Annotated in this window: 97 protein-coding genes (2 of these 97 only partly in view); 58 read left to right on the top strand and 39 right to left on the bottom strand. The window is 60.8% G+C overall.

Annotated elements, in window-relative coordinates; all coding sequences use genetic code 11:
• Positions 1-483, top strand: the end of a protein-coding gene (locus ACEN93_RS02015; protein ID WP_039768209.1) for an ABC-F family ATPase. Its footprint begins 1,104 nt before the window's first position; the window shows 483 of its 1,587 coding nt (coding positions 1,105-1,587); its start codon lies off the left edge, out of view; the stop codon is at positions 481-483.
• A 36-nt stretch (positions 484-519) separates the two neighbouring features.
• Here the strand turns inward: ACEN93_RS02015 and ACEN93_RS02010 are convergent.
• Positions 520-1,745, bottom strand: a protein-coding gene (locus ACEN93_RS02010) for an IS3 family transposase (RefSeq protein WP_495610962.1) whose coding sequence is annotated in 2 segments (ribosomal slippage) — positions 520-1,394 and positions 1,394-1,745 — 1,227 coding nt in all. Because the reading frame shifts where the segments join, the coding sequence is not laid out codon by codon here.
• 217 nt (positions 1,746-1,962) lie between these two features.
• A complete protein-coding gene (locus ACEN93_RS02005) occupies positions 1,963-2,934 on the bottom strand; it encodes a zeta toxin family protein (RefSeq protein ID WP_495610961.1) in 972 nt (323 codons plus the stop codon).
• 534 nt (positions 2,935-3,468) lie between these two features.
• Between ACEN93_RS02005 and ACEN93_RS02000 the strand changes: the two genes are divergently transcribed.
• Positions 3,469-4,656 (top strand): MFS transporter, encoded by a 1,188-nt coding sequence (locus ACEN93_RS02000; RefSeq protein ID WP_495610960.1) that lies wholly within the window; start codon positions 3,469-3,471, stop codon positions 4,654-4,656.
• 4 nt (positions 4,657-4,660) lie between these two features.
• Here the strand turns inward: ACEN93_RS02000 and ACEN93_RS01995 are convergent, their stop codons facing one another.
• Positions 4,661-5,698, bottom strand: coding sequence for an alpha/beta hydrolase family protein (locus ACEN93_RS01995; RefSeq protein ID WP_011334022.1), 1,038 nt, complete (start codon positions 5,696-5,698; stop codon positions 4,661-4,663).
• A gap of 227 nt (positions 5,699-5,925) precedes the next feature.
• On the bottom strand, positions 5,926-6,537 hold the full coding sequence (locus ACEN93_RS01990) for an FMN-dependent NADH-azoreductase (protein ID WP_074690953.1): 612 nt from the start codon (positions 6,535-6,537) through the stop codon (positions 5,926-5,928).
• A 127-nt stretch (positions 6,538-6,664) separates the two neighbouring features.
• Here ACEN93_RS01990 and ACEN93_RS01985 point away from each other — a divergent pair, with 127 nt between their 5' ends.
• Entirely contained in the window at positions 6,665-7,573 is a 909-nt protein-coding gene (locus tag ACEN93_RS01985) for a LysR substrate-binding domain-containing protein (RefSeq protein ID WP_064596388.1), read from the top strand.
• The gene (locus ACEN93_RS01980) at positions 7,570-7,929 is read left to right on the top strand and encodes an MmcQ/YjbR family DNA-binding protein (protein ID WP_085745773.1); all 360 of its coding nucleotides are present in this window, start codon (positions 7,570-7,572) and stop codon (positions 7,927-7,929) included. Before ACEN93_RS01985 ends, ACEN93_RS01980 begins: the two co-directional genes overlap by 4 nt.
• On the opposite strand, the gene ACEN93_RS01975 is transcribed toward ACEN93_RS01980, so the two are convergent.
• Together ACEN93_RS01975 and ACEN93_RS01970 are read right to left on the bottom strand one after the other, a co-directional pair.
• Positions 7,926-8,354 (bottom strand): DUF1294 domain-containing protein, encoded by a 429-nt coding sequence (locus ACEN93_RS01975; RefSeq protein ID WP_039768201.1) that lies wholly within the window; start codon positions 8,352-8,354, stop codon positions 7,926-7,928. The genes ACEN93_RS01980 and ACEN93_RS01975 overlap by 4 nt on opposite strands.
• Positions 8,351-9,181: an undecaprenyl-diphosphate phosphatase gene (locus tag ACEN93_RS01970; protein WP_085667083.1), complete on the bottom strand. Its 831-nt coding sequence runs from the start codon at positions 9,179-9,181 to the stop codon at positions 8,351-8,353. The genes ACEN93_RS01975 and ACEN93_RS01970 overlap by 4 nt, the downstream gene beginning before the upstream one ends.
• Positions 9,182-9,484: 303 nt before the next feature.
• On the opposite strand from ACEN93_RS01970, the gene ACEN93_RS01965 reads away from it, so the two are divergent.
• From ACEN93_RS01965 to fapF, 9 genes are all read left to right on the top strand, one after another.
• Positions 9,485-11,119: a methyl-accepting chemotaxis protein gene (locus tag ACEN93_RS01965; protein WP_490843241.1), complete on the top strand. Its 1,635-nt coding sequence runs from the start codon at positions 9,485-9,487 to the stop codon at positions 11,117-11,119.
• An 82-nt stretch (positions 11,120-11,201) separates the two neighbouring features.
• Entirely contained in the window at positions 11,202-11,765 is a 564-nt protein-coding gene (pnuC, locus tag ACEN93_RS01960; protein ID WP_495610959.1) for a nicotinamide riboside transporter PnuC, read from the top strand.
• On the top strand, positions 11,762-12,286 hold the full coding sequence (locus ACEN93_RS01955; protein ID WP_039768196.1) for an AAA family ATPase: 525 nt from the start codon (positions 11,762-11,764) through the stop codon (positions 12,284-12,286). Before pnuC ends, ACEN93_RS01955 begins: the two co-directional genes overlap by 4 nt.
• A gap of 357 nt (positions 12,287-12,643) precedes the next feature.
• Positions 12,644-13,093: a functional amyloid chaperone FapA gene (fapA, locus tag ACEN93_RS01950; protein WP_103386132.1), complete on the top strand. Its 450-nt coding sequence runs from the start codon at positions 12,644-12,646 to the stop codon at positions 13,091-13,093.
• On the top strand, positions 13,094-13,666 hold the full coding sequence (gene fapB / locus ACEN93_RS01945) for a fibril amyloid subunit FapB (protein WP_490841599.1): 573 nt from the start codon (positions 13,094-13,096) through the stop codon (positions 13,664-13,666).
• 73 nt (positions 13,667-13,739) lie between these two features.
• The gene (fapC, locus tag ACEN93_RS01940; RefSeq protein WP_103386134.1) at positions 13,740-14,729 is read left to right on the top strand and encodes an amyloid-like fimbrin subunit FapC; all 990 of its coding nucleotides are present in this window, start codon (positions 13,740-13,742) and stop codon (positions 14,727-14,729) included.
• 63 nt (positions 14,730-14,792) lie between these two features.
• Entirely contained in the window at positions 14,793-15,473 is a 681-nt protein-coding gene (gene fapD / locus ACEN93_RS01935; RefSeq protein ID WP_495610958.1) for a fibril amyloid maturation endopeptidase FapD, read from the top strand.
• Positions 15,474-15,516: 43 nt separating this feature from the next.
• Positions 15,517-16,263, top strand: a complete 747-nt coding sequence (gene fapE / locus ACEN93_RS01930) for a fibril amyloid subunit FapE (RefSeq protein ID WP_103386136.1) — start codon at positions 15,517-15,519, stop codon at positions 16,261-16,263.
• A gap of 45 nt (positions 16,264-16,308) precedes the next feature.
• Entirely contained in the window at positions 16,309-17,613 is a 1,305-nt protein-coding gene (gene fapF, locus ACEN93_RS01925) for a fibril amyloid transporter FapF (RefSeq protein ID WP_039768189.1), read from the top strand.
• Positions 17,614-17,693: 80 nt separating this feature from the next.
• Here the strand turns inward: fapF and ACEN93_RS01920 are convergent, their stop codons facing one another.
• Positions 17,694-19,019, bottom strand: coding sequence for a sigma-54 dependent transcriptional regulator (locus tag ACEN93_RS01920; RefSeq protein WP_039768186.1), 1,326 nt, complete (start codon positions 19,017-19,019; stop codon positions 17,694-17,696).
• Positions 19,020-19,365: 346 nt separating this feature from the next.
• Here ACEN93_RS01920 and ACEN93_RS01915 point away from each other — a divergent pair, with 346 nt between their 5' ends.
• The 3 genes from ACEN93_RS01915 to nhaB all read left to right on the top strand — a co-directional run bounded on the left by ACEN93_RS01915 (position 19,366) and on the right by nhaB (position 22,784).
• On the top strand, positions 19,366-19,632 hold the full coding sequence (locus ACEN93_RS01915; protein WP_039768183.1) for a hypothetical protein: 267 nt from the start codon (positions 19,366-19,368) through the stop codon (positions 19,630-19,632).
• A gap of 285 nt (positions 19,633-19,917) precedes the next feature.
• Positions 19,918-21,207 (top strand): NHL repeat-containing protein, encoded by a 1,290-nt coding sequence (locus tag ACEN93_RS01910; RefSeq protein ID WP_495610957.1) that lies wholly within the window; start codon positions 19,918-19,920, stop codon positions 21,205-21,207.
• A 74-nt stretch (positions 21,208-21,281) separates the two neighbouring features.
• Positions 21,282-22,784, top strand: a complete 1,503-nt coding sequence (gene nhaB, locus ACEN93_RS01905) for a sodium/proton antiporter NhaB (protein WP_495610956.1) — start codon at positions 21,282-21,284, stop codon at positions 22,782-22,784.
• A gap of 45 nt (positions 22,785-22,829) precedes the next feature.
• On the opposite strand, the gene ACEN93_RS01900 is transcribed toward nhaB, so the two are convergent.
• The 3 genes from ACEN93_RS01900 to gnd are packed head-to-tail and all read right to left on the bottom strand — an operon-like array spanning position 22,830 to position 26,136.
• Complete coding sequence (locus tag ACEN93_RS01900; protein WP_074690947.1) at positions 22,830-23,639, bottom strand: Cof-type HAD-IIB family hydrolase; 810 nt, start codon at positions 23,637-23,639, stop codon at positions 22,830-22,832.
• Positions 23,636-25,159, bottom strand: coding sequence for a glucose-6-phosphate dehydrogenase (zwf, locus tag ACEN93_RS01895; protein WP_085667088.1), 1,524 nt, complete (start codon positions 25,157-25,159; stop codon positions 23,636-23,638). The genes ACEN93_RS01900 and zwf overlap by 4 nt, the downstream gene beginning before the upstream one ends.
• A complete protein-coding gene (gene gnd, locus ACEN93_RS01890; protein WP_039768174.1) occupies positions 25,156-26,136 on the bottom strand; it encodes a phosphogluconate dehydrogenase (NAD(+)-dependent, decarboxylating) in 981 nt (326 codons plus the stop codon). The genes zwf and gnd overlap by 4 nt, the downstream gene beginning before the upstream one ends.
• A gap of 273 nt (positions 26,137-26,409) precedes the next feature.
• On the opposite strand from gnd, the gene ACEN93_RS01885 reads away from it, so the two are divergent.
• From ACEN93_RS01885 to ACEN93_RS01875, 3 genes are all read left to right on the top strand, one after another.
• Positions 26,410-26,592: a DUF6026 family protein gene (locus tag ACEN93_RS01885; RefSeq protein WP_007957508.1), complete on the top strand. Its 183-nt coding sequence runs from the start codon at positions 26,410-26,412 to the stop codon at positions 26,590-26,592.
• A 210-nt stretch (positions 26,593-26,802) separates the two neighbouring features.
• Positions 26,803-28,554 (top strand): phosphoethanolamine transferase CptA, encoded by a 1,752-nt coding sequence (locus ACEN93_RS01880; protein ID WP_495610955.1) that lies wholly within the window; start codon positions 26,803-26,805, stop codon positions 28,552-28,554.
• Between the two features lie 230 nt (positions 28,555-28,784).
• The gene (locus tag ACEN93_RS01875; protein WP_085603949.1) at positions 28,785-28,991 is read left to right on the top strand and encodes a hypothetical protein; all 207 of its coding nucleotides are present in this window, start codon (positions 28,785-28,787) and stop codon (positions 28,989-28,991) included.
• 83 nt (positions 28,992-29,074) lie between these two features.
• Here the strand turns inward: ACEN93_RS01875 and ACEN93_RS01870 are convergent, their stop codons facing one another.
• The 7 genes from ACEN93_RS01870 to ACEN93_RS01840 all read right to left on the bottom strand — a co-directional run bounded on the left by ACEN93_RS01870 (position 29,075) and on the right by ACEN93_RS01840 (position 34,686).
• Positions 29,075-29,572 (bottom strand): GNAT family N-acetyltransferase, encoded by a 498-nt coding sequence (locus ACEN93_RS01870; protein ID WP_039768172.1) that lies wholly within the window; start codon positions 29,570-29,572, stop codon positions 29,075-29,077.
• Positions 29,573-29,670: 98 nt separating this feature from the next.
• A complete protein-coding gene (locus tag ACEN93_RS01865; RefSeq protein ID WP_039768171.1) occupies positions 29,671-30,252 on the bottom strand; it encodes a DinB family protein in 582 nt (193 codons plus the stop codon).
• A gap of 16 nt (positions 30,253-30,268) precedes the next feature.
• Positions 30,269-31,387, bottom strand: coding sequence for a cell division protein ZapE (zapE, locus tag ACEN93_RS01860; RefSeq protein ID WP_074690941.1), 1,119 nt, complete (start codon positions 31,385-31,387; stop codon positions 30,269-30,271).
• A 22-nt stretch (positions 31,388-31,409) separates the two neighbouring features.
• Positions 31,410-31,751 (bottom strand): nuclear transport factor 2 family protein, encoded by a 342-nt coding sequence (locus tag ACEN93_RS01855; protein WP_007957516.1) that lies wholly within the window; start codon positions 31,749-31,751, stop codon positions 31,410-31,412.
• Between the two features lie 51 nt (positions 31,752-31,802).
• Positions 31,803-32,519: a helix-turn-helix transcriptional regulator gene (locus tag ACEN93_RS01850; RefSeq protein ID WP_039768169.1), complete on the bottom strand. Its 717-nt coding sequence runs from the start codon at positions 32,517-32,519 to the stop codon at positions 31,803-31,805.
• Between the two features lie 89 nt (positions 32,520-32,608).
• Entirely contained in the window at positions 32,609-33,568 is a 960-nt protein-coding gene (speB, locus tag ACEN93_RS01845) for an agmatinase (RefSeq protein ID WP_495610954.1), read from the bottom strand.
• Positions 33,569-33,594: 26 nt separating this feature from the next.
• Positions 33,595-34,686, bottom strand: a complete 1,092-nt coding sequence (locus tag ACEN93_RS01840; RefSeq protein WP_085667257.1) for a polyamine ABC transporter substrate-binding protein — start codon at positions 34,684-34,686, stop codon at positions 33,595-33,597.
• Between the two features lie 99 nt (positions 34,687-34,785).
• On the opposite strand from ACEN93_RS01840, the gene ACEN93_RS01835 reads away from it, so the two are divergent.
• From ACEN93_RS01835 to ACEN93_RS01825, 3 genes are all read left to right on the top strand, one after another.
• On the top strand, positions 34,786-35,685 hold the full coding sequence (locus ACEN93_RS01835; protein WP_085667095.1) for a LysR family transcriptional regulator: 900 nt from the start codon (positions 34,786-34,788) through the stop codon (positions 35,683-35,685).
• Positions 35,686-35,827: 142 nt separating this feature from the next.
• Positions 35,828-37,294, top strand: a complete 1,467-nt coding sequence (locus ACEN93_RS01830) for a nucleobase:cation symporter-2 family protein (RefSeq protein ID WP_085667096.1) — start codon at positions 35,828-35,830, stop codon at positions 37,292-37,294.
• A 70-nt stretch (positions 37,295-37,364) separates the two neighbouring features.
• Positions 37,365-37,838: an LEA/WHy family protein gene (locus ACEN93_RS01825; protein ID WP_039768163.1), complete on the top strand. Its 474-nt coding sequence runs from the start codon at positions 37,365-37,367 to the stop codon at positions 37,836-37,838.
• 142 nt (positions 37,839-37,980) lie between these two features.
• Here ACEN93_RS01825 and ACEN93_RS01820 read toward each other — a convergent pair whose 3' ends face one another.
• Complete coding sequence (locus ACEN93_RS01820) at positions 37,981-38,904, bottom strand: carbon-nitrogen hydrolase family protein (protein WP_085667097.1); 924 nt, start codon at positions 38,902-38,904, stop codon at positions 37,981-37,983.
• Positions 38,905-38,988: 84 nt separating this feature from the next.
• On the opposite strand from ACEN93_RS01820, the gene ACEN93_RS01815 reads away from it, so the two are divergent.
• The gene (locus ACEN93_RS01815; RefSeq protein WP_039768161.1) at positions 38,989-39,903 is read left to right on the top strand and encodes a LysR family transcriptional regulator; all 915 of its coding nucleotides are present in this window, start codon (positions 38,989-38,991) and stop codon (positions 39,901-39,903) included.
• Here the strand turns inward: ACEN93_RS01815 and ACEN93_RS01810 are convergent, their stop codons facing one another.
• A complete protein-coding gene (locus ACEN93_RS01810; RefSeq protein ID WP_007957535.1) occupies positions 39,904-40,158 on the bottom strand; it encodes a hypothetical protein in 255 nt (84 codons plus the stop codon).
• Positions 40,159-40,311: 153 nt separating this feature from the next.
• Here ACEN93_RS01810 and ACEN93_RS01805 point away from each other — a divergent pair, with 153 nt between their 5' ends.
• A complete protein-coding gene (locus ACEN93_RS01805; RefSeq protein WP_007957537.1) occupies positions 40,312-40,629 on the top strand; it encodes an ElaB/YgaM/YqjD family protein in 318 nt (105 codons plus the stop codon).
• Positions 40,630-40,685: 56 nt separating this feature from the next.
• Here ACEN93_RS01805 and ACEN93_RS01800 read toward each other — a convergent pair whose 3' ends face one another.
• Positions 40,686-41,717, bottom strand: coding sequence for an Ldh family oxidoreductase (locus ACEN93_RS01800; protein ID WP_039768160.1), 1,032 nt, complete (start codon positions 41,715-41,717; stop codon positions 40,686-40,688).
• Between the two features lie 207 nt (positions 41,718-41,924).
• Between ACEN93_RS01800 and ACEN93_RS01795 the strand changes: the two genes are divergently transcribed.
• Complete coding sequence (locus tag ACEN93_RS01795; RefSeq protein ID WP_085667098.1) at positions 41,925-46,712, top strand: dermonecrotic toxin domain-containing protein; 4,788 nt, start codon at positions 41,925-41,927, stop codon at positions 46,710-46,712.
• Between the two features lie 48 nt (positions 46,713-46,760).
• On the opposite strand, the gene ACEN93_RS01790 is transcribed toward ACEN93_RS01795, so the two are convergent.
• Positions 46,761-47,030 (bottom strand): PepSY domain-containing protein, encoded by a 270-nt coding sequence (locus ACEN93_RS01790; RefSeq protein ID WP_039768157.1) that lies wholly within the window; start codon positions 47,028-47,030, stop codon positions 46,761-46,763.
• Between the two features lie 154 nt (positions 47,031-47,184).
• Between ACEN93_RS01790 and ACEN93_RS01785 the strand changes: the two genes are divergently transcribed.
• Complete coding sequence (locus tag ACEN93_RS01785) at positions 47,185-48,186, top strand: FecR family protein (protein WP_039768155.1); 1,002 nt, start codon at positions 47,185-47,187, stop codon at positions 48,184-48,186.
• A gap of 62 nt (positions 48,187-48,248) precedes the next feature.
• On the opposite strand, the gene pvdQ is transcribed toward ACEN93_RS01785, so the two are convergent.
• On the bottom strand, positions 48,249-50,585 hold the full coding sequence (pvdQ, locus tag ACEN93_RS01780) for a bifunctional acylase PvdQ (RefSeq protein ID WP_495610953.1): 2,337 nt from the start codon (positions 50,583-50,585) through the stop codon (positions 48,249-48,251).
• A 294-nt stretch (positions 50,586-50,879) separates the two neighbouring features.
• Here pvdQ and ACEN93_RS01775 point away from each other — a divergent pair, with 294 nt between their 5' ends.
• Entirely contained in the window at positions 50,880-51,257 is a 378-nt protein-coding gene (locus ACEN93_RS01775) for a fe2+ zn2+ uptake regulation protein (protein ID WP_074690934.1), read from the top strand.
• An 18-nt stretch (positions 51,258-51,275) separates the two neighbouring features.
• Here the strand turns inward: ACEN93_RS01775 and ACEN93_RS01770 are convergent, their stop codons facing one another.
• Entirely contained in the window at positions 51,276-51,464 is a 189-nt protein-coding gene (locus ACEN93_RS01770; RefSeq protein ID WP_074690933.1) for a hypothetical protein, read from the bottom strand.
• Between the two features lie 157 nt (positions 51,465-51,621).
• On the opposite strand from ACEN93_RS01770, the gene ACEN93_RS01765 reads away from it, so the two are divergent.
• The 6 genes from ACEN93_RS01765 to ACEN93_RS01740 all read left to right on the top strand — a co-directional run bounded on the left by ACEN93_RS01765 (position 51,622) and on the right by ACEN93_RS01740 (position 59,056).
• Entirely contained in the window at positions 51,622-51,762 is a 141-nt protein-coding gene (locus ACEN93_RS01765; RefSeq protein WP_166742317.1) for a hypothetical protein, read from the top strand.
• Positions 51,763-52,024: 262 nt separating this feature from the next.
• On the top strand, positions 52,025-53,284 hold the full coding sequence (locus ACEN93_RS01760; protein ID WP_074690932.1) for an MFS transporter: 1,260 nt from the start codon (positions 52,025-52,027) through the stop codon (positions 53,282-53,284).
• Entirely contained in the window at positions 53,284-54,414 is a 1,131-nt protein-coding gene (locus tag ACEN93_RS01755) for a LuxE/PaaK family acyltransferase (RefSeq protein ID WP_103386146.1), read from the top strand. Before ACEN93_RS01760 ends, ACEN93_RS01755 begins: the two co-directional genes overlap by 1 nt.
• 1 nt (position 54,415) lies before the next feature.
• Positions 54,416-56,866, top strand: coding sequence for an aldehyde dehydrogenase family protein (locus ACEN93_RS01750; RefSeq protein ID WP_495610952.1), 2,451 nt, complete (start codon positions 54,416-54,418; stop codon positions 56,864-56,866).
• Positions 56,850-58,139, top strand: coding sequence for a phenylacetate--CoA ligase family protein (locus tag ACEN93_RS01745; RefSeq protein WP_039768144.1), 1,290 nt, complete (start codon positions 56,850-56,852; stop codon positions 58,137-58,139). The genes ACEN93_RS01750 and ACEN93_RS01745 overlap by 17 nt, the downstream gene beginning before the upstream one ends.
• Positions 58,139-59,056 carry a GNAT family N-acetyltransferase gene (locus ACEN93_RS01740; RefSeq protein WP_074690929.1) on the top strand — a complete coding sequence of 306 codons (918 nt, stop codon included), beginning with the start codon at positions 58,139-58,141 and terminating at the stop codon, positions 59,054-59,056. The genes ACEN93_RS01745 and ACEN93_RS01740 overlap by 1 nt, the downstream gene beginning before the upstream one ends.
• Before the next feature lie 40 nt (positions 59,057-59,096).
• Here the strand turns inward: ACEN93_RS01740 and ACEN93_RS01735 are convergent, their stop codons facing one another.
• Positions 59,097-59,630, bottom strand: a complete 534-nt coding sequence (locus tag ACEN93_RS01735; protein WP_039768142.1) for a hypothetical protein — start codon at positions 59,628-59,630, stop codon at positions 59,097-59,099.
• A 382-nt stretch (positions 59,631-60,012) separates the two neighbouring features.
• Here ACEN93_RS01735 and ACEN93_RS01730 point away from each other — a divergent pair, with 382 nt between their 5' ends.
• The 18 genes from ACEN93_RS01730 to ACEN93_RS01645 all read left to right on the top strand — a co-directional run bounded on the left by ACEN93_RS01730 (position 60,013) and on the right by ACEN93_RS01645 (position 82,844).
• Entirely contained in the window at positions 60,013-62,004 is a 1,992-nt protein-coding gene (locus ACEN93_RS01730) for a methyl-accepting chemotaxis protein (RefSeq protein WP_085667104.1), read from the top strand.
• 164 nt (positions 62,005-62,168) lie between these two features.
• The gene (locus ACEN93_RS01725) at positions 62,169-62,615 is read left to right on the top strand and encodes a DUF411 domain-containing protein (RefSeq protein ID WP_007957572.1); all 447 of its coding nucleotides are present in this window, start codon (positions 62,169-62,171) and stop codon (positions 62,613-62,615) included.
• Positions 62,615-63,049, top strand: coding sequence for a YqaA family protein (locus ACEN93_RS01720; protein ID WP_495610951.1), 435 nt, complete (start codon positions 62,615-62,617; stop codon positions 63,047-63,049). Before ACEN93_RS01725 ends, ACEN93_RS01720 begins: the two co-directional genes overlap by 1 nt.
• Before the next feature lie 85 nt (positions 63,050-63,134).
• Positions 63,135-64,160 carry an alpha/beta fold hydrolase gene (locus ACEN93_RS01715; protein ID WP_085611706.1) on the top strand — a complete coding sequence of 342 codons (1,026 nt, stop codon included), beginning with the start codon at positions 63,135-63,137 and terminating at the stop codon, positions 64,158-64,160.
• A gap of 13 nt (positions 64,161-64,173) precedes the next feature.
• Complete coding sequence (locus ACEN93_RS01710) at positions 64,174-65,127, top strand: D-2-hydroxyacid dehydrogenase family protein (RefSeq protein ID WP_103386150.1); 954 nt, start codon at positions 64,174-64,176, stop codon at positions 65,125-65,127.
• Positions 65,128-65,656: 529 nt separating this feature from the next.
• A complete protein-coding gene (gene glgA / locus ACEN93_RS01705; RefSeq protein WP_039768136.1) occupies positions 65,657-67,243 on the top strand; it encodes a glycogen synthase GlgA in 1,587 nt (528 codons plus the stop codon).
• A gap of 18 nt (positions 67,244-67,261) precedes the next feature.
• Entirely contained in the window at positions 67,262-69,064 is a 1,803-nt protein-coding gene (gene treZ / locus ACEN93_RS01700) for a malto-oligosyltrehalose trehalohydrolase (protein WP_039768135.1), read from the top strand.
• Positions 69,061-71,139 (top strand): 4-alpha-glucanotransferase, encoded by a 2,079-nt coding sequence (malQ, locus tag ACEN93_RS01695; RefSeq protein ID WP_495610950.1) that lies wholly within the window; start codon positions 69,061-69,063, stop codon positions 71,137-71,139. Before treZ ends, malQ begins: the two co-directional genes overlap by 4 nt.
• Positions 71,136-73,913 (top strand): malto-oligosyltrehalose synthase, encoded by a 2,778-nt coding sequence (locus ACEN93_RS01690; protein WP_495610949.1) that lies wholly within the window; start codon positions 71,136-71,138, stop codon positions 73,911-73,913. The genes malQ and ACEN93_RS01690 overlap by 4 nt, the downstream gene beginning before the upstream one ends.
• A 29-nt stretch (positions 73,914-73,942) precedes the next feature.
• Positions 73,943-74,275, top strand: coding sequence for a DUF2934 domain-containing protein (locus tag ACEN93_RS01685; RefSeq protein ID WP_074690921.1), 333 nt, complete (start codon positions 73,943-73,945; stop codon positions 74,273-74,275).
• Positions 74,276-74,382: 107 nt separating this feature from the next.
• Complete coding sequence (gene glgX, locus ACEN93_RS01680; protein WP_039768131.1) at positions 74,383-76,542, top strand: glycogen debranching protein GlgX; 2,160 nt, start codon at positions 74,383-74,385, stop codon at positions 76,540-76,542.
• Position 76,543: 1 nt separating this feature from the next.
• Positions 76,544-77,542: an acyl-CoA dehydrogenase family protein gene (locus ACEN93_RS01675; RefSeq protein WP_163975077.1), complete on the top strand. Its 999-nt coding sequence runs from the start codon at positions 76,544-76,546 to the stop codon at positions 77,540-77,542.
• Complete coding sequence (locus tag ACEN93_RS01670; protein WP_064596297.1) at positions 77,539-78,297, top strand: PIG-L deacetylase family protein; 759 nt, start codon at positions 77,539-77,541, stop codon at positions 78,295-78,297. The genes ACEN93_RS01675 and ACEN93_RS01670 overlap by 4 nt, the downstream gene beginning before the upstream one ends.
• Positions 78,294-78,893, top strand: coding sequence for an SAM-dependent methyltransferase (locus tag ACEN93_RS01665; protein ID WP_495610948.1), 600 nt, complete (start codon positions 78,294-78,296; stop codon positions 78,891-78,893). The genes ACEN93_RS01670 and ACEN93_RS01665 overlap by 4 nt, the downstream gene beginning before the upstream one ends.
• A complete protein-coding gene (locus ACEN93_RS01660) occupies positions 78,890-79,549 on the top strand; it encodes a glycosyltransferase family 2 protein (protein ID WP_495610947.1) in 660 nt (219 codons plus the stop codon). Before ACEN93_RS01665 ends, ACEN93_RS01660 begins: the two co-directional genes overlap by 4 nt.
• Before the next feature lie 183 nt (positions 79,550-79,732).
• Positions 79,733-80,494, top strand: a complete 762-nt coding sequence (locus ACEN93_RS01655; protein ID WP_039768126.1) for a PIG-L deacetylase family protein — start codon at positions 79,733-79,735, stop codon at positions 80,492-80,494.
• A 91-nt stretch (positions 80,495-80,585) separates the two neighbouring features.
• The gene (locus tag ACEN93_RS01650) at positions 80,586-81,383 is read left to right on the top strand and encodes an endonuclease/exonuclease/phosphatase family protein (RefSeq protein ID WP_495610946.1); all 798 of its coding nucleotides are present in this window, start codon (positions 80,586-80,588) and stop codon (positions 81,381-81,383) included.
• A 390-nt stretch (positions 81,384-81,773) separates the two neighbouring features.
• A complete protein-coding gene (locus ACEN93_RS01645; protein WP_163975075.1) occupies positions 81,774-82,844 on the top strand; it encodes an autotransporter outer membrane beta-barrel domain-containing protein in 1,071 nt (356 codons plus the stop codon).
• A gap of 134 nt (positions 82,845-82,978) precedes the next feature.
• Here the strand turns inward: ACEN93_RS01645 and glgB are convergent, their stop codons facing one another.
• The 3 genes from glgB to ACEN93_RS01630 form a co-directional block, all read right to left on the bottom strand.
• A complete protein-coding gene (glgB, locus tag ACEN93_RS01640) occupies positions 82,979-85,210 on the bottom strand; it encodes a 1,4-alpha-glucan branching protein GlgB (protein WP_495610945.1) in 2,232 nt (743 codons plus the stop codon).
• Positions 85,211-85,212: 2 nt separating this feature from the next.
• Entirely contained in the window at positions 85,213-88,554 is a 3,342-nt protein-coding gene (gene treS / locus ACEN93_RS01635; protein WP_495610944.1) for a maltose alpha-D-glucosyltransferase, read from the bottom strand.
• A gap of 165 nt (positions 88,555-88,719) precedes the next feature.
• Positions 88,720-90,717 carry an alpha-1,4-glucan--maltose-1-phosphate maltosyltransferase gene (locus tag ACEN93_RS01630; protein ID WP_495610943.1) on the bottom strand — a complete coding sequence of 666 codons (1,998 nt, stop codon included), beginning with the start codon at positions 90,715-90,717 and terminating at the stop codon, positions 88,720-88,722.
• A 216-nt stretch (positions 90,718-90,933) separates the two neighbouring features.
• Between ACEN93_RS01630 and ACEN93_RS01625 the strand changes: the two genes are divergently transcribed.
• The gene (locus ACEN93_RS01625) at positions 90,934-91,092 is read left to right on the top strand and encodes a hypothetical protein (RefSeq protein ID WP_165369575.1); all 159 of its coding nucleotides are present in this window, start codon (positions 90,934-90,936) and stop codon (positions 91,090-91,092) included.
• Here the strand turns inward: ACEN93_RS01625 and ACEN93_RS01620 are convergent, their stop codons facing one another.
• Complete coding sequence (locus ACEN93_RS01620) at positions 91,093-91,629, bottom strand: MgtC/SapB family protein (RefSeq protein WP_039768121.1); 537 nt, start codon at positions 91,627-91,629, stop codon at positions 91,093-91,095. It abuts the gene before it with no gap.
• Between the two features lie 123 nt (positions 91,630-91,752).
• On the opposite strand from ACEN93_RS01620, the gene ACEN93_RS01615 reads away from it, so the two are divergent.
• From ACEN93_RS01615 to mapR, 3 genes are all read left to right on the top strand, one after another.
• Positions 91,753-92,001, top strand: coding sequence for a DUF3203 family protein (locus ACEN93_RS01615; protein ID WP_007952135.1), 249 nt, complete (start codon positions 91,753-91,755; stop codon positions 91,999-92,001).
• A 195-nt stretch (positions 92,002-92,196) separates the two neighbouring features.
• The gene (gene ccoG / locus ACEN93_RS01610) at positions 92,197-93,627 is read left to right on the top strand and encodes a cytochrome c oxidase accessory protein CcoG (protein WP_495610942.1); all 1,431 of its coding nucleotides are present in this window, start codon (positions 92,197-92,199) and stop codon (positions 93,625-93,627) included.
• 222 nt (positions 93,628-93,849) lie between these two features.
• Positions 93,850-95,259: a GntR family transcriptional regulator MpaR gene (gene mapR / locus ACEN93_RS01605; protein ID WP_103387326.1), complete on the top strand. Its 1,410-nt coding sequence runs from the start codon at positions 93,850-93,852 to the stop codon at positions 95,257-95,259.
• 167 nt (positions 95,260-95,426) lie between these two features.
• Here the strand turns inward: mapR and ACEN93_RS01600 are convergent, their stop codons facing one another.
• The 7 genes from ACEN93_RS01600 to tpx form a co-directional block, all read right to left on the bottom strand.
• The gene (locus ACEN93_RS01600; RefSeq protein WP_039772394.1) at positions 95,427-96,173 is read right to left on the bottom strand and encodes an SDR family oxidoreductase; all 747 of its coding nucleotides are present in this window, start codon (positions 96,171-96,173) and stop codon (positions 95,427-95,429) included.
• An 85-nt stretch (positions 96,174-96,258) separates the two neighbouring features.
• Complete coding sequence (locus ACEN93_RS01595) at positions 96,259-98,340, bottom strand: putative bifunctional diguanylate cyclase/phosphodiesterase (RefSeq protein ID WP_103387328.1); 2,082 nt, start codon at positions 98,338-98,340, stop codon at positions 96,259-96,261.
• A 347-nt stretch (positions 98,341-98,687) separates the two neighbouring features.
• Entirely contained in the window at positions 98,688-100,157 is a 1,470-nt protein-coding gene (locus ACEN93_RS01590; protein WP_039772389.1) for an efflux transporter outer membrane subunit, read from the bottom strand.
• Entirely contained in the window at positions 100,154-103,261 is a 3,108-nt protein-coding gene (locus tag ACEN93_RS01585) for an efflux RND transporter permease subunit (RefSeq protein ID WP_495610941.1), read from the bottom strand. Before ACEN93_RS01585 ends, ACEN93_RS01590 begins: the two co-directional genes overlap by 4 nt.
• A 112-nt stretch (positions 103,262-103,373) precedes the next feature.
• Positions 103,374-106,466: an MdtB/MuxB family multidrug efflux RND transporter permease subunit gene (locus tag ACEN93_RS01580; protein ID WP_039772386.1), complete on the bottom strand. Its 3,093-nt coding sequence runs from the start codon at positions 106,464-106,466 to the stop codon at positions 103,374-103,376.
• On the bottom strand, positions 106,463-107,770 hold the full coding sequence (locus ACEN93_RS01575; RefSeq protein ID WP_103387330.1) for an MdtA/MuxA family multidrug efflux RND transporter periplasmic adaptor subunit: 1,308 nt from the start codon (positions 107,768-107,770) through the stop codon (positions 106,463-106,465). The genes ACEN93_RS01580 and ACEN93_RS01575 overlap by 4 nt, the downstream gene beginning before the upstream one ends.
• A gap of 175 nt (positions 107,771-107,945) precedes the next feature.
• A complete protein-coding gene (tpx, locus tag ACEN93_RS01570; RefSeq protein ID WP_074690905.1) occupies positions 107,946-108,446 on the bottom strand; it encodes a thiol peroxidase in 501 nt (166 codons plus the stop codon).
• A 270-nt stretch (positions 108,447-108,716) separates the two neighbouring features.
• Between tpx and ACEN93_RS01565 the strand changes: the two genes are divergently transcribed.
• The 3 genes from ACEN93_RS01565 to ACEN93_RS01555 all read left to right on the top strand — a co-directional run bounded on the left by ACEN93_RS01565 (position 108,717) and on the right by ACEN93_RS01555 (position 111,930).
• Entirely contained in the window at positions 108,717-109,142 is a 426-nt protein-coding gene (locus ACEN93_RS01565; RefSeq protein ID WP_074690904.1) for a YciI family protein, read from the top strand.
• A gap of 149 nt (positions 109,143-109,291) precedes the next feature.
• On the top strand, positions 109,292-110,938 hold the full coding sequence (locus ACEN93_RS01560) for a J domain-containing protein (protein ID WP_495610940.1): 1,647 nt from the start codon (positions 109,292-109,294) through the stop codon (positions 110,936-110,938).
• Positions 110,935-111,930, top strand: a complete 996-nt coding sequence (locus ACEN93_RS01555) for a DUF3829 domain-containing protein (protein ID WP_495610939.1) — start codon at positions 110,935-110,937, stop codon at positions 111,928-111,930. The genes ACEN93_RS01560 and ACEN93_RS01555 overlap by 4 nt, the downstream gene beginning before the upstream one ends.
• A 49-nt stretch (positions 111,931-111,979) precedes the next feature.
• Here the strand turns inward: ACEN93_RS01555 and ACEN93_RS01550 are convergent, their stop codons facing one another.
• The 4 genes from ACEN93_RS01550 to ACEN93_RS01535 form a co-directional block, all read right to left on the bottom strand.
• Positions 111,980-112,651 (bottom strand): DUF3313 domain-containing protein, encoded by a 672-nt coding sequence (locus tag ACEN93_RS01550; protein WP_011333935.1) that lies wholly within the window; start codon positions 112,649-112,651, stop codon positions 111,980-111,982.
• A gap of 156 nt (positions 112,652-112,807) precedes the next feature.
• Complete coding sequence (locus ACEN93_RS01545; RefSeq protein WP_103387333.1) at positions 112,808-113,782, bottom strand: hypothetical protein; 975 nt, start codon at positions 113,780-113,782, stop codon at positions 112,808-112,810.
• Between the two features lie 129 nt (positions 113,783-113,911).
• Positions 113,912-114,391 (bottom strand): DUF934 domain-containing protein, encoded by a 480-nt coding sequence (locus ACEN93_RS01540; protein WP_495610938.1) that lies wholly within the window; start codon positions 114,389-114,391, stop codon positions 113,912-113,914.
• Positions 114,388-115,343 carry the 3' portion of a nitrite/sulfite reductase gene (locus ACEN93_RS01535; RefSeq protein WP_495610937.1) on the bottom strand. It continues 718 nt past the right edge of the window, so 956 of the gene's 1,674 nt are visible here — the last part of the coding sequence; its start codon lies off the right edge, out of view — the gene reads right to left on this strand; it ends in the stop codon at positions 114,388-114,390. The genes ACEN93_RS01540 and ACEN93_RS01535 overlap by 4 nt, the downstream gene beginning before the upstream one ends.

Genomic DNA, 115,343 nt, shown 5'->3' with positions numbered 1-115,343 from the left:
CTGACCCCGGACGCAGGTTCGGTGAAGTGGACCGAAAGCGCGGAGCTGGGCTATTACGCTCAGGACCACGCCCACGATTTCGAAGACGACGTCAGCCTGTTCGACTGGATGGGTCAGTGGACTCAGGGCGAGCAAGTGATCCGTGGCACCCTGGGTCGCATGCTGTTCTCCAACGACGAAATCCTCAAGTCGGTGAAAGTGATTTCCGGTGGTGAGCAAGGCCGCATGCTGTTCGGCAAGCTGATCCTGCAAAAGCCGAACGTGCTGGTGATGGACGAACCGACCAACCACCTGGACATGGAATCGATCGAGGCGCTGAACCTGGCGCTGGAAAACTACCCGGGCACGTTGATTTTCGTCAGCCACGACCGTGAGTTCGTATCGTCCCTGGCCACCCGCATCATCGAGCTGAGCCCGAACGGCGTGACCGACTTCAGCGGCACCTACGACGACTACCTGCGCAGCCAAGGCGTGGTGTTCTGAAAACTTGTCTAGTCCTGAAATAGGTTTACACCTGTTTCACCCTAACGCCCGATGCACCGCATCGGGCGTTTTGTATTTTAAGGACAGGTGCGGGCGCTCCTGGTTGTAGATCAAGATCGCCTCCCGCACCATTTGTTCTGCTTGCGCCAAGTCTGTCGGCCGGTGGAGCAAGAGCTCTGTCTTCAAGATGCCGTTGACCCGCTCTGCCAGGGCGTTTTGGTAGCAGTCGTAGCCATCAGTCATTGAGCACGTGATGCCATGCTTGGCATGGAGCTTTTGATAAAACGCCGAGCAGTACTGCACACCTCGATCTGAGTGATGAACCAGTTTCTGGCATGTTCGACGCGTCTTCAAAGCCATGCGCAAGGCTTGAGCCACCGAGTCGGCATGTAAGCTGCTATGCACGTGATAGTCGACTATTTTTCTCGAGAAGGCATCCGTCACCAGACTCAAATAAACCGGATCGTCACGCTTGGTGGACAGATAAGTGATATCGGCCACCCAGACCTGTTCCGGACCGGTAGCGACAACTTGCGACGGGCCTGGTTTGAGCAGATTGGGATGGCAGCGGAAGTGATGATGACTGTCGGTCGTTTTGTGATAAGCCCGCTTCCTGCGGACCAGTTGGCGGTAATCACGCAAGACCGCCAATAACCGATCGCGGCCGACATGCAGCTCCTGTTTCTCACGCTCCGCGTGCATCAACGAGTGCAATTTGCGGGCGCCAATGCAGGGTTGGCGTACTCGGATTGTCTGCACAAACTGGATGAGTTTCTGATCTTGCTCGATACGAGCCCGATAGACGCGATTACGTTTGTAAAAGGCTTGGCGACTGATCCCCATAAACTGGCAAGCCCTGCTGACACTCAGGGTTTGGGTCTGCGCAACGACTTGCCGGGCCGCTTTTTTACGACAGAAACGCCGTAGTCGTTCTTCAGTACGTCCACCACGTCTTCAAAAAACTTGGCTTTCTGATTCGCCAGCGCCAACTGCTCCTCAAGCTCTTTGATTCTCTGCTCGGGAGTTAAGGGCAAAGTGGGCTCGTCCATCGGTCGGTTCCTTTGGGAACGAATGGAGGCGCCTTGGCTCCAGTCTTGCCGACCATGCTTGCGTAACCAAACCAACACCGTCGACCGACCCTGAATTCCGTAGCGCCGTTGAGCCTCTTTATAACTCAACTCGCCTTTTTCGACTTGGTCGACAACCGACAATTTAAAAGTCAGCGTGTAATCGCGTTGACTGCGTTTTGCGCCCGAATCCATTGCACCCTCCTGATAAGAAGCCAGAAGGTGTAAACCTTATTCAGGACGAGACAACTACTACAAAAAAGCCCTGTCTTTGTGACAGGGCTTTTTTGTTTCACTGTTCACCGGGAAGTCATCACTTTCTTCCCGGCAAAGCTTGGACATTCCAGTAGTTTTGTACGATGCATTTGGAGAATGATTGCATCATCCAAACCACAATCAACATCCACTCACATTAACGAATAGCATACTTAAGGATATAAGAATAAAGACCATTCACCGCAGGCTCTGCAAACTTATGATCAACTTCCAGAGCACCCGACAGGATTGAGTGACATTCAAACACCATCTTCTCCCGACCAAATCGATAAAATATCGCACCGTCTGCAATGTCGGCAAACGCTTTGTAAACACTGGCTACCGCAGCACCGCCCTTATATTCGATACTCACTTTGTTCGACGCAGCGGGTAATGAAACACCACCAATGACGACTGCTTGAGGCACCAGTTCCCCGGTATCTACACAAAGACTACGGCATATCATCTTGCTATTTTTGTCAGTACCGAAACTACGTTCGTACAAGGCTATCTCCGACCCCTTCACCTTGGAGCAGGCTTCCTCGAACGCCGTCAAAACAGCTTTGGCATTCGCCATTCCCGCGTCCAGGTCTCGTAGAGAAACGAAACGCTCCAGTTTGTTGTTCTTTGCGCTGTCCAGCGCTCGTGAAATGGTCGACACATGCGCAAAATCCTTTTTACAAGCGATGACATGAACCTCATATTGATAGCGGCTGGCGTGTTCCCCCTTTTGAAATTCTGCAAACTCGTAAGTTTCAAGGCCAACCTCCATTATGATGCTGTACTTCTCTCGCAGCGCTTTCTCAAAAATCATGCCCCCCAAATCCCTGACAAACTGATCGGTCTTATTGTAGGCAAAGCCCACGCCATGTTTCACGATCTCTTGGTATTGCGGATGAAGGGTCCGGAAATGTGGCTCGTACAGCGGGACATAATTTGAATAGCGACAAGTGTCGAGCAACTCATTGAGCAGATGTGTTTTGCCGGCACCCTCTATGCCGGCAACCACAAGCATTTTTGGCGAAGATCCCTCATCTGAAACTGCCATTCTTTCGTCGAATAACTTCTTTTGCAGTCCAAGAAAAGCGTTTTTTACGTCCTGTTGCGTATAAGAAAATTTGCCAGTCATATTATTAAGTTCCTTCTCAATTGAAATAAGTCCTTTTAAAAATCCGCACTGAAAATCGACAACTACTATTGACAATCGCCAAGCCAATTCAAAAGACAACCAAAGCTAAAACCATTAAATAAAATGAATCAATCCAGAAAGCACAACAATATATTTCAGAAAAAAATCGATAAACGTTCAGGGCGACATCCTACAAAACAAGCAGTGATGGACTACTGGGCAGACACTAATACGCTACTTATATAACAAGAAATATCCGCGCTTATTCAACGAACCGCCCTATGCTTGATTTAAGGTTTTCATTTCTATAAACACCCTGTTTCCTATAAACCAGTCATGCTGCCCCTACTGAAAGAACTACCCGGCTCAAGTATGCAGGGTGTCAGTAGTCGGCCCGATCCTTCGGATTCCCACGACACCAACCTGTTCAGCGTGATGTACGATCATTGAAGATGAATAGTTAGCCTGCTTTCTTTTATCTCGGCGCCACGCCATGATGCGGACTCTCCCACCGCCGCCCGCGAACGAGTCCTCATGTCTGCGCAGCAACAGCCACCGCAAAGCTCCCTGGCGATCACCCTGCAGATCGTCTCCATCGTTTTCTATACCTTTATTGCCTTCCTCTGCATCGGCCTGCCGATAGCGGTACTGCCCGGCTACGTGCATGAACAGCTGGGTTTCAGCGCCGTGATCGCAGGGCTTGTGATCGGCTCGCAATACTTGGCCACCCTGCTCAGCCGGCCCATGGCCGGACGGATGTCGGACACGGTCGGCACCAAGCGGGCGATTGTGTATGGCTTGTCGGGGATCGTGCTCAGCGGTGTGCTGACGCTGGTTTCGACGCTGTTGCAGAGCTTGCCGCTGTTGAGCCTGTCGACCCTGATTGTCGGTCGCCTGTTGCTGGGGATTGCCCAGGGCTTGATCGGCGTCGGCACCATCAGTTGGTGCATGGGCCAGGTCGGTGCCGAACACACGGCACGCTCGATTTCGTGGAACGGCATCGCGTCCTACGGTGCGATTGCCATCGGCGCGCCATTGGGCGTAGTAATGGTCGCCGATTATGGTTTCGAGAGCCTTGGCATTGCGTTGTCGCTACTCGCGGCCGGCGCCTTGCTGCTGATCCGCAATAAGCCTTCAGTGCCTGTGGTGCGCGGTGAACGCCTGCCGTTCTGGGCGGTGTTCGGACGGATTGCGCCGTTCGGCGCCAGTCTGAGCCTGGCGTCGATTGGCTATGGCACGCTGACCACCTTCATCACCCTGTATTACCTCAATCGCGGCTGGAGCGGCGCTGCGTATTGCCTGACGGTGTTCGGTGTGTGTTTCATCCTTTCGCGGCTGCTCTTCATTTCCGCCATCGGCCGTTTTGGCGGATTCACCTCGGCGATTGCCTGCATGACCATCGAAACTGTCGGCCTGGTCATGCTGTGGCTGGCGCCCTCGACCGCGTATGCCTTGGTCGGCGCCGGTCTGGCCGGGTTCGGCCTGTCGCTGGTATACCCCGCGCTGGGCGTCGAGGCGATCAAGCAGGTGCCCAACTCCAGTCGCGGCGCCGGGTTGAGTGCTTACGCGGTGTTTTTCGATCTGGCGCTGGCGATTGCCGGCCCGTTGATGGGCGCGGTGGCGTTGAATCTGGGCTATTCGTGGATTTTCTTCAGTGCGGCCGTGCTGTCCGTGACCGGACTGGCGTTGACCTTGCTGCTCAAGCGCCGGGCCATGGCGTAAACGCTCACTGATCCGCCGTCTGCATCCCCGCGCGGGTCGGCCGGCCCAAGGCATGGGAGAAGAACCGCCCGGCCTCGGAAATCAGGTTGCGGTGGATGTCTTCGCGATCCACGCCATCGGCATCGGTGCACAAGGCGGGCATCGCACGAATCTGCTCTTCATTGCATGGCGCCATGAACACGAAGTGCCCTGCCCCGGCCAGCAATTTGAAGTCGGGTGCGGTCGGCAGCTTGCGCGCCAGGGCGGCGGCGTTTTTGTCGAAGGCCACCAGTTTGTCGCCGTCACCGCTGTAGAGCAGCACCGGCACATGCACATCGGCCAGCGTATGGCGACCGAACTTCAGACTCAGCGGCGCCATCAGCAGCAACGCATGCACCCGCGGATCGGCCACCGGTTGCAGATCGTCGCGGTCGACAATCAGCTCGCCCTGGGTGTTGCAGGCGTCGCGGTCGTCCGGGCGCTCCTGGCAGTAACGGCGCAGGCGATCCAGATCCGGCTGCGCGCCGGACAGAATCAACGCCGTTTCGCCGCCCGCCGAATAGCCGATCACGCCAACCTGCTCGGCGTTCACGTACGGCGCGAGCATGCGGTCGCCCAGCGTGGCGGTAATGGCTTCGGAAATCTGGATCGGCCGGCCGTAGAGATTGCTCAACGTGCCGAGGCGGCTGTGATCCTTGGAGTTGTCGCCAGGGTGAATCACCGCCACCACCACGAACCCCTTGCGTGCCAGTGACGTAGCCAGGTCGTGCAGCGCCAGCGGCGTGCCGGTGTTGCCGTGAGAGAGCATCAGCATGGGGAAACGGCCAATGGCAACTTTGGTGTCTTCGCCGGCCTCGACCGAATAGCCTTCGAGCAGGCTCAGGTGTTCGCGGTCGCTGGAGGGATAGAACGCGATGGCGCGCATCGGTTGCAGGTCAAGCGGGTCGAGGAACGTCATCTCGTGATAACCGACGCTCCAGCGCGGGTGCTGCCCGGGCGCAGCGTGCACTGAATTCAGGCTGCCAAGCAGGCAAATCAGTAACGCTGCACAAAGACGCATCATGGGATGCCCCACCCTGTTGTTACTCAATCGAAAGATCCGTTGTGTTCGACGCCCGAAATTCGGTACTCCGGCGCGGCGTTGCACTCAGACGTTGATCATCAGACTGCATAACCCGGGCCAGATTATGTAACAGTCAGAAACAAAAAACTCCGTATCTGGCCCTTGCGGAACCAGAATACAGAGTTTTTGGGGATTTGCCTGAACAGGAGCTGTTCTTTACGCAAGCCTTACGCGGCGGCGAACAGCTGCTCGCTGATCTTCGCTTGAGCGGCGCTCATGGCGTTGTTGCGCACTTCTTCACCGTAGGCCAGGCCTTCAGCACGCACAACTTCGATGTCGGTGATGCCGAGGAAGCCAAAGACCAGTTTCAGGTAGTCTTCGTGCGCCACGCCCGAAGCTTGACCGGCGTGGATGCCGCCAGCGGTGGAGACGATCACGACTTTCTTGCCACCGCACAGGCCTTCTGGGCCGGCTTCGGTGTAACGGAAGGTCTGGCCGGCGACGGCGATGCGGTCGATCCAGGCTTTGAGCTGGGTCGGCACGGTGAAGTTGTACATCGGGGCAGCGACGACGATAGCGTCAGCGGCGATGAATTCGGCCAGGGTGGTGGCGCTCAGTTCGGCTTCGTGCTGTTGTGCGGCGTTGCGCAGTTCAGCGGTGGTGCCAGCAGCCACCAGGGTGGTCGACGAGAAGTGGCTGATGGCGTCAGCGGCCAGATCGCGGTAGGTCACGACAGCGCTTGGCTCGGCGACTTGCCAGGCTTTAGTGACTTGACTGCTCAGCTGACGGGAAGCGGAGTTGTCGCCCAGAATGCTCGAATCGATGTGCAGCAGTTTCATGTGGAATCTCCTGGAATGAATCGCCGGTGGCGACGGAATGGAGACAATCCTACCGACGAAACCAATAGCTGATTAGACGGCAACAATGCGATAGTTTGTCCCACTGATAGAACAGTCGGATTTCCCCATGCAAGACCTCAACGATCTCTACTATTTCGCCAAGGTGGTCGAGGCTGGCGGTTTCGCCGCCGCCGGCCGCTTGCTCGGCATTCCCAAGTCACGCCTGTCGCGGCGCATCGCCGAGCTGGAAGAACGCCTCGGCGCACGTTTGCTGCAACGCACCACCCGCCAATTGAAGCTGACGGCGGTCGGCGAACGCTATCTGCGTCACTGTCAGGCCATGCTGCTGGAAGCGGAAATGGCCGATGAAACAGTGGCCAGCATGTCCAGCGAGCCTCGCGGACGCTTGCGGGTTTCCAGTCCCACGGGGCTGGCCCATGAAATGCTGCCGGTGGTGATCAGCAATTTCCTTGGCAAATACCCTCAGGTGCAGCTGGAAGTCACCCTGATCAATCGACGGGTCGACCTGATCACCGAAGGCATCGACGTGGCCCTGCGCGTGCGCGAACACGGCGATGAAGAACCGATGCTGGTGACCCGCCGCCTGCGTCAGGCGCAGATGGTGGTGGTCGCAAGCCCTTCCTTTATGCAGGGCGTGGAAATCAATCATCCGCAGGACCTGAAGAACCTGCCGGTGCTGGGCGCCCTGGAGGCCGATCGCATGGTGCATGTGCGCCTGCTCGATCAGCACGGCAAGAGTTGCGATCTGGCGCTGGAAGCCCGGCTTGGCATCGACGATTTCATCGTGCGCAAGGCCTGTGTGTTGGCCGGCCAGGGTTTCACCCTGCTGCCGATGATGTATTGCGAAACGGAACTGAACAACGGCACGCTGGTGCAGTTGTTGCCTGATTGGTCACTGCCCGGCGGCTGGCTGCAAGCGGTGTATCCGCATCGGCGCGGGGTGATGCCGGCGGTGCGCGCGTGGATCGATCATCTGGTCGAATCGTTCAATGCCTGTGGAGAACGGCTGTTATGAAACAAGGAAAGATGAGCGAACAGGATGTCGCGGACTTCTGCCTGGCCCTGCCCGGTGCCAGGGAAGACTACAAATGGGGTGGCGTGCGAGTGTTTTCGATTGCCGGCAACAAGATGTTCGCCTTGCAGGGGCTGCGCGGTGATTCGCTGGCGTTCAAGGTCGACAAGGACCTGTTTCTCGGTCATTGCGACCGGCCGGGCATTCACCCGGCGCCGTACCTTGCCCGGGCGCAATGGATCATCATGCACCCGCCCTACCCGCTGGGCGCCGAGGAACTGCAAGGCTTGCTGCAGCGTTCCCACCAACTGGTGGTCAGCAAGCTGCCCAAGCGCGTGCAGGTCGGACTGCTGCTTTAGAACAACGCCAGGAGGTTCGAACCGAGAAACAACTGATCGATCCAGAACACCTGATGCAAAGCCACAATCATCCAGAACAACACCTGAAACGACACCTTGCGCGTCTTGTGCCGGAAGACCTGCTGGGCGATCAACGCGCCCGGCCAGCCACCGGCCAGTTCCACCGCGTGCAGGATGTTTTCCGGTGTGCGCCAGGCGTCGGCGCGGGCCTTGCGCTTGTCCGCCCAGTACAGGAAAAACGCCAGCACGCTGACCAGCCCGTAGGCCGTCAGCGGCACCAGGGAAATCCCGCGCAGCCACATCGACAATGAGCCGAACAGTGGCAACGCGCAGACGATCAGCAGCACCACCAGCTTCAATTTCAGATGCTGAATATTGCCACCGGAAGGACCGCGATCCGGGCGGCGTGCGCGGGAATCACTCATGGCTGGGCGGCCGTCCAGTCGACCCAGCCGAACTGCCAGGTCGCCAGAATCACCAGACCGAAGACGATCCGGTACCAGGCAAACGCCGCGTAGCTGTGGCTGCCGATGAACTTGAGCAGGCCGCGCACCGCGATCATGGCGAAGATGAACGCGGTGACGAAACCGATGGCGAATACCGGGAAGTCCGCCGGTACGAACAGGTCGCGATACTTGTAGCCCGAATACACCGCCGCACCGACCATGGTCGGCATCGCCAGGAAGAACGAGAACTCGGTGGCGGTCTTGCGCGACAGGCCAAACAACAGGCCGCCGATGATGGTCGAGCCGGAGCGCGAAGTGCCGGGGATCATCGCCAGGCACTGGGCGAAGCCGATCTTCAGCGCATCCGTCCAGCGAATCTCGTCGACCGTTTCGGCGTGCACTTCATGCTGACGCTGCTCGGCCCACAACATCACGATGCCGCCCACCACCAGCGCGGCGGCCACGGTGATCGGATTGAACAGGTAGTGGTGAATCAAGTCGGCGAAGACCACTCCCAGCACCACGGCGGGCAGGAAGGCGATCAGCAGGTTGGCGGTGAAACGCCGCGCACTTGGCTGGGTCGGCAGGCCAATGACCACGTCGAGAATCTTGCGTCGGAATTCCCAAACCACCGCGAGAATCGCACCAAGCTGGATGATGATGTTGAACGCCATGGCCCGCTCGCCTCCGAAATCGAGCAAGTCGGCAACAATGATCTGGTGTCCGGTACTGGAAATGGGCAAAAACTCCGTCAGCCCTTCTACAACTCCTAGAATCAGTGCCTGCAAGGCCGTCCAAAGATCCATCAATCCCCCAGAGAGCGATGCACAGAGGCATGCCCCGATAGTATTTTTTACGTTCACTGCGTTCAGCGTAGCTGGTTAAAGCTGTACCGATTCCGCGCGCACAGGATCCACACGAAACAGTCAAAATTCCGTGAAAAATCAATTTCGATTCAGGTTTTCACGCGCGGGGCCGAAATCCTAACAGACAAGCCGTAATAGCGCTGCCGCGTTATACGACTTGGGTCGCGTATGCCCGGTCACCGAAACGTGGTTGGATGCTGGCGGTGGTTTATTACAAGAAAAAGAATCCGGAGTGACAGCGTTATGAACAGCTTGCGCAGTGTGTCGATCAGCCGACGCTTGTGGCTCATCTTGATTGTGGCCGTGGTCATGCTGTTGACGTTGGGCGTGTTGATGCTCAAGCAGATCCATGATGACCTCTACCACGCCAAGGCCCAGAAAACCCAGCATGTGGTGCAGACCGCCAGCGGTTTGCTGACTTACTACCAAGGTCTTGAAGCGGCAGGCACCCTGACCCGCGATGTGGCACAGAAACAGGCGCTGACCGCGATCCGTGGCCTGCGCTATGACCAGAATGACTATTTCTGGATCAACGACCTCACGCCCGTGATGGTCATGCACCCGACCAATCCCAAGCTCGAAGGCCAGAACCTCTCGGCGATCCGCGACCCGGACGGCTTTGCGGTGTTCAATGAAATGGTCGCCATCGCCAAGGCCAAGGGCGCCGGCATGGTCAACTATCGCTGGCCCAAGCCCGGTGCCAGTGAACCGGTGGCCAAGACCTCTTACGTGAAACTGTTCGAGCCATGGGGCTGGGTCATCGGTTCGGGCGTGTACGTCGACGACGTGCAGGCGGAGTTCCAGGACCAGGTGATCAAGGCATCCGTGGTCGGACTGGTCATCGCGGTGATCATGGCGCTGCTGGTGATTCTGATTGCCCGCAGCATCGTTCGTCCGTTGCAGGAAACCGTGAACGCCATGGCCAACATCGCCAGCGGCGAAAGCGATCTTACCCGCAGCCTCGATACTCACGGCCAGGACGAAGTCACTCAACTGGCCCATCATTTCAACGCCTTCACCGCCAAGCTGCGTCGGGTGATCGGTGAATTGCAGCTGTCCGCCAGTGCATTGGGCCAATCGTCCAGCGAGCTGGGCAACGATGCTGCGCAGGCCCAGCAACGCAGCCAGCAGCAGTCGCAGCAGATGGAGCTGGTTGCCACTGCCGTCAACGAAGTGACCTACGGCGTACAGGACGTAGCGAAGAACGCCGAACACGCCGCCAGCGAAATGCGTGACGCCGAAGCCCAGGCCCAGCAGGGCCAGATCAACATTGACGGCAGTCTGCAACAGATCGACAAGCTCTCCGGCACCATCGATCAAGCGGTAGAAGTCATCCGCACGCTGGCGACTGAAAGCACACAGATCGGCAGCGTGCTGGAGGTGATCCGCTCGATCGCCGAGCAGACCAACCTGCTGGCCCTCAACGCCGCGATTGAAGCGGCTCGGGCCGGCGAACAGGGTCGCGGGTTTGCAGTGGTGGCCGACGAAGTGCGTTTGTTGGCGCAGCGCACGCAAAAGTCCACGGCGGAAATCCAGACGATGATCGAACGCCTGCAAAACCACTCCGAAGCCGCCGTAAAGGTGATCGGCGACAGCAGCAAGGCTTCGCAACTGACCATCGAACAGGCGGGTCTGGCCAGCGCCAGTCTGAATGCGATCGGCCAGGCCCTGCGTAACCTCAATGGCCTGAACGCCTCGATTGCCAGCGCAACGCTGCAACAGGCACACGTGGTCGAAGACATCAACCAGAACGTTACCCAGGCGGCGGGTTTGTCTCACAGCACGGCACTGGCGGCCGAGCAGTCGAGCGTGGCGAGTGTGAAACTCGGCCAGCTCAGCGAACAACTGAACGGGCTGCTGCGCCAGTTCCGCGTCTGATCCCTGCAACAGGTGGGAACTCGTTTCCCACCTGTTTTTCGGTACAATCCGCCCCCTCTTTTATTCCCCCCAAGGAACCTGCATGTCCGGGCTTGAACTGTTTGCGGCCGCCCTCGGCGTGATCGCCGTGTGGCACACGGTCAAACAGAATCCGTGGTGCTGGCCGATCGGGCTGGTCATGGTGTCGCTCTACACCTGGGTGTTCTTCGAGGTGAAGCTGTATTCGGACATGCTGCTGCAGGTGGTTTATGCCGGGCTGCAAATCTATGGCTGGTGGCAATGGACACGGGCCGGGACGATGCATGACGGGCGCGAAGTCAGCCGGCTCGACAATCGCTCGATTGCGCAGGGCCTGGCCATCGGTGCGGTGGGCAGTCTGCTGCTGGGCGCGGCCATGGCCCATTGGACCGACGCGGCGCAACCGTGGCTCGACGCCGCGCTGACCGGCTTCAGCCTGGTCGCGCAGTTCTGGATGGCCCACAAACGCCTGCAATGCTGGGCGTTGTGGTTCGTGCTGGATGTGATCTTCGTCGGGCTGTTCCTCTATAAAGGGCTGTACCTCACGGCGGCGCTGTATGCCCTGTTCACCCTGATCGCGGTGCAAGGCTGGCGCGAATGGCGTGCCGATCCGGCGTTACAACGATGAAAGTGATTGTTCTGACCGGTCCCGAGTCCACGGGCAAGAGCTGGCTGGCCGCCGGAATTCAACAGCAGTTCGGCGGTTTGCGGGTGGACGAATATGTGCGCTGGTTCATCGAGCAGAACGCACGCGATACCTGCCTCGCCGACATCCCGGAAATCGCGCGCGGCCAGTTGCAGTGGGAAGACGCAGCACGCGCGCAGCAGCCGCGCCTGTTGATTCTCGACACGCATTTGCTGAGCAACATGCTGTGGAGCCGGACGTTATTCGGCGAGTGCCCGCCCTGGCTGGAAACCGAGTTGCTGGCCCGTCATTACGACCTGCACCTGCTCCTGTCCCCGGAGCAGATCGAATGGACGGACGACGGTCAGCGCTGCCAGCCCGACTTGAGCGAACGACTCGCGTTCTATCAGGCGACCCGGACGTGGCTGGAAAACCATCGCCAACCCTTGCAGATCATCAAGGGCGACTGGGCCGAACGCCAGCAGCAGGCCTTCGACGCGGTGCGCACCCTGCTCGCGGACTGACCCGATTTGCGGGGCGTTTGACCCGTTGTATCCCCCTGGTTTGGGGGAAAAGTGTCCGTTCCTGAAACACTCCTTCAGGTGCAAAGTGCCCGTCTCAAGGCCCTTCATCCCTTTGTCATCCGACTTGTTACGCCACTGAAACACCTGCGCGCAAACCCTTGGTCCAGAGCTTTGCGCTGTCTTTAAAGGGTTGCGCAGGCAGTGTTTTGTTTCATCGATGAAACAGCTGTTGTATCAGCCCCACGCTCAATCCACTCAACACATTGAAACGCAAAGACATTTCAAAAGCGGCACAGCTTTCGCTCTCTCCTTCACAACGCTGAACAGGCTCAGCCCACTGAAGAAGGAATTGCCGTCGTGGGGAATATCAAAAAAGCCTTTACTTGCCTTCTGCTGATCGGATCAGCCGCCAGCCCCTTTCTCAGTTTCAACGTTCAGGCCGAAGGCAATGGCGTGATCGTGCTCAATCGTGATGTCCAGCCGATCCCGATCGGTCGCAGCGGTGGCAAAGATCCGTACCCCACCACCGTCAATGCCAATCCTTCGGGCCGCATCGATCAGGCGATGACCAGCACCGAACTCAACGACGGTGAATTTGCCAGTGTAGCCAGCGGATCCTCGATTCGCGGAAGTATCACCACCCCGACTTCGAACATCCCCGGCATGAACACTGTGACCAATCCGAATGGCTTGCCTGGTATGGGAGGCGGTCACGGCGGCGGTGCCGGCGGCTCGATCTCCAATACCGTCAACCGTGCCATGAGCTCCGGTCTTGCCCCTCTGACTCGCATGGCTGGAGGCCAATAAATGAATCGCTCTCTGCTCCTGATCGCCCTCCTCGGCTGCACCAGCGCAATGGCTGACCCGAGTTCCGTGAACAACGCGAACATTCAGGAAACCGGCATCCAGTATCGCGGCAACTACAACGTCAACCAGGCGGCCGGCGACCAGATGCAACAGACCAACACCAAAGCAATCGCCATTGGCACCAATGCCAGCGCGACCACCAGTGTCATCCAGCACATCAACACGCCCGCCGACCGTACGGGCAATGCCAGCGCCAACATCGGCGGCAACTCTTTCACTAACGGCAACGGGATCCTGGGCGTGAACCAGGGTGCCGGGGCCAACAACCAGATGGCCAACGTGACGCGCGTCAGCATCAGTGCTGCCCCGCAGAGCGTTGACGATAGCGCCCTTTCTCAACAGAACGTGGCGTTGTTACCGAGCTCAGGAGCAACTGGTACCTCACCCGGCAGTCGCCAGGTCACGACAAGTGATCAGGCCTTCACCGGCAGCCGAGGGGTAATCCAGGTGAACCAGAGTGCCGGGGTGGGGAACCGAATGGCTAACACCCTGAGCATCCGGGTCGCTGACTGACCCAAACAACAAAAGCAGTGCAATTAGAAAGTACCAACACTTAACCAACTAATAAGCACGACGGAGAAACACCATGAAACCTACAATGGCCCTCAAACCACTGGTTTTCGCACTCGCAGCAGTGATGGCAATCGCAGCACAGGCAGGCGGTCGTGATGATAATCACGGTCATGGTAACGGGCATGGCAACCATGAACCAAAAGGCCCAACCCTGGAACAACTGCTGCAAATCGGCGCTGGCGCCGGGGCGGCAGTGCTCGACACGCAAAGCAGCTCTGGCAACCTGGTCGGCAACCAAGGCACCAAAAATGATGCCAACGTCAACAACTCGGCCAATGGCACCAACGGCAACGTTGGCATGAACAACACCGCCGGCGATGGCAACCAGCAAGACAATGCCGCCGCTCTGGCAACTGCCGATGAAAGTTTCATCTTCGGCTCTGCGGTGTCGGTCTCCAGCGCAACTCAAGTCAACACCAACAACGCCGTTGCGAACTACTCCACCACCAACAACGCCAACCTCAACAACGTAGGTAACGGCGGTTCCGGCAACATTGGCGTGAACAACAGTGCCGGCAACTTCAACCAACAGAAAAACAACCTGGCAATTGCTGTATCGGGTGGTCGTGTAGCTAACGCCGCTGCTGCTGCGAACCAAAGCTCCACTGGCCTGACCGTAGCCAACAACGGCACTCAAACCTACAAAAAAGATACCCTCACCGGTACTTTCGCCGGGGCTGGCGCGTTCTACGCGAAGGGCACTGCAAAAATCGAAGACGACGATCACGGTCATGGCGGATATGGCAATAACGACAGAGGCCATGGTGGCGACAAAGATCAAAAAGCCAAATTCGAAGCAGTGGGCGTATTCGGCCTGGCAGGTGTGACCACTCAACAAGTGATGACCCCTGATGGCTGGAAAAACCCTGTGACCAACAACGCTTCCATCTCCAATGTTGGTAACAACTTCTCGGGTAACGCTGGTTACAACAACGCCGCTGGTGTTGGCAACCAACAAAGCAACTCGCTGTCCATCGCCGCAGGTTGCAAAGCCTGCATGTAATCGCGATCGAAACGAAAGCCCCGGAAACGGGGCTTTTCCTCAGTCCGCAAAGGCGTATCGATCATGCGTAAAACTGCTCTCTTCGCTCTGCTTTGTGTCTGTGGCCTGACTCAGGCCGGTCAGATGCCCGTCGCTGCCCTGCCTGGCGGCACGCTCGTCTACAAGAACGTGCAAAGCATTCGTGAGCGCAAGTTTGCCGACATCGTCGAACAGAAAACCGACTTCAGCTGCGGCGCCGCCGCACTGGCAACGGTATTGCGCCAGGCTTATTGGCTCGACGTCGATGAGGAGCACATCATCAAAGGCATGCTGGTCAACGCTGACCAGGACCTTGTTCGTACTCAAGGTTTCTCCATGCTCGACATGAAGCGCTACATAGAAAGCATCGGCATGCGCGCCAGGGGCTACAAGATTCCACCGGAAAAGCTCGACGCAGTCACGATCCCGGTGGTGGTACTGATGGAAATTCGCGGCTACAAGCATTTCGTGGTGATGCAGCGGGCGGACAAGGATTGGGTTTACATCGGAGACCCGGTTTTAGGACACAAACGCTACTCCCATGATGACTTTGTCAAAGGTTGGAACGGTATTGTCTTTGCCATCGTCGGCCCCGGATATGACAAGGCCAATGCCTTGCGCAGCCCTCCGATACCGGTGACGGCCAAAAACAAGCTGGATGCCTTCAACCCGGTCAAAGATGCTGAATTGATGGACTTCGGGTTCATACAGAGCGACTTCTTTTAATCGCCGATTACAAGAGTGGGGCTGGATGTCCCGGGAGCAGCAGATGAAAACCTCATACTGGCTGGCCGCCGCCTGCCTGGCAGCGAGCGCGTCAGGCTATGCCAATGCAGGATTCAAACCCATCGAAATCAAGGACCAGGAGCTCGCAGAGCTGCGCGGTCGTTATGTCATGCCGGGCCGGATCATCAGCTTCGGTGTCGTCATGAGCAGTACCTGGCGCAACGCCAGTGGAGATCTGATCGGGGCATCGGCCTCGATGCAATTGCAGGCCGCTTCGGTCAAACCTGAATTCTACGTCTCGACCATCAAGGAACACGGCAATGGCAGTACCCCGGAACTGGGGACTGGCTCGGTCGTGGGTGGCGCGGGACTCAACTCAAGCCAAGGCGTGACGCAGAGTGTGCGCGCCGCTGGCGACGGCAACTCCGCCTACAACAACGTTGCGATCAACGTCAAAGAAGCCAGCCAGGCACCTGCACTGATGCCTGCACAAGGCCAGGCCTTGATGGCCGGCCAGACCATTTCCGGCAGCAATGGCGCCGGCAGTGTCGCGGTTTCAGCCACAAATGGCGGCGTTCAAATGGCCATTCAGGCCTCCGGCAATCAGGGGACAGCCTTGCAACAGGTCGCCCAGGGCGGACTGCTGCAAAACACCCGTTTGCTCGGTAACGCAAACGTAGTCAACAACCTGACACAACTCAACGTTGTCCTTAACAATAACGGCATGAGTGCCGGCGCACTGGACTGCAACCTGACTCAACTCAGGGCACTACGCAATATCGGATATTGAACTACGCTGAGTCTCGATCATTGGGCTTAAAGGGACGGCTTATTCATGTATCGATCAGTATCACTGCGTGCTGCTGTATGTTTGAGTACTCTTCTACCCGCGGCAATGTTGCAAGCTGCACCCGACGCCGATGTAGAAGCCCTGAAACAGGAACTTCTGGAGCTTAAGCAACGATACGAAGTACAACAGAAAGCCCTGGCGGTGCTCGAACAGCGAGTCCGCCAGGTCGAAGAGCAACCCGCTTCTCCACCCCCCAAACGCTTGGCCAAATCGCCTTCGGACATGAAAGGCAACCGGGTCGCCACCGGCACCGGGGCTGCAGCGGCTTCGGGGGGCGCCGCTGGGGGTAGCGGCGCATCCTATGGCCAGTCGCTGGCCGACGATTCACAACCGGCACAGAGTGTGTCCAACCTGTACGACGAAGCCAGCGGCTTCTTTGGCGGCGGCAAGTTCAGCTTTGAAACCGGCGTGACCTATTCACGCTATGACACCCGCCAGCTGATCCTCAACGGCTTCCTCGCCCTGGACTCGATTTTTCTCGGCAACATCAACCTCGACCGGATCAAGGCCGATACCTGGACCCTCGACCTGACGGGACGCTACAACTTCGACAACCGCTGGCAGTTCGACCTGAACGTGCCGGTGGTCTACCGCGAATCGACCTATCAGTCCGGCGGCGGCAACGGCGGCGCCTCCAACGTCACCACCGAACAGGACGTCAGCCGCGACCCGACTCTCGGCGACGTCAACTTCGGCATTGCGTACAAGTTCCTGGACGAGTCGGTCAACACCCCGGACGCCGTGGTTTCCTTGCGGGTCAAGGCGCCAACCGGCAAGGACCCGTTCGGGATCAAGCTGCGCCAGACCGATGCCAACTCGAACCTGTTCGTGCCTGACACCCTGCCCACCGGCAACGGCGTCTGGTCGATCACCCCGGGCATCTCGCTGGTCAAGACGTTTGACCCGGCCGTGTTGTTCGGCAGCCTGTCCTACACCCATAACTTCGAGGAATCGTTCGACGACATCAGCTCCACGGTCAACCAGAAAAACCCGGGCAAGGTTCGCATCGGCGACAGCTTCCAGATTGGTGCAGGTGTTGCCTTCGCACTGAACGAGAAGATGAGTATGTCGTTCTCCGTATCCGACCTGGTGCAACGCAAGAGCAAGCTGAAACAGGATGGCGGGGATTGGGAATCGGTGGTGTCCAGCGACGCCAACGCCGGTTACTTCAACGTCGGCATGACCATCGCGGCCACCGACAACCTGACCATTGTGCCCAACCTGTCCATCGGCATGACGGACGATGCCCCGGACTTCTCCTTCAGCCTGAAATTCCCGTACTACTTCTAACCGCAATACCATAAAAAGACCCGCTGCGATGAAAGTCGCAGCGGGTCTTTTCAGCTTCCCTCGACAGGAAGCACCGCGCCCTAGCGGATCTGGTGCTTGTGCAGCAAACGGTAGAAAGTAGGTCGGGAAACCCCCAGCACTTTGGCGGCAACACTTAGATTGTCGCTGTGCCGGTTCAACACATCGCACAACGCCTGGCGTTCGGCGCGGGTCTTGTAGTCTTCCAGGGTGCCCATCGGTGCCGCGATCGACTGCTGGCTGATCAGCCCCAGGTCACGGGCCTCGATCTGCCGTCCTTCGGCCAGCACCAGCCCCCGACGCACGCGGTTGGCCAGTTCGCGGACATTGCCCGGCCAGTCGTGCTTGCCCATGGCAATCAGCGCATCTTCACTGAAGCTGCGCGGACGACGGCCGGTTTCGTGACTGTAGAAGTGGGAAAAATGGTTGGCCAGCATCGACAGGTCGCCGTGGCGCTCGCGTAACGGCGCGGTCACTACTTGCAGCACATTGAGCCGGTAGTACAAATCCTCACGAAAGCGCTTCTTCTCGATGGCGGCCTCAAGGTCGACGTGAGTCGCTGCCAACACCCGCACATCAACCGGGATCGGTTGACTGCCGCCGACCCGTTCAATGTGTTTTTCCTGAAGAAAGCGCAACAGATTGGCTTGCAGTTCCAGTGGCAGATCGCCGATTTCATCGAGAAACAAGGTGCCGCCGTTGGCTGCTTCGATACGTCCGACCTTGCGCTGATGGGCGCCGGTAAACGCGCCTTTCTCGTGGCCGAACAGCTCGGACTGGATCAAATGTTCGGGAATTGCCCCGCAGTTGATCGCCACAAACGGTTTGCTGTGACGTTGCGACTGCCGGTGCAGGGTCCGGGCGACGAGTTCTTTACCGGTCCCGCTTTCTCCGCGAATAAGCACTGGCGACTCGGTGGGGGCCAGTTTACTCAGCAGTTTGCGCAGCTCGCGGATCGGTTTGCTGTCGCCCAACAGCTCGTGCTCCGGCTGATCGACGTGAATCGTGCCCTGGCCACGCAGGCGCGCCATGCCGAACGCACGACCGAGGGTGACCTGCACCCGGGAGACGTCGAACGGCAAGGTATGGAAATCGAAAAACCATTCGCAGACGAAGTCGCCAACGTTCTGCAAACGCAGCACCTCCTGATTCAGCACGGCGATCCATTCGGTGCCACTGCGACTGATCAGCTCTTTGACGGCTTCGGGACGTTCCAGGTGGAAAGGCTGTAAACGCAACAGACCGACATCGCAGCTTCGGTCGGCGGCATTCTCCAGGCTGCAACTGTCGACGTCCCAACCCACGGCACGCAAACCCGGCAACAATCGGTGACAGTCGTCGCACGGGTCGACGACCAGTAAACGTCGTAAAGCAGGCGCTTCGTTCATGACTGTTCCTTGGCGCCAAATTTTAGGAAATGATCGTAAAAACAGTCATTTGGCAAACCTGACTGTTACATTAGCAAGAATTTGACGGGGCCTTGTATCGATTGCTTATAGGTGTACAAGTGAAGCAGTTATAAGAAACCGCTTTATTAGTTAGCTATCGACTTGATTCTTTCGCCAGGCTTTCAAAAACAGGTCGGAATATTGAGGGTATGAAAGAAATTCGAAATTTCTTCAAATCCGGTGTGACCTGCCAACGGGTTGCGTGCATCAGTACAAGTAACTCGCCGAACGGTAAGCCCAACCGACGGCACATCACTTGATTGGGCACTTAAAGAGAGAAGACCCCATGACCGCCCCGCTCCGTATCAACGAAGCTCTTTTGATTGCCAACCGCGCATTTGAACCGTTTCAATGCGTCGCCTGGGCCCCACAAGATGGCAATGGCGAACTTTGCCTCACCGTGATCGACCGCACCAACTCCCACATCGGTCGTACCCAGATCCCAAGCAGTGCCTACTCTGATCCGGCGCAACTTGAACACCTGCTGCAGCAGGCCCGCGCCGAACTGAGCGAAGAAGGCTATGCATTGCAGTCCTGGTCGATGCCACACTGATAGTTGCGGGTAATGCGGATGACGCTCAAGTCATCCGCCCTCTTCTGTTAGTTGCGAATCTTTTTCCAACTTCAGTCTTTTTGTACAACTTTCCTCAATACTTTCGCGCCTGAATACTTGGCAGGCTTGCGACTGGTTCAAAAAGACACTGTTCTGGCACAGTGCGACTCTCCACCTGTTAGTTCTGTCAGTTGTACTTGCGCGTATTCAAGGATTGAATGTCTCGCTCATGCAGTTACCCGTTCCGCCTCCCGGAAATCGGTCGACTCGCAAGGAGAAGCATGCATGTCAACCCAGACCGCCATCGCGTTGCCGACGCCAGCGAAAAACGCCGGACAACTCGACAAGACCTTTTCCAGTAACGGTGTGGCGCAGGTTTACTTCGCCGGCAGTACGTCCAGCCTGACCCAGAGCGTGGCACTTGATGCGCAAGGCCGGATTCTGGTCGCCGCCAAAGTCGGCACGGCTCAGGGCAACTGCTTCGGTCTGGCCCGCTTGCTCGGGGACGGATCGGCGGACCTTGGCTTCGGCAATCAAGGCAGCGTGATCGGACGGTTCGCCAGCGGATTCGAAGCGACGGGCAGCAAAGTTCAGGTCTTGCCCGACGGGCGGATTCTGCTGGCAGGCCTGCACTATGAATCGGAACACTGCACCCTTCCCGCCCTGGCTCTGTTCGACGCCCAAGGCCGGCCTGACCCGGACTTCGGCGACAACGGCCGACAAATCGTTCGCTTGCCCGGCGACCTGTCCATGGGCACCCGCGACGCTTGGTTGCCGCCGGGCGTTCCGGGCGCCGAAGCCTGTGATTTTGCGGTGCAACCGGACGGGCATATTCTGCTGATCGCCAACCATCACTTCGAGCTGGCCGATCACGTCGGCATGCTGATCCGCCTCACACCCGATGGCAGCCTCGACCCCTCCTTCAACGGTCGCGGTTTCGTCATGGTTCGCCACTTGCTGCTCAATACCTGGCTCGGCAGCGTGCTGCTGCAAGGAGACGGAAGAATCGTGGTGGCCGGCTCCATCGACTTTCCTCAAGAAGGTCTGCTCGCCCGCTACCTGCCGGACGGCAGGCTCGATGAACGTTTTGCGGTAGACGGCTTCATGGCCTTCAAAGTCCAGGGGCACAGTGCACTGGTCAATCAGGTCATCGAATCGGCGGAGCATTTGCATTGTTTTGGCAGCAGCCGCGATCCGATCCGATGCATGGCGCAATCTGTCCATGGCAACGGCAGACCCGATCTGCACTGCAACAGAGGTCAACCGCATCTGCTGGAGATCGGGCCCAGCGGCTGCCAGTGGAGCGCAGCGCAGGCGATGCCGGACGGTCGCATCATCGCGGTCGGCGCAACCATCGGCGGCGTTGAAGCCGACTTTATTGTCGCCCGCTATCTGGCCAACGGCTGCCTTGACCGAAGCTTCGGTTCCGGTAATGGCTGGTTGCGCACGCGACTGGGGCGCAGCCTCGATACCGCCACTTCAGTGGCGTTACAGCCTGACGGAGGAATTCTGGTGGGCGGCTATTCGCTGGATGGCAACTACCGTGCAATGGTGGCGCGGTATCTGAATCACTGATGCGAATCCAACTGCACTTGATCTTGCCCATCGCTTACGGCAACTTGCGCGCTTCTTAATACAAGGAGCAACCAATGTCCGGTTCGATGGCCCAGGCGTTCGCGCACAACTTTCTCGGGCATTCACCCCGCTGGTACAAGGCGTGCATCGTCGGGTTTCTGCTGCTCAATGCGCTGGTGCTGTGGTCCGCAGGTCCCGTCGCCGCCGGCTGGTTGCTGGTGATCGAGTTCATTTTCACCCTGGCCATGGCGCTCAAGTGCTACCCGCTGATGCCCGGCGGCTTGCTGTTGATCGAAGCGCTGCTGCTGAAGATGACCACGCCCCAGGCGCTGTACGAAGAGCTGCAGCACAATTTCCCGGTGATTCTGCTGCTGATGTTCATGGTCGCCGGCATCTACTTCATGAAAGACCTGCTGCTGTTCCTGTTCTCACGTCTGTTGCTGGGCGTGCGTTCGAAGGCGCTGCTGGCCTTGATGTTCTGCTTTCTGTCGGCGTTTCTCTCGGCGTTTCTCGACGCACTGACCGTGACCGCAGTGATCATCAGCGCCGCCGTGGGCTTCTATTCGGTTTATCACCGGGTGGCCTCTGGCAACGACCCGCGCCAGGACAGCGAATTCAGCGATGACCAGCATCTGCCCCAGTTGCATCATGAGGATCTGGAACAGTTTCGCGCTTTCCTGCGCAGCCTGTTGATGCACGGTGCTGTCGGCACCGCACTGGGCGGCGTCTGCACGTTGGTCGGTGAACCGCAGAATCTGTTGATCGGCCACGAAATGGGTTGGCACTTCGCCGAGTTTTTCCAGAAGGTCGCGCCGGTGTCGCTGCCGGTGCTGGTCGCAGGACTGGTGACCTGCCTGTTGCTGGAGAAACTGCGCTGGTTCGGCTACGGCACGTTGCTGCCGGACAACGTACGCGCCGTGCTCGCCAACTACGCCGCCGAAGACAACGCCGAACGCACCCCACGCCAACGCGCCGCCCTGCTGGTGCAAGGCTGCGCTGCGCTGATCCTGATTGCCGGGCTGGCGTTCCATATTGCGGAAGTCGGCTTGATCGGCCTGATGGTGATCGTGCTGATTACCGCCTTCACCGGCATCACCGACGAGCACCGTCTGGGCAGCGCATTCAAGGACGCCATGCCGTTCACCGCGCTGCTGGTAGTGTTTTTCGCCGTGGTGGCGGTGATTCACGACCAGCAACTGTTCGCGCCGCTGATCCAGTGGGTGCTGGCACTGCCGGCCGAGCAGCAACCGGGGATGCTGTTCATCGCCAACGGCTTGCTGTCGGCGATCAGTGACAACGTGTTCGTCGCCACGATCTACATCACCGAAGTGAAGCAGGCGTTCCTGTCCGGGCACATGAGCCGCGAACATTTCGAGACGCTGGCGATTGCGATCAACACCGGCACCAACCTGCCGAGCGTGGCGACACCCAATGGTCAGGCGGCATTTCTGTTCCTGCTGACGTCGGCGATTGCGCCGCTGGTGCGGTTGTCGTACGGGCGGATGGTGTGGATGGCGTTGCCTTACACCGTGGTGATGGGATTGCTGGGCTGGTACGCCGTGAGTTACTGGCTGTAGAAACAACAACGGGAGCCCTGGGGCTCCCGTTTTTTTTTACGTAAATCAGCGCGGCAAGATGTACTTCTCGATGGCTTGCGCCACGCCATCCTCGGTGTTCGGCCCGGTCACCACATCGGCCTGACGCTTCACCGCGTCTTCTGCCTGGCCCATGGCGATCGACAGACCGGCAACATGGAACATCGCCGGATCATTGCCGCCATCGCCAATCGCCGCCGTCTGCGCCAGCGGCACACCGAGGTGTTCAGCCAGCGTGACCAGCGCCGAGCCCTTGTTCGCCTCGACTGCCGTCACGTCCAGGTACACCGGTTGCGAGCGCGACACCTGCGCGAGGCCCTCGACCTTCGGCAGCAAACGCGCCTCCAGCTCGATCAGCAGTTCGGTGTTGTTGCTGGTGGCCACGATCTTGTCGATGCGCTCCAGATACGGCTCGAAACTCTCCACCACCACCGGCGGATAACCCAGCCCGTGCTGCTCGCGCGGCACCATCGGCCCGTGCGGATCCTTGAGCAGCCAGTCGCCACCGCTGAACACCCAGATTTCGACATCCGGCTGATCGGCAAACAGCGCCAGCGCCGTCAGCGCGGCCGTGGCCGGCAGGTAATGCGCGACCAGAATGCTGCCATCCGGGTTGACGATCGTGCCGCCGTTGAACGCAGCGGTCGGCAGATCGACGCCCAGGGCTTCGATTTGATGCAGCATGGCTTTGGGCGGCCGCCCCGTGGCGAGACTGAACAGCACGCCCGCTTCGCGCAGCGAACGAACCGCGTCAATCGTGCGCTGACTCAGGCTGTGATCGGGCAGCAACAGCGTGCCGTCCATGTCACTCAACAGAAAACGGATCGGCTCGCTCATCCGAGACCATGCCAGACGCGACCATCGCGAGTCAGCAGATCATCGGCGGCTTTCGGCCCGTCTTCGCCGGCGGCATAGGTTTGTACACTGGCGTCCTGTTGCCAGGCATCAAGGAACGGCTGCACCGCGCGCCAGCCGTTCTCGATGTTGTCAGCGCGCTGGAACAGCGTCTGGTCACCGGTCAGGCAGTCGTAGATCAGGGTTTCGTAGCCGGTGGACGGCTGCATTTCGAAGAAGTCCTTGTAGGCGAAGCCCAGCTCGATGTTGGCCATGTTCAGCGCCGGCCCCGGACGTTTGGCCAGCAGGTCGAACCACATGCCTTCGTTGGGCTGGATCTGGATACGCAAGTAGGTCGGTTGCAATTCGTCGACCTCGGTATCGCGGAACTGCGCATACGGCGCCGGTTTGAAGCAGATGACGATCTCGGTGTCGCGCACGCTCATGCGCTTGCCGGTGCGCAGGTAGAACGGCACGCCGACCCAGCGCCAGTTGTCGATCATCACTTTCAGCGCCACGTAGGTTTCCGTGGTGCTTTCGGGGGAGACATTGTTTTCATCGCGGTAACCGGCCACCGGTTTGCCAGCGACTTCACCGGCGCTGTATTGGCCGCGTACCGAGTTTTCCCGAGCTTCTTCGAGGGTCCAGGGGCGGATCGCGCCGACCACCTTGGCCTTCTCGCCCCGCACCGCATCGGCGCCGAACGCGGCCGGCGGCTCCATCGCGACCATGGCCAGCAACTGGAACAGGTGGTTGGGCACCATGTCCCGAAGGGCGCCGGTGTGTTCATAAAAACTGCCACGGGTTTCGACGCCGACGGTTTCGGCGGCGGTGATTTGCACGTGGTCGATGTAGTGGTTGTTCCAGAACGCTTCGAACAGGCTGTTGGAGAACCGGCTGACCAGAATGTTCTGCACGGTTTCCTTGCCCAGATAGTGATCGATTCGGTAGATCTGCTTTTCCGACATGACCTTGAGCAGGCAGGCGTTCAACGCCTCGGCGGTTTGCAGGTCGGAGCCGAACGGTTTTTCGATCACCACCCTTCTGAAGGCTTCCGGGGTTTCTTCGAGCAATCCGGCGCTGCCGAGACGGCGCACCACTTCGCTGAAGAAACGTGGCGCGGTGGCCAGGTAGAACACCGCATTGCCAGTGCCGCTGTCGGCGATTTTCGCCGCCAGGGCTGAATAAGTGCTGTCGTCCAGGAAATCGCCCTGGACGTAGCTGATGCCTTTGGCGAGTTTGGCCCACAAGGCCGGATCAAGCATCTGATCGCCCTTGCCGACCTTGGCTGCCACCTCGGTGCGGATGAAGTCTTCAAGCTTTTGCGCGAAGGCTTCATCGGTAATGGCGTTGTGGTCAACGCCGACGATCCGCAGGCCATCATCCAGCAGGCCGTCGCGACTCAGGTTGTACAGCGCCGGCATGAGCAGGCGCTTGACCAGATCACCGTGGGCGCCGAACAGAAACAGCGTGGTCGGTGGCGCGGGTTCTGCCTTGGATTTCCTGCGGATCGTATGGGTCATTTCTTCGCAGTCTCCACATGGCCGCCGAAGCCGAAGCGCTGGGCCGAAAGAATCTTGTCGCCGAAAGTGCCCTGGCCGCGCGAGCGGTAGCGCGAGAACAGCGAGTTGGACAGCACCGGTACCGGCACCTTTTGTTCCATGGCCGCTTCGATGGTCCACTGACCTTCGCCGCTGTCAGCCACGGAGCCGGAGAAACCGTCGAGTTTCGGGTCGACCGCCAGGGCATCGGCGGTCAGGTCGAGCAGCCACGACGACACCACGCTGCCACGACGCCAGACTTCGGCAATGTCAGCCACGTTCAGGTCGAAACGCTGATCTTCCGGCAGTAGCTCGCTGGACTTGGTCTTGAGGATGTCGAAGCCTTCGGCGAAGGCCGCCATCATCCCGTACTCGATCCCGTTGTGGATCATCTTCACGAAGTGACCGGCACCGGCGGGACCGGCGTGGATGTAGCCGTGCTCGGCGCGGTGGTCATCGGACTTGCGGTCCCTGGTGCGCGGGATGTCGCCCATGCCCGGCGCCAGCGCGGCGAACAGCGGATCCAGACGCTTAACGGTCTCGGCATCGCCGCCGATCATCATGCAGTAGCCGCGCTCCAGGCCCCAGACGCCGCCGGAGGTGCCGACGTCGATGTAGTGCAGGCCCTTCTCGGCCAGGGTTTTGGCCCGGCGGATGTCATCCTTATAGTTGGTGTTGCCGCCATCGATAATGGTGTCGCCCGCCTCGAGCAGCGTGCTCAGGGTTTCGATGGTGTCTTCAGTCGGTGCGCCGGCCGGCAGCATGACCCACACCGCACGCGGCTTGGCCAGGCCTGCGACCAGTGCAGGCAGATCGGCGACGCCGGTAGAGCCCTCGGCGGCCAGGGTGTCGACAAAGGCGGTATTGCGGTCGTAAACAACGGTGGTGTGACCGTTGAGCATCAGACGTCGCGCAATATTGCCGCCCATGCGGCCCAGTCCAATAATCCCGAGTTGCATGTGCTGATGCTCCTTACTACAAATAAAAGTGTGTCAAAGGTTATAGCCCAACGTGAATCATGGAGCTTAGTCCAGAGCGTCGGTGTGAAGTTTCCGGGCATTGTGCCCGATCCAGACTGATAACGTCGGGAAACGTGCCGAAGACACAACGACCATGAAAAATAAAAAAGTTCCATTCACGAGCGAAAGAAATCAAAATCGGCGCCGATAGTATGTCAGCAACCGAATTCGGGGCTGAACTACAGTTGAGACACGCCATTTGCGAGGTGAGCAATGGGCACAGTACACACAGCAATGCCGCCACAAACCCTGTACGTCACCATCCGTCGTGATGAATTGCGTCAGTTGAAAGATGAACGCGACCAGCTCAAGCAGGAACTCGCGCAATTGCGCCTGCTGACCCAAGGCGCCGAGCCGCAGCCCTTGCCACGCGTACAGCGCTCGCCCCACGCCTGATCCCCGCCCGCTTCGGGAGCAGCCATTGCTGTTCCCGACATGCTGCACCTCCTGCCCTTTTCGGCAACTAACAAAGTTTTCACATTCGCTTGTTGATACTCCCGCGCATTCTGGCCGTGCGTCTGTGCGCATGGCCTCCGTTCGTCGGGCTCATGCGCCCTTTGCATGAAACGCCCGGTGGTGGATGTAACGACTGAGCTGGAGTGCTGAATGGCGGTGTTCAAACGCAGCAATACGACTGCGACAGGTTTCGACTGGGCCGGTTTCATCTGGTTGTTCGTGTTCTTCTGGTACTTCTCCGGTATCACCCAACTGCTGATCCAGCTGACGGGCACCTCAGGGTTCACCGGGTTCCGCCAGGCCTTCGTGATGAGCGCCGTGTGGCTCGCGCCGATGCTGCTGTTCCCCAAACGCACCCGCCTGCTCGCCGCGCTGATCGGCGTGGTGTTGTGGGCCTGCTCGATGGCCAGCCTGGGTTATTTCTTCATCTACCAGCAGGAATTCTCCCAGAGCGTGATCTTCATCATGTTCGAGTCGAACGTGTCCGAAGCTGGCGAGTACATGACCCAGTACTTTGCCTGGTGGATGGTCCCGGCGTTCCTCGCGCACACCGCGTTCGCGTATTTCCTGTGGACCCGCCTGCGTCCGGTGTACCTGCCCCGTGGCCGGGCATTCGTCGCCGCCATGGCGATTCTGGTGGCCGTGATCGGTTATCCGCTGGTCAAGCAGACAATGCGCACCGGCAGCTTCGAGCAAGGCTTCGAGAAATTCGAAACCCGTATCGAGCCGGCCGTGCCGTGGCAGATGGCCGTGGCTTATCACCGCTATCAGGAAACCCTGGCCGACATGCAGGGCATGCTGCACAGCGCGAGCAAGATCCCGCCGCTGAAAAACCTCAAGGACTCGGGCGCCAATCAGCCGGCGACCCTGGTGCTGGTGATCGGCGAATCCACCAACCGCCAGCGCATGAGCCTCTACGGTTACCCGCGCAAAACCACGCCGGAACTGGACAAGCTCAAGGACCAGCTGTCGATCTTCGACAACGTCATCACCCCGCGCCCGTACACCATCGAGGCGCTTCAACAGGTACTGACCTTCGCCGACGAAGAAAATCCGGATCTGTACCTGTCCACCCCTTCATTGGTCAGCATGATGAAACAGGCTGGCTACAAGACCTTCTGGATCACCAACCAGCAAACCATGACCAAGCGCAACACCATGCTCACGACGTTCTCCGAACAGGCCGACGAGCAGGTGTACCTGAACAACAACCGCAACCAGAACGCCGCGCAGTACGACGGCGACGTGATCGAGCCGTTCAACAAGGCCCTGGCCGATGCGGCACCGCGCAAGCTGATCGTCGTGCATCTGCTCGGTACGCACATGAGCTACCAGTACCGTTATCCGCCGAGCTTCGACAAGTTCCAGGATCGCAACGGCGTTCCGCCCGGTGTGCGTGACGATCAGGTGCCGACCTACAACAGCTACGACAATGCCGTGCTGTACAACGATTTCGTGGTTTCGAGCCTGATCAAGGATTACGCCAAATCCGATCCGAACGGCTTCCTGCTCTACCTCTCCGACCACGGTGAAGACGTGTTCGACTCGGTGGGCCACAGCACGCTGGGTCGCAACGAAAACAAGCCGACGGCGCCGATGTACACCATTCCGTTCATGGCCTGGGCGTCGCCAAAATGGCGTGAAACCCACGACTGGAGCTTCGCCGGAGACCTGAGCCGGCCGTACAGCAGCTCGCACTTGATCCACACCTGGGCGGATCTGGCCGGTTTGAGTTTCGATGAGCTGGATCGCACCAAAAGTCTGGTCAGCGACAGCTTCAAGCCGCGTCCGCTGTTGATCGGCAACCCTTACGAACGCGAACAGCGGGCCCTGATCGACTTCAGCCTGATGAAGCCGAAAAAGCCCGCGGCCACCACCACGGAAGTGGTGCTGCAGGAGTAATAGAAAGGGCCGCAACCGGCCCTTTTCAACATTTACAATCGTACTGCCCCTTCCCTTGCAACCTGCACGCGTCATTCACGCGTGCAGCGTTCGTCCGATACGCCGTGGAAATACTCTGTAAAACCTAGACTGAACGAGCGTTAACCTCTTGTTAATGCCCTCGACGGACACTGCCCCTCGAGGCCCTGATTCATGGATGAACGGCTCCGACATTTTTCGTAGGAGGCACCATGAAAACCACGACTGCAATCCTTGCCGGTCTACTCACTCTCGCATCCGCCAGCGCATTCGCCGAAGGCGGCGCCGAGCGCATGAGACATTACTGGGCAAACTTCCCGGTTCATTCCGCACAGAGCCAGCAGGCTGAGGCGAAGACCAATGAACTCAAGGTTCCGGACGACCAGACTGCCCAGGTCACCGAGTCCTATCGCCCTTGAGCGGACGCTTTACCGATGGACCTGCGATGGCTCGCTCTGGCTTCGCAGATGACAGTTGGGCGCCCTTTCCGGGCGCCTTTTTTTTACGCCTGCAAATCCTTGATCCAGAACAGCATGCGCCCGTGATTCGGGTCGAACATGCCTGGCGCGAAGCCGAATTTGGCATAGGAATTTTGCGCTATGGCGTTACCTTCGAGTACCTCCAGAGTGATCTTGCAGCAACCACGCTGACGGGCGATGTCCTCGACCTTGCGCAGCATTTTCTGACTCAGCCCCAGACCGCGAAACTTGGTCACCACGGACACGTCGTGCACATTGACCAGCGGCTTGCAGGCAAACGTGGAAAACCCTTCAAAACAGTTCACCAGCCCTGCCGGCTCGCCACCGACAAACGCCAGGACGCTGAACGCGTGGGGCCGCTTGGCCAGTTCGGCGGGCAGTTGCTGCAACAGTTCAGGGGCAATCGGATGGCCGCCGCCCATCGGGTCCTCGGCGTAATGATTGAGTACGACACCGATGGCTTCGGCATGCACCGGATTGGTGTAACTGGCTTGAAGCACAAGAATTTCTGCGGAATCCATTTCCTTCCTCGATCGCACGGGGCCCCGGCGCGTTTGATACGCGCTGATAGGCTCGGCGACCTTAGCGCGAGGCAGGTCCCGGCGACAACCCGGCGTTTTCAGTGGCCCCAGATGAGTTCTTCGGTCCAGCCCAGCTCGGCAAAATCCTCGGCTCGCAAACCGGACTCGCCGGCACAGAAAAACTCGTCCAGTTGCGGCGGTTTCACCGAGGTGCCGCTAAGCATGGCGTGAACCTGGCCGCGATGGTGGATCTGATGTTCGAACAGGTGCGAGATCATCCGCAGACGGCTGTCGTGCTGTGGCGTGTCGCGAGCGATGGTGACAATGCGCCCCAGATCGGCATCGCGCAGTTGCTCGCAGTAGGCGATCAGTCGGCGGTCGACATGGGCCTGTTCCCGGCGCAAGGCCTGCGCCTCGGTGAAGGGTTCGTCAGCGTTGAAGAACACGTAGCAATCGGGATGCGGTTCGTCACCGCGCAACTCACGCTCCAGCGCGTCGACGTAAAACCAGTCGCAGGTGAGGATGTGGTTGAGGGTCAGGCGGATGCTCGGGAAGAAACTGACCCGTGGCGCCGCCAGCTCCGTGTCGTCGAGCTGGCTCCAGGCCTTGGCCAGTCGATGGTTGGCCCAGGCATTCTGATAGGCCATGGTCAGCAAATGGTGGGACAGGGGCTGAGTCATTTGGCGCCTCCGTGTTTCAGGTCTCGGCGAAGCGTTGCAGCTGCATCTCCTGCAAGCGGCTGAGGGTCCGGCGGAACGGGAATTCCAGATAGCCCTCGGTGTACAGCGCGTCCATCGGCACTTCGGCCTCGATGTACAGCGGCACCTTGCGGTCGTAGCACTCGTCGACCAGCGCGATGAAGCGGCGCACGCCGTCGTCGTGCACCGACAACTGCGGCAATTCACGATCGCCGGCCACCACCCGCTCCGCGCCATCCTCGGTGCCACGGGCGATCCGCCCCTCGCGTTTTTTCGCGCTGAGGTTCGGCACCTCGCTCAACAGGATAGCCCGGTAGGTGTCACACAGCGCGATGAAATCCATGGCGGCGAACGGTTGGTCGCACAGATCGGCGTAACGGCACCACAGCACCGAATCGCTGGCCTGCACCACGTTCAAGGCACGGTAACCGACCGGCACCGGTTCGCCACTGACGGTTTGCCCGGCCGCCAAGGCGTCGAACACCTGGCTTAGCGCGCTAGCCTGCTCCGGCTGAGTGACCCAGTAACGCTGCTCGATGGCACCGGGATGCAATCGATGATCTTCGGCGCCATTCACCGCGACCACTTGCATGTGCTGCTTGATCGCGGTGATCGCCGGCAAAAAGCGGTCGCGGTTGAAGCCGTCGGCATACAGCTGATCCGGCGGCAGGTTGGAGGTGCAGACCACCACCACGCCTTCGTCGAACATAACCTGAAACAGGCGCCCGAGAATGATTGCGTCGCCGATGTCATTGACGAACAGCTCGTCGAAACACAGCACTCGCACTTCAGCCGCCAGCTCACGGGCCAGGGCTCGCAACGGATCGGCGATCCCGGTCAACTGAAAGGAGCGCTGGTGCACCCAGCCCATGAAGTGGTGAAAGTGCTGCCGCCGCGCCGGCACCCGCAGGCTCTGATGAAACTGGTCCATCAGCCAGGTCTTGCCGCGCCCGACCGGGCCCCACAGGTAAACGCCGGTGACCGAACGGGCACCGGCGTGCAGGGCTTCATGGCATTTTTGCAAGGCCCAGACCGCGTGTTCCTGGGCTTCATCCTGGATGAAGCCCTTGTGGTCGACGGCGTATTGCCAGGCGCTCAGAGGGGAGTCGAAAGTCATGCGCGGCAGTATGCCACGACGGCTACAGGGAAATATCCAGCCGAGCGATTTTGCCCTGTTCGTTAAGGCGGAACGTGTAGCGCAGCTCCAGCGGGCTGCCGGGAAACGTTCCGGAGATCAGCCCTTGCACCAGCACTTTGCCGGTGCGCTGCTGGACGCCGAGCACTTCGACCCGCGGCTGATAGCGCTGGGCGGTGTCCTGCATCCAATTGGCGATGGCCTGCGGGCCGACCTGATGATGGCCTTCATCGAACACGTGGGCATCCTCGGCAAAAAAACTGCCGACCCGGGAGGTATCGCGAGCATTGGCAGCATTGATGTACTCAACGATGGCCGGGGCGAGTATCGAGGTGGGATGGAACATGAGTGCAGCTCCTTTTTTCGGGTTCTGTCGCCATCCTAGAACAGCCCTGCGTCAATTCCTGTCAGGAGTGAAGCGGCCGTTTTCGTCCAGTTGCATCAGCCGCTGCCAAGTGCGCAACAGCTCGCTGCGCCGCCCCGGATAGCGCTCGCCCTGCAGGCTGGCGGCGGCAATCCGGTCGGTGCGAAACGTACGATAGGCGCCGCGCAATTCGCACCACGCGACGATGATCCGCACCTCGTTGAGAAAACCCAGCGCCAGCGGCCAGATCAACCGCTGGCTCTGCACCTGCTGCGCATCGGCGTAATCGATGTGCAGCTTGGCCTGATCGCGGATGGCGTGGCGGAACACGTTCAACGGCACGGCGTTTTGCGGAAAACCGTAACCCGGCGGCCCGGGCATGACCGTCGGATTGCGCAGCGCCTCCTGGGCCTGCGGGTCCAGCACCGCAGCGATTTTCGCCAGTGCATCCGCAGCCGCTTTGCTCAGCACCTCGTCGCCGCGCTGATCGACATACCGCAGGCCCAGCACGATGGCTTCGGTCTCGTCGGCGTTGAGCATCAGCGGCGGCAGAAACAGACCGCTGCGCAGCACATAACCGATGCCCGCCTCGCCATGGATCGGCGCGCCGAGGGCGGTCAGTTCGGCGATATCGCGATAGAGGGTGCGTTCGGAGATTTCCAGCTCGGAGGCCAGCGTCGCGGCGGTCACCGGGCGCTTCTTGCCACGCAGCACTTGCAGCAGGGTCAACAGACGTGTGGTTCGCGACACGGTTTGAGGCTCTGGGCAGAAAATTTGCCGGAGCTTAGCAGAGCCTGGTGTCAGAAATTGTCAGGAGCTTTCACCAGGCTCGGAGGGGATCACGCGTCGACTTTGTGCCGGGCCGCGTACAGGCAAAGCATCTCCATGGCCAGGGTCGCCGCCGCCAGCGACGTCACGTCCGCGTGGTCATAAGCCGGGGCGACTTCCACAACATCCATCCCGACCAGATTGATCCCGCGCAGACCGCCAAGGATCTCCAGCGCCTGCACCGTGCTCAAGCCGCCGCAGACCGGCGTACCGGTGCCCGGTGCGAAGGCCGGATCCAGGCAATCGATGTCGAACGTCAGGTACACCGGGTGATCGCCGACCCGCGCGCGAATCGCTTCGACAATGGCTTCGCAACCACGGCGATGCACTTGCCGCGCGTCCAGCACCTGAAAGCCCTGATGATCGTCATTGGTGGTGCGCAAGCCGATCTGCACCGAATGCGCCGGATCCACCAGCCCTTCTCGCGCCGCGTGCCAGAACATGGTGCCGTGATCGACCCGCTTGCCCGCCTCATCCGGCCAGGTGTCGCTGTGCGCATCGAAGTGGATCAGCGACAACGTGCCGTGCTTGCGCGCATGGGCCTTGAGCAGCGGATAGCTGATGAAGTGATCGCCGCCGAAGGTGAGCATCGCGCTGCCGGAGCTGAGAATGTGCTCGGCGTGGGCCTCGATGCTTTCCGGGATGGTGTGCGGCGAGCCGTAATCGAAGTCGCAATCGCCGTAATCGATCACCGCCAGATGATCGAACGGGTCGAACGCCCACGGCCAGTGCCGTTCCCAGGCAATCCCGGTGGACGCCGCGCGAATCCCGCGCGGCCCGAAACGTGCGCCGGGACGGTTGCTGGTGGCGGTGTCGAACGGCACACCGCTGACCGCCACGTCCACGCCGCGCAGGTCGCGGCTGTAGCGCCGGCGCATGAAACTGGTAATCCCGGCGTAGGTATTTTCGGCAGCGGTGCCGTAGAGGCTGTCACGGGTCAGGGCCTGATCGTTTTGCACTGGCACGTCCATCGGTGTGCTCCTGTTGTTATGAAAGGCTATTGGCGGCTACGGAAAGTGGTCCACAGGCGTGTGCGCTGGCGCATGTCCTTGAGGCTCATGCTGTGGTCGGCGTACAGCCGCTCGCGCACTTCGGATTTCGGGTAAATGTCCGGATCGTTGCGCACCGCTTCATCCACCAGCGGCGTGGCGGCCTGGTTGGCGGTGGCAAAGAACAGCGTATTGGTCAGCGCCGCCACGGATTCCGGGCGCAACATGAACTCAATGAAGGTGCGAGCAGCTTCCGGGTGCGGCGCGTCTTTGGGGATGGCGAGGTTGTCCTGCCACACCAGCGTGCCTTCCTTGGGGATCCGGTAAGCCACTTCAAACGGCTTGTTGGCCTTGCGCGCCTGATCGGCGGCCATGCTCGCGTCACCGTTGTAGGTCAGCGCCAGGCAGACGCTGCCGTTGGCCAGATCATTGATCTGCCGCCCGGTGGCGACGTACAGCACCGAGGGCTGCAACTGCTGCAACAAGGCTTCGGCGGCGACCAGATCTTTCTTGTCGGTGCTGTAGGGATCTTTCCCGAGATAGTGCAGCGCCAGACCGATCACTTCCTGCGGCGAATCGAGAATCGCGATCCCGCAATCCTTGAGTTTGCTGGCGTATTCAGGCTTGAACAGCAGATCGAGGCTGTTGAGTGGCACATCCGGCAGCCGCTGTTTGACGGCTTCGACGTTCATGCCCAGCCCCAGCGTGCCCCAGGTGTAAGGCACGCCGTAGCGATTGCCGGGATCGACCGCTGACAGTTTTTCCAGCAGATCCGGATCGAGATTGGCGTAGCCCTTGAGCCTGTCGCGGGGGATTTCCTTCAGCGCGCCGGCGGCCAAACCACGGGCCAGCACGCTGGACGAAGGCACCACCACGTCGTAGCCGCTGCCGCCGGTGAGCAGTTTGGTTTCCAGCACCTCGGAGGTATCAAAGGTGTCGTAGCGCACGTGAATGCCGGTTTCCTTTTCGAAGCGCTGCAAGGTGTCAGGCGCCACGTAATCGGCCCAGCTGTAGAGATTGAGGGTTTTCTCTTCGGCCTGGGCGGCGATGGAGACGGTAAGCAACAACGCGGGCAAACACAGCTTGAAGACGGGAGCCATGACGAACACCTGACCGAAGGAAGTGGTGGCAGGATGCGCCGCCGGATACATTCGAAAAATATCAAGCTTGTTAACCTGACTTTATCCAGGAGTAATGTGATGCTCGGTCAGCTCCACGATGTCGATCTTCAGCTTCTGCGGCTGTTTCTCGGCGTAGTCGAATCCAATGGTTTCAGCGCAGCCCAGGGTGAACTGGGGCTGAGCCAGTCGAGCATCAGCCAGCAAATGGCCAAGCTTGAGACGCGTCTCGGCTATCGGGTGTGCAACCGGGGCAAGGGCGGTTTCAGCCTGACGCCCAAGGGCGAGCAACTGTTGATTGCCGCGCGGGCGCTGTTCGATTCGATCGAAACCTTCCGCCATCAATCCAACGGCGTCGCCGGGCGCTTGATCGGTGAAGTGCGCTTGGGTCTGTCGGAAGCGGTCGATCAGTCGGTGCTGCAACGGGTGGCGGATGCGATCCGGCGCTTTCGCGAGCGGGACGAATCGGTGCGAATCGAGCTGATCAGCGCCATGCCCGGCGAAATGGAGCGTCTGCTGCTGCAACAGCGGCTGGACCTGGCCATCGGTTACTTCTCCCAGGTGCAGAGCGCGTTCGACTACCGCGAGCTGTTCAGCGAAACCGAGCATCTGTATTGCGCGCCCGGCCACCCGCTGTTTACCGACGATGCGCCCGATGATGCGGCGTTGCAGACCTGCGACCGGGTCGATCACCCCTACCGGTTTCTGCGCAGTGACGAGCCGTTTCAGGGCAAGGTCTGCTCGGCGCGCTCGGAGCAGGTCGAAGGTACCCTCGCCTTCATTCTGTCCGGCAAGCACGTCGGTTATCTGCCCGACCATTACGCCCGCCAATGGCAGGACAAGGGCCTGTTGCGGCCAGTGCGCGAAGGCGAGTTGAGCTTTGACGTGGCGTTCCATCTGGCCCGCCATCGGGCGCAAGTACCGGGAGATGCACAGAAAGCCTTTGAGCAGGATCTGCTCTGCGCCTTTGGTCGAACCTGAGCATTTTTTGGAACGCGGAGCGTCCCCGGCTGCATTCCCACGCAGAGCGTGGGAACGATCATGCGTTGCCCTCGCCCCTCGCTTACGGCATCCTGCGCACCCATTTTCCGACCCGGCCCCGCATTGCGGCACGCAAACCACCATGACCGTCTCTGAAAAAGCCCCGCGCAACAACGATCTGATCTACGGCCTCAACGACCGTCCGCACTTCACCGCAACGGTGTTTGCCGCCCTGCAACACGTACTGGCCAGCTTCGTCGGCATCATCACCCCGACCCTGATCATGGGCGGCGCCCTCGGCCTGCAAAGCGAAATCCCGTACCTGATCAGCATGGCGCTGTTCGTCTCGGGCCTCGGCACCTTCGTTCAGGCCAAGCGCTTCGGCCCGGTCGGTTCGGGGCTGCTGTGCCTGCAAGGCACCAGTTTTTCCTTTATCAGCGTGATTCTCAGCGCCGGCTTCATGGTCAAGGCCCGGGGCGGTGGCACCGATGAAATCCTGTCGACGATCTTCGGCGTGTGCTTCTTCGCGGCGTTCATCGAAGTGGTGCTGAGCCAGTTCATCGGCAAATTGCGCATGCTGATCACCCCGGTGGTGACCGGCACCATCATCACCCTGATGGGCCTGTCGCTGATCAAAGTGGCGATGACCGACATTGCCGGCGGCTTCGGCGCGGCGGATCTGGGCGCGGCGAGCCATGTGTTCCTGGCGGCGCTGGTGCTGGGCACCATCGTGGTGTTGAACCGGGTCGACGTGCCGTTCCTGCGGTTGGGCGCAATCGTCATCGGCCTGACCCTCGGCTACGTGGTGGCGTGGTTGATGGGCACCGTGGACTTCGCCAACCTGCCCGAAGTGCCAGTGGTGAGCGTACCGGTGCCGTTCAAGTACGGTTTCAACTTTGATTGGGTGGCGTTCGTGCCGGTGGCGGTGATTTTCCTGGTGTCGCCGCTGGAAGCGGCCGGCGACCTGACCGCCAACTCGATGATTTCCCGGCAGCCGGTCAAAGGCCCGCTGTACATCCGCCGGATCAAGTCCGGCCTGCTCGCCGACGGCCTCAACTCGGCCATGGCGGCGGTGTTCAACAGCATGCCGATGGTGACCTTCGCCCAGAACAACGGCGTGATTCAGCTGACTGGTGTGGCCAGCCGCTACGTGGCGTTCTTCATTGCCGGGCTGTTGGTGCTGCTGGGACTGTTCCCGATGATCGGCGCGGTGCTGCAACTGATGCCGAAACCGGTGCTCGGCGGCGCAGAGCTGGTGATGTTCGGCACTGTGGCGGTGGCCGGGATCAAGATCCTCGCCGAGGCCGGCCTGCATCGGCGCAACATGCTGATCGTGGCGATTTCCGTCGGCATGGGCCTGGGAATCGCCGCCGTGCCGGAAGTGCTGCGTGAACTGCCGCAGGCGCTGCGCAATATTTTCGAGTCGCCGATCACCGTTGGCGCGCTGTGTGCGATCGTGCTGAATATCTTCCTGCCGGAAGAATTCATCGAACTGGAAGAAGATGACTTCGACCCGGAAGCCTCTATCCTTCAGGTCATGGAAAATCCCGACCTGCCGGCCAAAGCTGAACCCGCCGCGCCGGCCGCTGTCGCACAATTGAACCGCTGATCCTGTCCGCTCGATGAAAAAAGGGCTGATACCGGCAACGGTTCAGCCCTTTTTCAATGAGAGAGCATCAATGCGCCGCCTCCAAGCCGTCATCCTGTCCCTGCTTCTGCTCTCCCTCAGCGCCTGTGCGCTGTTCCCCAACCGCGACCCGGTGAACATCAACGTGGTCGGCCTCGAACCGCTGCCGAGCCAGGATCTGGAAGTACGCTTCGCGATCAAGCTGCGGGTGCAGAACCCCAACGAAACGCCCATCGACTACAACGGCATCGCGCTGGATCTGGAGGTCAACGGCCATTCGCTGGCGTCGGGTGTGAGCGATCAGACCGGCTCGATCCCACGGTTCTCCGAAACCATCGTCAGCGTCCCGGTGAGCATTTCCGCGTTCTCGGTGCTGCGCCAGACCCTCGGCCTGAGCCAGACCCAAACCCTCGACAACCTGCCCTATGTGCTGCGCGGCAAACTGGCGGGCGGGCTGTTTGGCACGATGCGCTTTGTCGATACCGGCAAGCTCAGTCTGCCCAGGGCCAGTGCTGCCACCTGGTAGGTTTCATAACTTTCAAACTGTTCACAAATCCTTATGGGAGCTGGCTTGCCAGCGATAGCGGAGTGTCAGCCACGGTGACGGTGACTGATACGGCCCCATCGCTGGCAAGCCAGCTCCCACAGTTTTTGTATTGACAGTCAGATCATGCGGTGAAACGCACACCCGGTTTCGCCCGCTCATCGACGCTCAACTCGAACACATCCGGCCGCGCATAGTGGCCGACCACGTCGTAGTCGTAGCGGGCGCGCACCAGGTCTACGGTGTCGATCTCGGCGGTGAGCAAGCCGGCCTCGCCGCGCAACGGCCCGGCCAGCACGTCGCCCATCGGCCCGACGATCACGCTGCCGCCGGCGATCAGCGGTCTATCCCCCGGCCAGTTGGCAACTTCCACGCCCAACTCATTCGGCGAGGCCTGTACCTGACAGGCGCTGACCACAAAACAGCGCCCTTCGTGGGCGATGTGGCGCATGCTGACCTGCCACATCTCGCGTTCGTCCACGGTCGGCGCACACCAGACCTCGATGCCCTTGGCGTACATCGCCGTGCGCATCAGCGGCATCATGTTTTCCCAGCAGATCACGGCGCCGAGCTTGCCGACCTGAGTGTCGAGCACCGGCAGCGTCGAACCGTCGCCCTTGCCCCAGATCAGCCGTTCGGTGCCGGTGGGCATCAGTTTGCGGTGTTTGGCCACAAGACCCGCCTGCGGGTCGAAATACAGCGCGGTGCAATGCAAGGTGCTGCCGGCCCGTTCGATCACGCCGATCACCAGGTTGGCCCCGGTACGTGCCGACAGCCCGGCCAGCGCTTCGGTTTCCGCCCCCGGCACATCGATAGCGTTGGCAAAATAACGGGCGTAGGCCTCACGGCCTTCCGGCAAGCGATAACCCAACTGCGTGCCGAAGCCCTCGCCTTTCGGGTAGCCGCCGAGCAAGGCTTCGGGCATCACCACCAGCGCGGCGCCGGATTCGATGATCGCGGTTTCCCAGCTCAGGATCTGTTCCAGGGTTTCAGCCTTGCCACCGGGCAAGGCGCCGATCTGCAGGGCGGCAACGATTGATTTGGGCATGACGGTCACTCCGTGAAGTTCAAGTGTTGCTCATTCTCCGGCGCCACGGGATCATGAATAAAGACCGATCCACTGCTGAATGATATGAACCAGATGAATATCGCAACCGTCGACCTCAACCTGCTGAAAGTCTTTGAAGCCCTGCATGAAGAATCCAGTGCCAGCCGCGCGGCGTTGCGTCTGGGCGTAACCCAATCGGCGGTCAGCGCGGCCTTGCGCCGGCTGCGCGAGGTGTATGGCGATCAATTGTTCGTGCGCACCGGCCGCGGCCTGGCGCCCACGCTCAAGGCCAACCAGTTGAAACCGGTGGTCAGCGATGCCCTGAATAAATGCCGGCAAAGCCTGGCCATGGTCGACCCGACCGCCAATCATTACGAAGGACGCTCGGTCACTGTGGGCCTTTCGGACGATTTCGAAATCGCTTACGGCCGGCGCCTGATCGAGGAAATCGCCCGCCGCGCACCGAAACTGCGCCTGATTTTCCGCCAGACCCACAGCCAGATCGTCGCCCGGGCGCTGATGGAGCGCAGCATCGATCTGGCGATCACCGCCGGCGGATTTGCCGAGCGGCTGCTCAGCCGTCAGGTGTTGGGTGAAGGGGGTTACGCGTGTCTGGTGGATCCGGCGAGTCTGGCGCCGGGCCAGCAGCAGATCGATCTGGAAGAATTCGTCACCCGCGAGCACCTTCTGGTGTCGTCGGGCGGTTTTATCGGGATCACCGATGAAGGGCTGGCGGCGCTGGGCCGGACTCGCCGGGTCTGCGCCTCGACCACGCATTTCGCGGCGTTGCCGCATCTGCTCAAGGGCAGCGAGGCGGTGGCGACCATTCCGACCCACGCCGCGCAGGCCATTGCCTCACTGAGCGGGCTGGTGCTGCTGCCCTGCCCGCTGGCGCTGCCGCGCTACCCGATCGAACTGGGCTGGCGCACCAGCACCCAGATCGATCCGGTGGTGCTGACGGTGCGCGAAGCGATAGGCGCCAGTTTCAGGGCCGAGTGATTACTTGTTGGCCGCCATCAGGCGATTGACTTCACTGCGCACCATGTTGGCGAATTCCGGCGGCGACATGCCGTCCAGTTCGGCGCGCACGAACTCGGCCCATTTGCCCTTGCGCTTGGAGCGCTCGCCGAACAACCGCGCGGCTTCGCCCTTGGCTTTGCCCAGATTGTTCTGCCAGAGTTCGAACAGTCGGGATTTCTCATCTTCCAGCGCGGCGCGCTCTGCGAGGGATTTGTCGGCCAGATTGAAACTCATCGGGAATTACCTGCTGCATGAAATGGCGACATCTTACACGCTGGACGGAAACCTCTGACGCTGGTTTTTGTTCCGGATGGAAAATCCCTGCAACTTTTCAAGGCGCGCCACACTCCATTGTTCACTGTCCATTCACCTGCAAGGAGTCACCCAATGGCCCGGAAAACCGCCGTTCAAGCCGCCGAAGACCAAATCAAGGACCAGGCCTTCAGCGAACTTCAGGCGCTGATCGAAGAGTCGGAAAAACTGCTCAAGAGCAGTGCATCCCTGGTCGGCGAGGAAGCGGAGACCCTGCGCGGGCAAATCGCCCAGAAATTGCAGCAGGCGCTGGATTCGGTCACCAGCGTGCGTGACCGCACCAAACCGGCGGTGGACGCCACCGAGAGCTACATCGGCGGGCACCCGTGGCAGACCGTGGCGATTTCCGCCGGGTTCGGCCTGGTAGTCGGATTGTTGCTCGGTCGCCGCTGAGCGCGAACAAAAAAGGCGAGCCCCTCGGGCTCGCCTTTTTCATGCCAGGCACAAACTCATTCGCCGGCCAGTTCACGCAGCTGCGACAGGGTCTGTTGATCCAGTTCGATCCCTTTGGCCAGTGACTTAGCCCGCTGCAAATGCCGCCGATCCCCCGGCAAACGCTTGAGCCCTACCCCGTGCATCTGCCGCACCAGTTCCTGACTGCGTTCGGCAAAGCTTTGCCCAGCGGTCTTGCTTGGATCTATCACGATCAGCAACTGACCGGTCCACGGGGTCTTGGCGCCGGGATGGTTCTTCCAGTCGAACTCGAACGAGAAATTGCCACCGGTCAGCGCGGCGGCCAGCAGCTCGACCATCATCGACAGCGCCGAGCCTTTGTGTCCGCCAAACGGCAGCAATGCACCGCCTTCCAGAATCGCCTTTGGGTCGCAGGTCGGCTGGCCTAGGCTGTCGACCCCCATGCCCGCCGGCAGTTTCTCGCCTTTGCGCGCTGCGATCTGCACGTCGCCATGGGCGATGGCGCTGGTGGCCAGGTCGAACACGATCGGTGCACCGTCAGCCCGGGGTGCGGCGAAGGCGATCGGGTTGGTGCCGAACAATGGCCGGTCGGCACCGTGGGGTACCACGCAGGTCATGCTGTTGACCACGCTCAACGCCACCAGACCTTCATCGGCGAAAGGCTCGACGTCCGGCCACAGCGCGGCGAAGTGATGGGAATTACGGATCGCCAACACCGCGATCCCGGCACTGCGGGCCTTTTCCACCAGCAGCGCACGTGCCGCCGACAGCGCAGGCTGGGCAAAACCGTTGCCGGCATCGACGCTGACGAACCCTGAAGCCACGTCCTCGACTTTCGGTACAGCCTGGCCGTTGACCCAGCCGCTGTTGAGCGTCGAGACATAACCGGGGATCCGGAATACGCCGTGACTGTGCGCACCGTCCCGCTCGGCGTTGGCGCAATTGGCGGCCAGCGTTCTGGCGACTTCGGCCGAGGTGCCGTGACGGGTGAAAATCTTTTCCAGCAGTTGAGTCAGCTCGTCCAGGGACACCGTGGACGAGAGCGAATGATCGTGTGGCGCAGACATCTGAAGCTCCAGAGTAATTATTGGAGGGAACAACAGCGAACGGACAACCCGCAACGGCGATTAACCACATGCAGCCGACAACCTGTCAACCCTGGCATGCGCATCGACCCGGGCGCGATATGTATTTACCACCGGCACCAGACACGATTTTTTTAGCCTCGGGTTTCGATCAATCCACGCGTGCAAACGCCCTTATCGAGACTCGAGATGTCAGCCCCCACTCCACCGTTGTTATTCCCCGAAACCTTTGACTCACCGGGTCTGTGGCCCAAACTGGGCAAGGCCCATGGCTTGAGTGAAAAGGATTTCCGATGGCTCGCCCATGCCAGGCTGACGTCCGACGCCCTGCGCCGCCAGCAAGACCCGCCGATGGTGATAGAGCGTCTTCTGCTTCACGCTGCCGAAGTGCAGCCGTTGCCGTTGGCTGGCGCGTTTGTCATCGGTGAAACGCCGGACGACAAGGGGCTGATCCTCTATACCCCACAGGCGGGCATCCAGAAGTTCCCCAACCGTACCGATTTGAAAGAGCGGCTCGAACAACGGCTCAACGACGTCGATGAGCAAGACAGACTGCTGCCATTTCTGGCCCTGCCACTGCGCCAGCGGTTGCAGGATGCGAAGCGTATTTCAATAACGTTCACCAACCTCAAAGGCGATGCCTTCGCCGAGCAATCGGCGGACTTTCAACAGTGCCTGCTGCTGAACGCCGAAATGATGTGCGAAGAGCTGAAAAAACTTCCGACACTCAGACAGCTTCTGGATGCGGTGCTGGATGAGCTGCTCAAGCCTCATTTCAGGTCACTGTCGCAAAGCCGCACCCAGGTCAGCTTCGATCGAACCGCTGGAGACCGTGACGAAAGACAACGCATGAGCGACGGTCATTGGTTCGACTTCATGAGTCTGAGTGATGCGGTACTGACCTATTACCGCCACCAGAACTGGCCAACCGCGCAACCACCGCGCTTTTCCAATCCGGGCAGGACCCCGGCGACCGGTGATCAGGCACAGTGGGAAAACGCTGTGAAACAGGCCGCAAACAAACTGCCTGCGCTGTTGTTCCGGCACCTGGAGCGTTATTGGGATGCGCCATCCGCTCTCGGAATGTCGCGACGTACCCTCTTTGGCCAGGCGCTGGGAGATCAGGCACATAACGAATGGATGTCCAGGCGCGAAAGCGGTGTCATCGATGCCGGTCAATTCAACACGCTGCAGCAATTGATTCGACCGGTCACTCAGGCCGTTCACTTTCCAGTCGTGGAAAACGTACGTTTCTGGGAGCGCGAAGCCAATTTTGTAGAACTGGCGGGCTCACTGATGATCAGTGAGCCTCATGCCTTCCTCTACACGCCCGCTCAAGGGTTGCAATTGCTCAAGGATTACAGGGACCTCAAGGATACGCTGAAGGCAAAATTCCTCGCCAAGGGCCACGAAGACGAACTCTATGGGCTGCTGAGCCTGGAAGAACGCAATCGTTTTCTCGGCTTCGGACAACCGCAGGTGTCCGGCGAGCGGCTTGTCGGTGACATTTTCAGAATTCTGTTCGAGTCAATCATCACCAAACAACGGCAGAACATCGAATATGCGCTGCAAGTCTTTCGCCACAGCGACGGGGCCGTGAACCTGCATGCGCTGTTCGACAAGAGCCTGGACATCCGCTCGATGATCCACGCTCAGTTGCAGAAAATCGATACAGGGGGACGGTGGAGCACGCACCCGGTGATCTCCGGCAACCAGCAACCTTCCATGGTGCTGGCGGACAAGGCGCTTGCAGCGATCAAGACATTCGATTCGGTGGCTGCGCCCATCCTCAAGCAACTGAGGGCTCAACCGATGGCGAATCTGGCGATCCAGCGCTACTGGCTCGAGCGCCTGAAACCGGATCTGGCACAGGCATGGTTTCTGGGGGTCAACGGCGAGGCCCGACTCAGATTGCTCAATGGGTCCCTGAATGCCTCGATGCAGGCCATAGTCAGCAATGTCATCAATGCCGATCAGCCGAGTCGTGCACAGCGCTCCGCCCTCAATGGCTTCCGCCCGGATGCCTACACGTTGACGCTCGAGTGTTCCGCCCATCCGACGCCGGTGCCCTTGGCCCATTGCGTCTTCATCACCGAGCGGGGCGGGCTCGATGAACAGCACTCGGGCCGCGCCGTGTTGTGGACGCCCGCCCTCGGGCTGGAAGTTTTCGATACCGTAGCCATTGCCCGGCAGGTATTGAAACGGCGCCTGAACGACGGCGACCAACGCCTCTTACTGCTGGAAAACATCGTGCCTTCGCAATACCTGCCTCATCAACGGTACAGCCTTGGCCCATTTCAATATATCCATGGCAATGTGTTGCAGGAGTGCATGCAGTCCACCATCGGCCACTATCTGGATCGCTGCCAACAAGTGCGTGAACGGGTCAAGGACACCAAACGCCGTGACAAGGCGCTGGAAAAACTGCGTGATGTTTGCCTGGCCGACAATCTGTCCTTGGCCAGCGCGCACGCCCGGGCGATTGCCACTCAGCAGACACTTCCCGCCTGGCTGGGGATGGCCCCGGTCCAGGAGCAAAAACGGCATGTGGAGATACTGGAACAGTGGTATCGAAGCGTCACTGACGACGAGGATTACCTGTCCGGCATACCCTCACTGGTCAGTCATGTCGAGCAGACACTGAAATCGATGCTCGACAGCCGGTTTCCAGACAGTCGTCTGGACCCGCATGAGATTGAAATCACCCCCAGCCTGGCATTGGCCGGCCCCGCGCGATCACTGGTCGAATTTGCCCTGAATCACATCAACGTCGCCCAAGGCACCCGTTTCAGTATCACCTCGAAAAACGCCACCACCTTGCCCACCACACTGGACCACAGCGCCGTGACGCAAATGCTGCTGTCACTGGAGATACCCACCACCTATGCCCGCAAAGTGGTCAGCGCGTTGTCGGCGAGCGACCCCGGAAGCCATAAACGCAAGCAACGTTTTTTCCGTCAGTTGCCTTGGCAGCTGCTGCAACACGCCCACGCAGCAAAACTGCAGCAACATCTGTCAGGCAGTGCCTTTGGTCTGATTCAGCAGGTACTGGACATGCCCGATGCCCTTGCCCGAGCAGCGGTGCAAGACGCACATGCCATCGCTTGCCCGCTGGCGCTGATCAAGACTGCCGGAGCCACCGCCGTATCCGTGCAGGGGATATACGTTTTTACTCCAGGCGGCGGGCACAAGGGTCCCCTGGTGCTCTATGCGCCGTATGCCGAGCAGATCTTCCAGGAGTTCGAAGACGAAAAAAAACTGATTGCAGCCCTCAACATGCCGGGGCTGCTACAAAACCTGCTGCTGCGGCGACTGCCTGACAGCGAGCGCGCGATATTTCGCAACCTGCTGGCGTCTTCCATGGGTCAAACCAGCGAGATGAAGCTCGCCATCAAGGCAATTGAAGGGAATCTGCTGGAACACTTCTACAACGACAACCTCATGCTTCTGGAACAGCATTTGAACGCCCAGAAAAAAACGGACTCGGCGTTCGATTGGGAGACGGCGAAGACCCTGTTCAGCCAGCAGATCAGACGGCTCAGCGGTGTATTGCCGGGCAAACTTGGCTTCATTCCCATTCTCTGGAAAGCCTATGACGCGTTCAAGGATTCCGCCGAGGCCCTGCAGAATCACCGTTGGAAACGGGCACTCAAATCATTTGTCCAGGGCGCAGCACAAATGGTGCAAGTGGGTCTGCTTCCGCAAATATCGGGCGAAACCACAACGGTAGCAGGACAGGTAAAAGAAACCGTCGTATCAGGCCTGGCCGACATCGATCTGACTTCGCCCGGACGCACATCGTTGCAATCGTTCGAGGTGACAGACATCGCACTCAAGGATCTGAAGCTCAGCCCGAACCAGGGCACTTACCTGCAGGTATCGCGCAACCGCGATTTTGCTGCGGTTGATGGCAAGGTTTATCAGGTCGTCAAAAACGGTAACGCCTGGCGTTTGGCAAACGCTGGGGCCAAGGGGCCGCTGTTCCAGAAGACCGGCCCTCGCATGGTGCGAATCGCTGATGACCAGATCGTCCACTACGGCCAGGCGTTCGGCAGAATGATCGAACGCAATAGCCTCGCGAACCTGCGCCGCATCATGCTGAATATCGAGGCGCAGGGAATGGATGAAATCCGAGTCAGGTTTCCTCTGAAAGCCCGGGCGCTGGTGAATGCAATCGACCTGGCCCGACGCTACGCCTTCTATTGTCTGCATAACCTGGTCCCGCTCGCCAACGGCGCCATCCATTCGCGGGTGAACAGCTTCCTGAAGGACTTCTTCAATGTGCCAAAGATCACACCCGCAATTCTCACAAGGATCAGCGAGGCGATTGTGCCCATCTGCAATGCGCTGGTGGACCCAGCCGATGAGTTACTCAATACCGACCGGTTCGTTGTCGGCTCGAACAAATTGCTGCATGACGTCATCGCATTTGTACTGGAAGGCGATACAGAAAAACGCGTGCATTTCACCGAGCACTTTTTCCAACAGCAGCTGGATCATTACAAACTCTTCATGCTTGAGCAGTTCGATGTAGATGGCCATGCGCAGGCGTCGACGTTGATACACGAGTTTTCCCATCAATTCAGCAAGGCGCTGGATATCGCTACCCTCAGGGCGCGGGAACCGTTCATAGAGTTGATATCAACGATTACGACCGAGGGTAAGAAGCTGTACAACGAACTTGACTCCGAGCAGCGTTCAGCCTTGTCGCTCAGCACGCCCCGCTCACAATTGTTCGCGCAATGGAACACCGTTCTAAAGACTTGGGTCGATGTCGACAAAGTGCCCGGCATGGAACTGATCCACACGGAAATCCTGCGGTTGACCGGTACGCAGAATCTTCGGCAGGCGCGTGATGCATTTCTCGACCAGCAGTCTCCGGACGCCCGTATCGCTGTCATCCTGCGTAACGCCGATTCGATAGCCCGCCTGATTTGTGAAGTCGGGCGTCAGCTGGATCCCGTGCCGGCCCCGTAGAATCTGGAAAAATGCGCAGGTTCAACACCTGCGCAACTGCGTTCGGGATCAGTCCTTCTGATCGCGCAGGACGTTGCCCGATGCGCCATCGATACGGAATTCGTACACCGCGCCATCAGCCTTGCGCCCTTCCCCTTTCCAATAGCCGTCGTTGTCGGCCTCGATTTCGTAGACCTCGACATATCCGGCCTTGGTTTTTACGGTTTCGATGGCCTTTTCGATGGTGATCCATCCTGCGCCCGGGCGGTCGGCCAGCGCCGCGCCGGCACTCAGGAGACTGGCGGTAGCGACGAAAGCAGCCAAGGTTCTTTTGATCATTTTTTCACTCCATTTGTGGATAGTGTTAATGGGATGTCCTGGTTTTTGGGGGATCCTGGCGTTAAAAAGTTCCACGTTTGATGGGTAAATGACATGACGCTTGTTCTCGGCACCTTCCCCTCAAGGTTAGAATGCGGGAAATCAGGACGAGTCAATGACCCAGAACACTCTCTCGGAAGCCGATTACGATGCGATCACCGATGCCGCCGCGCATTGGTGCATGCGCCTGCACGCCGTCGATTGCACCAACGAAGAGCGCCAGGCGTTCGAGCAATGGCGCAATGCACACCCGCTTCACGCGTTCGAGTATGAGGCGATGCTGGAGATATGGGACGTCGCCGAGCACCTGCCGCGTCCGGAAACTGCACCGGTCTTGCCGATTCGCCAACCGGTCAGATCGTGGCGCCAGTACGCCGTGGCGGCTTCTGTCTGTGCACTGGCTTTGCCGCTGGCGGCCTGGACCGGATGGAACCTCGGCTGGCTGCCTGACAGCTATCAGCATTTCGCGGCCACCGACAATGTCCGCCATGTCACCCTGGAGGACGGCAGCCAGGTCGAGCTGAACCTCAACACCGAGCTGACCTTCAGCAATTACAAGGACGAGCGTCACGTTACCCTGAAGAAAGGCGAGGCGTTTTTCGAAGTCAGCCACGACCTGAACCACCCGTTCATCGTCAGGGCCGCCGAAGGCAGGATTCGCGTCACCGGCACCCGCTTCAATGTCTGGATGTATGAGGATCAGGTGAAAGTCAACCTGATCGAGGGCTCTGTGCTGGTCACCGGCAATTCCCGTCTGGGCGGTGACGGCTTGCGTCTGGGCCCCTCGATGCAGGCACGCTACAGACACGGCGACGACATCCCGCAAATCAGCCAGACCTATGCCAATGACAACTCGCTGGCCTGGCGCAGCGGCAAACTGGTGCTCGACAACCTGTCGCTGAACGAAGCGTTACCGCAAATCAACCGGTATCTGGACAAACCCTTGATGCTGGCCGACAACGCCACCGGTTCGATCCGCGTCGGCGGCATTTACAACATCAAGGAGCTGAACAGCTTCGCCAGTTCTTTGCCGAAAGTGTTGCCGGTGTTCCTGACCCGCAACAAGGACGGCAACCCGGTGATCAACCCGATCCCCCAGCAACCGCCAAAAAACTGAAGGCCGTTCCCGTGAGGGAGCGGCCTTCTGCCTTTGCGACTGTCGACGGATTAAACCGCTGATTACTGCGCTGCGACTTTCCCCGCCTTTTCCAGATCATCGCGCACGGTCTGCACCTGATACTGCGGATCGGCCTTGATCTGCTGTTCGGTGAAAGGCAACACGCTCCACTGCTTCTTCGAGAAAGCCTCGGTCTGATCCCGGGAATACTTCGACGCCGGATCGCTGGACAGCGAAAACGCCAGCAAGCCCTGGGCATGCGGACCTTTATCGTCGAACGTTACGACTTGCAGATAACTGGTCCCGCTGACCACTTCCAGCTTGCCGTCTTCACGAGGCACGCTCTGGATGGCGTTGTAGATGCCCAGCGTGCCGGGACCACCGTGAATCGGCGTTTGCTGGCCACCACTGCTGACCACCTGCACATCGCCCCAACGGGTTTTCTCGGTCAGGCCCATTTTGGCGGCAGTTTCGGCCGACGCCAGCATCGCCTCGCGCAATGCTTTGGCCACTTCGGGCTTTTCAACGGCCAATCCACGCGGGGTGCGCTGCGCATCCTTCGGATCGAACGCCACGCGCCAGGCCTGCGGCGACTCCTGCATCGCTTGCATGATGCTCTGGAAATGCACCAGCCCGACGCCCGACTCCAGATTCGCCCGGCCGTCCCACGCTTTCAGGCTGCTGCACACCGATTTCAGCGCCGCTTCAGACTGAGAAGCGCAGAATTTCAACAGATCCGGTACGACCTGAGTCGCCAGAAACACCTGATCGTCCATCACCATGTGTTGCAGATCCTGCACCGACACCGGGCCTTTCTTGCTCAGGGTCGCCAGTCGATCAAGCGCAAAACGCGAACGCAGGCCCAGTGGCTGGCCGTCCTGACTGATCAACGGCGAAAAACCGGTCAGCGGTTGTGCCGGGTTGGCAAGCCAGGCCGAATCGTTGGAGTGCTGAACGAAGTCCTTGCGCAACAGCTGCGGCAATTGGCTGGAAGCGTAAATGCCCTTCTGCACGGCTTGCGGGTCGATGTCCCAGGTGCAGGCGCTGTTGGAACCGTCGAGCACGATCATTTTCAGACCAGCGCGCGGGTCGCTGCACCTGGCCAGTTTGTCGGCACTGACGTTCGGCACCACCGACAGGTTCATGTACAGCGTCTGGCCCTTGTCGTCCACGGCCAGGGTGTTGACCCACGGGATGCCCTGAATGGTGTGCACCGAATCCTGCAGATCCTTGAGATTGCCGGCGCGGTTCATGGCATACCACTGTTTCAGCACCCGATCATTGTCGAGGTTCGCATCGCGCAGGCTATAGGCGTACTGGTTGTCCCAGTCGAGCTTGCCGGGCCACTGCACGATCGGGCCGAACTGTGAGCTGTAGACGTCACGAGAAACCGGCACCACCTGGCCGTCAGCCTGTTTGACCTGCACGGTGACCGTCTGCTTGTTCATCGGCAGGGACTGGCCGTCGAGCAGGTAACGGGTCGGATCCTTCGGATCGAGTTGCAGGCGATAAAGGGTGAAATGCTTGGACGAATCGACGGTGTGGGTCCAGGCCAGATGCTGGTTGAAACCGATGTTGATCATTGGCAGACCCGGCAGCGCCGCGCCCATCACATCCAGTTTGCCCGGAATGGTCAGGTGCATCTGATAGAAGCGCATGCCGCCGACCCACGGGAAATGCGGGTTGGCCAGCAGCATGCCGCGGCCATTGAACGAACGCTCGCTGCCCACCGCCACCGCGTTGCTGCCACGGTCCAGTGCGAAGCGTTGCAGGCGCGTGTCCGCCAGTTGATAGGCCCGCGCATCGTTTTCAATCTTCGCAGTGGCCTGCGGCGGAGTAGCACCCGCCAGGGCTTCGGCAAACTGACCGACACCGCCCTCGACCAGCAGGCGACGGGTCAGCTTCACCAGATCTTCGGCGGCGATATCGCGCACCCATTCGCCCTGGCACTGTTGCGGCAGGCCCTGCTGGCGACGTTCGGCCAGGTACCGGTTGTAGCCGGCGGCATAACCGTCCACCAGATCACGCACTTCGACCGGCTGCGCTTGCCAGAAGGCACTGACTGCCTGCGGCGTATTGAGCCATTGGAAAAAGACGTCGCTGACACGGTTCTCGCGCTCTTCGACCGTCAATTGTTCCGGCCCGAAGTAGCGCGAACGCTCGCCGTTGACCGTGACGATCTCGTTGGCCAGCAGGCACAGATTGTCCTGCGCATAGGCGTAACCGATACCGAACCCGAGACCGCGTTCGTTTTCCGCACGGATGTGCGGTACGCCAAAACCGGTGCGACGGATATCCGCGCCGGTCTGGCCGGAAGGACTGAACGCCTGTGCCGGCAGACTCAGCCCGAGAAAGAGGCCGGCAAGGGTCAGTCCGGTGAAATGCCTGGAAATAGTCACGCTCGCTCCTGATCGAAATGCCGAAGAGCGAACCGCCCGCCTCCGTGAACACGTCGGGCCCGGCTCGCTCTGAAATCACTCACGCGTCACGCGCAATGAGCCTGTCCAGAAAACGAAGCCGCGGGAAAAAAATTTAGTCGGTCACACACCCGTTTCGTGCCGCAATCACGGGGAAAAGACAAAACCACGACAAATTTTCTACATTTTCCGCTTCATGATTTGTCGAGCTGAAACGTCTTGTTTAGAGAGAGCACGAAAAACCTTTCCTGATCAGGCTCTGAAAGGAGTAATCGCATGTACAACCCACCCCTACCATCGGAAGGTAGCCAGACCCCACAAGGAGCGCACATGGGTTCACACGCCGACGTATTCGGGCAACGGGTCGAGCGTCACGGCAATGAACGCATCCGTATGCTGCTTAAAAGCTTCGGCCTGCGCACCAGCCTGATTCGCCTCAAAGTCATCGACACCCTGCTGGTCGCCGCCGAGGACGACCGTCGTCTTGGTGTGCGTGGTGTTCACAGCCAGTTGCTGGATCTGGACATTCCCTTGTCCTTTCTCAGCGTACGTGAAGTGCTCAAGCGCCTGTGCGCCGAAGGCGTGATCACGTTCAACGACGACAAGAGCTACAGCCTCCACCCCCAGGCTGCCGCCGTGCTCAACCACGATTGAAGCACGCGGCAGACGCTGTCAGGGCTTGACCTTGCGGCGCATCACGCCGTTGATTACCACAACCACCACCGCCACACCGATGGCGATGTACTGAAATGTTTGCTCGCTGAGCTTGCCGGCGTTTTGCAGCCAGGACAGGCCGAGCATGATCAGCAGTACGACAAGGGCAATCAGAATCGAATATTTCAAGCGTTGCTTCTGGGTCATTACAGGTTCCTGAACCGTTGGAATGTATCGGGTTTGTATCGGGGTTGATGCCATGCGCATACCGTTTGACGGGGATGCGCCGCTGTAAACGGGGTCTCATGTTACAGCCGATGAAGAGCTTTGGCTTCAAACGGCATTAACCATGAGGATCCTTGAAATGCTGCGTCGAATCACCTGGCTGATTCCTATCCTTGCACTGCTTACCCTGAGCGGCTGCATCATCTTTCCCCACGGCGGCTGGCATGGCGATCATCGCCACTATGCGCCGCAAGGTCCGGGCTACTATTACCATCGTTGATTCAACTCGCGGGAAGGATGCCAGCGTCCCTTCACTCAAATGCAACAACTGATTTAGTGTCAGCCGAAATGCCCACAGGAATGTGGGCATTTTTCTTAAGACTCTATTCATTATCTTGTCAGGCAATTCGCCCTTGCGAGTAGGCATCCCGACTTGTGCAACATCACGCAACCCCCCGTCATAGAGCGTCACAGCATTCATGTAGGAACAGTCTGACCCCGCCTCTACCCTTTGCGCTCTCTCTCGAATCTCGTGGAAGCGTATGCAAAGGACTCTCATCAATCTCTCGCCCCGACAAGCGCTCGGGTTCTGCCTCGCCATCATGCTGTTCGAATGGCTGACCTACATGGCCAGCGACATGGTCATGCCGGCGATGCTGACCGTCACTCGGGATCTTGAAGCCGATGCCCGTCATATCCCCAACGCGTTCAATCTTTACCTGATCGGCGGTGCGTGCCTGCAGTGGCTGATCGGACCTCTGTCCGACCGGTTCGGTCGACGCCGGTTGTTGCTGGCAGGTTGCGCACTGTTCAGCGCAATGTGCGCAGCGACAGTGCTCGCGCCCGGCATTGAAACGTTCAACGCGTTACGGCTGCTGCAAGGCATGGGACTGGGCTTTGTGGTGGCTGTCAGCTATCCCGCGCTTTCAGAAGTATTCTGCGAAGCTGATGCCGTACGCCTGATGGCGCTGCTCGGCAATGTGGCGCTGCTTTCGCCGCTGATCGGTCCCCTGCTGGGCAGCCTGTTGCTGGAATGGCTCAGCTGGCGCGAACTGTTTATCGGCCTGGCCACGGTTGCGGTACTTGCATGGACCGGACTGTACGTCTGCATGCCCGAAACCATCGGCGTGGTCCGTCGTGATGGTACTCAGCAAGCGCCTGTAGCCTTTTCTCTTGGTCAGATCGGTGCTCGATACCTTGCGTTGTCGCGCAACAAAAACTTTCTCGGGACCTGCGTTGCACTTGGCCTGATGAGCCTGCCGCTGATCGCCTGGATCGGTCTTGCACCGCTGTTGCTGATCCAGTCACTGGGGCTGACAACGCGGGAATATGCCCTGTGGCAGATACCGGTCTTTTCAGCCGTCATTCTCGGCAATCTGATTCTCGACCGGTTGCTGCCCACACGTGAATTGCCGCAATTGATTCGCCTGGCACTGTGGCCGTACTGCCTGGGGCTGCTGACCCTGGTGGCAGTCGCCATGACCAGCCTCCCTCTGATCGCGCTGATTGCCGGCCTCGCGCTGTACGCCGTAGGCCTGGGCATGAGCAACGCGGCTCTGTATCGGTTGGCGCTGTTTTGCAGCGATGACAGCAAAGGTCTGGTTTCGGCCGCGATCGGCATGATTTCGATTGCCGTGATGGGTGCCGGTGGATCGTTGATTGCCGCTGTCGGCGGCGGCCATCGCCTCGAATTCTTCGCGCTGTGGGCCGCACTCGGCGGCCTGCTGTCCCTGCCCTTGCTCAATCGGTTTCTGCCTGCTGCGCCAAGGCCGACCGTTCAACATAACGATAAGGACGTCTGATGTTCCATTTCCCCAACAGCGACGCGCTCTGCGCGTTGACGCAACCCTATTGCCCGGATTCCGTGCCAGACGGGCTGTTCGACCAGGCCATGACCGAGATCAGCCGTTTCCACAGCCAGCACACCCCGGGCTACGAGCACTGGCTGAAAGCCAACGGGCTGACCGTGGACGATCTGGACAGACTCGACGACTGGTCGCATCTACCGCCGATTTTCGCCAGCTTTTTCAAGCAGCACCCATTGCTCAGCCCCACCGGTACCCACGCGCTGGAGCTGACCTCCTCAGGCACCAGCGGGCAGAAAAGCCGCATGCGTTACGACGAACGCAGCCTGAGCGCCGCCCAGTACATGGTCGAACGCATCTTTCACCATTATGGCTGGAACAACCCGCAAACCCCGTGCAACTACTTGCTCTTGAGCTACGAGCCCGAGGGCACGATCAGCCTGGGAACCTCCTTTACCGACCAGTTCCTGTGCCGGTTCGCGCCCGTCAACCGGGTGACCTACGCCCTGCGCCATACCGGCAGCGGCCATGAGTTCGACAGTTTCGGCGTTATTGCAGCGCTGCAATCATTCGCCGAAGAAGGACTGCCGGTGCGGATTCTCGGCTTTCCCGCCTTTCTCTGGCAGACCCTTGAACGCATGCGAGCCACCGGCGTTCGCGAACTGCAACTGGCACCGGACTCGTTGGCGCTCTTCGGGGGTGGCTGGAAAACCCATGCCGCGCAGGAAATTCCCCGTCAACAACTGTACGAGCGCATGCACCGACAACTGGGGCTCCAAGTCACCCGCTGCCGCGACGGTTACGGCGCGGTCGAGCATCCGGTGCCTTACCTTGAATGTGCTCATCATCATTTCCATGTTCCCGTCTATTCGAAGGTCTTCGTGCGCAATCCATCCGATTTCACGGTTCTGCCGTATGGCCGTCAGGGCTTGCTGAGTTTCGTTTCGCCTTACATTTCATCGAGTCCGGCCCATGCGGTAGTCATGAGCGATCTCGCCACCCTGCATCCGGGCGCCAATTGTGGCTGTGGTCTGTCTGCAGACTGGTTCGAATTGCACGGCCGCGCCGCGACCACGGCCGGCAGAAGCTGCGCCATGGCCGCTTCCGAATTGCTGGGGAGGCACTGACATGTACCTGATCAACGGACAGCTGCATGCCGACTGCCGGCTCGCCGATGCACTGGATCAACTGAACCTGGACCTGCCACAGCGCCTGGGTACGGCACTCCGGCGTGCGACAGTCATCGATGCGGTGGCCGCTTTCGCCACACGACTGCAAGATCCGGATTTCAATCGGCACCTCGATCCCGACCACCGGCAGTCCCTGATCCAGTTCTGCCAGCCTGAGGCGTTGAACCGCAAGCTGACACGCGAGCTGGGTGAGCAACCGGATACCTTGCGCCGCATCGACTACCGCCAATCACGCTTCGAACGCTGGAGCCCGCTGGGCCTGGTGGTTCACATCACGCCAGGCAATGCGCCCCTGCTGGCGTTCTGCGCCGTGATCGAAAGCCTGCTGGCCGGCAACGTCAATTGGCTACGTCCCAGCAGCAGTGACGAAGGACTGACAGCCCGATTGCTGCATGCATTGGCGCAGTGCGACGCTACCGGTCAAATAGCCGGCCACGTCGCGGTCATCCCGGCAACGACTGCGCAAATCGGCCAACTGTGCCAATGGGCCAACGGCGTCTCCGCCTGGGGCGGGGAAGCGGCCCTGCAAGCCATCCGTCAACAACTCCCGGCAGGATGCCGCTGGATCGACTGGGGTCATCGGATCAGCTTTGTTTACCTGACGCCTCAGAGCGCGTCGCCAGAGGCGCTGGATGCGCTGGCAGACGAAGTCTGTCGTCTCGATCAACAGGCCTGCTCCAGCCCGCAATGGCTGCTGGTGGACAGCGATGACGAGGCTGATCTGCGCAGTATCGGCGATGCTCTGGCAGAGGCGTTCGACCGTCGGGCACACCAATGGCCGACCCTGACGCCTTCAATTCAGGAGGCTTCGCAAATCACCACAGTGAAGGCGATGGCGCAACTGGCTCACAGCTTTGTCGGCACCACCGGTCACGTCTGGGAGGCACCAGGCTGGCGGGTGATCTGGACGCATGACCGCCAACTCGGTCCCTCGCCGCTGTTTCGCACTGTGCTGCTCAAACCGCTGCCCCGCGCACAAATCACCCGTACGCTGTTGCCCTGGCGAAACGCGCTGCAAAGCTGCGCCCTGATCTGCACCGAACACGAGACGGCAGAATTGACGCAAACGTTGATTTCGGCGGGCGTCACGCGAATCGCCCCCGCGGTATCGATTCACGAAGGTTACGAAGGCGAACCCCACGACGGTGTCTATGCCTTGCAGCGCCTGAGTCGACGGGTGTCGGTCAGCCTGCCGGTTGCGATGCTGTCTACCTGTGCCACGCTTGATCCGCTACCGGCGCCGCCGTGCATCGCAGGTCGCCCGATCATGAACAAGGAAACGTTTGTCACCCGCCCGATCAATCCGGCGGCCCGCCTGTACTTCCGCTCCGGGGGCAGCAGCGGCGTTCCGGTGTTGTCGGGTTTCAGTTACCGCGATTTTGATCGGCAAATGCGTGCCGCCGCCGACGGGCTGTTTGCCGCAGGCCTCGACCCGGCCCACGACCGCGTGATGAACCTGTTCTTCAGTGGCGGGCTGTATGGCGGCTTCTTCAGCTTTTCCAAAGTGCTGGAGCTACTGGGTGTCACTCATCTGCCGATGGGCGCGCCCGCCGATGATGATTACCGCGAAATCGCCCGGATGATCATCGATCAACGTGTCACCACGCTGGTCGGCATGCCTAGCACCCTCCACCGTCTGTTTATCAACGAACAAGCCCGATTGCGTGCCTACGGCGGCATCGAAAAGGTCTTTCTCGGCGGTGAACATCCCGGTGAACAGAGCCGTGCATTAATGCACAGCTGCGGTGTCAGGCTTATCCGTTCGGCCATTTACGGCAGCGTCGACGCCGGGCCGCTCGGCCATGCCTGCCCGGCAACGTCTGATGGCGTATTCCATCTGATGAGCGATATTCAACACCTGGAAATCGTCGCATTTGAAGCCGATCAGCCGGTGAATGGCGATGAAATCGGCCGTCTGGTGTTCACCTCGATAGAACGACAAGGCCAGGACGTTCAGCGATACGACCTTGGCGACAGCGGCCGCTGGATACCCGGCCGGTGTCCATGCGGGCTGCTGGCTCCACGCTTCGAGCTGCTGCAACGTCACGGCCGGCTGCTGCGCATCGGCACGGACTTCATCTGTCTGGAAACACTGGCTCGGCATCTGCAGGTCGAGTTCCAGCTGGTCCTGGAGCACGCACCCGACGGGCTGGAGCGGATGCGGTTTCGCAGTTCGCTGCCCGCCCGCGAAGTTCATGACCGCCTGCTGGATTACCCGACGCTGGCGACCCTCATCCGCACGGGACTGCTGACGGTGGACGCAGAACGCTGTGCGATCGATCAGTTCGCCCGAAACAAACACAGCGGAAAGACGCCGCAGGTGATCGACAACCGCAGCGTGGTCCCGCCCACTGACTTGCAAGGAATGCAACATGAACACAAGGATTGAGTTGAACGAGCTCGTGGCGTTTGCCCGTCGCCATTCAAGCTTTTACGCAGGCCACTTCGCTGATGTGCCCGAGCACGTCACTTCGCTGGCTGAATTGCCGGTGATCGATCCCGCTGCCTACTGGGAGGGCAGCGAGGATCTCGACCACTGGCCTGCACTGACCGGTTCTCTGGAAAACGCACTGGTATTCAAGACGGGGGGAACCACCAGCGCCGGCAAATTCTCGATTTTCCGGCGCCAGGAATGGCAAACACTGGTGACGGATTTCGGTCGCAGTCTCAGCGGCCAGTTGAACGCGGGCGACCGCATCGCCAACCTGTTTTTCGCTGGCGACCTCTACGCCAGTTTCATCTTCACCCACGATGCGCTGGCGCATGTGGAAACGGATATCGTCGAATTTCCGTTCACCGGTCATGTCGACTCGGCCATCCTCGCCGATGCCGTCGTTCGGCACCGAATCAATGTGCTGGCCGGACTGCCCGCCCATTTGCTGACCTTTGCGGCCTGGCTTGAGCAGCACGGGCGGGTACTCGAGGGCGTGACCACCCTGCTCTACGCCGGGGAAAGCCTGTTCCCGGCACAACTGCGACGATTGGGCCGTGTCTTTCCCGGTGCGCGCATTGCGTCTCTGGGCTATGCCAGTGTCGACGCCGGTTTCATCGGCGCCAGTCAACGTGACTGCGCGTTGGGCGAACATCATGCGGCTGACAACCATAGCGTGCTGGAGATTCTCGACGAAGAAACCGGAGAGGTGATTGACGGGTGCAACCGGGTGGGACGACTGGTGGTGACCAACATGACCCGTCGCTTGATGCCCTTGATTCGATATCCGGTCGGCGATCGTGCCTGTTGGCGAGAGCCCGGTAATGTTCCCCGGCGCAAATTCGCGTTGATGGGACGCTGTGCCGACAGTCAGCGGGTTCGTGTCGGCGTACTGACCCTCCTGCCTCAGGCCATCGGCCAAACCGTACAGCGGATTACCGGCAGTGAAGACTGGCAACTGGTGATCGAACAGGAAGGCACAAGGGATATTCTGCGCCTGAGCTGGGTACCGGATGCCCTGTCTGCGACGGGTGAGCAGGCAGACCGGTTACTGCACCGTGCGTTGATCGAAGCCTATCCATTGATCGAAGAATTGAGCACCGGGCATTTGCTCGAATTGCAGATCCGGCGCTGCACGATTCAGTCACTGTCACGCCATCCACGGTCAGGTAAACAGCAGCGTGTAGTCGATCTGCGGGTATACGACAATCTGCACCGGGAGGACCGTTGATGGAAACCCTGATCCTGCGCAGTTACCGTAACAGCGACGCCCGTGCCGTCAGCCAACTTTTCAGAAAGGTCTACGCCAACCAATACGCTCAGCCCCATGTTTACCTGCCGCGCATGATCACGCAGAACCATGTCGGCGGTCGCTGGCATTCATTGGTTGCGGTGTCGGAGGGGAAAATTCTGGGGCACGCGGCATTGATTCGCGACAAGGAGTCGCGCATCGCCGAACTCGCATTGAGCGTGGTGGATCCACAGAGTCGTGGCCAGAAAGTTGCCACCCGACTGAGCCGGCAATTGCTGATTCATGCCCAGGCGCTCGGATGCCACGGCGTGACGATCAAGCAGATGACCCATCATCCCTACACGCAACGGATGGCCGCCCGTCTGGGGTTTCACAACACCGGGCTGCTACCCGATCATGCCCCTTCGCCCTTTGGCGAACCGGTGCCGGAGTCGTTGGTGCTCGGCTATCTCCAGATCGACGGATACCAGCGACCGTTGCCAAGCCTCGCATGGCCGGATGGCTGTCGCGAGTTCATGCAGCAGATGGTCGACAAGTTCGGGACACGGGACAACCCATCACCCTGGGTCGGCGACCCCATACAACTGGATCAGCGCTGGGGGCGCTATGACGGCTTATTGGAATCGCTTGACGACGGATTGCTCAAGCAACTGCAGCAGTTGCCGGACCATTGGCTGATTTCGATCAGGCTCAGACTCGCGCAGGGTTTCGACAGTGCCTGGCGCCAGTTGTCGACCATGGACTTCACCTTCACCGGGCTGGCGCCCGATGAAAAAGGCTCGGGATGGCTGGCGCTGTTTCATCGCGGGTTCCAGCCAGGAACGCTGACCTTGCACTGTCCGCGGATGCAACGTCTGCAGGCAGACATGCGGCGTCGGGAACTCAATGTGCCATGAACGACGAGGCCCGCTCCGTTAACCGGGCGGGCCTGCGTGATCACGCCTTGGCGCTGACACCCTTGTCGGTAGGAGGCTTGCGCTCCCCACCCTGACCATAAGTCTGCAGGTTCTGCAGCACATAAATGGCTTTCTTGTACTCGGGGATCAACGTATTGGCGTACTTGTTGCCCTTGAGATTGTTGTTCTGGATGGTATCCAGTTGCGTTGCGAAGTACTCCAGCGCATTGAACTTGGCGTCCGGATCCTTCTGAATGCCGAAGCGATCAAACTTGTCGCCGGCGTTGAGCAGAGTAATGGACGTGACTTCGGAAATCAGGCCACGGCTGCGCAGCATTGCACTGAGGCTGCCCAATTGTTTGGCCGAAACATTGGTGGGATCGAAACCCTTGATGTTCTTGTGCAGCCCCTGCTTGTCCATCTCGGCGATGCTGATTGCGTTGGGATCGTTGCCGACCATAGCCAGCATCTGCTTGACCTTCACGCTTTGGGAAACCGGTTTGCTCGAGCTTCCTGTGTCTCGAACCAGCAAACCCGCCTTGGGTTGCCAGGCACCGGTATAGCCGATAGTCATGAGCAGGCTCCTTGCGAGGAAAACATGAAAAATTCCTTGTTGGACGACTTTTGAGTTGCCCGGAGTATCGGCCGGCAAACTAATGGCACCAACTCCTTTCTGCACTTTTTTACAATTTTCGTACATTCACGATACAAACCGACAACAGCCCCGGAAATACGGGACCAGAGCGTTCATGACAATGTGATGAAAGTGGGTTTATCGCTCTAATGTTCGGGACAGTCAGTTCTCGTGTATCAGGCCGGATACGTTCCATCGGTCGGGATTGCATCTTTTAGGACGCAAGTACCTAAAGCTTCCCGACGTCGCGACGATACGTTAGGAAACCCGCGCTGTTTTTCCCCTCCCCACAATAAGAATCCCTGCTCAAGGACCGGTTTCCATGCCCGCATTCCGCACCATTCAGGCTCGCTACACGCTGTTTCTGGTTCTGTTCATTCTGTTGTTGTCGGTGCTGACCGTGGTTGGCATCAGCCAGCTGGTCGCGCCCAAGCTGCGCCATACCGAAGAACAGGTGGTGCTCAATCGCATTGCTGAAGTGGCCGAGCAGATCCAGGGCGAACTGAACAAGGTCCAGGCGCAACAGCGCAGCATCACCCAGACCATCCCGCTGCTCGACAGCGCAGCCATCGACACCGTGTTGCCGGGGCTGGTGGATCAATACGGCGAGCTCAAAGTATTCGGCGGCGGCATCTGGCCGTTGCCCGGCCAGCGTGAGGCCGGACGCAACAAGTTCAGTACGTTCTGGCACCGTGATGCCTCCGGCAAACTGGCGGTAAACACCTTCTGGAACAGCGACGCGGCGCCCAACTATTACGACCAGAGCTGGTACAAGGGCGGCATGCAGACCCCGCGCGGCCAATGCGCGTGGGCCGCTGCCTATAAAGATGACGCCAGCGCCGAACCGCGCACCAACTGCGCCATGGCCATCCAGAAAAACGGCAGCGCCTGGGGCGTCTCGACCATCGACGTGACATTGGGCTTCTTCAACGATCTGGTGGCGCGCAAGGAAAAAGACCTCAACGCCGAAATGCTGATCGTCGAGGCCGACGGCAAGATCATCAGCAACAGCTCGCGCATCAGTGGCCCGATCGTGCTGAAGAACATCAGCGAACTGGCCGGTGGCTCGACCTTCGCCAGCCAGGTCAAGGCCGGGCTGCAAAACCGCGAGCAAGCGCAGCGCGTCGAATTCGACAACAACGGTGAAGCCAGCACGTTCTTCATGCGTCCGATCGAAGGCACCCCATGGTTCCTCGCCACCGCGCTGCCGACCAAAATGCTCACCGCCCAGCGTGACGACGTGCTCAGCAGCCTGAGCCTGTTGCAGATTCCGCTGGTGATCCTGCTGGTGCTGTTGCAGGTCTACGCGATCCGCCAACTGGTCTCACGCATGAAAGCGCTGAAAGCCAACATCGATTCGCTGTCCAGCGGCGATGCCGACCTGACCCGGCGCATCACCATTCGCGCTGAAGATGAACTCGGTGCCATCGGGCACTCGGTCAACACCTTCATCGCCTACCTGCAGAACATGATCGGCGAAGTGACCCAGGCCACCGGAGCCATGGCTTCGAGCCTCGACAACCTGCAACGCACCTCGGCGCACACCAGCCAGATTCTGCTGCGCCACGCCTCGGAAACCGACCAGACGGTTACCGCGATCAACGAAATGAGTTCGACCGCCGAAAGCGTCGCGCAAAACGCCGCCGAAACCGCCGCGTTCACCCAACGCGCCAATGAAAACGCCGATCGCTCGCGCGTGGTGGTAGGCGAAGCGTCAAGCAGCGTGGTGGCGTTGATCGACGAAGTGGCCAGCGCCACCCACAAGGTCGAAAGCATGCAGCAGGACGCCCAGCGCATCACCGAAATCCTCGGCGTGATCGGCGCCATTGCCGGCCAGACCAACCTGCTGGCGCTCAACGCTGCGATTGAAGCGGCCCGCGCCGGTGAACAGGGTCGCGGTTTTGCCGTGGTAGCGGACGAAGTACGAGCCCTCGCCGCCCGCACCCAGGCCAGCACCTCCGAAATCAACGAAATGTTGACCCGTCTGACCCAGGGCGTGAGCTCGTCGGTCAGCGCCATGGAAAACACCCAGGCCAGCTGCCAGTCGGCCGCCGATGCCACGGCGCGAGTCAACAGTGGCCTCGACGAGATGGCCGGCTCCGTCAGCCACATCAACAGCCTCAGCACCCAGATCGCCACCGCCGCCGAACAGCAAAGCGCGGTCACCGAAGAGATCAACCGCAGCATGGTGCAGATCCGCCACATGGTTGATGAGCTGGTGGAAAGCGGTCAGGCCAGCGAACTCAACACCCGCCAGTTGCTGGAAGCCAACAGCCGGGTCAGTGCGATCATGGGGCGCTTCAAGGTTCGCTGACCGTTTTGTCATCTTGCGCTCAGTGGCCTGTCAGCTTTGATCTACGATCATATTGGCAGGCCTGCCTTGTATCACTTGGAAACACTCCGTTGATGCCCGGCAGGAAAAACCGGTCAAAATGCCTTCCTTTTTTGACCGTTCCTCCTCTGAGCCGAGAGCCCTCCATGCGAAACCATCTGCGTCTGGCCGCCCTGAGCGCCCTGTTCATCTCCTCCCTGGCGCAAGCCGCCGACCTTATCCCGATCGAAGTCCACCGCGACGCCAACTGTGGCTGCTGCAAAAAGTGGATCAGCCATCTGGAAGCCAATGGCTTCAAGGTCGAAGACCACGTCGAAAGCGACATGAGCAGCTTCAAGCAGCAACACGGCGTACCGCCACGTCTGGCGTCCTGTCACACCGCCATCATCAACGGCAAATTCGTCGAGGGTCATGTACCGGCGGAACAGGTGCTGGCCCTGAGCAAGCGTGACGACCTGCTGGGCGTTGCCGCACCGGGCATGCCGATGGGCTCGCCGGGCATGGAAATGGACGGCATGAGTGATGCGTATCAAGTGATCGGCCTGAAGAAAGACGGTGCCGATGTGGTGGTGGCGGATTACCCGGCCCATTGATGGCGGCGGGTTATCTCGGGCTGTTTGTGGCCGCGTTTGGTGCGGCGACGCTGTTGCCGCTGCAATCGGAAGCCGTGCTGGTCGGGCTGCTGGTCAGCGAGCGCTATTGGCTTTGGGGGCTGCTGGCCGTGGCGACGCTGGGCAATGTCCTCGGTTCACTGGTGAACTGGTGGCTGGGGCGCGGGCTGGAACGCTTTCAGGACCGGCGCTGGTTTCCGGTCAGCCCCAGGCATATGGAGCGAGCCCGCGTTCACTATCAGCGTTACGGTCACTGGTCGTTGCTGCTCAGCTGGTTGCCGGTCATCGGCGATCCGCTGACGCTGATCGCCGGGGTCATGCGCGAACCCCTCGGGCGATTTCTGTTGATCGTCACCCTCGCCAAAGGCGCCCGCTACGGGGTGCTGGCGATGCTCACCCTCGGCTGGCTCGGTTGAACGATCGGGCCCGGGGATTGCCTGTGTTTAACGTCGCCCTAATCCGGCCGTTCCAGCATCGGCCGATTTCTTGTGGAGTTGTCCTATGTCCGTATCGCTGACCCGCTGGCTGCCCGGCCTGCTGCTGACCGCCGCCCTGCCCCTGCTCGCTCACGCCGAAGGCCCGCAATACGGCCCGCAATTGCAGGGTTTCGAGTATCCCTACACCCTCAAGCACTTTGCCTTTCAGTCTCAGGGCAAGTCGCTGCAGATGGGTTACATGGACGTCGCCGCCCACGGCAAGGCCAATGGGCGCACCGTGGTGCTGATGCACGGCAAGAATTTCTGCGGCGCGACCTGGGACAGTTCGATCAAGGCCCTGAGCGAAGCCGGCTACCGGGTGGTTGCCCCGGATCAGATCGGTTTCTGCACCTCCAGCAAACCCGATCACTACCAGTACACCTTCCAGCAATTGGCGGCCAACACCCAGCAATTGCTCAAGGCGCTGGGCATCCAGAAGGCCACCCTGCTCGGCCACTCCACCGGCGGCATGCTCGCCACCCGTTACGCGCTGCAATACCCGGATCAGGTCGAGCAACTGGCGCTGGTCAACCCGATCGGCCTCGAAGACTGGAAAGCCCTCGGCGTGCCGTATCGCAGCGTCGATCAGTGGTATCAGCGCGAATTGAAAGTCACCGCTCAGGGCATTCGCGACTATGAACGCACGACCTATTACGACGGCCGCTGGAAACCCGAATTCGACCGCTGGGTGGACATGCTCGCCGGCCTGAGCAACGGTCCGGGCAAGACTCAGGTCGCATGGAACTCGGCGCTGATCTACGACATGATCTTCACCCAGCCGGTGTACTACGAGTTCAAGGACCTGAAGATGCCGACCCTGCTGCTGATCGGCACCTCCGACACCACCGCCATCGGCAAGGACATCGCGCCGCCCGAAGTGAAGGCGAAAATCGGTCACTACGAGGTGCTTGGCAAGCAGGTGGCGAAACTGATTCCTCAGTCCACGCTGGTGGAATTCCCCGGCATGGGCCACGCCCCGCAGATGGAAGAGCCGGCGAAGTTCCACGAGGCGCTGCTGGGCTGGCTGGACAAAACCAATCCCGTTCGTTGAAGAGGTAACGCTGATGGCGGTGCAGATTGCGGTGATCGATGACTGGCAGGACGTCGCGCGGGGCGTAGTCGACTGGTCGGTGCTCGACAGTCTCGGCGAAGTCACCTTCGTCCATGAGTACCCGGCGGACAACGCCACGCTGGCCGAACGTCTGGGCCGGTTCGAAGTGATCTGCGTGATGCGCGAACGCACACGCTTCGACGAAGACCTGCTCAAACGCTTGCCGAACCTGAAGCTGCTGGTCACCGGCGGCATGCGTAACGCGGCGCTGGATATGCCGGCCGCGGCCCGCCTCGGGATCAAGGTCTGCGGCACCGACAGCTACAAACACGCAGCGCCGGAACTGACCTGGGCGCTGATCATGGCCGCCAGCCGCAATCTGCTGAACGAGGCCAACGCCCTGCGCGCCGGCCAGTGGCAGCAAGGTCTGGGCGGCGACCTGCACGGCAAGACCCTGGGCATCCTCGGGCTCGGCAGCATCGGCCAGCGGGTGGCGCAGTTCGGTCAGGCGTTCGGCATGCGCGTCATCGCCTGGAGCGAAAACCTCACCGCCGAACGCGCCGAACAGGCTGGCGTCACCTATGTCAGCAAGCAGCAATTGTTCGAACAGGCTGACGTGCTGTCGGTGCACCTGGTGCTCAGCGATCGCAGCCGGGGCCTGGTCGATGCCCAGGCGCTGGACTGGATGAAGCCGACCGCCCTGCTGGTCAACACGGCGCGCGGGCCGATTGTCGACGAAGCGGCGCTGATCAAGGCCTTGCAGAAACAGCGTATCGGCGGTGCGGCCCTTGACGTGTTCGATCAGGAACCGCTGCCGGCACTGCACCCGTTTCGCACCCTCGACAATGTGCTGGCCACGCCTCATGTCGGCTACGTCAGCCGCCAGAACTATGAGTTGTTCTTTTCGCAGATGATCGAAGACATTCAAGGGTGGTCAGCCGGGGAACCTATCCGCCTGCTCAACTGAGTCATCTCGTCTTCGCGGGCAATCCCTGCCCGCGAAGCAGCACCCACTGTCTGCCCGCCAACACAACTGTCCGCACCGCAACAGTGCGCCCGCACTTTCCCGGCGCCCGAAATCGTGACCGTTCGGTCACCACTTTGCACCATCGACCCCACCAGACATGCACTTCGTCGGGGCGCCTCCCCTCCCGAAGCCACGGATTTCGTGAGCCTGCAACAGATTGTCGAACAATTCATCCGCTAGCCCTGGCCCGCTCTAGGATCTGGCCTAGACTGGTTTTCGCGGGGTAAAACCGGCCAGTCACAAAGTCAAAAATTCGTCGAAACTTTTGCAGATCGCGGCGGGTCATCTGATAGGCAGGGCCAAAGCGACTGGTTCAAGTCTTGCAATGGCCCCCTCACCCATTCTGCTTGCACGTGTTGGGTAGCGATTTGCTCACTCATGCGTGGCGTGTTTGCGCCCGGCCACAGGACCTGGCCATGGACATCGCATGTTCAAGACAAGAATCAGATCAAAAAGACGGGAGATTCATATGATCAGTGCGGCATTGGAAATTCAGGGAGAACGGGCTCATCAGCCGATGGGTGAATCGAGCACTTTAAGCGTTCCCGGCAGCCGATCGATCAGCGTCCCGATCACCAAGACACTGACGCCGATAGCCAGTCAGAACCCCAACAAGAAAAAAGTGTTGTTCGTGACCTCGGAAATCGCCGATCTGGTGAAGACCGGCGGTCTGGGCGACGTTTCTGCCGCCCTGCCCCGCGCGATGGCACATCTGCATGACGTGCGGGTGTTGATCCCGGGTTACCCGCAGGTCATGAACAGCGAAAATCCGATTCACATCATCGGTGAACTGGGTGGCCACGCCGCGCTGCCACCTTGCAAGATCGGGCGCATGGACATGCCCGACGGTCTGGTCATTTATGTCTTGATCTGCCCTGAACTCTACGCCCGTGACGGTGGCCCGTATGGCGCCAACAACGGCCGCGACTGGCCGGACAACCACATCCGTTTCGCCCGTCTGGGCCTGGCGGCTGCTGATATCGCCGCCAACCTCGCGCAAATCCACTGGTGCCCGGATCTGGTGCACGCCCACGACTGGCCGGCCGGTCTCGCGCCTGCCTATATGCACTGGCGCGGGCAACGCACGCCGACCCTGTTCACCATTCACAACCTGGCCTATCAAGGCGTGACCAGCCTGGGTTCGTGCCCGGAACTCGGGATTCCGGCCCATGCCCTGCAACAGGAAGGCATGGAGTTCTACGGCAAGATGTCGTTCCTCAAGGCCGGCATGGCCTATTCGAGCCATATCACCACGGTCAGCGCTACTTACGCGCAGGAAATCACCACACCGGATTTCGGCTGCGGTCTCGACGGTTTTCTCGCCGCCAAGACCCAGCAAGGTTTGCTCAGCGGCATCCCCAACGGCATCGATGAAAGCTGGGACGCCGCCACCGACCCGCACCTGTTCGCACCGTTCGCCATCGGCGACTGGGAAGGCAAAGCGGTCAACGCCGCCCACGTTCGCGAACTGTTCGGCCTGGAACAATCGGAAGGTCCGCTGTTTGCCGTGGTCTCGCGCCTGGTCTATCAAAAAGGCCTCGACCTGACCGAGGCGGTGTCGGAATACATCGTGCAGAACGGTGGCCAGATCGCAATCATCGGCCGTGGCGAGCCGGAAGAAGAACAAGCCATGCGCGAACTGGCGCTGCGCTTCCCCGGCCAGATCGGCGTGCGCATCGGCTTCAACGAAACCGACGCCCGGCGGATGTTCGCCGGCAGCGATTTTCTGCTGATGCCGTCGCGTTATGAGCCGTGCGGTCTGAGTCAGATGTACGCCCAGCGTTTCGGCTCGCTGCCAGTGGCGCGCAACACTGGCGGGCTGGCCGACACCATCGAAAACGGTGTCACCGGTTTCCTGTTCAACGAATCGACCGCGGACAGCTACCGCGAAGCCCTGAGCCGCGCGTTCAAGGTATTTGCCTTTCCCGAACTGCTCAACGCCATGCGCTGCCGGGCAATGGCCGCGCCATTCAACTGGTGCAAGGCGGTCGAACCCTACGCCGAACTCTACGAACAACTGGTGGCCAAGTCGCTGGGAAAAACGCACCACAAATAACCAGGGAGCTTTACAACAATGCCGTCACGGACACCTGAAAGCTGGCCCCACGGCGCGATCATGCTGGATGCCGACCACACACAATTTGCGTTGTGGGCGCCGGATGCGTTTTACGTCAGCGTCGAGCTGGGCAACGGCCAGTCGCTGCCCATGCTGCCCCAGGGCGATGGCTGGTTTGTCATCAAGACCCGCTGCCCTGCCGGCAGCCGCTACCGTTTCAACATCGACGGCGAACTGGAGGTGCCCGACCCGGCCTCCAGGGCGCAGGACGGTGATATCGACCGTCACAGCGTGGTGGTCGATCCCCACGCCTATCCATGGCAACACGTAACGTGGCGAGGTCGGCCGTGGAATGAAGCGGTGATCTACGAGTTGCATGTGGGTGCGCTAGGCGGATTCGATGAGGTCGAAAAGGATCTGGCCCGACTGGCCGCCCTGGGCATCACCGCTATCGAACTGATGCCGATCGCACAATTCCCCGGCTATCGCAACTGGGGGTATGACGGCGTACTGCATTTTGCGCCACAAGCCTCCTATGGCACTCCGGAACAACTCAAGCATCTGATCGACAGCGCCCATGGCCACGGTCTGGCGGTGATTCTCGACGTGGTCTACAACCATTTCGGCCCGGACGGCAACTACCTGCACCGCTACGCCAAGGGCTTTTTTCGCGAAGACAAACACACCCCGTGGGGCGCGGCCATCGACTTTCGCCGTCGCGAAGTGCGGGACTTCTTCGTCGAAAACGCACTGATGTGGCTGCTGGAATACCGTTTCGACGGTTTGCGCCTGGATGCCGTTCATGCAATAGAAAGTCAGGATTTCCTGCCCGAACTGGCGCAGCGTGTCCGCCAGCAGGTCGACCCTGCCCGTCATGTATGGTTGACCGTCGAGAACGAACTCAACCAATCGAGCCTGCTGGAAGAAAATTACGACGCCCAATGGAATGACGACGGCCATAACGCTTTGCATGTGTTGTTGACGGGCGAAACCGATGCCTACTACGCCGACTACGCTCTGCAACCGACCGAACAACTGGCCCGCTGCCTGAGCCAGGGCTTCGTGTTTCAGGGGCATATCACCCGCCACGGCGAACCACGGGGCGAGCCCAGCGAGCATCTGCCGTCCACTGCCTTCGTACTGTTCCTGCAAAACCATGACCAGATCGGCAACCGTGCCTTCGGCGAGCGCCTGCATCAGTTGGCCGATCCGCGCGCGCTTGAGGCGGCGACGGTGCTGCTGTTGCTGTCGCCGATGATTCCGCTGATGTTCATGGGCGATGAATATGCCGCCGAGCAACCGTTTCTGTTCTTCACCAGCCACCACGGCGAACTGGCGAAACAGGTACGAGAAGGCCGTCGCAACGAGTTCGCTGCATTCAGTGCGTTCACCGACCCGCATAAGCGCGAACGGATACCCGATCCCAACGCCGAATCGACCTTCCACGCCTCGCGGCCAACGCGGTCCGGTAATGGCACACCGCGCCAGCAGGCAACGAATGAGCTCTATCGTCACCTGCTGCAATTGCGTCACCGCTACATCATCCCGAACCTGTCCGGCACCCAGGCCCTTGGCGCGCAGATGCTAGGCCGTGGTGCGGTCAGCGCACGCTGGCGACTGGGCGATGGCAGTGAGTTGCGAATCGATCTGAACCTCAGCGGGACGGCGGTGGTCAACCCTCCACGGACCGGCGCGGTGTGGCTGTTTCAACAGCCTCCCGCTGCCGAGATGTCCGATAAGGGCCTTCTGCCCCCGTATTGCGCGCTCGTCAGCCTCACGGCCGCAACCCCTTTGCCCCCCTTGGATGGAGAGCGCCTATGAGCGATGCGCAACTGGAAATTCTCGCCAGCCGAGCCGGCCTTGCCGTCGACTGGATCGACGCCAACGGGCGAGCCCAAAAAGTCGCCCCGGCCGTGCTTCGCAATGTGCTGATCGGTCTCGGCCACCCCGCCAGCACCGCCCAGGAAATCGACGCCAGCCTGCTTGAACTGCAACAGGTGCAGGAAAATCGCCATCTGCCGCCACTGCTCACTGCCGATGTCGGCGTGGGCGTGGATCTGGCGCGCTATTTCGAACCAGAAACCCCTTGTGAGATTCACCTTGAGGATGGCTCGCGCTTGAGCCTGCGGCTTGATGCGGAGTCGATACTGCCCGGAGAGATTCCGGTCGGCTATCAGCAAGTGCACATCGCCGATCAGCAATTCACCCTGGCCGTGGCGCCGGAACGCTGCTTCAGCGTGGGCGACGCGGTGGACAGTCCGATCCCGCGCGCTTGGGGCCTGAGCGTGCAGCTTTATGGTTTGCGTCGCCCTGGCGATGGCGGTTTCGGCGATACCCAGGCCCTGGAAGAACTGGCCCGGGTGGCCGGCGAACGGGGTGCCGATGCACTGGCGATCAGCCCATTGCATGCGATGTTCAGCGCCGACACCGGGCGCTACAGCCCTTACTCGCCGTCCAGTCGGCTGTTTCTCAATCCGCTGTACGCCGCACCGGGGGCCATCCTCGGCGAGCGCGCGCTGCGTGATGCGATTGACGCCGCCGGCCTGACCGATCAGTTCGAGCAACTGGAAGACCTGAAACTGATCGACTGGCCGAAAGCGGCCGAAGCCAAATTGAAACTCCTGCAAGCCTTGTACGACGGTTTCATCAACGGCGAACACCCGCTGCATGCCGACTTCTCGAGTTTCCGCGATGCCGGCGGTGAAGCGCTGGAAAACCACTGCCGCTTCGAAGCCATTCAGGAAATGCGCGCCGCCCGTGGCGAGAGCCTCGACTGGCGCGAATGGCCGGAACACTGGCACGACCCGCGCGGCGCAGCGCTCGGCGCATTTGCCGAGGAATACGCCGAGCGCATCAGCTACTTCGCGTTCTGCCAATGGTTGATCCACCGCTGCCTGGAGCGCGCCCAGACCGCCGCCCGCAGCGCCGGCATGGGCATCGGCCTGATCGCCGACCTGGCGGTGGGTGCCGACGGCGCCGGCAGCCAGGCCTGGAGTTTTCAGGACGAACTGCTTGCCTCGCTGACCGTCGGCGCGCCACCGGACATCCTCAATCGCTCCGGACAGGGCTGGGGTATTTCCGCGTTTTCCCCGGAAGGCCTGGTGCGCAACGGTTTTCGCGCGTTTATCGAGATGCTGCGCGCCAACTTCGCCCACGCCGGCGGCCTGCGCATCGACCATGTCATGGGCCTGCAACGGTTATGGGTCATCCCCAACGGTTCCGCCCCGGCAGACGGTGCGTACCTGTATTACCCGGTGGACGACTTGCTGCGTCTGCTGACCCTCGAATCCCATCGTCATCAAGCGATCGTGCTCGGTGAAGACCTCGGCACCGTGCCTGATGGCCTGCGGGAAAAACTGATCGCCCGCGCCATGCTCGGCATGCGCGTGCTGCTGTTCGAACAGGACAACACCCATTTCAAACCGATCCTCGACTGGCCGGACAACGCCCTCGCCACCACCAGCACCCACGATCTGCCGACGCTCAACGGCTGGTGGCATGGCCGCGACATCGACTGGAACGCGCGGCTCGGGCTGGTCGATGCCAACGGCGAAATCGACTGGCGCCGTTACCGCGAACGCGAGCGTGAAGGCCTGCGCAGTGCCTTGAGCCAGGACCCGCAGAACTTTCGCGAGGAATCCCACGAGGCCGATCAGGTGGTCGACGCCGCAGTCCGTTTCCTCGGCCACACCCGCGCGCCGCTGGTATTGCTGCCGCTGGAAGATGCGCTGGGGCTCGACGAACAGGCCAACCTGCCCGGCACCATCGACACCCACCCGAACTGGTCACGCCGCTTGCCGGCCACCAGTGAGACGCTGCTCGACGGTGCCGACGCCGCAAGACGCCTGGAACTATTGGCGTGTGCCCGCCTTCAGGCAGCCGAGCGTGACCAATGAGTGCATTGCCTATCCCGACACTGCGCGCCACGGTCCGCCTGCAATTTCATCGCGGTTTTACCCTCGATCAGGCGGTACCGCTGGTGCCGTATTTCGCCCGACTCGGCATCAGCCACATTTATGCCTCGCCGCTGCTGGCCGCGCGCGCCGGCTCGATGCATGGCTACGACGTGGTCGACCCGACCCGGGTCAATCCGGAACTTGGCGGCGAGCCAGCGTTGCGTCGTCTGGTCGCCAGCCTGCGCGAGCACGGCATGGGGCTGATCCTCGACATCGTCTCCAATCACATGGCAGTCGGTGGCGGTGACAACCCGTGGTGGCTCGATCTGCTGGAATGGGGCCGGCTCAGCCCCTACGGCGAATTCTTCGACATTCAGTGGCACTCGCCCGACCCATTGATGGAAGGCCAGTTGCTGTTGCCGTTTCTCGGCAGTGACTATGGCGTCGCGTTGCAGGACGCGACTCTGCCGCTGGTGTTTAACGCCGAGAGCGGCACCTTTCACGTCAAGCATTACGAGCATCACTTCCCGATCTGCCCCGGCGATTACGGCGAACTGCTCAAGTCCGATGACGCTCCGAACGAGGCGCTCAAGGCTCTCGCCGACCGCTTCAGCGCGCTCAGTTATCAGACCGACGCTCGCGCGCTGGCGATTCCGCTCAAGGAAGAACTTCAGCAACTCGCCAGCGACCCGCAGATTCGGCAGGCCATTGAGCGCAACCTGACGCACTACGATTCGAAGACCGAAGACGGTTTTCAGCGCCTGCACCAATTGCTGGAGCGGCAAAGCTATCGTCTGGCGAGCTGGCGCACAGCCGCGGATGACATCAACTGGCGGCGCTTCTTCGACATCAACGAACTCGGCGGTTTGCGGGTCGAGCGTCCGGCAGTGTTCGAGGCCACCCACGGCAAGATTTTCCAGTTGATCGGCGAGGGCCTGATCGACGGCCTGCGCATCGACCACATCGACGGTCTCGCCGACCCGCGCGGTTACTGCCGCAAACTGCGCCGCCGCCTCGACCATCTGGCACCGGGCCGGCACTTGCCGATCTACGTCGAGAAGATTCTCGGCGACGGCGAGACCCTGCCCACCGACTGGGCCGTGGATGGCAGCACCGGTTACGAGTTCATGAACCAGCTGTCGCTGCTGCAACACGACCCGGACGGCGAACATGTGCTCGGTGACTTGTGGCAACGCCGTACCGAGCGCCCCGCCGCGTTCATCGAAGAAGCCCAACTGGCGCGCCAGCAGATCCTCAACGGCTCGCTGGCCAGCGATTGCGAAAGCGTCGCCCAGGCCCTGCTGCAAGTGGCACGCGACGACCTGATGACCCGCGACCTCACGCTCGGCTCGATCCGGCGGGTGCTGCAGGCGCTGATCGTGCACTTCCCGGTCTATCGCACCTACATCACCCCGATGGGCCGCTCGGCCCGGGACGAGGTGTTTTTCCAGCAGGCCATGGACGGTGCACGGCAGACATTGAGCGAAGCCGATTGGCCGGTGCTGGACTCCGTAGCCGGTTGGCTCGGTGGCCAGCCGTGGCGGCGCAAACCCCGTGGGCGCTCGCGCAAAATCCTGCGCCATGCCTGCGTGCGCTTTCAGCAGCTCACTTCGCCGGCCGCCGCCAAAGCGGTGGAAGACACTGCGCTGTATCGCTCGGCGGTGCTGCTGTCGCGCAATGACGTCGGCTACAACACCGAGCAGTTCAGTGCGCCGGTCAGCGACTTTCACGCGGTGAACCTGCAACGTCTGGAGAGCTTTCCCGACAATCTGTTGGCCACCGCCACCCACGACCACAAACGCGGGGAAGACACCCGCGCGCGGCTGGCCGTGCTCAGCGAGCGCAGCCATTGGTACGCCGAACAGATCGAGCTGTGGCGCGCCCTCGCCCGACCGCTGCGCAATGACGATCAGCTGCCGTCGTCTGCGGACGAACTGATCCTTTATCAGGCGCTGCTCGGCAGTTGGCCGCTGGAGTTGCGTGACGACGATCAGGCGGGCTTCGCCGATTACGCCAAACGTGTCTGGCAGTGGCAGCAGAAAGCCCTGCGCGAAGCCAAGCTGCAAAGCAGCTGGAGCGCGCCGAACGAAGCCTACGAAAACGCAGCCCAGGCGTTCACCGAACAACTGCTGCTGGCTCCTGAAGGCGAACTGCTGCGCGGGGCGCTGGCCAAGACCGTCAGCAGCATCGCTGCTGCCGGCGCCCTCAACGGTCTGGCGCAAACCTTGCTGCGCATGACCGTGCCGGGAGTACCGGATCTGTATCAAGGCAACGAGTTCTGGGACTTCAGCATGGTCGACCCGGACAACCGCCGGCCAGTGGACTACGTCGCCAGGCAACAGGCGCTGGAGGCATCGGGGCCGGTCCAGGAACTGTTGGCGAACTGGCGCGACGGGCGAATCAAGCAAGCTTTGATCGCCGAGGTGCTGCGCCTGCGCGCCGACCACACCGAGTTGTTTCGCCAGGGTTCGTACCAGGCCCTCGAGGTGCTGGGCAGCCAGGCGCACAACGTGCTCGCGTTTGCCCGCGAGCATGGGGAGCGACGGATCATTGTGATCGTGCCGATCCGTTGCGCAACATTGCTGGAAAACAGTGCTGTGCCGATGGTTGACGCGCTGCGCTGGGGCGATACAAGGGTGGTTTTACCGTTCGACGCCTCTGACGAAAATCCGAAGGGACTTTTTTCGAGCACCGCAGTCACAAAAAACAGGGAGCTGCAGGTCAGCGCCGCGCTGGGGGATTTCCCGGTCAATCTGCTTATCCAACACGTCTAGCAGCATGAGTTCAGTTCAGGAGCATTGCGATGAGTACCGACGATAAACGCATCCGCGAATTCGCCTATCAGATCTGGGAATCCGAAGGAAAACCCGAGGGCCAGGAAGCCCGCCACTGGGAGATGGCGCGCAAGCTCGCCGAAGCCGAGGCGCTGGCACCGAAAAAATCGCCCAAGGCTGCCGGCAGTAAAACCGCCGGCAAGACCGCCACCAGCAAAGCAGTCGATGGCAAGGCACCCGCTTCCAAACCCAAGGCCACGACGGCCAAGGCCAAGCCTGCCAGTGCCGCGAAAGTGATTCCCCCGGGCGAAAAAGCCACCGAGAAAAAGCCCCGCACGCCGCGCAAGCCGCCTGCGGTCTGACGCCCCCCTATCATTGATTTGAATAACCGTGTGGCGAGTTCGCTCGCCACCGAGGGCTTACTCGTCCTCGAAAAACACCTACCCCCCGATTTTTTGCAGGAGCACCTATGACCCGTCCAAAGAAAGCCGAGCCCGCCGCGCACGCCGAACCCTCGCGCATCCGTGAAGGCCTGCCCTTCCCGCTCGGCGCGACCTGGGATGGTCTGGGGGTGAATTTTGCGCTGTTTTCCGCCAACGCCACCCGGGTCGAGCTGTGCATTTTCGACGATGCCGGCGAAGTTGAGCTCGAACGCATCGAGCTGCCGGAATACACCGACGAGATCTACCACGGCTATCTGCCCGATGCGCATCCGGGACTGATTTACGGCTACCGGGTCTACGGACCCTATGACCCGGCCAACGGCCACCGCTTCAACCACAACAAGTTGCTGATCGACCCCTATGCCAAGCAATTGGTGGGCGAGTTGAAATGGTCCGAAGCGCTGTTCGGCTACACCATCGGCCACCCGGACGCCGACCTCAGTTTCGACGAACGCGACAGCGCGCCCTTCGTCCCCAAGTGCAAGGTCATCGACCCGGCCCACACCTGGGGCCACGACCAGCGCGTCAGCGTGCCGTGGGACAAGACCATCATTTACGAGACCCACGTGCGCGGCATCAGCATGCGCCACCCTTCGGTGCCGGAGAATGTGCGCGGCACGTTTGCCGGGTTGATGGTCGACGATGTGCTGGAGCACATCCGCAAACTCGGGGTGTCGACCGTCGAACTGTTGCCGATCCATGCCTTCGTCAATGACCAGCACTTGCTGCACAAGGGCATGACCAATTACTGGGGCTACAACAGCATCGCGTTCTTCGCCCCGGATCCGCGCTATCTGGCCAGCGGCAAGATTGCCGAGTTCAAGGAAATGGTCGCGCACCTGCACGACGCCAATCTCGAAGTGATTCTCGACGTGGTCTACAACCACACCGCCGAAGGCAACGAGCAAGGCCCGACCCTGTCGATGCGCGGGATCGACAACGCCTCGTACTACCGTTTGATGCCGGACGACAAGCGCTTCTACATCAACGATTCCGGCACCGGCAACACCCTGGATCTGAGCCATCCGTGCGTGCTGCAAATGGTCACCGACTCGCTGCGCTACTGGGCCAGTGAAATGCACGTCGACGGCTTCCGTTTCGATCTGGCGACCATCCTCGGTCGCTATCACGACGGCTTTGATGAACGTCACAGTTTCCTCGTGGCCTGCCGCCAGGATCCGGTGCTGCGTCAGGTGAAAATGATCGCCGAGCCCTGGGACTGTGGCCCCGGCGGTTATCAGGTCGGCAATTTCCCGCCGGGCTGGGTCGAGTGGAACGACAAGTTCCGCGACACCGTGCGTGCCTTCTGGAAAGGCGACGACGGCCAACTCGCCGACTTCGCCAGCCGCATGACCGCCTCCGGGGAAATGTTCAACCAGCGCGGTCGCCGGCCTTATTCGTCGGTGAATTTCGTCACCGCCCACGACGGCTTCACCCTCAATGATCTGGTGTCGTACAACGACAAGCACAACGAGGCCAACGACGAAAACAATCAGGACGGCAGCAACAACAACCTGTCCTGGAACCACGGCGTCGAAGGCCCTACCGACGATCCGGAAATCAATGCACTGCGCCACCGGCAGATGCGCAATTTCTTCGCAACCCTGCTGCTGTCCCAAGGCACGCCGATGCTGGTGGCCGGTGACGAATTCGCTCGTACCCAGGATGGCAACAACAATGCCTACTGCCAGGACAGCGAGATCGGCTGGGTCAACTGGGACCTGAGCGAGGACGGCAAGGCGCTGCTTAAATTCGTCAAACGCCTGATCAAGTTGCGCCTGGCGTATCCGATCCTGCGCCGCGGGCGGTTCCTGGTCGGCGAATACAACGAGGACATCGGCGTCAAGGACGTGACCTGGCTTGCGCCGGACGCCACGGAAATGACCACTGAACACTGGCATGACGCGCAGAATCGCTGCATGGGCATGTTGCTTGACGGTCGCGCCCAGGAAACCGGGATCCGCCGCAAGGGTGGCGACGCCACGTTGCTGCTGGTGGTCAACGCCCATCACGACATCGTCAACTTCACCTTGCCGGAAGTGCCTGAAGGCAGTTTCTGGACGTGCATGATCGATACCAACCAGCCATCGATCCGTGGCCAGGAGCGTTTTGAGTTCGGTCACGAGTACTCGGTCACCGGACGCTCGCTGCTGCTGTTTGAACTGCAACGCGAAGAAGAGGACTGACATGGACTTGCCCGTCTATCTCTCACGGCACGCGCCGGACTACCGTGACACTGCCGCCCTCGGCCTGTGTCTGCGGCAACTGGTCGAGGCCGGCCTCGATCGCCTGCCGTTACCCGGCAGCGGTCGTACGCTGGAGCGCTGGCAACGGCTGTCCGAGGTCGGTGGGCACGATCTGGGGCTGTGCAAACTCTACGAAGGCCATACCGATGCGTTGGCAATCATCGAACAACTCGGTGGCTCGCCGACGCCCGGCAGCACGTGGGGCATGTGGGCAGCCGAACCACCGCAGGCGCGGGTTCGGGTCAGCCGTTCCGGGCAAATGGTGCGGTTGAATGGACGCAAGGCCTGGTGCTCCGGGGCGGCGGTGCTCAGTCATGCCCTGCTGACGGCGTGGGATGAGGACGATCGTCAGCAATTGGTAGCCGTGGCCCTCGACCAACCGGGCGTGACCGTCACCGATCAAGGCTGGCAAGCGGTCGGCATGGCCGCCACCGGCAGCGTCGAGGTGCTGTTCGATGAGGTCGAGGCCCAGGCGATCGGCGATCCTGGCGACTACCTGCAACGTCCGGGTTTCTGGCATGGCGGGATCGGGATCGCCGCGTGCTGGTACGGCGCCGCGAGGGCGATCGGCGAACGCTTGCGCCAGCACTGTGCGCGGCGTGAAGAACCGCACGCACTGGCCAGTCTCGGCGCCGTCGACAACGCGCTGCACGGCGCCGCACAGGTGCTGCGTGTCAGTGCCCTGGACATCGACAGCAATCCCGGAGCCGACGCCGAGTTGTTGGCCCGGCGTGTACGTGCCGTGGTCGAGGACGCCGCTGAACAGGTCATGCGCGAGACTGGCCGGGCACTTGGCGCCGGGCCGTTCTGCAAGGATCCACACTTTGCCCGCCTGACGGCCGACCTGCCGGTGTATCTGCGCCAGAGCCATGCCGAACGGGATCTGGCAGTACTGGGCCAACTGGCTGCGCAGCAACCGCGCGAGGGTTGGGCCCTATGAAGCGCAATCCGATCATCGGTGAAGGAACCTCTTTGCATGAGTGGCAGGGCTCGCGTCATCTGGCAGCGGTGGAGAGCATCGACATTCTCGACCTGGTTCCGCCGGGATCCCGGGCCGTGGTGATCGCACCGCACCCGGATGATGAAGTGCTCGGTTGCGGCGGGCTGTTGCAACAGCTCGCAGCGGCGGGCCGCACCCTGCAACTGATTTCGGTCACCGATGGCAGCGCCAGTCACCCTGGCTCGGAGCGCTGGCCGGTGGAGCGCCTGAGCGTGGTGCGCCCGCAGGAGTCCGCCGAGGCCCTGCGTCGCCTTGGCCTGCCCATGCATCAGGTGCAATGGCTGCGCGGCGGATTCCCCGACACTCAGGTCGCCGCGCGCGAGTCGATGCTGTGTGACTACTTGACCCGCTACCTGCAACCCGACGACGTGATCTTCACCACCTGGCGCGAAGACGGCCACAGCGACCATGAGGCCGTCGGCCGCGCCAGCGTCGAAGCAGCGTACCGCGTGGGTGCGATTTGCCACGAGCTGCCGGTCTGGACCTGGCACTGGGCGACGCCGGAAGACGCCATCGTGCCCTGGGAGCGGGCGCGCAAGATTCTGCTGAACCCGGCGCAGGTCGCGCGCAAGCGTCACGCAGTGCATGCGTTCGCAAGTCAGCTGGAAGGCGATCCCGACGCAGGCCTGGCACCGGTGCTCGCGCCCTATGTCATCGACCGTTTGCTGCAACCGTTCGAGGTGGTCTTTCTATGAGTGTCGAGGATCGCTACTTCGAAGGCCTGTTCGCCGGCAATAACGACCCCTGGGGATTTCGCCAGCGCTGGTACGAGCAGCGCAAACGCCTTGTCACCCTTGCGGCCCTGCCCCGCCCGCATTACAAGGCGATCTTCGAGCCCGGTTGTGCCAACGGCGAACTGAGTGCCGCGCTGGCCGAGCGCTGCGATCGGCTGTTGTGCTGCGACACCAGCGCCGCCGCAGCCAATCTGGCGCGTACCCGGCTGAGCCTGTTCGACCACGCCGAGGTGCGTCAAGGTCGCTTGCCGGGCGACTGGCCTGAGGAAAAATTCGACCTGATCGTATTCAGCGAAATCGGCTACTACCTTGATCGACAGGATCTGACAGAGGTCATCCGTCGCATCAGCGATTCGTTGACGGCAGACGGTCAATTGCTGGCCTGTCACTGGCGCCCGCCCATCGATGGCTGCCCGCTCAATGCTCGCCAGGTCCATGACCTGATTCACGAACAGCTGCACATGCCACGACTGGTCCTGCATCAGGAGGCAGATTTCCTGCTGGAAGTCTGGAGCCGCGAACCGCGTTCGGTGGCCGCGCTGGAGGGGTTGCGATGATTGGCATCCTGATCCCGGCACACAACGAAGAAGAGTGGGTCGATGAATGCCTGCAGGCCGCCCTGCGCGCCGCCGGGCATCCGATGCTGGCAGGTGAACCGGTGGAGATCCTGGTAGTGCTCGACAGTTGCACCGACCGTTCGGCGCAGATCGTCAGCCAGTACCCTGTGCGGGCGCTGAGCATCGAGGCACGCAATGTCGGCCAGGCCCGGGCCATCGGTGCGCAACAGCTGCTTGATCGGGGTGCTCGCTGGATTTCCTGCACCGACGCCGACAGCCGCGTCGCCGAAGACTGGCTCGTGGAACAACTGGGATTGGGCACCGATGCCGTGTGCGGCACGGTCACGGTCGAGCGTTGGCATGACGGGTTCGATGAAGCAGCGCAGATTCGCTATCACGGTCATTACCAGGCCTGCGAAGGACACCGGCACATCCATGGCGCCAATCTGGGCATCAGCGCACAAGCTTACGTGCGTGCCGGAGGCTTCGAACCATTGACCTGTGACGAAGATGTGCGGCTGGTGCGCCAACTGGAGCTTTGCGGGGCCAGCATCGCCTGGAGTCATCGGCCACAGGTCATTACCAGCGCCCGTCTGGACAGTCGCGCACGCGGCGGTTTTGGCGACTATCTGCGACAGTTGGCACAGACTGAATAAAAAAAAGCGGATCAGATTGATCTGTGACGCGACGAACCGCCCGTCTTGAGCAATACTCTGCTGCGCAGCAATCCAGGGTTCGGAGCGCTGCAGGGCTATCCACCAGCCTTCACGGGTCGTACACGCCTGGCAGCATCACGGCGCGGACGACTGAGGGCGTGACACAACAAGGACGTATCACTCATGAAACCGTTATCCCTCAGCGAAAACGGCCTGCCGGCGCAGATCTGGAACAGCGCCCCGCAGCTCGACAACATTCCCGTCATCAATACCCACACCTTGGTGCCACCCGGCGCCCGTGCCGTGGTCATCGCCCCGCACCCCGGTGATGAAGTGGTGACCTGCGGCGGTTTGCTGCAACTGCTTTCCAGCCTCGGTCATCCCTTGCAACTGCTGTCGATCACCGATGGCAGCGCCAGTCATCCGGGCTCGCGCCAGTGGTCGGAAAAACGCCTGAGCGTGTTCCGTCCGCAGGAAAGCGTCGAAGCCCTGCGCCGCCTCGGTTTGCCGATGCACAGCCTGAAATGGGTGCGCGGTGGTTTCACTGACAACGCCCTGCACGATCAGGAATCTCAATTGACCGAATTCATCGCCCGCTACCTGCGCCCCGGTGATGTGGTCTTCAGCACCTGGTGCGAAGATGGCACCGCTGATCATGAAGTGGTCGGTCGGGCCAGTGCGAAGGCTGCACAACTGGCCGGCGCAACCTACCATGATGTCCCGGTCTGGGCCTGGCACTGGCCGGAACGCGATCAGGGACAGATTCCGTGGCATCGCGCACGCAAGCTGCGCCTCGACACCTGGACCGTTGCGCGCAAGAGCCACGCCACCCACGCCTACGCCAGCCAGCTCAATGGCGAACCGGCGATCGGTATCGCGCCGCTGCTGCCCAAGTCAATTCTGGAGCGTATGCGCCTGCCCTACGAGATCGTCTTCGTCGATTGACTGTCCATCGGGCGCGGGCAGCCAGTCAAAGTGAACTGCCCGCGCCCGGATCAGTCGCATGAACAGGCAGTCATGATTCAGAGGAGTGAACGTGTCCAGCGATCCCGAGCGTCATGTCGTCGACGCGCAGATTTCCACCCCGTCCTCTATCCATCGCTTGCGGGTGCTGACGGTCAACACGCACAAGGGTTTCACCGCGCTCAATCGACGTTTCATCCTTCCGGAACTGCGTGAAGCGGTGCGCAGCACCTCAGCCGATCTGGTGTTTCTGCAGGAAGTGGTGGGCGAACACGAGCGGCATTCCAGCCGCTACCACGAATGGCCGCAGACCTCGCAGTACGAATTCCTCGCCGACAGCATGTGGAGTGACTTTGCCTACGGCCGCAATGCGGTCTATCCCGATGGCCATCACGGCAACGCCCTGTTGTCGAAATACCCGATCCGCGAATATCGCAACCTCGACGTCTCGATCACCGGCCCGGAACGGCGCGGGCTGTTGCACTGCGTACTGGATGTGCCGGGGCATGCCGAAGTGCATGCCATCTGCGTACACCTGAGCCTGCTCGAAAGCCATCGGCAATTGCAGTTGCAGTTGCTTTGTCAGTTGCTCGAATCCCTGCCCGACGACGCGCCGGTGATCATCGCCGGTGACTTCAATGACTGGCAGTTGCAGGGCAACGTCGCCCTCGCCCGCCGCGACTACCTGCACGAAGCCTTCGAACGCCATCACGGCCGCCCGGCCAAGACCTATCCCGCGCGGTTCCCGCTGCTGCGACTGGATCGAGTCTACCTGCGCAATGCCAGCAGCCACGACCCGCAGATCCTCGGCAACAAACCGTGGACGCATCTTTCGGATCATTTGCCGCTGGCGGTTGAAGTGCATTTATAGCGCGATACTGACAGCTGTCCTTACATACGCAACGATGCGAAATTGGTCGCCAGGCCCGGTTTCGCAGACCGACTGTCGGTTGCGAAAGATCTCTGCCTCACGGTTTCCACAGCGTTTAGCTCTACAAACAAGAACTTAGATAAGTGCGGAAAAACAAAAACTTGCATCACCCGTTTTGACCCGACCGCTCATCGTCCAATTTCTTGACGCAAGGGCTGGGGTCTTCTTAGCTCTACCTTACTACCCCCGGAAATACTACTCGGGGCGAACCCCAGGTTACTCGTCAAAACGGGCGGCCACGGGTTCGCCACGCTCCATTCGGTCGCCCCTCGTTCGGGGTAGGAGAGACGCCAAGGCGAGATACCACATGCGCTAGCAAGGTAGAACTCCATGAAAACCTCACTCACCTCACAAGAGATCAAAGTCACGTTCTGCACTGTTTCAAGTTCTATCTTGCTGTGCTCGTCCATGGAGGCGCAGGCGGGTCCTGTGGCGGACGAGGCGACGCCCTGGTATCGCCAGGACATTCCCGTCATGACCCTCCCCGCCACGGTCGTGACTCCGGGCCCGCAACGGCTCAGCCCACAGCCGGACCTGCGCGGTACAAAGCTGATTACCGAAGACCTCGCCCCCTCGGCCTGGGAGCAGCTTTACGGTCCGACGTCCCGTCAGGCGCAAACCGACGTCCTCAGCCCGGGCTTCGCCATACCCGGCCCCGGTGACTTCAAGGGACCCGCCGTGCTGACCTTGAAAAGCAGCAGCGGCCACACCCAGCAAGTCGGCCTGATCGGCGGTGTGAATCAGATCAGGGGCAATGGCAACGGCCTGATCACCAGCCGCGCCCTCGCCGACCCGACCACCGACACCCTCAACCTGCAAGGCCAGAGCCTGGGCGCTTACTACAGCCTGATTGGCCCACAAGGCTGGCACGTCGATCTGTCGGCCAGTGGCGGCCGGGTCAGCGGTTTCAGCCGTAACGAGCAAGGCGCACGCCTGGCCACCGAAGGCAGCGCGATGACGCTGTCGGTGGAAGGCGGATTCCCGATCGGTCTGGGTGAAAACTGGGTGGTTGAACCGCAGGCGCAATTGATCAACCAGCGCATCACCCTCGACACGCCCTATGCGGGCTCGGGCAATGCGTCTTCCAGCGACATTTCATCGTGGAGCGGTCGGGTCGGTGCGCGTTTGAAAGGTAGCTATGACCTGAACGGTTTGCCCGTCGAGCCCTACGTGCGCACGAACTTGTGGCACACGGTGTATACCGGCAACACGGTGACGCTGGATCAGGTGGACAAGATCAGCAGCAGCCGCAAGTCCTCGACGGTGGAAGTCGGCCTGGGGCTGGTGGCGAGAATGACACCGACGGTGAGCCTGTACGTCAGCGCCGATTACAGCAGCGACGTGGACGACAACGACTTGAACGGGTTGATTGGCAGCCTGGGAATCCGGATGCGCTGGTAACTTCTTCTGCATGATCGTTCCCACGCTCTGCGTGGGAATGCCTCAAGGGACGCTCCGCGTTCCAGCTCTGGAAGGGACGCGGAGCGTCCCGGGCTGCATTCCCACGCAGAGCGTGGGAACGATCTCGCGTGAGGTCAGCCCTCAGGTTTGAGGATCAACACCGCCAGCGGCGGCAAATTCAGCTCCAGCGACAACGCCTGGCCGTGACTGGCCACCTCTTCGGTGAACGCCCCGCCACCATTGCCATAGTTGGAACCGGCGTAGGTGTCGGCATCACTGTTGAGCAATTCCTTCCAGCGTCCGGCAAACGGCACGCCGACCCGGTACGACTGGCGCGGCACCGGGGTGAAGTTGGCCACCACCAGCACTGGCGTGCCGTCCTTGCTCCAGCGCAACCAGGCATAAACGCTGTTGATCGCATCATCGCCGATCAACCACTGAAAGCCTTGCGGCGCATCGTCCTGCTCGTGCAGCGCCGGCTCTTCGCGGTAGAGCCGGTTGAGGTCGCCGACCAGTTTCTGCACGCCTTTGTGTTCCGAATATTGCAGCAGATACCAGTCCAGCTGCTGATCATGATTCCACTCGCGCCACTGGCCGAACTCGCAACCCATGAACAACAGCTTCTTGCCCGGATGGGTCCACATGAAACTCAAGTACGCGCGCAGATTGGCGAACTTCTGCCAGCGATCGCCGGGCATCTTGTCGATCAGCGAATGCTTGCCGTGCACCACTTCGTCGTGGGAAATCGGCAGGATGAACCGCTCGGACCAGGCGTAGACCAGACCAAAACTCAACTCATTGTGGTGATGGGCGCGGTACACCGGATCCTGCTGAATGTAGTGCAGCGAGTCGTGCATCCAGCCCATGTTCCATTTGTAGGCAAAACCGAGACCGCCCTGCTGGGTGCTCTGGCTGACGCCCGGCCACGCCGTGGACTCCTCGGCGATCACCAGCGCGCCCGGCGCTTCCAGTGCCACCACGTCGTTCAAGTGCCGCAGGAAGTCGATGGCTTCCAGGTTCTCGCGACCGCCATGACGATTGGGCACCCACTCGCCGGCCTTGCGCGAATAATCGCGATAGAGCATCGACGCCACCGCATCGACCCGCAGCCCATCAACGTGGAAATGCTTCAACCAGTGCAGCGCCGACGCCAGCATGTAGCCGTGCACTTCGGTGCGGCCCAGGTTGTAGATCAGCGTGTCCCAGTCCTGATGAAAACCTTCTTGCGGGTTGCCGTACTCATACAACGCCGTGCCATCGAACTGCGCCAGACCGTGGGTATCGGTGGGGAAATGCGCCGGCACCCAGTCGAGAATCACACCGATGCCGGCCTGATGGCAGGCATTGACGAAATCGCCGAACTGCTCGGGCGTGCCGTATCGCGCACTGGGAGCGAACTGCGACAGCAACTGATAGCCCCACGAACCGCCGAACGGGTGCTCCATGATCGGCATCAGTTCAATGTGGGTGAAGCCCAGCTCCTTCACGTAGGGAATCAAGCGCTCGGCCAGTTCTGGCCAGGTGTACTGACGCGCCACTTCGCCGAGATCATCGAGTTCGCACTGCCAGGATCCGGCGTGCAACTCATAGATCGACAGCGGCGCGCTGTGCTGCTGGCGCTCGTGGCGGCTGCTCATCCAGTCCTGATCCTGCCAGTCGATCTGCAACGGTGCGGCGACTTTTGACGCAGTGTCCGGTGGCAGGCTGGTGGCCAGTGCCATCGGGTCAGCCTTGAGCGGCAGAATGCCGTGAGCGCCGAGGATTTCGTACTTGTACAGTTCCCCCGCCTGCAGGCGCGGAATGAACAATTCCCACACGCCAGAAGGATGCCGCAGGCGCATCGGATGCCGTCGGCCATCCCAGACGTTGAAGTCGCCGACCACCGACACCCGCCGGGCATTCGGCGCCCACACGGCGAAACGTACACCGTCGACGCCATCGACGGTTTTCAACTGCGCGCCGAGGCAACTGCTGAGGTCGCGGTGATTGCCCTCGGCGAACAGATACAAGTCCATTTCACCGAGCAATTGGCCAAAGCTGTAGGGATCTTCCGCGACCTGCTCGCCACCGGCCCAGCGGGTGCGCAACAGGTACGGCCGTGCGCCCTCGAAATGCCCGACGAACAGCCCCGGCGTTTCGGTAGCCTCCAGCGGACCGAGTTCTTCGCCACTGTTTTTATCGACGACAGAAACACTCAACGCGCCGGGCAGATACGCCCGGATAAACTGCCCGCCGGCGCCATCGCCGTGGGGGCCAAGAATGGAAAACGGGTCGTGGTGTTCTGCGCGCACCAAGGCATCAATGTCTTTTGCAGTGGGCAGCAATCTTTCTTTAGCGTGACCCTGTTCCCTGTTCGAGAAACTCATGACTACTCTCCACCAAGATCGGAAAAGGGTTTGAGCCCCGTCAATAACCCATACAGACCGTGCAGCGGCACGGGCAGCCAGGTGGGGCGATTTTCGGCTTCATAGGCCACTTCGTAGGCCGCTTTCTCCAGACCGAACAACGCCAGTGCGGCGTCGGCACCTTCAGGATCTTGCCAGGCATGATAAAGACTAGCTGCTGCCTGACGATATGCCTGGAGAAAGGCTTCCCGGGCTTCACGCAGGTAACGCTCCGTGACCCGCCGACGCGCGGCTTCGGCCTCGGGGCTGTTGTCGACGTTGTGCACATTCAGCGCCATGGCCGCGGCATAGTCGAAGGAGCGCAGCACTCCGCTGACGTCCTTGTAAGGACTGTGCTTGCCTCGGCGCTCGGCCAGTGGCCGCGCCGGCTCACCTTCGAAGTCGATCAGATAGGCATCGCCCTTGATTACCAGCACCTGCCCCAAATGCAGATCGCCGTGGACGCGGATCCGCAGACCGCCGGCGGATTGCTTGGCCAGTTCCTGCACGTGGGCAAGGATGGTTTTCTTGTTGTCGAGCAAACGAGCGACCAGCTTCTGATCCGCCGCATCGAGCTCGCCCTGATGCTGTTTGAGCAGCTTCAGCGCATGCTCGACCTGCGCCGCGACATCCTTGCCGCTCGTCTGCGCATCCTTGGCCGAACTGACTTGCGGCGCGAAGTCCTTGTTGTCGCTCGGCGCTGCCAGTACCTGATGCATTTCCCCCAGACGCTGGCCGAGCATGCCGGCGAAATCCTTCAGTTCACCCAGGGCGTTGTAGTGCTGCGCCTGTTCGGAAACAGCGTCGGCCAGTTCATCGCGCAGCGCCCGTTCGAGGTTGTTCTGCGTCCATTCCCAGGCGTCGCCCTGATTGCTCAGATAGCCCTGTGCAATCATCAATAGATTGTCTTCACCATCGGCGCCGCGGCGAATCACCGAACCCAGCAGCGGTGAGATATTGGCAAATCCGGCTGCGGTCAGGTAAGCGCTCATCTCCAGTTCCGGGTGTACGCCAGAAGCGACTTTTCGGATCAGCTTAAGTACCAGACTGTTGCCGATCACCACTGAACTGTTGGATTGCTCGGCGGACAGATAGCGCACTTCGGATTCCGCGCCGAGGCCGAGTTTTTCCAGTTGCGGCGTCGCCTCGAAACGGATCTCGCCATCACTGGACTCCAGCACCGTACCGCCCTGCATGCCTTGCAGCACCGCGCGAACAAATGCTTCAAGGCTGAACGCATCGGTAATCAACCCGACCTGGCGAACCCGGCGCACTCGGGCCAGGGCCAGTTGTTGCGGCAACGCCGGCCCGACCTGATCTTCGGCAATGAAGCCGAACGGCAGTTGATAGCGACTGGTCTGCCCGCCGCTCTGCACTTCGATTTCGCTGAACAACACCGGATGCTGCGCATCGCCGAAGCGCACGCCGTAGGCCAGTTTCACCTGTTCGATGGCCGCGTCCTTGCCGGCGAACCAGCGGCGGTTCTGCAGCCAGCTCGGCAGGATCGCCTGCTCGAGGGTGGCCCGGGACGGCGCTTCGAGCAGTTCTTCCATGCGTTTTTTCAACACCAGCGTGGTGAAGTCCGGCAGGCTCTGCGCAGGTTCCACGTGCCAGCTCGGCATCTGGTTTTCCGCCGCCAGGCCGAACCAGTAGAAACCGTAGGGCGGCAGGGTCAGCAGGAAACTCAACTGGCCGATGGGCGGGAACGCGTTACCACCGAGCATTTCCACCGGCACCATGCCGACGTAGGCCGACAGGTCGAGTTCCACCGCTTGTGCACTGCGTGACACGTTGGCTACGCACAGAATGATTTCGTGCTTGCCGTCCGGCCCGGTGTATTCGCGGGTGTAGGCCAGCACGCGACGGTTGGCCGGCGACAACATCTTCAAGGTGCCACGACCGAACGCCTTGGATTGCTTGCGCACGGTCAGCAGGCGTCGGGTCCAGTTCAGCAGCGAATGCGGATCGCCGGCCTGGGTTTCGACGTTGACCGACTGATAGCCGTATTGCGGGTCCATGATCGGCGGCAACACCAGACTGGCCGGGTCGGCGCGAGAGAAGCCGCCGTTGCGGTCGATCGACCATTGCATCGGCGTACGCACGCCGTCGCGGTCGCCGAGGTAGATGTTGTCGCCCATGCCGATCTCATCGCCGTAATACAGGGTCGGCGTGCCGGGCATCGACAGCAGCAGGCTGTTGAGCAGCTCGATGCGGCGGCGGTCACGTTCCATCAACGGCGCCAGACGCCGGCGGATGCCGAGGTTGATCCGTGCGCGACGGTCGGCCGCGTAGTAATTCCACAGGTAGTCCCGTTCCTTGTCGGTGACCATCTCCAGCGTCAGTTCATCGTGGTTGCGCAGGAAAATCGCCCATTGGCAGTTGGCCGGGATCTCCGGGGTCTGGCGCAGGATGTCGGTGATCGGGAAGCGATCTTCCTGGGCCAGCGCCATGTACATGCGCGGCATCAGCGGAAAGTGGAACGCCATGTGGCATTCGTCGCCATTCACGCCTTCGGCGTCGGTGTCGCCGAAGTACAACTGAGTGTCTTCCGGCCATTGGTTGGCTTCGGCCAGCAGCATGCGATCCGGGTAGTTGGCGTCGATTTCGGCGCGGATCTGCTTGAGGACGTCGTGGGTTTCCGGGAGGTTTTCGTTGTTGGTGCCATCGCGCTCGATCAGGTACGGAATCGCATCCAGTCGCAGGCCGTCGATGCCCATGTCCAGCCAGTAACGCATGACCGACAGCACGGCTTTCATGACTTGCGGGTTGTCGAAATTCAGATCCGGCTGGTGCGAATAGAAGCGGTGCCAGAAGTATTGGCCCGCCACCGGATCCCAGGTCCAGTTGGACTTTTCGGTGTCGAGGAAAATTATCCGGGTGCCGTCGTATTTTTGATCGTCATCCGACCACACATAGAAATCCCGCGCTGCCGAGCCGGGCTTGGCCTTGCGCGCCCGCTGAAACCACGGATGCTGATCGGAGGTGTGGTTAATGACCAGCTCTGTGATCACCCGCAGGCCACGCTTGTGTGCTTCGGCGATGAAGCGCTTGGCGTCGGCCATCGTCCCGTAATCGCTGTGGACGCCCCGGTATTCGGCGATGTCGTAACCGTCGTCGCGGCGTGGCGAGGGGTAGAACGGCAACAGCCAGATGGTGTTGACGCCAAGATCGGCGATGTAATCGAGTTTGGCGATCAGGCCTGGAAAGTCGCCGATCCCGTCGTTATTCGAGTCGAAAAAGGATTTGACGTGAACTTGATAGATGACCGCATCCTTGTACCAGAGCGGATCCTTGATAAAGGTGGCTGCCTTGGGTTTCTTCGCCATGTGAAACTCCTGTTGAATTCATTGAAGCCGAAGCTGCTTCTGATCGTTCCCACGCTCCGCGTGGGAATGCCGCCATGGACGCTCTGCGTCCGCTTTGGGACGCGGAGCGTCCCGGTATGCATTCCCACGCGGAGCGTGGGAACGATCAGGAACCGATCAAGTCGATCAGGAAGAAGTAATGCGCCAGATTCCGAACGGCTGATACGCCGGGTCGATCCGCATGAATTGGTACTTGCCGTGCCAGTCCCAGCGATGGCCGTTCATCAAGTCTTCGCCGTGGGTGGTGGCATCGTCCGGCAGGCCCATTTCCCACAGCGGCAGCTCGAAATTCGCCTCCTGTACGTTATGCGGATCCAGGCTGACAGCCACCAGAATGAAGTTGCTGCCGTCCGCGCTGCGCTTGCCGAAATACAGAATGTTGTCGTTCCAGGCGTTGTAGATCTTCAGGCCCAGATGGCTGTGCAGCGCCGGGTTCTGGCGGCGGATGCGGTTGAGCTGGGCGATCTCGGCAATGATATTGCCGGGCTGGTTGAAGTCGCGGACGCGGATCTCGTACTTCTCGGAATCGAGGTATTCCTCCTTGCCCGGCACTGGCGCCGATTCGCACAGTTCAAACCCCGAGTACATGCCCCACAGGCCCGAACCCATGGTCGCCAGCGCCGCGCGAATGAGGAATCCGGGACGTCCCGACTCATGCAGGAACGCCGGGTTGATGTCCGGGGTGTTGACGAAGAAATTTGGCCGGTAGCATTCGCGCCATGGTGATTCATTGAGTTCGGTGAAGTAGGTCGCCAGTTCGGCCTTGGTGTTGCGCCAGGTGAAATAGGTGTAGCTCTGGGTGTACCCGACCTTGCCCAGCCGCGCCATCATCGCCGGGGTGGTAAAGGCTTCGGCGAGGAAAATCACTTCCGGGTACAACGTACGGACATCAGCGATCAGCCATTGCCAGAACGGCAACGGCTTGGTGTGCGGGTTATCGACGCGAAAGATCTTCACGCCCTCCTGCACCCAGCCGACCACGATGTCGCGCAGCTCGACCCACAGGCTCGGAATCGCTTCCGGTGCGTAGAAGTCGACGTTGACGATGTCCTGGTATTTCTTCGGCGGGTTCTCCGCGTATTTGATCGTGCCGTCCGGCCGCCAGTTGAACCAGCCCGGATGCTGCTTGAGCCACGGGTGATCCTGGGAACACTGGATCGCGAAGTCGAGAGCGATTTCCAGACCATGCTCGGCAGCGGCGGCCACCAGCCGACGGAAGTCCTCACGGGTGCCGAGTTGCGAGTGAATCGCTTCGTGGCCGCCCTCCTCGCTGCCGATCGCATACGGGCTGCCGGGATCGTCCGGGCCGGCGCTCAGAGAATTGTTGCGCCCCTTGCGATGGCTGCGGCCAATCGGGTGGATCGGCGTGAAGTACAACACGTCAAAACCCATGTCCTGAATCATCGGCAGGCGCGAGTGCACGTCATTGAAGGTGCCGTGGCGGGCGGGATCGTCGGTGATCGAGCGGGGAAACAGTTCGTACCAACTGGCGAATTCCGCCAATTCGCGCTCGACGTCCACCGGGAATTCCGCACTGAGGCTCAGGTAGGCGCGGTGATCGGCCTCGGCCATCAGTTGCGCACTGCGCGAGTGCAGAAACAACGCGACCTGCTCGGTTTCGAGCAGGCCGGACAATTCGTGGTGCAAGCCGGCCAGTTGTTCGCTGAGCTGACCTTCGCTGCGCTCGGCGGCCTGCTGCACCATGGTGCGCCCCTCTTGCAGCTCGAGGCTGACCGGGACGGCGGCGGTGTGCTTTTTCTCCAGTTCGTACTGAAAACTGGCGAACTGGTCGATCCAGGCTTCGATCAGAAACAGATAACGGCCCATGCGCTGCGGCTGAAACACACCGCGCCAGCCATTGTTGCCCTGATCGCTCATGACTTCGGTCTGCCAGGTCTCGTCACCCTCTTCGCGCCAGCGGATGCGCACCGCCAGTTTGTCGTGACCGTCGGCGAACACCTTGCTGGTGACCACGATCTCCCGACCAGCGATTGCCTTGACGGCAAATTGTCCGCCGTCGAGGGTCGGCATGGTGTTTTCAATGACGATGCGCGGCAACAGCAAGGCTTGCGACAGCGGCATGTGCGGGTTGTAGCTCTGTTCGGAAGGTTTTTCAGCAGTCATTGAGCATCTCTCCTTAACGCCCCAAGGACGCTCGTTTGCCTGTTTGGCGGTCACGGTCGGGCCTGGGCCCGGATGAACTCTCTCAGGTTCCGAGCGGCCGTCGCCGGGAAAAGTTCACAGGGATTTGCCGCGCTACAAAATCGGATCGATTTCGCAGTGAAGTGGTCAATCCACTTAAGCACGTCCCACGCCAAGTGCCACACGGAGGTTCACCCGATGACTATTCCGATTCCCGCTGAAACACCCGATCCGAACATCGACAAACCGACCCTGCCCGAAACCGAACCGCAACCGATCCCTGAACAGGAGCCGCCTGGCACCACGCCACCGCCCAAGGAAGAACCGCCGACGACCATGCCGCCGGTAATCGTCTGATCAGCGTAGGTCGTTGTGGTCTTTCTCGATGCGGTCCTTCTCGATGTGATCCTTTTCGAAGACCCTGACGATCCGCGGCATGACACTGAAGATCCCCAACGCGAGCAACGTACTGAGCACCGCCGTCGCCTCGCGGCCCAGACCGGCCGCGACGCCGATGGCGGCGGTCATCCACAAACCGGCGGCGGTGGTCAGGCCCTTGACGTGGCCTTCGTCGCCTTCGTGGTTCTTGAGGATGGTGCCGGCGCCGAGAAAGCCGATCCCGGCAATCACGCCCTGCACCACCCGGCTCATGGCATCGGCCTGGGATCCGGACAATTGCGGTACCAGCACGAACAACGCCGCGCCAAGGGCTACCAGCATGTGCGTTCGCACCCCGGCAGCCTTGCCCTTGTGCTCGCGCTCAAACCCGAGAATCCCGCCCAATATGGCCGCCATCAACAGGCGCACGGTGATCCGGGTCAGCTGCGACGCATCGCCGATGTCGGCGAATTCCGCTTGCAGGGTTTCCCACACTTCATGCCACCAGGCGTTCATCGTCCAGTCCTTGTTATGAGTTGATAAAGGATGGACAGCGCCGACCATTAATCGGTTGCGTAGAACGATCTGCAGAACCGCGCACCCTAACGATTCAGACTCCCGTGAAAAAAGGACAACCCCATGCCCCTTCGTATCGATGAAAGCAATCCGGAATCGAAAGTCTGTTTTTTCACCGTTGAAAACGGTGAGGAAATCCGGATCTGCGACACGCTGGAAGTCAGGACCGATAGCGAAAAAGCCATGTCGTTCGTCGAAGTGGAAGGACGGCGCATCTACGTCACCGAGGCCGAAGCTGATGCGTTGACCGTCGCAGGCGCCCGGGATGGGCGCAAACACCTGAAGGCCGACGACAGTGATTCGGTGATTTGACTGACCTCGATCAACAACCGGCGCAGGCGTCTGGGATAGGCATTTGCGCCTTGGCCTGCGGGCTGCTTCAAGTTGTCGCAGGCGTGGCAGAACAGCCCATCTGATACGCTTTTTATTGAAATAGCTGAGTCTGTTATGCAAACAGATCGGCGCTCATAGTTCCCTGGCCTGATGGAGGCTGATGAGCGAACGACCATGAGCGAACGAATCCCCGTCCGAACCGTAGAAGCATCTCCCCGGATAAAAAAAGTACCGGCGCGCCCAATGAAGGCGAAACACGCCACCAGCGACAATCAGATTTTCACCCGCAGCTTCACCGGCCTGTTCCGCACCTTGCGCATGAGTGGTGCGGGGTTTCTGTTCCTGTTGTTTTTCGGCACGGTGTGGCTGAACTGGGGCGGTCGTCAGGCAGTGCTCTGGGACCTTTCCGAAAGCAAATTCCACATCTTTGGCGCGACGTTCTGGCCGCAGGATTTCATTCTGCTCTCGGCGCTGCTGATCATCGCCGCGTTCGGCCTGTTCGCGATTACCGTGTTCGCCGGCCGGGTCTGGTGTGGCTACACCTGCCCGCAGAGTTCGTGGACGTGGATCTTCATGTGGTGCGAGAAGATCACCGAAGGCGAGCGCAACCAGCGGATCAAGTTGCAGGCGGCGCCCTGGAGCTTGAACAAACTGGCGCGGCGTGCGGCCAAGCACACGCTGTGGCTGGCGATCAGTGTGCTGACCGGTCTGACCTTCGTCGGCTACTTCACCCCGATCCGGCCGCTGGCCGAAGAACTGCTGACCCTGCAGATCGGCGGTGTCAGCTTGTTCTGGGTGCTGTTCTTTACCGCCGCCACCTACATCAATGCCGGCTGGCTGCGTGAAGCGGTGTGCATGCACATGTGCCCGTATGCGCGGTTCCAGAGCGTGATGTTCGACAAGGACACCCTGACCATTTCCTACGACGCCGCCCGTGGCGAAAACCGGGGCCCGCGCAAACGCGAGGTGAAACCGGCCGAAGCCGGCCTCGGCGATTGCATCGACTGCCAGTTGTGCGTGCAGGTCTGCCCGACCGGCATCGACATCCGCGACGGCCTGCAAATGGAATGCATCGGTTGCGCGGCGTGCATCGATGCCTGCGACTCGATCATGGACAAGATGAATTACGCCCGTGGCCTGATTCGCTATACCTCCGAGCGCGAGTTGCAGGGTGGCAAGACCCATCTGCTGCGTCCGCGCCTGATAGGCTACGTCGCGGTGCTGGTGGTGATGATCGGCGCCCTCGCCCTGGCATTGGTGGAACGACCAATGGTGTCGCTGGACGTGACCAAGGACCGTGGTCTGTTCCGTGAAAACGGTCTGGGCCAGATCGAGAACATCTACACCCTCAAGGTCATCAACAAAACCCAGCAGCGCCAGGATTACAACCTGACGCTGGTGGACGGTGAAGGCTTCGAGCTGCAAGGCAAGACCGAACTGAGCCTGGCGCCGGGCGAGATCGTCGATGTGCCGGTGTCGGTGGCGATGACCTCCGAACGCCCGGCCAGCAGCTCGCAGACCTTGAGCTTCAAGATTGCCGACAGTGATGAGCCCGAGATTTACAGCGTGGCGAAGAGCCGGTTTGTTGCGCCGATGAATCGGTGAGCCGTTAGAATCTCCCCCCTCACCCCAGCCCTCTCCCCCGAGGGGGCGAGGGGGAAAGGGAGCAAATCTCAGTTGCTTGCAAACCCGAGTTCGACTCCGGACTTTCAAGTCGGCGTAACTCGAACAAACAACTCGTTCAGTCCCCTCTCCCTCCGGGAGAGGGCTAGGGTGAGGGGGCTTTTCCCTGACACTCTACACATTCAACCAGCACCAAGGCCCCCGATGAAACGCTACGAAAAATTCGCCGACGACATCGCTGAACTGATCCGCTCCGGCGTCCTCGGCCCCGGTCAGCGGGTGCCATCGGTGCGCTACGCGAGCCAGACTTACGGCGTCAGCCCGTCCACGGTATTCCAGGCCTATTACCTGCTGGAACGTCGCGGGCTGATTCGTGCCCGCCCGCGCTCCGGCTACTTCGTCAACACCCACGCCCCGAGCCCGTTCTCGGAGCCGGTGATCAGCAGCCAGGTCAACGAGTCCACCGAGGTCGACGTCAGCGAGCTGGTGTTCTCGGTGCTCGAATCGATCAAAGACCCAAGCACCGTGCCGTTCGGCTCGGCGTTCCCCAGCCCGACCCTGTTCCCGCTGCAACGCCTGTCCCGCTCACTGGCCAGCGCCGCCCGGGAGATGGACCCGCGCATGGTGGTCACCGACATGTCGCCGGGCAATCCGCAACTGCGCCGGCAGATCGCCCTGCGCTACATGGTGGGCGGCCTGATGCTGCCGATGGAAGAACTGCTCATCACCAACGGCGCCCTCGAAGCACTGAACCTGTGCCTGCAAGCCGTGACCGAACCCGGTGATCTGGTGGCCATCGAAGCCCCGGCGTTTTACGCCAGCCTGCAAGTACTCGAACGCCTGAAGCTCAAAGCCGTGGAAATCCCTGTGCACCCGCGCGACGGCATCGACCTCGGCGTGCTTGCCCAGACACTGGAACGGCACCCGATCAAGGCCTGCTGGTGCATGACCAGTTTCCAGAACCCGATGGGCGCGACCATGCCCGAGGCCAAGAAACAGGAACTGGTGGAACTGCTGAAACAGCATCAGGTGCCGCTGATCGAAGACGACGTCTACGCCGAACTCTATTACGGCCAGCAGGCGCCGAAACCCGCCAAAGCCTTCGACACCGAAGGGCTGGTGATGCACTGCGGCTCGTTCGCCAAGAGCCTGGCCCCCGGCTACCGAATCGGCTGGGTCGCCGCCGGCCGCTACGCACAGAAAATCGAACGACTGAAACTGATGACCTCGCTGTGCGCCTCGATGCCGGCACAAGCGGCCATCGCCGACTACCTGCAACACGGCGGCTACGACCGTCACCTGCGCAAACTGCGCTACGCCCTGGAAGAACAGCAAAGCGCCATGCTCGCGGCCATCGCCCGCTACTTCCCGGCGCAGACACGCGTGAGCCAACCCGCCGGCGGTTATTTTCTGTGGCTGGAACTGCCACCGCAGATGGATTCGTTGAAGTTGTTTCAGATGGCGTTGGCGCAGGGCATCAGCATTGCGCCGGGGCCGATTTTTTCGCCGACCCAGCGCTTCAGGAATTGCATTCGATTGAACTACGGCAGCCCGTGGACCGAGGATGCGGAGAAGGCGATGGAGACGTTGGGGCGGATTGTGCGGTCGTTCTGAAAGACCGCTGATCGTTCCCACGCAACCAGTTCAACGCCTAGACGATGATCGTTCCCACGCTCTGCGTGGGAATGCCTCAAGGGACGCTCCGCGTTCCAGCTCTGGAAGGGACGCGGAGCGTCCCGGGCTGCATTCCCACGCAGAGCGTGGGAACGATCAGTGGGGGTTTAGCGGCCGCCGCCGAGATCGACGAAAGTCCCGGTGGCATACGAAGCCTTGTCCGACAGCAACCAGACAATCGCCTCCGCCACTTCATCCGGCCGCCCGCCCCGGGCCATCGGAATCGCGGACTCCAGCTTGCTGACCCGATCCGGGTCGCCGCTCAAGGCGTGGAAGTCGGTATAGATGTAACCCGGACGCACCGCATTCACCCGAATCCCCTCGCCCGCCACTTCCTTGGACAGCCCGATGGTGAACGTATCCAGCGCGCCTTTGGACGCCGCGTAATCGACATATTCATTCGGCGAGCCCAGCCGCGCGGCAACCGAGGAGACGTTGACGATGCTGCCACCCTGCCCGCCGTGTTTGGGCGACATGCGCAGAATCGCGTGCTTGGCGCAGAGGATCGGCGCCAGCACATTGGTTTTCATGATTTTGAGAATGCGGAATTCGGACATTTCGTCGACCCGGGATTTTTGCCCCACGGTGCCGGCGTTGTTGACCAGGGCGGTGACGCGGCCCAGTTCGGTGTCGACCCGGTGAAACAGCGCAATCACTTCGTCTTCGATACTGACGTCGGCACGCACGGCGATGGCTGTGGCGCCGCGCTCACGCACCTGGTCCAGCACGTGGTGAGCGGCCTGTTCGTCGGTCTGGTAATTGATGCAGATCCGATAGCCTTGCTCGGCAGCCAACAGCGCGGTGGCGGCGCCGATTCCACGACCACCGCCGGTGATCACAATGACTTTATCCATGCTGGCCTTTCCCCCGATGCACACGTAACAGTCGGGGCAAGAATAACCGTCATTGCAGGGTTTTGCATGACCTGCGATTAGCGGCTCAGCTCACCGCCAATTGTTTGCCGCGCACGATGTCCTGCAGGAAGCGATCCGCCGGCATCGGGTGACCGAGCAGATAACCCTGCAGCGAATCGCAGCCCAGTTGCGTCAGGAAATCCTGCTGCGAATCGGTTTCCACGCCTTCAGCCACGATGCGCAGCCCCAGCGCCTGACCGAGGGCGACGATCGCCGAGACGATGGCCGCGTCATCGCTGTCGTGTTCCAGATCGCGGACGAAACCGCGATCGATCTTCAGCTCGTTGGCCGGCAGACGCTTGAGGTACATCAGGCTCGAATAACCGGTGCCGAAGTCGTCGATGGACAGGTCGACGCCCATGTCGGACAGTTCCTGCAACACCGTCATGCTCGCATCGGCGTCACTCATGGCGGTGGTTTCGGTGATTTCCAGGGTCAGGCTGTTGGCCGGTAAATGGTGGGTGGCCAGGGCCTTGGCCACGCTGCTTACCAGCCCTGCATGGCAGAACTGCAACGCCGACAGGTTCACCGCAATTCGCCAGTCGGTGTAGCCCAGCACGTACCACTCGCGCATCTGCCGGCAGGCCTCATTGAGCACCCACTCGCCAATCGGAATGATCAGCCCGGTCTTCTCCGCCAGATCGATGAACTTGTCCGGCATCAGCATGCCCTGGGTCGGATGTTCCCAGCGCAACAAGGCTTCGGCACCGACCGGACGACCGTCGGCCGCATGAAATTTGGGTTGGTAATGCAGGCTGAACTCGCCATGCTCCAGCGCCGCCCGCAAGTCCTGCAGCAATTGCAGTTGCTTGCGCGCGTTGCTGTTCATCGAAACGTCGAAGAAGCTGTAACCGTTCTTGCCGCCGCCCTTGGCGTGGTACATCGCGGCGTCAGCATTCATCAGCAGTTCCTGGGCGCTCTCCCCGTTGCCGGGGTACAGGGCAATGCCGACGCTGGCGGAAATCTGCAACTCATGCTCGGCGACCCGGAACGACCGGGCGATCAAGCCGACCTGACGCGCCGCCAGACCCAGCGCATCGTTGGGTTCGGTCAGGCGCACCAGCAGGACAAACTCATCGCCACCGATCCGCGCCAGCGTGTCGAGGCTGCGCAAATCTTCGCGCAGACGCACCGCCACTTCGCGCAGCAACTGATCGCCCATGTGGTGACCGAAAGCGTCGTTGACCGGTTTGAAGCCGTCCAGATCGATGAACATCAGCGCAAAACAGCCACCCTGCTCGTTGACCTTTTTCATCGCCTGATTGATCCGGTCATCCAGCAGCATGCGGTTCGGCAGGCCGGTCAGGGTGTCGTGCAACGCCAGTTGGGTGAGTTCGCGGTTGGCCACGGTCAACGAATGGGCCAGATCAGCCGTACGGGCTTCGAGGCGGGCGTCGAGAATCGAGGTCAGCAGCGCGATGGCCAGCACCGCCAGCGTGGTGATCAGTACCAGATTGTCGAGGCCGTTGCCGTTCAGACCGCTGAGTGCCGCGCCGCAGAAACTGCCGTCGGGAAACCGCGCCGCCGCCATGCCGGTGTAGTGCATGCCGACAATTGCCACGCCCATGACAATCGCCGCCCCGGCCCGAAACAGCCGCACGTAAGGCGAATGCTGACGCAGGCGAAAGGCGATCCACAGCGCTGCCGCCGAAGCGCCGACAGCGATCAGCAACGAGGCGCCGAACAGTGTCGGATCGTAGTCGATGCCCGGCTGCATGCGCATCGCGGCCATGCCGGTGTAATGCATGGCGCTGATGCCGGCGCCCATGATCAACGCGCCAAAGGCCAGTTGCCAGGCCGGCAGTTTCGGCTGACTGACCAGCCACAGGGCAAAACCGCAGGACAGCACAGCGATCAGCAATGAAAGCGCCGTGATCGAAATGTCGTAACCGAGGCTGATCGGCAGCTTGAACGCCAGCATGCCAATGAAGTGCATCGACCAGACGCCGATGCCCATGGCAAACGCTCCGCCGGCCGTCCATAAATGCACGGCGCGGCCCTTGGCAGTGGCAATGCGCCCGGTGAGATCGAGCGCGGTGTAGGAAGCGAGGATCGCCACACACAGCGAAATGAAAACCAGCGTGAAGGAGTAGCTACCGATGAGCATGGGAATTCTCGTGACCACCCCGCCGTACTGCGTCCGTTCTCCGCGGGGCCAAATGCGCCGATTGTACTGATTGCGCAGAAGAACGCACTGACAAAGTAATCAAATGGCCATCAACCCGATGAAACGCTTGTTTGATCGTCTGACAAGGCTCTAGCCCGGTCGCCAGGACACAGAACAGATCGTTCCCGTTAAAGCGACAGATCGTTCCCACGCTCTGCGTGGGAATGCCTCAATGGACGCTCTGCGTCCTGCCATGGAAGGGACGCGGAGCGTCCCGGGCTGCATTCCCACGCGGAGCGTGGGAACGATCAACGTGAGAACGACCGGCGTGGGAACGATCAATGAGGCTAGCGGTTATCAGTGGTTTCCAGCTCCCCGTCCCAGCCACCGCCCAGCGCCGCGATCAACTGCACACTGGCAATCAAACGGCTCTGCAGGATATTCAGGACAGTGCGTTCATTACTCAACGCCGTGGCCTGCACCGTCACCACATCGAGATAAGCAATCACCCCGGCCTTGTACTGGTTTTCGGTCAGACGCAACGAATCCCGTGCCGCATCGAGGGCTTCCTGGCGCACGACCGCTTCGTCTTCGTACACCTTCAACTGCACCAGATAGTTTTCCACCTCGCGGAAACCGTCGAGCACGGTCTGGCGGTATTTGGCCACGGTCTGGTCGTACACCGCTTCGGTGCGGTCGACTTCGGCCGAACGGATGCCGCCGTCGAACAGCGGCAAGGTCATTTTCGGCCCGACCGACCAGAAGCGGTTTGGCAGGCTGATCAGGTTCTGCGAGGTACTGCTGCTGTAGCCGCCGCTCATGCTCAGGCTGAAGTCGGGGTAATACGCGGCCTTGGCCACGCCGATGTTGGCGTTGGCGGCGATCACCGAGCGCTCCGCCGAGGCGATGTCCGGACGGCGCTCGAGCAACTGCGACGGCAGGCTCAGCGGAATTTGCGGCAGCTTGGGAATGTCCTGGGTCTCGGCAATATTGAATTCGGCCGGCGGCTGGCCGGTCAGTACCGCGATGGCATTTTCGAACTGCGCCCGTTGCCAGATCAGGTCCACCAGATCACCCTGAGTGGTTTTCAGCTGGGTCTGCGCCTGCGCCACCGCGTCCCGCCCGGAAACCCCGGCGTTGTACTGGTTCATGGTCATTTTCAGCGAGCGCTCGTAAGCGGCCACTGTCGATTCGAGCAGACGTTTCTGCTGATCGATCACCCGCAATTGCAGGTAGTTCTGCACCAGCTCGGATTGCTGGCTCAAACGCATCGCCGCCAGATCGGCATAGCTCGCCTGGGCGCTAGCCTCATTGGCTTCCAGGCCGCGACGCAACTTGCCCCAGACATCCGCTTCCCAACTCACGCCCAGTTGCGCGTTGTAGGTGTCACGAATACCGCTGGAGGAACTGCTCAGGCTTGAACTGCTGCTACCGGTACCCTGACTGGAACGGGTCTTGCCGGCACTCAGATCAATACTCGGATAAAACGCTCCGCGCGCACTGCGCACCAACGCCTGGGCCTGACGGTACTGGGCCTCGGACTGGGCGACGGTCTGGTTGGAGCTGTTGAGTTTCTCGATCAGCTCGTTGAGCTGACGGTCGCCATACAGCTCCCACCAGGCGCCGCGTGCCAGGGAATCGCTCGGGTTGGCCTGACGCCAGCCTTCGGCTTCCTTGTACTGGGCGATTTCGGCGGTCTGCGGGCGCTGGTAGTCCGGGCCGACGGCGCAGGCACTGAGCATCGCCACGCACAGCGACAGGCTCAGCAGGCGCGAGCCGCGGACAGTGGCCAGATTGATAAGCGAACGGTCAGTCATAGCGGAGTTTCCAGAGCGGCATCGGTGCGCACGCCACGCCATTTGTTGAAACGATGGCGCAACTTGTCGAGATAGAGGTAAACCACAGGCGTGGTGTAAAGGGTCAGCACCTGGCTGAAAATCAGCCCGCCGATAATGGTCAGGCCCAGCGGCTGGCGCATTTCCGCGCCTTCGGCCCGGCTGAGCAGCAACGGCAAGGCGCCGAGGATCGCCGCCAGCGTGGTCATCAGGATCGGCCGCAAACGTTGCAGACAGGCGCTGCGGATCGACTCCAGCGGCGCCATGCCTTGATGACGTTCCAGTTGCAGCGCCAGGTCGATCATCAGGATCGCGTTCTTCTTCACCACGCCGATCAGCAGGAACAGCCCGAGCAGCGAGATCAGGCTGAACTCGCCGCCCAGCACATAGATCGACAGCAAGGCACCGACCCCGGCCGAAGGCAGCGTCGACAGAATCGTCAGCGGATGAATGTAGCTTTCATACAGCACGCCCAGCACCAGATACACCGCCAGCAGCGCACCGAGGATCATGAACGGCTGGCTCTTCTGGGTAGCGGCGAAGGCATCGGCGGTGCCGGCCATTTTCACGATCACGTCTTCCGGCAGACCGAGCTTGGCAATCGCCCGTTCGATGGCGGCACTGCCCTGCTCCACCGTCACGCCTTCGGCCATGTCGAAGGAAATGCTCTCGGAGGCGAACTGGCCTTCATGGCTGACCCGGTCGTCTTCCAGGCTGTTTTCATAGTGAGCGAAGGTCGACAGCGGAATCCGCGCGCCGTCGGCGGTGATCACCTGAACCTGCTTGAGCGTCACCGGATCCTGGGCATATTTCGGATTGACCTCCATCACCACCTGATACTGGTTGAGGCTGTCGTAGATCGTGGAAATCTGCCGCTGGCTGTAGGCGTTATTGAGCACCGCCGTGACCATTTCCATGTCCACGCCCAGGCGCTTGGCCTGATCGCGGTCGACGATCAATGTCACCTGCTGCGCACCCGCGCCTTCGCGGGCATCGATGGCGGTCAGCTCGGGCAAGGCCCGCAACGCGGTGACCACTTTCGGGTACCACTCGCGCAACTCGCCCAGATCACCGCTTTGCAGAATGTAGCTGTACTGCGAAGTGGTCTGCTCGCGACCGCCGCCGAACTGCAGGTCCTGGTCGGCCATCAGCATCAGTTGAGCGCCGGCCACCTTGGGCATTTCCTTGCGCAGACGCTCAATGACCTTCTGCGCCGAGATATTGCGCTCCTTGATCGGTTTCAGGCGTACCAGCATGAAGGCGTTGTTGGTGCCGTTGGTGCCACCGATGAACCCGGCCACGCTTTCTACCGCGTCGTCCTTGAGCACGGCGCGGCGGAAGGTCTCCATTTTCGGCTGCATCACACTGAACGACAGACCGTCGTCACCGCGCACGAAACCGATCAACTGGCCGGTGTCCTGCTGCGGCATGAAGGTTTTCGGCACCACCACATAGAGGGCGACGTTCACCCCGACGGTGATGATCAGGCTCAGCAATGTCAGGCGCCGGTGGCGCAACACCCAGTCGAGGCTGGTGGCGTACTTGCCGACCATCCAGTCGTTGGTGCGGCGACTCCAGCGTTGCAGGCGGTTTTCCTCGCCCGGCGTATGGGGTTTGAGCCAGCGGGCGCAGAGCATCGGGGTCAGCGTCAGGGAAACCACCAGCGACACCACGATGGCCGCGGCCAGGGTGATGGAAAATTCGCGGAACAGGCTTTCGATGATCCCGCCCATGAACAGGATCGACAGGAACACCGCCACCAGCGAGACGTTCATCGACAGCAAGGTAAACCCGACTTCCTTGGCCCCGAGGTACGCGGCCTTCATCGGTTTGACGCCTTCGTCGATGTGCCGGGAAATGTTCTCCAGCACCACGATGGCGTCGTCCACCACCAGCCCGGTGGCGAGAATCAGCGCCATCAGCGACAGGTTGTTCAGCGAGAAGCCGTAGAGGTACATCACCGCAAAGGTGCCGACCAGCGACACCGGCACCGCCAACGTCGGAATCAGGGACGCACGGAAATTGCCGAGAAACAGGAACACCACCAGAATCACCAGCGCCACGGCGATCAGCAGGGTCATTTCCGCTTCGTGCAGGGTGGCCTTGATCACCGGCGAGCGATCCATCGCCAGGTTCAGTTTGACGCTGGCCGGCAGCACCGCCTGCAACGCCGGCAACTGCGCCTTGATCTCGTTGACCGTCTCGATGATGTTGGCGCCGGCCTGGCGGTTGATCACCAGCAACACAGCCGCGTCGTCGTTGAAGAAACCGCTGTTGTAGCGGTCTTCCACGCCGTCGCTGACCTTGGCCACGTCTTTCAGACGCAGGGCCGCGCCGCCGTTGTAGTGGATGATCAGCGATTCGTAATCCTTGGCTTTCTCCAACTGGTCGTTGGCCTGGATCTGCCACAGGCGCTGGTCGTCTTCGACCGAGCCCTTGGGCCGACGCACGTTCGCTTCGGCGATGGTCTTGCGCACATCGTCCAGCGCCACGCCGTACTGGTTCAGTGCCTGGGGCTCGAGTTCGATGCGCACCGCCGGCAAAGAGCTGCCGCCGATCTGCACTTCACCGACGCCCTGCACCTGGGACAGACTCTGGGACAGGATGGTCGACGCCAGGTCATAGAGCTGGCCTTTTTCCAGCACGTCCGAGGTCAGCGACAGCACCATGATCGGTGCCTGCGACGGGTTGACCTTCTTGTAGGTCGGCATGCTGCGCATCCCGCTCGGCAGCAGGTTGCGCGAGGCATTGATCGCCGCCTGCACTTCGCGCGCCGCGCCGTTGATGTCGCGGTCGAGATCAAATTGCAGGATGACCCGGGTCGAGCCCTGGCTGGAGCGGCTGCTCATGGTGTTGACGCCGGCGATGGCGCCGAACGAGCGCTCCAGCGGCGTGGCCACGGTGGACGCCATGACCTCCGGACTGGCGCCGGGCAGGCTGGCCTGCACCACGATCACCGGGAAGTCCATTTGCGGCAGCGGCGACACCGGCAGCAGGCCGAAGCTCACACTGCCCAGCAGCATGATCGCCAATGAAAGCAGCATGGTTGCCACGGGGCGCTTGATGAAAGGACCCGAAAGATTCATAGGTGGCAACCACTAGCGGCAAGCTGCAAGCCGCAAGCTAAAAACCTGTTCCGAGTCCGCTTTTCTCTTGCAGCTCGAAGCTTGACGCTTGCAGCTGTATTCACGTCGCCCTTCACGCAACCTCTCCTGTGCCGGACTTCGCCCAACGCCGTCCCAACCGATCAAAAGCCAGGTAAATCACGGGCGTCGTGAATAAGGTCAGCACCTGACTCACCAGCAACCCGCCGACCATCACCAGACCCAGCGGCTGACGCAATTCAGCGCCGGAACCGGTGGCCAGCATCAACGGCACCGCACCAAACAGCGCAGCCAGCGTCGTCATCAGAATCGGCCGGAAGCGCAACAGCGCCGCCTGATAAATCGCCTGCTCCGGCGCCATGCCCTGAGTGCGTTCGGCGTCGAGGGCGAAGTCGATCATCATGATCGCGTTCTTCTTCACGATACCGATCAGCAGGATGATGCCGATGATCGCGATCATCCCCAGATCATTGCCGCTGAGCAGCAACGCCAGCAACGCCCCCACCGCCGCCGACGGCAAGGTCGACAGAATGGTGATCGGGTGAATGTAGCTCTCGTAAAGCACGCCGAGCACGATGTACATGGTCACCACCGCCGCCAGAATCAGCAGCAAGGTGCTCGACAGCGACGCCTGGAACGCTTCAGCCGCGCCCTGGAACTGGGTCTGCACGCCGATCGGCATGCCGATGTCCTTCTGCACCTGCTCGATGATGTCCACCGCATGCCCCAGCGCCACGCCGGGCGCGAGGTTGAACGACATCATCACCGCCGGGAACTGGCCGATGTGGGTAATCGCCAGTTGCGCCTGCCGCTCTTCGACGTGGGCCAGACTCGACAACCGCACCTGCCCGCCATCGGTGGTCTTGACGTGAATCTGATCCAGCGCCTGCGGGCCAATCTTCTCTCCGGCCTGAGCCTGCAGCACCACGCGGTACTGGCTGGCCTGGGTGTAGATGGTCGAGATCTGCCGCTGGCCGAACGCGTCGTACAGCGCGTCGGTGATATTCGAGACCGACACACCCAGCCGTGAAGCGGCGTCGCGGTCGATGACCAGGAACACCTGCAAACCCTTGTCCTGCAAGTCGCTGGCGACGTCGGTCAGTTCCGGGCGCTGGGCCAGGGCCTCGACCAGACGGCCGCTCCACAGGCTGAGCAATTCGGAATCCGGCGACGACATGCTGAACTGGTACTGAGTACGGCTGACGCGGTCTTCGATAGTCAGGTCCTGCACCGGCTGCATGAACAGACGGATGCCGACAAGCTTGTCCAACTGCGGTTGCAGGCGGGCAATCACTTCGGTCGCCGTCAGATCACGCTGGCCGTGGGGCTTGAGGTTGATCAGCAACCGACCGCTGTTGAGCGTGGCGTTGTCGCCGTCGACCCCAATGTAGGACGACAGGCTTTCTACCGCCGGATCTTCCAGAATCACCTTGGCCAGCGCCTGCTGACGCTCGCCCATCGCTGCGAAGGAAATCGACTGCGGTGCTTCGGAAATACCCTGGATCACCCCGGTGTCCTGCACAGGAAAGAAGCCCTTGGGCACCACCATATAAAGGAACACGGTCAGGGCCAGCGTGCCGATGGCCACCAGCAGGGTCAGCGGCTGGTGCTTGAGCACCCACTGCAACTTGCGGCCGTAAGCGGCGATCATCCAGTCGATGAACGCACCACTGGCGCGGTAGAAACGGCCCTGCTCATGTGCTTCCGGCTCACGCTTGAGCAGACGCGCGCACATCATCGGCGTCAGGGTCAGCGAGACCACCAGGGAAATCAGGATCGCTACCGCCAGGGTGATGGCGAATTCGCGGAACAACCGCCCCACGACGTCGGCCATGAACAGCAGCGGAATCAGTACCGCGATCAGCGACAGGGTCAGGGAAATCAGGGTGAAACCGATCTGCTTCGCGCCCTTGAGCGCAGCCTGCATCGGACTGTCGCCCTCCTCGATGAAACGCGCGATGTTTTCCAGCATCACGATCGCATCGTCGACCACGAAACCGGTGGCGATGGTCAGTGCCATCAGCGTCAGGTTGTTGACCGAGAAGCCGGCGAGGTACATCACGCCGAACGTACCGATCAGCGACAGCGGCACGGCCACCGACGGAATGATGGTGGCACTGGCGCGCCGCAGGAACAGGAACGTCACCATCACCACCAGCGCGATGGCGATCAGCAGTTCATGTTGCACGTCGGTGACCGAGGCACGGATGGTCTGGGTGCGGTCGGTCAGCACGACTACGTCGAGACCGGCCGGCAGGTTGTCGGTGATGCTCGGCAGCAGTGCCTTGATCCGGTCGACTACTTCGATCACGTTGGCGCCCGGTTGACGCTGGATGTTCAGCAGAACGGCCTGATTCTGGTTGGCCCATGCCGCCAGACGCTCGTTCTCGGCGCCGTCGACAATCTGCGCGACATCCTTGAGCCGCAGCGGCGCACCGTTGGCGTAGGCCAGGATCAGGTTGGCGTAATCCTTGGGCGACGTCAGCTGGTCGTTGGCGTCGAGCATCGACACCCGGGTCGGGCCGTCGAAGTTGCCCTTGGGCTGGTTGACGTTGGACGCACTGATCAGCGTGCGCACGTCCGACAGATTCAGGCCATTGGCCGCTAGGGCCTCGGGATTGACCTTGATCCGCACCGCCTGACGCTGGCCGCCGGCAATGCTGACCATGCCGACGCCGCTGATCTGGGCGATCTTCTGCGCCATGCGCGTGTCGACCAGGTCATTGAGTTTGGGCAGCAACATGGTTTTCGAGGTGATGGCCAGGGTCAGCACCGGGGTGTCCGCCGGGTTGACCTTGTTGTACACCGGCGGCGCCGGCAAGTCGGTCGGCAACAGGTTGGTCGCGGCGTTGATCGCGGCCTGCACCTGCTGTTCGGCGACGTCCATGTTGATGTCGAGGCTGAAACGCAGGGTCAGCACCGAGGCACCGCCGGAACTGGTCGAGGCCATTTGCGTCAGGCCCGGCATCTGCCCGAACTGACGCTCCAGCGGCGCGGTGACGGCACTGGTCATGACGTCCGGGCTGGCGCCCGGATACAAAGTCATGACCCGGATGGTCGGGTAATCGACCTGCGGCAAGGCCGAAACCGGCAGCAGGCGATAGGCGATCAGACCGGCCAGCACGATGGCCAGCATGCTCAGCGTGGTGGCGACCGGGCGGAGGATGAACAGACGCGAAATGTTCATGCGCCCTTCTTGGCCTTGTCGGTGACGGTGGCGTCAGGCGCAGTGGCGGCGGACTTGCCTTGCAGGTGCTCGGTCGGGGTGGTCGGCACATCCTTGCTGTCGTTGACCACTTCCACTTCGCTGCCTTCCTTCAGACGGTCGGTGCCTTCCAGCACCACCCGGTCGCCGGCGGCAAGACCTTCGGTGACCACCGTGTTTTCGCCGTCGCTGGCACCGATCTTCAATTGGCGGATGGTGACTTTCTTGTCGCCGTCCAGCGCGTAAACGAAGGTGCCGTTGGTGCCGAACTGGATGGCGGCGGACGGCGCCAGCACCACCCCTTTCAAGGTGTCGGCCAGCAGGTGAACGTTGACGAACTGGTTGGGGAACAGCGACTGATCGCGGTTCTCGTAGCGCGCCTTGAATTTCAGGGTACCGGTGGTCACGTCGATCTGGTTGTCGAGGCTTTGCAGCACACCGGTGGCTTGCAGTTTGGTGTCGCCACGATCCCAGGCCTCCGCCGGCAGTTTGGCGCCGCTGCGGTAGCGGGCGAGCACGGTTTCCAGGCTGTTTTCCGGCAGGGTGAAGGCGACGCTGATCGGTTGGGTCTGGGTGATCACCGCCAGGGAGGTCGTGTCGTTGGCCGCCACGAGGTTGCCGACGTCAAGCTGACGCAGGCCGACGCGACCGGCAATCGGTGCGCGGATCTTGGTGAATTCGAGATTGAGCTTGGCGTCGTTGACCGCCGCCTGATTGGTTTTCACGGTGCCGAGGTATTGGCCGACCAGCGCTTCGGCGGTGTCCAGCGTCTGCTTGGCGATGCTGTCTTCCTTGTACAGGCCGCGATAGCGCTCGACATCGACCTGGGCGTTCTTCAACTGCGCCTGATTCTGCAGCAAGGTGCCTTCCGCCTGGAGCAAGGCGTTCTGGTACGGACGCGGGTCGATCTCCGCCAGCAGGTCACCGGCCTTGACCATTTGCCCTTCCTCGAAATAAATCTTCACCAGTTCGCCACCGACCCGACTGCGCACATTGATAGTGTTGAGCGCCGTCACCGTGCCCAGGGCCTTGTAGTACAGCGGGAAGTCCCCGGTGACCGCCGGCGCCACGCGTACCGGAATCGGCCCGGCCGCGCCGCCGAAGCCCGGACGCATCATCCCCGAACGGCCGGTATGGCCGGCCTGCGCCTTCTCGCCGCCCTCCTTGTGGGTCGAACCGGCGGGCCAGAATTTCCAGCACAGACCGGCAATGACCAGCAGGACAAGCAGGCTCAACAGCCAGCGACGGGAGTTTCGGGAAGACGATTGCATGGAGTGATTAACCATTGGGCGCGTGGGCTTCTTTTACGGGAGGCTGAACGATAAGCACTGGTGGGGATTTAGCAAAGCAGCTTTACCGGCAATTTACCTTCCACTTACGTTTCAAGGTGTGAGGCAAAACACTGATACACAAATGAAAACGGCCTGGACAGAGCCAGGCCGTTAACAATTGTAAAAGCGCTTACTTGAGAACGGACAGCGCCGCTTCGTAGTCAGGCTCTTCTGCAATTTCCTTGACCAGTTCGCTGTGCAGGACGTTGTCGTTTTCGTCCAGTACAACCACCGCACGGGCGGTCAGGCCTTTCAGCGGGCCGTCAGCGATGGCCACGCCGTAGTTCTCGAGGAACTCGGTGCCGCGCAGGGTCGACAGGTTTTGTACGTTTTCCAGGCCTTCGGCGCCGCAGAAGCGCGCCTGGGCGAACGGCAGGTCAGCCGAGATGCACAGCACAACAGTGTTGCTGATGTCGTTGGCCTGAGCGTTGAACTTGCGCACGGAGGTGGCGCAGGTCGGGGTGTCGACGCTTGGGAAGATGTTCAGCACTTTGCGCTTGCCGGCGAAGTCTTTCAGGGTGACGTCGGACAGATTGCCGGCTACCAGGGAAAAGGCTGGCGCCTTGGAACCGGCTTGTGGCAGTTGGCCGTTGACTTGAACCGGGTTGCCTTTGAGCGTGACTTGAGCCATGAACGGAGTCCTTCTTAACGTTGTTGGGAAAGCATGCAAGAGGCGGAAGTTAACCACGAAATTGTCCGACGACCTATGCCTGGACTGAAATTGTCATGTGCTGGCACGCAAAACTGGATACACATTCTCCAGTAGCCCCACATCCCCGCTCTCAAAGAGGGTGATGCTTGTTAAAACGCAAGTCTGCGTCTTTTCTTTAACGACCTGTCGATTCAGACCCCGGCCGTTCGACTAAGCCATGAATCCCTCACTTACCTGCGGAGAAACACCATGCGCTTCATGATCATTGTCAAAGCCAGCCACGACTCCGAAGCCGGCGTGATGCCCAGCGAGCAATTGTTGACGGACATGGGCAACTACAACGAGGAACTGGCCAAGGCCGGCATTCTGGTTTCTGCCGACGGCCTTCACCCCAGCAGCAAAGGCGCCCGTGTGCGCTTCAGCGGTGAAAACCGCAGCGTGATCGACGGCCCGTTTGCCGAGACCAAAGAGCTGATCGCCGGTTACTGGATCTGGGACGTCAAGTCCAAAGAGGAAGCCATCGAGTGGGTCAAGCGCTGCCCGAATCCCATGCCGGGCACTGAATCGGAAATCGAGATTCGCCAAGTGTTCAGCGCGGAAGATTTCGGCGCCGAGTTCACCCCGGAACTGCGCGAGCAGGAAGAACGCATACGCGAGCAAGCCAAAAAACACTGAAGCCCCGAATCGAGCACGTCAGCATTTTCCGTAAGGCCGGTGACGACTGAGCGAGACACGGGGACTTTTCGGCGCGAAACAGGTAGGGTGCGCAACATCACAATGCCACCACTGGATCGCGTCGCGTTTTTTATGGAGTTGTCATCGCAATGAGTTGCTGGACCGTCCTTGGCCTGTTGGCCGACGCCGATGTGCGCACGATCAAACGCCAATATGCCGTCCTGCTCAAACAGACCCGCCCCGACGACGACCCCGAGGGTTTCCAGCGGCTGCGCGATGCCTATGAGCAGGCCCTGGCGTACAAGGAATGGCAGCAGTATCACGAGAAGAATCAGGATGAAGAGCAGGAACAGGGTATTGAAGAATCCTGGGACCTGAGCGGCCTGACCGTGGTCGAGGTCGATGCTCTGCAACTGGCGACCCGTTCGCTGGATGGACTCAGCGTTGAAGAGCTGAATCATCGCCATGCCGTCACCCTTGAACAGGGTTGCGCGCATTTCTTCGAAGACACGGTGCTGCATCATTGCATTGAACACCCTGAGACTTCGCAGACGCTGGTGGACTGGGCCATTCCGACCTTCTTCTGGTTCAGCGCCTGGCAACGCCTCGAGCTGGACGAGATATCGATCGACCTGTTGCTGGATCAACAACGCTCGCGTATTGCGCAACCGATGCGTGATGCCCTCGAACGGGAAGACGTCGACGGATTTCTCCAGGCCTATGCCCGCTGCGCGGATTTCAACTGGCTGGCGATTGAACAACATCGGCAATGGTTCGACCGTGCCCTGAGCCATTTGCTGCTGGATGCGCCGGTCTGGTCTCCCGAGATTTTCGAACGGGTGCGCGCCGGTCAGGGCTGGCACGGCTGCACCGGAAATCCCTGCCCTGACGGCGAATGGCAACGCCTGCTGGCTCGCCAGAATGCGCCGCTTTTCCTGGCTCACCAGCAACAACTGGCCACGGAGCCCGCCGTCACCCCCGAACACCGCGCCGCCCGCCTGCTGCTGGGCACCGGCTCGTTCAGCGCCCGCCGCGCACTGGCCCGACGCCTGAGCGAAGACGACTGGGCGCAGTGTCGCAAGTTGAGTTCCGAGTTGTACGCCAATCACCCCAAGGTCTGCGCGCAGATGCCCGGCGGCACGGCGTTTTTCTGGCAAAGCTGGGAACTGAGCTTCAGTGACTGGCCGACGTATGTGGGCGTGGTGCTGGCCTGCCTGATCGGCGCGTTCACCCATTACATTCCGTTGGGCGTTCGGCTCAGCGGGCTGATCAATATCGTCATGATCTCGACCGTGGTGTTTGGCGTGATCGTGGCCGGGCTCAATTGGCTGGTGCACAACCTCGCCCATCGCGTATGGCGACTGGATGACCGGCTCAGTGCAATCCTTTGCCCCGGATCTCTCAAAGACTCGCCGCCGTTCGGCGTGCTGCGCGACCTGGTGCCCGGCGCGTTGATGGTGGCCGGGCTCGGCTGGTTTTTCGGCCCGATTGCCGGCGGGGTGTACGCCGCGACCCTGGCGACCTTCGGACTGGTGCGCCGCTGGCAGTCCAGGCCCCGGGTTTCCTGGGAAGAGAGCCGTCCGGCCATGAAAGTCGGCGTGACGATCCTCGGAATTCTGGTGCTGTCCCTCGTGCTCGGCGTATTCAAAGTGGTCGCCAGCCAAGGCACGGTCAATCGCAATCAGGGTCTGCAACCCTGGACCGAACGCCTGTGCAGCCGCTTGCCGGCCACCACCGTCGAATGCAGCGCACCGGCCACCGTTGAACAGTGGTACGGCAAGGAGGCGCGCCCATGACCACCAGAGTGATGTTTTGCGTCGGGATCTTCTTCGCGCTGGTGATCATGGGGCTGACGGGCGCGATCCGGCCTTTCCTCCAGCTCGATCTCTGGCTGGACGGGCGCGATGCGCCGGTCACCGCTCAGGCCAATGCCCTGAGCCCGGTGATTGCCTGCGTCAACCGGATCGACGTGCAATGGCGAGCGGCCTACGACCGCTACAAGAACCCTCAACCGCCCGTGCCTCGCGACCAGCTCTGGTTGAAGAGCCTCAAGGATTTCGACGACAGCGACGCGTTCAATGTGCGAGACATTCAGCGCGATGTCTGCGGTCAGGGCCTCACGGAAAAACTCGATCTTCTGGCGTGGCAGCCTGAACTGGCGCGACAGGCCAACGAGTACGTCCGGGCGCTGAGTCACGTTACGACCACCATTGCACCCACGCGGTTTTACCGGGAGGCGAGTTTCACCTCCGGGTCGCAACAGCCCTCCCCTGGAGAACTGGCTGCGATCGAGCGCGTTTCACAGGAGTACATCGACGCCTCGACGGCTCTGCGGCAAAGCCTGCTGCCGCTCGACGCTGCGCAGCGTCCCGAACAGCTCAAGCTGATCGAGGCTCGTCTGGGCAGGGACATTCACTGGGACTTGCTGGCGTACATGATTCAGGCGCGGGAGACTGTCGACGTGCTCGACGAAGCGATGAAAAACCGCACTCTGACCCCAAAATTGCTGGCCGACACCACCGCGAAGTTGCAACAGGCGTGGAACCGTCGCGAACCCTGGCTCGCACCGCGCACGGGTGGATTCCAGAACAAGACCGATGCCGCACGGGATCTGTGGCTGCGCATCGGCGAGCCGGGGCAAGACTATCTCGAGGCGTTGAACACCCTGCAAGCAGACTGGCACAACCACGCTAAGCCCGAACGTTTGAGCGAGGACTACTACGCCGTGACCCGCAGTTACGACGGTTTGCTCAGCCATTACAACCGACTGGCGCGCGCCAGTTTCTGACGCAGTGCACACGCCGGATCGCCCTCAGGGGCGACCCGGCGTGCCGGTCCTACTTGGCCTTGAGCTTGAGGTAGGACTGATGCAGGTCCGACGCCCAGCCATCAATCACGCTTTTCACGTCATCGGCCTTCATCACCTGCGAATCGTTTTCCAGCGGTTTGCCGGTGCCCTTGCGCACCACCTGCGCCGCCACCTTGTTGGTGCCGCCATCGAGGAACACCGCTTCGGTCGCCAGGGTGGTTTCCTGATCGCGAATGCCACTGGCGGTGCTGACCGCTGCCGCCACCAATGCCACCGGAATCACCTCATAAGCATGGAGGCCTTCGGTCTTGCTGCTGACGGCGGTGATGGCCGCGCGCACCACAATCACACCCGGCCCGGGGCCTGAGGCCAGCGGCAAGGATTTACCCAGTTCACGCTTGAGCGCCTGATCGTAGTAGCTGGTGATGCCGTTGAGGGTCTGCTGCGGAATCTTCACGGTGGGTTGCGGTTTGGGATAGAGCTGGGTCGGTTCGACGTAGAAGCTGGTGAATTTGCCGATGTCGACTTTCGGGTCAATCCAGCGCATCACTTCAGCCCCCGACGGGGATTTGGCCTCCCTCAGCTGGCTGTAGTCCTTGAGGAAGCCTGAGTACTCGTCGGGTGCGACGGTTTTGCTGGAGCAGCCCACCACGCCCAGCGTGGCAATGCACAGGGTGCTCATCATTACGGCTAGCTTCATGCTGTAACTCCTGTCGGAAGGCCGAATTTATTGCGTCGGGGGAGTTACAGGTATAGCTAAATTCGCGCCGTTTGCGATCAGAAACCCCAACATTGCGCAACGTCGGGTCCGGACCTTTGAAAGGTCCGGACCATCACAGGCGCTCAAGGCTTTCTTCTACCAGCTCGAAGTCTCTCCGCTGCGCAACGCCATCTCCCGTCGACTGTTCGCCCGCATCGCCTTGATCAGCGACACCGTGCCCACCAGCAAAATCGCCGCACCGAACAGAAAATCAATGTTGTACAGCTGGAAATCCTGCACCGGCCCCACAAGCACCGTGCGCACCACACCGATTCCGACCAGCGTGGCGAGGAAGTCGATCCCCGGCTCATCGCGGTAGAACACCAGCAGCAACGGCAGGCACAGCACCAGCAGCATCAACAGCACCACAACCTTGAACGAGCCCTTGCGCTCGACGCTGAACGCGCATTCGTGGGGGCCGTAGGCCTTGTAGTCCTCGTCGCGGATCATCGAGTTTTTCTCGTTGATGTAGTCGGCGCGGTTGTACTTCTGGATCGGCGTGAAGGTGTTGGACATCTCCATCAGCGTGGTGATGTTCTTGAAGCGCAGGTCGATGCGCTCGCTACCCTTGAGGTAATACAGGACTGGCTTGTAGCCGTAGCGATAGGTGTCGAAAGGAAACTCGGTGACCCGGCCCTGGACGCTGATCGGCCGCGATTCGAGTTCGGCGAAGGCGCTCTTGTCGGTCGAGGCGAGGTTGCGGCTCAGGGGCAGGACTTTCACCTGTTCGAGGAAGATCGGCGTGACGCCGAACGACCACTGCAACGGTTCCAGGCGCAGACGCAGTTCGTTGCGGCCCAGGTCATAGCGGTTGAAGGTGCGTTCGGAGACCACCACTGCGCCGCTGAGCATGAACTCGCCGCGCAGGTTGTTGGTGATGCGCAGGGTCAGTTGATCCTTGCCCAGCAACGCCGCTTCGGTGTTCGGCGGCGTGCCGCACCAGGCGGTGCTTTCGCCGACGCCACCGAGATGACCGCCACGGTTTTCGTTGAACACATAGATGTAACCGGCCCACAGCGTCACCATCAGCAGCAACGCGGTGATGCCCAGAATTTTTTTGCCCGGACTCACTGATCAGACTCCCTTCTTCGTTCCGTCGTCCAGCCGAAAACCCGCTGGCGACGGGGACTCTACCAAAAGGCCACCATCGACCCAAGGAAAAATCCCCGATTCATCAGGGTTCTAAGGGTTTCCCCTGCATCACCGGCGCCGGAACAACGGTCGCGGTTCGATCACCGAGCGCCCGTACAACACGCTCATCCCGGCCAGTCCCTTGAGTGCATCCTCGGCGGATTTGTCCTCGCGCACGGCGAAGCTGTCGAAACCGCACTGGCGCATGTGGCTGAGCTGGTCGCGCAGTACATCGCCGATGGCGCGCAACTCGCCTTTCCAGCCGAAACGGCTGCGCAGCAGATAGGCCTGGCTGTAGGCGCGACCGTCGCGAAAGCTCGGGAAGTCGAGGGCGATCAGTGGCAACGAGCTCAGCCACGGCAGCAGGCTTTCGACGCCGTCGTCCGGGCCGAGCCAGACCGCATGGGTCGAGGGTGATTCGAGCCAGTGGGCCAGCGGCAGAATCAACATCCCGGCGCTGGGCTCTGTTTCAGGCGAGCGAATCAGCGTCCATGGATCATCCCGCACGATGCGCGCCCCGCTCGCCTCCATCCGCAGCAGATTATTCATGCCGGCACCTCCAGCGCTTTCGGATAAACCCGCTCCTTGAACGGCTCCAGGCCGATGCGCGCCACGGTATCGACGAACAGTTCTTCGGCCTCGCGATAACGCACGAAGGTGCCGATGATCCGTTCGATCACCTGCGGTACTTCGGCAGCGCTGAACGACGGGCCGATCACTTTGCCCAGCGCACTGTTCTTGCCCTGAGCCCCGCCAAGGGTGATCTGATACCACTCGCTGCCGTTTTTATCGACGCCGAGAATCCCGATGTTGCCGATGTGGTGATGGCCGCAGGCGTTCATGCAGCCGGAAATGTTCAGGCTGATGTCCCCAAGATCGTGCAGGTAATCGAGGTTGTCGAACCGCGCCTGAATCGCTTGGGCAATCGGGATCGATTTGGCATTGGCCAGCGCACAGAAATCACCGCCGGGGCAGGCGATGATGTCGGTCAGCAGGCCGACGTTGGCGACGCCCAGCCCCTGCTCTTTCGCCAATTGCCACAGCGTGTACAGATTGGACTTGGGCACATCCGGCAGGACGATATTCTGTTCGTGGGCGATGCGGATTTCGCCGAAACCGAAACGCTTCGACCAGTCGGCCACGGCCAGCATCTGCGCATCGGTGACGTCCCCCGGCGGCGAGGCCAGGCCCGGTTTGGTCGACAGCACCACGCTGGTGTAGCCCGGCACTTTGTGCGGCTGCACGTTGCGCGCGACCCAACGGGCGAACGCCGGGTTGTCGGCCAGGTGCGTGCCGTAATCCAGATCGGTGTCCGCCAGCGTGCGATAGCTCGGCGGCACGAAGGCACTGGCGACGCGCTGGTATTCATCTTCGGTCAACTGCGCGGGGCCGTCCTTGAGGTGTTGCCATTCCTCTTCGACTTCCTTGGCGAACGCCTCGATGCCCAGCGCCTTGACCAGAATCTTGATCCGCGCCTTGTACTTGTTGTCGCGGCGACCAT

This window comes from Pseudomonas sp. Pseusp21 (assembly GCF_059492145.1).
This window is presented reverse-complemented; position numbering and strand designations above follow the sequence as displayed.

Excerpts from the sequence above, each read along its gene's own strand:
- ACEN93_RS02005 (WP_495610961.1), bottom strand. The coding sequence starts at position 2,934 with ATGACTGGCAAATTTTCTTATACGCAACAGGACGTAAAAAACGCTTTT.
- ACEN93_RS02000 (WP_495610960.1), top strand. The coding sequence starts at position 3,469 with ATGTCTGCGCAGCAACAGCCACCGCAAAGCTCCCTGGCGATCACCCTG.
- ACEN93_RS01995 (WP_011334022.1), bottom strand. The coding sequence starts at position 5,698 with ATGATGCGTCTTTGTGCAGCGTTACTGATTTGCCTGCTTGGCAGCCTG.
- ACEN93_RS01990 (WP_074690953.1), bottom strand. The coding sequence starts at position 6,537 with ATGAAACTGCTGCACATCGATTCGAGCATTCTGGGCGACAACTCCGCT.
- ACEN93_RS01985 (WP_064596388.1), top strand. The coding sequence starts at position 6,665 with ATGCAAGACCTCAACGATCTCTACTATTTCGCCAAGGTGGTCGAGGCT.
- ACEN93_RS01980 (WP_085745773.1), top strand. The coding sequence starts at position 7,570 with ATGAAACAAGGAAAGATGAGCGAACAGGATGTCGCGGACTTCTGCCTG.
- ACEN93_RS01975 (WP_039768201.1), bottom strand. The coding sequence starts at position 8,354 with ATGAGTGATTCCCGCGCACGCCGCCCGGATCGCGGTCCTTCCGGTGGC.
- ACEN93_RS01970 (WP_085667083.1), bottom strand. The coding sequence starts at position 9,181 with ATGGATCTTTGGACGGCCTTGCAGGCACTGATTCTAGGAGTTGTAGAA.
- ACEN93_RS01965 (WP_490843241.1), top strand. The coding sequence starts at position 9,485 with ATGAACAGCTTGCGCAGTGTGTCGATCAGCCGACGCTTGTGGCTCATC.
- pnuC (WP_495610959.1), top strand. The coding sequence starts at position 11,202 with ATGTCCGGGCTTGAACTGTTTGCGGCCGCCCTCGGCGTGATCGCCGTG.
- ACEN93_RS01955 (WP_039768196.1), top strand. The coding sequence starts at position 11,762 with ATGAAAGTGATTGTTCTGACCGGTCCCGAGTCCACGGGCAAGAGCTGG.
- fapB (WP_490841599.1), top strand. The coding sequence starts at position 13,094 with ATGAATCGCTCTCTGCTCCTGATCGCCCTCCTCGGCTGCACCAGCGCA.
- fapC (WP_103386134.1), top strand. The coding sequence starts at position 13,740 with ATGAAACCTACAATGGCCCTCAAACCACTGGTTTTCGCACTCGCAGCA.
- fapD (WP_495610958.1), top strand. The coding sequence starts at position 14,793 with ATGCGTAAAACTGCTCTCTTCGCTCTGCTTTGTGTCTGTGGCCTGACT.
- fapE (WP_103386136.1), top strand. The coding sequence starts at position 15,517 with ATGAAAACCTCATACTGGCTGGCCGCCGCCTGCCTGGCAGCGAGCGCG.
- fapF (WP_039768189.1), top strand. The coding sequence starts at position 16,309 with ATGTATCGATCAGTATCACTGCGTGCTGCTGTATGTTTGAGTACTCTT.
- ACEN93_RS01920 (WP_039768186.1), bottom strand. The coding sequence starts at position 19,019 with ATGAACGAAGCGCCTGCTTTACGACGTTTACTGGTCGTCGACCCGTGC.
- ACEN93_RS01915 (WP_039768183.1), top strand. The coding sequence starts at position 19,366 with ATGACCGCCCCGCTCCGTATCAACGAAGCTCTTTTGATTGCCAACCGC.
- ACEN93_RS01910 (WP_495610957.1), top strand. The coding sequence starts at position 19,918 with ATGTCAACCCAGACCGCCATCGCGTTGCCGACGCCAGCGAAAAACGCC.
- nhaB (WP_495610956.1), top strand. The coding sequence starts at position 21,282 with ATGTCCGGTTCGATGGCCCAGGCGTTCGCGCACAACTTTCTCGGGCAT.
- ACEN93_RS01900 (WP_074690947.1), bottom strand. The coding sequence starts at position 23,639 with ATGAGCGAGCCGATCCGTTTTCTGTTGAGTGACATGGACGGCACGCTG.
- zwf (WP_085667088.1), bottom strand. The coding sequence starts at position 25,159 with ATGACCCATACGATCCGCAGGAAATCCAAGGCAGAACCCGCGCCACCG.
- gnd (WP_039768174.1), bottom strand. The coding sequence starts at position 26,136 with ATGCAACTCGGGATTATTGGACTGGGCCGCATGGGCGGCAATATTGCG.
- ACEN93_RS01885 (WP_007957508.1), top strand. The coding sequence starts at position 26,410 with ATGGGCACAGTACACACAGCAATGCCGCCACAAACCCTGTACGTCACC.
- ACEN93_RS01880 (WP_495610955.1), top strand. The coding sequence starts at position 26,803 with ATGGCGGTGTTCAAACGCAGCAATACGACTGCGACAGGTTTCGACTGG.
- ACEN93_RS01875 (WP_085603949.1), top strand. The coding sequence starts at position 28,785 with ATGAAAACCACGACTGCAATCCTTGCCGGTCTACTCACTCTCGCATCC.
- ACEN93_RS01870 (WP_039768172.1), bottom strand. The coding sequence starts at position 29,572 with ATGGATTCCGCAGAAATTCTTGTGCTTCAAGCCAGTTACACCAATCCG.
- ACEN93_RS01865 (WP_039768171.1), bottom strand. The coding sequence starts at position 30,252 with ATGACTCAGCCCCTGTCCCACCATTTGCTGACCATGGCCTATCAGAAT.
- zapE (WP_074690941.1), bottom strand. The coding sequence starts at position 31,387 with ATGACTTTCGACTCCCCTCTGAGCGCCTGGCAATACGCCGTCGACCAC.
- ACEN93_RS01855 (WP_007957516.1), bottom strand. The coding sequence starts at position 31,751 with ATGTTCCATCCCACCTCGATACTCGCCCCGGCCATCGTTGAGTACATC.
- speB (WP_495610954.1), bottom strand. The coding sequence starts at position 33,568 with ATGGACGTGCCAGTGCAAAACGATCAGGCCCTGACCCGTGACAGCCTC.
- ACEN93_RS01840 (WP_085667257.1), bottom strand. The coding sequence starts at position 34,686 with ATGGCTCCCGTCTTCAAGCTGTGTTTGCCCGCGTTGTTGCTTACCGTC.
- ACEN93_RS01835 (WP_085667095.1), top strand. The coding sequence starts at position 34,786 with ATGCTCGGTCAGCTCCACGATGTCGATCTTCAGCTTCTGCGGCTGTTT.
- ACEN93_RS01830 (WP_085667096.1), top strand. The coding sequence starts at position 35,828 with ATGACCGTCTCTGAAAAAGCCCCGCGCAACAACGATCTGATCTACGGC.
- ACEN93_RS01825 (WP_039768163.1), top strand. The coding sequence starts at position 37,365 with ATGCGCCGCCTCCAAGCCGTCATCCTGTCCCTGCTTCTGCTCTCCCTC.
- ACEN93_RS01820 (WP_085667097.1), bottom strand. The coding sequence starts at position 38,904 with ATGCCCAAATCAATCGTTGCCGCCCTGCAGATCGGCGCCTTGCCCGGT.
- ACEN93_RS01815 (WP_039768161.1), top strand. The coding sequence starts at position 38,989 with ATGAACCAGATGAATATCGCAACCGTCGACCTCAACCTGCTGAAAGTC.
- ACEN93_RS01810 (WP_007957535.1), bottom strand. The coding sequence starts at position 40,158 with ATGAGTTTCAATCTGGCCGACAAATCCCTCGCAGAGCGCGCCGCGCTG.
- ACEN93_RS01805 (WP_007957537.1), top strand. The coding sequence starts at position 40,312 with ATGGCCCGGAAAACCGCCGTTCAAGCCGCCGAAGACCAAATCAAGGAC.
- ACEN93_RS01800 (WP_039768160.1), bottom strand. The coding sequence starts at position 41,717 with ATGTCTGCGCCACACGATCATTCGCTCTCGTCCACGGTGTCCCTGGAC.
- ACEN93_RS01795 (WP_085667098.1), top strand. The coding sequence starts at position 41,925 with ATGTCAGCCCCCACTCCACCGTTGTTATTCCCCGAAACCTTTGACTCA.
- ACEN93_RS01790 (WP_039768157.1), bottom strand. The coding sequence starts at position 47,030 with ATGATCAAAAGAACCTTGGCTGCTTTCGTCGCTACCGCCAGTCTCCTG.
- ACEN93_RS01785 (WP_039768155.1), top strand. The coding sequence starts at position 47,185 with ATGACCCAGAACACTCTCTCGGAAGCCGATTACGATGCGATCACCGAT.
- ACEN93_RS01775 (WP_074690934.1), top strand. The coding sequence starts at position 50,880 with ATGTACAACCCACCCCTACCATCGGAAGGTAGCCAGACCCCACAAGGA.
- ACEN93_RS01770 (WP_074690933.1), bottom strand. The coding sequence starts at position 51,464 with ATGACCCAGAAGCAACGCTTGAAATATTCGATTCTGATTGCCCTTGTC.
- ACEN93_RS01765 (WP_166742317.1), top strand. The coding sequence starts at position 51,622 with ATGCTGCGTCGAATCACCTGGCTGATTCCTATCCTTGCACTGCTTACC.
- ACEN93_RS01760 (WP_074690932.1), top strand. The coding sequence starts at position 52,025 with ATGCAAAGGACTCTCATCAATCTCTCGCCCCGACAAGCGCTCGGGTTC.
- ACEN93_RS01755 (WP_103386146.1), top strand. The coding sequence starts at position 53,284 with ATGTTCCATTTCCCCAACAGCGACGCGCTCTGCGCGTTGACGCAACCC.
- ACEN93_RS01750 (WP_495610952.1), top strand. The coding sequence starts at position 54,416 with ATGTACCTGATCAACGGACAGCTGCATGCCGACTGCCGGCTCGCCGAT.
- ACEN93_RS01745 (WP_039768144.1), top strand. The coding sequence starts at position 56,850 with ATGAACACAAGGATTGAGTTGAACGAGCTCGTGGCGTTTGCCCGTCGC.
- ACEN93_RS01740 (WP_074690929.1), top strand. The coding sequence starts at position 58,139 with ATGGAAACCCTGATCCTGCGCAGTTACCGTAACAGCGACGCCCGTGCC.
- ACEN93_RS01735 (WP_039768142.1), bottom strand. The coding sequence starts at position 59,630 with ATGACTATCGGCTATACCGGTGCCTGGCAACCCAAGGCGGGTTTGCTG.
- ACEN93_RS01730 (WP_085667104.1), top strand. The coding sequence starts at position 60,013 with ATGCCCGCATTCCGCACCATTCAGGCTCGCTACACGCTGTTTCTGGTT.
- ACEN93_RS01725 (WP_007957572.1), top strand. The coding sequence starts at position 62,169 with ATGCGAAACCATCTGCGTCTGGCCGCCCTGAGCGCCCTGTTCATCTCC.
- ACEN93_RS01720 (WP_495610951.1), top strand. The coding sequence starts at position 62,615 with ATGGCGGCGGGTTATCTCGGGCTGTTTGTGGCCGCGTTTGGTGCGGCG.
- ACEN93_RS01715 (WP_085611706.1), top strand. The coding sequence starts at position 63,135 with ATGTCCGTATCGCTGACCCGCTGGCTGCCCGGCCTGCTGCTGACCGCC.
- ACEN93_RS01710 (WP_103386150.1), top strand. The coding sequence starts at position 64,174 with ATGGCGGTGCAGATTGCGGTGATCGATGACTGGCAGGACGTCGCGCGG.
- glgA (WP_039768136.1), top strand. The coding sequence starts at position 65,657 with ATGATCAGTGCGGCATTGGAAATTCAGGGAGAACGGGCTCATCAGCCG.
- treZ (WP_039768135.1), top strand. The coding sequence starts at position 67,262 with ATGCCGTCACGGACACCTGAAAGCTGGCCCCACGGCGCGATCATGCTG.
- malQ (WP_495610950.1), top strand. The coding sequence starts at position 69,061 with ATGAGCGATGCGCAACTGGAAATTCTCGCCAGCCGAGCCGGCCTTGCC.
- ACEN93_RS01690 (WP_495610949.1), top strand. The coding sequence starts at position 71,136 with ATGAGTGCATTGCCTATCCCGACACTGCGCGCCACGGTCCGCCTGCAA.
- ACEN93_RS01685 (WP_074690921.1), top strand. The coding sequence starts at position 73,943 with ATGAGTACCGACGATAAACGCATCCGCGAATTCGCCTATCAGATCTGG.
- glgX (WP_039768131.1), top strand. The coding sequence starts at position 74,383 with ATGACCCGTCCAAAGAAAGCCGAGCCCGCCGCGCACGCCGAACCCTCG.
- ACEN93_RS01675 (WP_163975077.1), top strand. The coding sequence starts at position 76,544 with ATGGACTTGCCCGTCTATCTCTCACGGCACGCGCCGGACTACCGTGAC.
- ACEN93_RS01670 (WP_064596297.1), top strand. The coding sequence starts at position 77,539 with ATGAAGCGCAATCCGATCATCGGTGAAGGAACCTCTTTGCATGAGTGG.
- ACEN93_RS01665 (WP_495610948.1), top strand. The coding sequence starts at position 78,294 with ATGAGTGTCGAGGATCGCTACTTCGAAGGCCTGTTCGCCGGCAATAAC.
- ACEN93_RS01660 (WP_495610947.1), top strand. The coding sequence starts at position 78,890 with ATGATTGGCATCCTGATCCCGGCACACAACGAAGAAGAGTGGGTCGAT.
- ACEN93_RS01655 (WP_039768126.1), top strand. The coding sequence starts at position 79,733 with ATGAAACCGTTATCCCTCAGCGAAAACGGCCTGCCGGCGCAGATCTGG.
- ACEN93_RS01645 (WP_163975075.1), top strand. The coding sequence starts at position 81,774 with ATGAAAACCTCACTCACCTCACAAGAGATCAAAGTCACGTTCTGCACT.
- glgB (WP_495610945.1), bottom strand. The coding sequence starts at position 85,210 with ATGAGTTTCTCGAACAGGGAACAGGGTCACGCTAAAGAAAGATTGCTG.
- treS (WP_495610944.1), bottom strand. The coding sequence starts at position 88,554 with ATGGCGAAGAAACCCAAGGCAGCCACCTTTATCAAGGATCCGCTCTGG.
- ACEN93_RS01630 (WP_495610943.1), bottom strand. The coding sequence starts at position 90,717 with ATGACTGCTGAAAAACCTTCCGAACAGAGCTACAACCCGCACATGCCG.
- ACEN93_RS01625 (WP_165369575.1), top strand. The coding sequence starts at position 90,934 with ATGACTATTCCGATTCCCGCTGAAACACCCGATCCGAACATCGACAAA.
- ACEN93_RS01620 (WP_039768121.1), bottom strand. The coding sequence starts at position 91,629 with ATGAACGCCTGGTGGCATGAAGTGTGGGAAACCCTGCAAGCGGAATTC.
- ACEN93_RS01615 (WP_007952135.1), top strand. The coding sequence starts at position 91,753 with ATGCCCCTTCGTATCGATGAAAGCAATCCGGAATCGAAAGTCTGTTTT.
- ccoG (WP_495610942.1), top strand. The coding sequence starts at position 92,197 with ATGAGCGAACGAATCCCCGTCCGAACCGTAGAAGCATCTCCCCGGATA.
- mapR (WP_103387326.1), top strand. The coding sequence starts at position 93,850 with ATGAAACGCTACGAAAAATTCGCCGACGACATCGCTGAACTGATCCGC.
- ACEN93_RS01600 (WP_039772394.1), bottom strand. The coding sequence starts at position 96,173 with ATGGATAAAGTCATTGTGATCACCGGCGGTGGTCGTGGAATCGGCGCC.
- ACEN93_RS01595 (WP_103387328.1), bottom strand. The coding sequence starts at position 98,340 with ATGCTCATCGGTAGCTACTCCTTCACGCTGGTTTTCATTTCGCTGTGT.
- ACEN93_RS01590 (WP_039772389.1), bottom strand. The coding sequence starts at position 100,157 with ATGACTGACCGTTCGCTTATCAATCTGGCCACTGTCCGCGGCTCGCGC.
- ACEN93_RS01585 (WP_495610941.1), bottom strand. The coding sequence starts at position 103,261 with ATGAATCTTTCGGGTCCTTTCATCAAGCGCCCCGTGGCAACCATGCTG.
- ACEN93_RS01580 (WP_039772386.1), bottom strand. The coding sequence starts at position 106,466 with ATGAACATTTCGCGTCTGTTCATCCTCCGCCCGGTCGCCACCACGCTG.
- ACEN93_RS01575 (WP_103387330.1), bottom strand. The coding sequence starts at position 107,770 with ATGGTTAATCACTCCATGCAATCGTCTTCCCGAAACTCCCGTCGCTGG.
- tpx (WP_074690905.1), bottom strand. The coding sequence starts at position 108,446 with ATGGCTCAAGTCACGCTCAAAGGCAACCCGGTTCAAGTCAACGGCCAA.
- ACEN93_RS01565 (WP_074690904.1), top strand. The coding sequence starts at position 108,717 with ATGCGCTTCATGATCATTGTCAAAGCCAGCCACGACTCCGAAGCCGGC.
- ACEN93_RS01560 (WP_495610940.1), top strand. The coding sequence starts at position 109,292 with ATGAGTTGCTGGACCGTCCTTGGCCTGTTGGCCGACGCCGATGTGCGC.
- ACEN93_RS01555 (WP_495610939.1), top strand. The coding sequence starts at position 110,935 with ATGACCACCAGAGTGATGTTTTGCGTCGGGATCTTCTTCGCGCTGGTG.
- ACEN93_RS01550 (WP_011333935.1), bottom strand. The coding sequence starts at position 112,651 with ATGAAGCTAGCCGTAATGATGAGCACCCTGTGCATTGCCACGCTGGGC.
- ACEN93_RS01540 (WP_495610938.1), bottom strand. The coding sequence starts at position 114,391 with ATGAATAATCTGCTGCGGATGGAGGCGAGCGGGGCGCGCATCGTGCGG.